Origin of the sequence: Cryobacterium sp. TMT2-4, assembly GCF_004402575.1 — a bacterium.
In the GTDB taxonomy this organism is placed as follows: domain Bacteria; phylum Actinomycetota; class Actinomycetes; order Actinomycetales; family Microbacteriaceae; genus Cryobacterium; species Cryobacterium sandaracinum.
Window position 1 is genome coordinate 1 of the sequence record NZ_SOGE01000035.1, and the last position, 104,758, is coordinate 104,758.

The 104,758-nt window shown below is 67.8% G+C and carries 92 protein-coding genes, 2 tRNA genes and 1 pseudogene; 32 read left to right on the plus strand and 63 right to left on the minus strand.

Going from position 1 to position 104,758, the window contains the following annotated elements; genetic code table 11:
- Window positions 1–150, plus strand: a 150-nt coding sequence (locus E3O54_RS12300) for an integrase core domain-containing protein (RefSeq protein ID WP_166805252.1), incomplete at its 5' end; no start/stop codon positions are given.
- Window positions 151–172: 22 nt separating this feature from the next.
- Here the strand turns inward: E3O54_RS12300 and E3O54_RS12305 are convergent.
- The 3 genes from E3O54_RS12305 to E3O54_RS12315 all read right to left on the minus strand — a co-directional run bounded on the left by E3O54_RS12305 (window position 173) and on the right by E3O54_RS12315 (window position 3,311).
- The gene (locus E3O54_RS12305; protein WP_198411491.1) at window positions 173–1,381 is read right to left on the minus strand and encodes an FAD-binding domain-containing protein; all 1,209 of its coding nucleotides are present in this window, start codon (window positions 1,379–1,381) and stop codon (window positions 173–175) included.
- Between the two features lie 119 nt (window positions 1,382–1,500).
- Window positions 1,501–2,340 (minus strand): bacteriorhodopsin, encoded by an 840-nt coding sequence (locus tag E3O54_RS12310; protein WP_104100872.1) that lies wholly within the window; start codon window positions 2,338–2,340, stop codon window positions 1,501–1,503.
- A gap of 401 nt (window positions 2,341–2,741) precedes the next feature.
- Window positions 2,742–3,311: an HhH-GPD-type base excision DNA repair protein gene (locus E3O54_RS12315; protein ID WP_104100871.1), complete on the minus strand. Its 570-nt coding sequence runs from the start codon at window positions 3,309–3,311 to the stop codon at window positions 2,742–2,744.
- A 53-nt stretch (window positions 3,312–3,364) separates the two neighbouring features.
- On the opposite strand from E3O54_RS12315, the gene E3O54_RS12320 reads away from it, so the two are divergent.
- The 3 genes and pseudogenes from E3O54_RS12320 to E3O54_RS12330 all read left to right on the plus strand — a co-directional run bounded on the left by E3O54_RS12320 (window position 3,365) and on the right by E3O54_RS12330 (window position 7,147).
- Window positions 3,365–3,862 (plus strand): 2'-5' RNA ligase family protein, encoded by a 498-nt coding sequence (locus E3O54_RS12320; protein WP_104100870.1) that lies wholly within the window; start codon window positions 3,365–3,367, stop codon window positions 3,860–3,862.
- Between the two features lie 336 nt (window positions 3,863–4,198).
- A pseudogene (locus E3O54_RS17010) lies at window positions 4,199–4,649 on the plus strand (zinc-binding dehydrogenase).
- Between the two features lie 1,766 nt (window positions 4,650–6,415).
- Window positions 6,416–7,147: a hypothetical protein gene (locus tag E3O54_RS12330; protein ID WP_104100867.1), complete on the plus strand. Its 732-nt coding sequence runs from the start codon at window positions 6,416–6,418 to the stop codon at window positions 7,145–7,147.
- A 258-nt stretch (window positions 7,148–7,405) separates the two neighbouring features.
- Here E3O54_RS12330 and E3O54_RS12335 read toward each other — a convergent pair whose 3' ends face one another.
- Window positions 7,406–8,080 (minus strand): SDR family oxidoreductase, encoded by a 675-nt coding sequence (locus E3O54_RS12335; RefSeq protein ID WP_104100866.1) that lies wholly within the window; start codon window positions 8,078–8,080, stop codon window positions 7,406–7,408.
- A gap of 202 nt (window positions 8,081–8,282) precedes the next feature.
- Between E3O54_RS12335 and E3O54_RS12340 the strand changes: the two genes are divergently transcribed.
- Window positions 8,283–9,029 (plus strand): hypothetical protein, encoded by a 747-nt coding sequence (locus tag E3O54_RS12340; protein WP_134401704.1) that lies wholly within the window; start codon window positions 8,283–8,285, stop codon window positions 9,027–9,029.
- 340 nt (window positions 9,030–9,369) lie between these two features.
- On the opposite strand, the gene ychF is transcribed toward E3O54_RS12340, so the two are convergent.
- Window positions 9,370–10,443, minus strand: a complete 1,074-nt coding sequence (gene ychF, locus E3O54_RS12345; protein WP_104100896.1) for a redox-regulated ATPase YchF — start codon at window positions 10,441–10,443, stop codon at window positions 9,370–9,372.
- 83 nt (window positions 10,444–10,526) lie between these two features.
- Between ychF and E3O54_RS12350 the strand changes: the two genes are divergently transcribed.
- Window positions 10,527–11,144 carry an exonuclease domain-containing protein gene (locus E3O54_RS12350; RefSeq protein ID WP_104100864.1) on the plus strand — a complete coding sequence of 206 codons (618 nt, stop codon included), beginning with the start codon at window positions 10,527–10,529 and terminating at the stop codon, window positions 11,142–11,144.
- Window positions 11,145–11,199: 55 nt separating this feature from the next.
- Window positions 11,200–12,582, plus strand: a complete 1,383-nt coding sequence (gene rmuC / locus E3O54_RS12355) for a DNA recombination protein RmuC (RefSeq protein WP_134401705.1) — start codon at window positions 11,200–11,202, stop codon at window positions 12,580–12,582.
- Window positions 12,583–12,642: 60 nt separating this feature from the next.
- Here rmuC and glpX read toward each other — a convergent pair whose 3' ends face one another.
- The gene (gene glpX, locus E3O54_RS12360; RefSeq protein WP_233191397.1) at window positions 12,643–13,599 is read right to left on the minus strand and encodes a class II fructose-bisphosphatase; all 957 of its coding nucleotides are present in this window, start codon (window positions 13,597–13,599) and stop codon (window positions 12,643–12,645) included.
- 219 nt (window positions 13,600–13,818) lie between these two features.
- Here glpX and fbaA point away from each other — a divergent pair, with 219 nt between their 5' ends.
- Window positions 13,819–14,844: a class II fructose-bisphosphate aldolase gene (fbaA, locus tag E3O54_RS12365; RefSeq protein WP_104100861.1), complete on the plus strand. Its 1,026-nt coding sequence runs from the start codon at window positions 13,819–13,821 to the stop codon at window positions 14,842–14,844.
- Between the two features lie 12 nt (window positions 14,845–14,856).
- On the plus strand, window positions 14,857–15,426 hold the full coding sequence (locus E3O54_RS17015; protein WP_134570296.1) for a DUF6264 family protein: 570 nt from the start codon (window positions 14,857–14,859) through the stop codon (window positions 15,424–15,426).
- A 102-nt stretch (window positions 15,427–15,528) separates the two neighbouring features.
- Here E3O54_RS17015 and E3O54_RS12375 read toward each other — a convergent pair whose 3' ends face one another.
- Window positions 15,529–16,563, minus strand: a complete 1,035-nt coding sequence (locus E3O54_RS12375) for a 4-hydroxy-3-methylbut-2-enyl diphosphate reductase (protein WP_104100895.1) — start codon at window positions 16,561–16,563, stop codon at window positions 15,529–15,531.
- Window positions 16,564–16,651: 88 nt separating this feature from the next.
- On the opposite strand from E3O54_RS12375, the gene xseA reads away from it, so the two are divergent.
- The 5 genes from xseA (at window position 16,652) to E3O54_RS12400 (ending at window position 20,936) form a co-directional block, all read left to right on the plus strand.
- A complete protein-coding gene (gene xseA, locus E3O54_RS12380) occupies window positions 16,652–17,905 on the plus strand; it encodes an exodeoxyribonuclease VII large subunit (RefSeq protein WP_134342320.1) in 1,254 nt (417 codons plus the stop codon).
- On the plus strand, window positions 17,902–18,135 hold the full coding sequence (locus tag E3O54_RS12385) for an exodeoxyribonuclease VII small subunit (protein ID WP_347232351.1): 234 nt from the start codon (window positions 17,902–17,904) through the stop codon (window positions 18,133–18,135). Before xseA ends, E3O54_RS12385 begins: the two co-directional genes overlap by 4 nt.
- Window positions 18,132–18,791: a DUF4245 domain-containing protein gene (locus tag E3O54_RS12390; protein ID WP_134401706.1), complete on the plus strand. Its 660-nt coding sequence runs from the start codon at window positions 18,132–18,134 to the stop codon at window positions 18,789–18,791. The genes E3O54_RS12385 and E3O54_RS12390 overlap by 4 nt, the downstream gene beginning before the upstream one ends.
- Window positions 18,791–19,432 carry a carbonic anhydrase gene (locus E3O54_RS12395; protein WP_104100856.1) on the plus strand — a complete coding sequence of 214 codons (642 nt, stop codon included), beginning with the start codon at window positions 18,791–18,793 and terminating at the stop codon, window positions 19,430–19,432. Before E3O54_RS12390 ends, E3O54_RS12395 begins: the two co-directional genes overlap by 1 nt.
- 88 nt (window positions 19,433–19,520) lie before the next feature.
- Window positions 19,521–20,936 (plus strand): aspartate ammonia-lyase, encoded by a 1,416-nt coding sequence (locus E3O54_RS12400; RefSeq protein ID WP_104100855.1) that lies wholly within the window; start codon window positions 19,521–19,523, stop codon window positions 20,934–20,936.
- Between the two features lie 135 nt (window positions 20,937–21,071).
- On the opposite strand, the gene E3O54_RS12405 is transcribed toward E3O54_RS12400, so the two are convergent.
- The 3 genes from E3O54_RS12405 to E3O54_RS12415 form a co-directional block, all read right to left on the minus strand.
- Window positions 21,072–22,406, minus strand: coding sequence for a PhoH family protein (locus E3O54_RS12405; RefSeq protein WP_233191395.1), 1,335 nt, complete (start codon window positions 22,404–22,406; stop codon window positions 21,072–21,074).
- A gap of 199 nt (window positions 22,407–22,605) precedes the next feature.
- Window positions 22,606–23,727, minus strand: a complete 1,122-nt coding sequence (locus E3O54_RS12410) for an aminotransferase class V-fold PLP-dependent enzyme (RefSeq protein WP_104100853.1) — start codon at window positions 23,725–23,727, stop codon at window positions 22,606–22,608.
- Between the two features lie 9 nt (window positions 23,728–23,736).
- On the minus strand, window positions 23,737–24,522 hold the full coding sequence (locus E3O54_RS12415) for an isoprenyl transferase (protein ID WP_104100852.1): 786 nt from the start codon (window positions 24,520–24,522) through the stop codon (window positions 23,737–23,739).
- A gap of 70 nt (window positions 24,523–24,592) precedes the next feature.
- On the opposite strand from E3O54_RS12415, the gene E3O54_RS12420 reads away from it, so the two are divergent.
- Window positions 24,593–25,294: a hemolysin III family protein gene (locus tag E3O54_RS12420; protein WP_104100851.1), complete on the plus strand. Its 702-nt coding sequence runs from the start codon at window positions 24,593–24,595 to the stop codon at window positions 25,292–25,294.
- A gap of 4 nt (window positions 25,295–25,298) precedes the next feature.
- Here the strand turns inward: E3O54_RS12420 and E3O54_RS12425 are convergent, their stop codons facing one another.
- Together E3O54_RS12425 and mca are read right to left on the minus strand one after the other, a co-directional pair.
- Window positions 25,299–25,559 (minus strand): hypothetical protein, encoded by a 261-nt coding sequence (locus tag E3O54_RS12425; protein ID WP_233191388.1) that lies wholly within the window; start codon window positions 25,557–25,559, stop codon window positions 25,299–25,301.
- A complete protein-coding gene (gene mca / locus E3O54_RS12430) occupies window positions 25,556–26,419 on the minus strand; it encodes a mycothiol conjugate amidase Mca (RefSeq protein ID WP_174720221.1) in 864 nt (287 codons plus the stop codon). Before mca ends, E3O54_RS12425 begins: the two co-directional genes overlap by 4 nt.
- Window positions 26,420–26,489: 70 nt before the next feature.
- Here mca and E3O54_RS12435 point away from each other — a divergent pair, with 70 nt between their 5' ends.
- Both E3O54_RS12435 and greA read left to right on the plus strand, forming a co-directional pair.
- The gene (locus tag E3O54_RS12435; protein WP_104100850.1) at window positions 26,490–26,891 is read left to right on the plus strand and encodes a DUF4307 domain-containing protein; all 402 of its coding nucleotides are present in this window, start codon (window positions 26,490–26,492) and stop codon (window positions 26,889–26,891) included.
- Window positions 26,892–26,998: 107 nt separating this feature from the next.
- Window positions 26,999–27,490, plus strand: a complete 492-nt coding sequence (gene greA / locus E3O54_RS12440) for a transcription elongation factor GreA (protein ID WP_104100849.1) — start codon at window positions 26,999–27,001, stop codon at window positions 27,488–27,490.
- 195 nt (window positions 27,491–27,685) lie between these two features.
- On the opposite strand, the gene ilvA is transcribed toward greA, so the two are convergent.
- The 6 genes from ilvA to E3O54_RS12470 all read right to left on the minus strand — a co-directional run bounded on the left by ilvA (window position 27,686) and on the right by E3O54_RS12470 (window position 34,169).
- Complete coding sequence (ilvA, locus tag E3O54_RS12445; RefSeq protein ID WP_104100848.1) at window positions 27,686–28,921, minus strand: threonine ammonia-lyase; 1,236 nt, start codon at window positions 28,919–28,921, stop codon at window positions 27,686–27,688.
- Window positions 28,914–30,182, minus strand: coding sequence for an AI-2E family transporter (locus E3O54_RS12450; RefSeq protein WP_104100847.1), 1,269 nt, complete (start codon window positions 30,180–30,182; stop codon window positions 28,914–28,916). Before E3O54_RS12450 ends, ilvA begins: the two co-directional genes overlap by 8 nt.
- A gap of 82 nt (window positions 30,183–30,264) precedes the next feature.
- Window positions 30,265–31,365, minus strand: coding sequence for an ABC transporter ATP-binding protein (locus E3O54_RS12455; RefSeq protein ID WP_134401707.1), 1,101 nt, complete (start codon window positions 31,363–31,365; stop codon window positions 30,265–30,267).
- A complete protein-coding gene (locus E3O54_RS12460; RefSeq protein ID WP_104100891.1) occupies window positions 31,362–32,189 on the minus strand; it encodes an ABC transporter permease in 828 nt (275 codons plus the stop codon). The genes E3O54_RS12455 and E3O54_RS12460 overlap by 4 nt, the downstream gene beginning before the upstream one ends.
- A complete protein-coding gene (locus tag E3O54_RS12465) occupies window positions 32,186–33,004 on the minus strand; it encodes an ABC transporter permease (protein WP_369827966.1) in 819 nt (272 codons plus the stop codon). Before E3O54_RS12465 ends, E3O54_RS12460 begins: the two co-directional genes overlap by 4 nt.
- A 31-nt stretch (window positions 33,005–33,035) precedes the next feature.
- A complete protein-coding gene (locus E3O54_RS12470; RefSeq protein WP_233191387.1) occupies window positions 33,036–34,169 on the minus strand; it encodes an ABC transporter substrate-binding protein in 1,134 nt (377 codons plus the stop codon).
- A gap of 160 nt (window positions 34,170–34,329) precedes the next feature.
- Between E3O54_RS12470 and E3O54_RS12475 the strand changes: the two genes are divergently transcribed.
- Window positions 34,330–35,529, plus strand: a complete 1,200-nt coding sequence (locus E3O54_RS12475; RefSeq protein ID WP_134401708.1) for a winged helix-turn-helix domain-containing protein — start codon at window positions 34,330–34,332, stop codon at window positions 35,527–35,529.
- A 16-nt stretch (window positions 35,530–35,545) separates the two neighbouring features.
- Here the strand turns inward: E3O54_RS12475 and E3O54_RS12480 are convergent, their stop codons facing one another.
- From E3O54_RS12480 to E3O54_RS12500, 5 genes are all read right to left on the minus strand, one after another.
- Window positions 35,546–36,433, minus strand: coding sequence for a M48 family metallopeptidase (locus tag E3O54_RS12480; protein ID WP_104100843.1), 888 nt, complete (start codon window positions 36,431–36,433; stop codon window positions 35,546–35,548).
- 12 nt (window positions 36,434–36,445) lie between these two features.
- A complete protein-coding gene (locus E3O54_RS12485) occupies window positions 36,446–37,012 on the minus strand; it encodes a LemA family protein (RefSeq protein WP_104100842.1) in 567 nt (188 codons plus the stop codon).
- A gap of 153 nt (window positions 37,013–37,165) precedes the next feature.
- Window positions 37,166–38,623, minus strand: a complete 1,458-nt coding sequence (locus E3O54_RS12490; RefSeq protein WP_134342312.1) for a glycoside hydrolase family 1 protein — start codon at window positions 38,621–38,623, stop codon at window positions 37,166–37,168.
- Complete coding sequence (locus tag E3O54_RS12495) at window positions 38,620–39,933, minus strand: D-arabinono-1,4-lactone oxidase (protein WP_104100840.1); 1,314 nt, start codon at window positions 39,931–39,933, stop codon at window positions 38,620–38,622. Before E3O54_RS12495 ends, E3O54_RS12490 begins: the two co-directional genes overlap by 4 nt.
- The gene (locus E3O54_RS12500; RefSeq protein WP_241976893.1) at window positions 39,930–40,961 is read right to left on the minus strand and encodes an alanine racemase; all 1,032 of its coding nucleotides are present in this window, start codon (window positions 40,959–40,961) and stop codon (window positions 39,930–39,932) included. The genes E3O54_RS12495 and E3O54_RS12500 overlap by 4 nt, the downstream gene beginning before the upstream one ends.
- Window positions 40,962–41,386: 425 nt before the next feature.
- Here E3O54_RS12500 and E3O54_RS16400 point away from each other — a divergent pair, with 425 nt between their 5' ends.
- The 3 genes from E3O54_RS16400 (at window position 41,387) to E3O54_RS12515 (ending at window position 45,089) form a co-directional block, all read left to right on the plus strand.
- A complete protein-coding gene (locus E3O54_RS16400) occupies window positions 41,387–43,555 on the plus strand; it encodes a hypothetical protein (RefSeq protein WP_166805253.1) in 2,169 nt (722 codons plus the stop codon).
- 258 nt (window positions 43,556–43,813) lie between these two features.
- Window positions 43,814–44,128, plus strand: coding sequence for a hypothetical protein (locus tag E3O54_RS16405; protein ID WP_134420461.1), 315 nt, complete (start codon window positions 43,814–43,816; stop codon window positions 44,126–44,128).
- 34 nt (window positions 44,129–44,162) lie between these two features.
- Window positions 44,163–45,089 (plus strand): Ppx/GppA phosphatase family protein, encoded by a 927-nt coding sequence (locus tag E3O54_RS12515; RefSeq protein ID WP_104100837.1) that lies wholly within the window; start codon window positions 44,163–44,165, stop codon window positions 45,087–45,089.
- 584 nt (window positions 45,090–45,673) lie between these two features.
- Here the strand turns inward: E3O54_RS12515 and E3O54_RS12520 are convergent.
- The 9 genes from E3O54_RS12520 to E3O54_RS12555 form a co-directional block, all read right to left on the minus strand.
- A tRNA-Leu gene (locus E3O54_RS12520) sits at window positions 45,674–45,749 on the minus strand.
- A 79-nt stretch (window positions 45,750–45,828) separates the two neighbouring features.
- On the minus strand, window positions 45,829–47,361 hold the full coding sequence (locus tag E3O54_RS12525; RefSeq protein ID WP_104100836.1) for an NAD(P)/FAD-dependent oxidoreductase: 1,533 nt from the start codon (window positions 47,359–47,361) through the stop codon (window positions 45,829–45,831).
- A 38-nt stretch (window positions 47,362–47,399) separates the two neighbouring features.
- Window positions 47,400–48,680, minus strand: a complete 1,281-nt coding sequence (locus E3O54_RS12530) for a S8 family serine peptidase (RefSeq protein WP_369827965.1) — start codon at window positions 48,678–48,680, stop codon at window positions 47,400–47,402.
- Window positions 48,677–49,198 carry a DUF501 domain-containing protein gene (locus E3O54_RS12535; protein ID WP_104100835.1) on the minus strand — a complete coding sequence of 174 codons (522 nt, stop codon included), beginning with the start codon at window positions 49,196–49,198 and terminating at the stop codon, window positions 48,677–48,679. The genes E3O54_RS12530 and E3O54_RS12535 overlap by 4 nt, the downstream gene beginning before the upstream one ends.
- The gene (locus E3O54_RS12540) at window positions 49,195–49,671 is read right to left on the minus strand and encodes a septum formation initiator family protein (protein WP_134343481.1); all 477 of its coding nucleotides are present in this window, start codon (window positions 49,669–49,671) and stop codon (window positions 49,195–49,197) included. Before E3O54_RS12540 ends, E3O54_RS12535 begins: the two co-directional genes overlap by 4 nt.
- 124 nt (window positions 49,672–49,795) lie before the next feature.
- Window positions 49,796–51,076, minus strand: coding sequence for a phosphopyruvate hydratase (eno, locus tag E3O54_RS12545; RefSeq protein WP_104170826.1), 1,281 nt, complete (start codon window positions 51,074–51,076; stop codon window positions 49,796–49,798).
- Window positions 51,077–51,181: 105 nt separating this feature from the next.
- Window positions 51,182–52,438, minus strand: coding sequence for a histidine--tRNA ligase (hisS, locus tag E3O54_RS12550; protein ID WP_134401710.1), 1,257 nt, complete (start codon window positions 52,436–52,438; stop codon window positions 51,182–51,184).
- A 285-nt stretch (window positions 52,439–52,723) separates the two neighbouring features.
- Complete coding sequence (locus tag E3O54_RS17390; protein ID WP_370247874.1) at window positions 52,724–52,948, minus strand: Cys-every-fifth RiPP peptide CefA; 225 nt, start codon at window positions 52,946–52,948, stop codon at window positions 52,724–52,726.
- The gene (locus E3O54_RS12555) at window positions 52,902–53,633 is read right to left on the minus strand and encodes a MazG family protein (protein WP_134401711.1); all 732 of its coding nucleotides are present in this window, start codon (window positions 53,631–53,633) and stop codon (window positions 52,902–52,904) included. The genes E3O54_RS17390 and E3O54_RS12555 overlap by 47 nt, the downstream gene beginning before the upstream one ends.
- Before the next feature lie 88 nt (window positions 53,634–53,721).
- Between E3O54_RS12555 and E3O54_RS16410 the strand changes: the two genes are divergently transcribed.
- Window positions 53,722–53,892: a hypothetical protein gene (locus tag E3O54_RS16410; RefSeq protein ID WP_166785378.1), complete on the plus strand. Its 171-nt coding sequence runs from the start codon at window positions 53,722–53,724 to the stop codon at window positions 53,890–53,892.
- Between the two features lie 183 nt (window positions 53,893–54,075).
- Here E3O54_RS16410 and mfd read toward each other — a convergent pair whose 3' ends face one another.
- From mfd to E3O54_RS12570, 3 genes are read right to left on the minus strand one after another with little or no spacing between them, the layout of a single operon-like run.
- On the minus strand, window positions 54,076–57,702 hold the full coding sequence (mfd, locus tag E3O54_RS12560) for a transcription-repair coupling factor (RefSeq protein WP_134401712.1): 3,627 nt from the start codon (window positions 57,700–57,702) through the stop codon (window positions 54,076–54,078).
- Between the two features lie 52 nt (window positions 57,703–57,754).
- On the minus strand, window positions 57,755–58,336 hold the full coding sequence (gene pth, locus E3O54_RS12565) for an aminoacyl-tRNA hydrolase (protein ID WP_134401713.1): 582 nt from the start codon (window positions 58,334–58,336) through the stop codon (window positions 57,755–57,757).
- A gap of 38 nt (window positions 58,337–58,374) precedes the next feature.
- Window positions 58,375–58,986: a 50S ribosomal protein L25/general stress protein Ctc gene (locus tag E3O54_RS12570; RefSeq protein ID WP_134343487.1), complete on the minus strand. Its 612-nt coding sequence runs from the start codon at window positions 58,984–58,986 to the stop codon at window positions 58,375–58,377.
- Between the two features lie 392 nt (window positions 58,987–59,378).
- Between E3O54_RS12570 and gndA the strand changes: the two genes are divergently transcribed.
- Window positions 59,379–60,782, plus strand: a complete 1,404-nt coding sequence (gene gndA / locus E3O54_RS12575) for an NADP-dependent phosphogluconate dehydrogenase (protein WP_241976894.1) — start codon at window positions 59,379–59,381, stop codon at window positions 60,780–60,782.
- Window positions 60,783–60,904: 122 nt separating this feature from the next.
- On the opposite strand, the gene E3O54_RS12580 is transcribed toward gndA, so the two are convergent.
- Window positions 60,905–61,864 (minus strand): hypothetical protein, encoded by a 960-nt coding sequence (locus E3O54_RS12580; RefSeq protein WP_134343489.1) that lies wholly within the window; start codon window positions 61,862–61,864, stop codon window positions 60,905–60,907.
- Between the two features lie 224 nt (window positions 61,865–62,088).
- On the opposite strand from E3O54_RS12580, the gene E3O54_RS12585 reads away from it, so the two are divergent.
- Window positions 62,089–62,457, plus strand: a complete 369-nt coding sequence (locus E3O54_RS12585; protein WP_134401715.1) for a hypothetical protein — start codon at window positions 62,089–62,091, stop codon at window positions 62,455–62,457.
- A 97-nt stretch (window positions 62,458–62,554) separates the two neighbouring features.
- On the opposite strand, the gene E3O54_RS12590 is transcribed toward E3O54_RS12585, so the two are convergent.
- From E3O54_RS12590 to E3O54_RS12600, 3 genes are all read right to left on the minus strand, one after another.
- Entirely contained in the window at window positions 62,555–63,532 is a 978-nt protein-coding gene (locus tag E3O54_RS12590) for a ribose-phosphate diphosphokinase (RefSeq protein ID WP_104100824.1), read from the minus strand.
- Window positions 63,533–64,957 (minus strand): bifunctional UDP-N-acetylglucosamine diphosphorylase/glucosamine-1-phosphate N-acetyltransferase GlmU, encoded by a 1,425-nt coding sequence (gene glmU / locus E3O54_RS12595; protein WP_104100823.1) that lies wholly within the window; start codon window positions 64,955–64,957, stop codon window positions 63,533–63,535. It lies immediately after the preceding gene.
- Window positions 64,958–65,019: 62 nt separating this feature from the next.
- Window positions 65,020–65,091 (minus strand) — tRNA-Gln (locus E3O54_RS12600).
- A 123-nt stretch (window positions 65,092–65,214) separates the two neighbouring features.
- Between E3O54_RS12600 and E3O54_RS12605 the strand changes: the two genes are divergently transcribed.
- Window positions 65,215–65,706, plus strand: a complete 492-nt coding sequence (locus E3O54_RS12605) for a MarR family winged helix-turn-helix transcriptional regulator (RefSeq protein WP_104100822.1) — start codon at window positions 65,215–65,217, stop codon at window positions 65,704–65,706.
- Window position 65,707: 1 nt separating this feature from the next.
- Here E3O54_RS12605 and E3O54_RS12610 read toward each other — a convergent pair whose 3' ends face one another.
- The 21 genes from E3O54_RS12610 to rsmI all read right to left on the minus strand — a co-directional run bounded on the left by E3O54_RS12610 (window position 65,708) and on the right by rsmI (window position 91,179).
- Complete coding sequence (locus E3O54_RS12610; protein ID WP_134343490.1) at window positions 65,708–67,228, minus strand: CYTH and CHAD domain-containing protein; 1,521 nt, start codon at window positions 67,226–67,228, stop codon at window positions 65,708–65,710.
- An 87-nt stretch (window positions 67,229–67,315) separates the two neighbouring features.
- The gene (locus E3O54_RS12615; RefSeq protein WP_198411492.1) at window positions 67,316–68,089 is read right to left on the minus strand and encodes a phosphate ABC transporter ATP-binding protein; all 774 of its coding nucleotides are present in this window, start codon (window positions 68,087–68,089) and stop codon (window positions 67,316–67,318) included.
- A 224-nt stretch (window positions 68,090–68,313) separates the two neighbouring features.
- A complete protein-coding gene (locus E3O54_RS12620) occupies window positions 68,314–69,186 on the minus strand; it encodes a sortase (RefSeq protein ID WP_241973039.1) in 873 nt (290 codons plus the stop codon).
- Window positions 69,187–69,242: 56 nt separating this feature from the next.
- Window positions 69,243–69,836: a hypothetical protein gene (locus E3O54_RS12625; RefSeq protein WP_134401716.1), complete on the minus strand. Its 594-nt coding sequence runs from the start codon at window positions 69,834–69,836 to the stop codon at window positions 69,243–69,245.
- Window positions 69,837–70,046: 210 nt separating this feature from the next.
- Window positions 70,047–70,949: an LPXTG cell wall anchor domain-containing protein gene (locus E3O54_RS12630; protein WP_134401717.1), complete on the minus strand. Its 903-nt coding sequence runs from the start codon at window positions 70,947–70,949 to the stop codon at window positions 70,047–70,049.
- A 29-nt stretch (window positions 70,950–70,978) separates the two neighbouring features.
- The gene (locus E3O54_RS12635; RefSeq protein WP_134401718.1) at window positions 70,979–72,070 is read right to left on the minus strand and encodes a hypothetical protein; all 1,092 of its coding nucleotides are present in this window, start codon (window positions 72,068–72,070) and stop codon (window positions 70,979–70,981) included.
- 110 nt (window positions 72,071–72,180) lie between these two features.
- On the minus strand, window positions 72,181–74,847 hold the full coding sequence (locus E3O54_RS12640) for a hypothetical protein (RefSeq protein WP_134401719.1): 2,667 nt from the start codon (window positions 74,845–74,847) through the stop codon (window positions 72,181–72,183).
- Entirely contained in the window at window positions 74,844–76,523 is a 1,680-nt protein-coding gene (gene pstS / locus E3O54_RS12645) for a phosphate ABC transporter substrate-binding protein PstS (RefSeq protein WP_166805254.1), read from the minus strand. The genes E3O54_RS12640 and pstS overlap by 4 nt, the downstream gene beginning before the upstream one ends.
- Entirely contained in the window at window positions 76,520–77,821 is a 1,302-nt protein-coding gene (gene pstA, locus E3O54_RS12650; RefSeq protein WP_134401720.1) for a phosphate ABC transporter permease PstA, read from the minus strand. The genes pstS and pstA overlap by 4 nt, the downstream gene beginning before the upstream one ends.
- A complete protein-coding gene (pstC, locus tag E3O54_RS12655) occupies window positions 77,821–78,861 on the minus strand; it encodes a phosphate ABC transporter permease subunit PstC (protein ID WP_134401721.1) in 1,041 nt (346 codons plus the stop codon). The genes pstA and pstC overlap by 1 nt, the downstream gene beginning before the upstream one ends.
- Before the next feature lie 302 nt (window positions 78,862–79,163).
- Window positions 79,164–79,952, minus strand: coding sequence for a lytic transglycosylase domain-containing protein (locus E3O54_RS12660; protein ID WP_134401736.1), 789 nt, complete (start codon window positions 79,950–79,952; stop codon window positions 79,164–79,166).
- 26 nt (window positions 79,953–79,978) lie between these two features.
- Entirely contained in the window at window positions 79,979–80,449 is a 471-nt protein-coding gene (locus E3O54_RS12665) for a hypothetical protein (protein WP_134343497.1), read from the minus strand.
- A 261-nt stretch (window positions 80,450–80,710) separates the two neighbouring features.
- The gene (locus tag E3O54_RS12670) at window positions 80,711–81,370 is read right to left on the minus strand and encodes a methionine ABC transporter permease (protein WP_104100811.1); all 660 of its coding nucleotides are present in this window, start codon (window positions 81,368–81,370) and stop codon (window positions 80,711–80,713) included.
- Window position 81,371: 1 nt separating this feature from the next.
- Entirely contained in the window at window positions 81,372–82,433 is a 1,062-nt protein-coding gene (locus E3O54_RS12675; protein WP_134374554.1) for a methionine ABC transporter ATP-binding protein, read from the minus strand.
- Between the two features lie 66 nt (window positions 82,434–82,499).
- Complete coding sequence (locus tag E3O54_RS12680; protein WP_134343499.1) at window positions 82,500–83,369, minus strand: MetQ/NlpA family ABC transporter substrate-binding protein; 870 nt, start codon at window positions 83,367–83,369, stop codon at window positions 82,500–82,502.
- Between the two features lie 195 nt (window positions 83,370–83,564).
- Window positions 83,565–85,370: an ABC-F family ATP-binding cassette domain-containing protein gene (locus E3O54_RS12685; protein WP_134401722.1), complete on the minus strand. Its 1,806-nt coding sequence runs from the start codon at window positions 85,368–85,370 to the stop codon at window positions 83,565–83,567.
- 165 nt (window positions 85,371–85,535) lie between these two features.
- Complete coding sequence (locus tag E3O54_RS12690) at window positions 85,536–86,471, minus strand: 4-(cytidine 5'-diphospho)-2-C-methyl-D-erythritol kinase (RefSeq protein ID WP_134401723.1); 936 nt, start codon at window positions 86,469–86,471, stop codon at window positions 85,536–85,538.
- 52 nt (window positions 86,472–86,523) lie between these two features.
- Window positions 86,524–87,324 (minus strand): 16S rRNA (adenine(1518)-N(6)/adenine(1519)-N(6))-dimethyltransferase RsmA, encoded by an 801-nt coding sequence (gene rsmA, locus E3O54_RS12695; RefSeq protein WP_233191393.1) that lies wholly within the window; start codon window positions 87,322–87,324, stop codon window positions 86,524–86,526.
- Between the two features lie 236 nt (window positions 87,325–87,560).
- On the minus strand, window positions 87,561–88,514 hold the full coding sequence (locus E3O54_RS12700; RefSeq protein ID WP_233191385.1) for a TatD family hydrolase: 954 nt from the start codon (window positions 88,512–88,514) through the stop codon (window positions 87,561–87,563).
- Window positions 88,507–90,069, minus strand: coding sequence for a methionine--tRNA ligase (gene metG / locus E3O54_RS12705; RefSeq protein WP_134374562.1), 1,563 nt, complete (start codon window positions 90,067–90,069; stop codon window positions 88,507–88,509). The genes E3O54_RS12700 and metG overlap by 8 nt, the downstream gene beginning before the upstream one ends.
- 243 nt (window positions 90,070–90,312) lie before the next feature.
- Window positions 90,313–91,179, minus strand: coding sequence for a 16S rRNA (cytidine(1402)-2'-O)-methyltransferase (gene rsmI / locus E3O54_RS12715; RefSeq protein WP_134401725.1), 867 nt, complete (start codon window positions 91,177–91,179; stop codon window positions 90,313–90,315).
- A 39-nt stretch (window positions 91,180–91,218) separates the two neighbouring features.
- On the opposite strand from rsmI, the gene E3O54_RS12720 reads away from it, so the two are divergent.
- The 3 genes from E3O54_RS12720 (at window position 91,219) to E3O54_RS12730 (ending at window position 95,109) form a co-directional block, all read left to right on the plus strand.
- The gene (locus tag E3O54_RS12720) at window positions 91,219–92,706 is read left to right on the plus strand and encodes a dolichyl-phosphate-mannose--protein mannosyltransferase (RefSeq protein ID WP_134401726.1); all 1,488 of its coding nucleotides are present in this window, start codon (window positions 91,219–91,221) and stop codon (window positions 92,704–92,706) included.
- 182 nt (window positions 92,707–92,888) lie between these two features.
- The gene (locus E3O54_RS12725) at window positions 92,889–93,989 is read left to right on the plus strand and encodes an acyl-CoA desaturase (RefSeq protein WP_134401727.1); all 1,101 of its coding nucleotides are present in this window, start codon (window positions 92,889–92,891) and stop codon (window positions 93,987–93,989) included.
- Between the two features lie 127 nt (window positions 93,990–94,116).
- Entirely contained in the window at window positions 94,117–95,109 is a 993-nt protein-coding gene (locus tag E3O54_RS12730; RefSeq protein ID WP_134401728.1) for a YeiH family protein, read from the plus strand.
- A gap of 133 nt (window positions 95,110–95,242) precedes the next feature.
- On the opposite strand, the gene E3O54_RS12735 is transcribed toward E3O54_RS12730, so the two are convergent.
- Window positions 95,243–96,418 carry an FAD-dependent oxidoreductase gene (locus E3O54_RS12735; RefSeq protein WP_134401729.1) on the minus strand — a complete coding sequence of 392 codons (1,176 nt, stop codon included), beginning with the start codon at window positions 96,416–96,418 and terminating at the stop codon, window positions 95,243–95,245.
- Window positions 96,419–96,539: 121 nt separating this feature from the next.
- Here E3O54_RS12735 and E3O54_RS12740 point away from each other — a divergent pair, with 121 nt between their 5' ends.
- The 4 genes from E3O54_RS12740 (at window position 96,540) to E3O54_RS12755 (ending at window position 100,435) form a co-directional block, all read left to right on the plus strand.
- Entirely contained in the window at window positions 96,540–97,832 is a 1,293-nt protein-coding gene (locus E3O54_RS12740) for an O-acetylhomoserine aminocarboxypropyltransferase/cysteine synthase family protein (protein ID WP_104100798.1), read from the plus strand.
- Window positions 97,833–97,966: 134 nt separating this feature from the next.
- Window positions 97,967–98,458: a CoA-binding protein gene (locus E3O54_RS12745; protein WP_241976895.1), complete on the plus strand. Its 492-nt coding sequence runs from the start codon at window positions 97,967–97,969 to the stop codon at window positions 98,456–98,458.
- Window positions 98,459–98,500: 42 nt separating this feature from the next.
- Window positions 98,501–99,874 carry an L-serine ammonia-lyase gene (locus E3O54_RS12750; RefSeq protein ID WP_134401731.1) on the plus strand — a complete coding sequence of 458 codons (1,374 nt, stop codon included), beginning with the start codon at window positions 98,501–98,503 and terminating at the stop codon, window positions 99,872–99,874.
- A 75-nt stretch (window positions 99,875–99,949) separates the two neighbouring features.
- Window positions 99,950–100,435 carry a LysM domain-containing protein gene (locus E3O54_RS12755; RefSeq protein ID WP_134343507.1) on the plus strand — a complete coding sequence of 162 codons (486 nt, stop codon included), beginning with the start codon at window positions 99,950–99,952 and terminating at the stop codon, window positions 100,433–100,435.
- A gap of 410 nt (window positions 100,436–100,845) precedes the next feature.
- Here the strand turns inward: E3O54_RS12755 and E3O54_RS12760 are convergent, their stop codons facing one another.
- Entirely contained in the window at window positions 100,846–101,895 is a 1,050-nt protein-coding gene (locus tag E3O54_RS12760) for a Gfo/Idh/MocA family oxidoreductase (protein WP_134401732.1), read from the minus strand.
- A 39-nt stretch (window positions 101,896–101,934) separates the two neighbouring features.
- Window positions 101,935–104,454, minus strand: a complete 2,520-nt coding sequence (locus E3O54_RS12765) for an RNA helicase (RefSeq protein WP_241973042.1) — start codon at window positions 104,452–104,454, stop codon at window positions 101,935–101,937.
- Window positions 104,455–104,758: the final 304 nt, after the last annotated feature.

Consider the following 104,758-nt stretch of genomic DNA (forward strand, 5'->3'; position numbering starts at 1 on the left):
GCTTACGCCCACCACTACAACTCAGACGCCGCCCGAGCAGCCACCTACCAAGACTGGATCCATAGCTACAATCACCACAGACCCCATACCGGCATCGGCAGCAAATCACCCATCAACCGTGCTCACAACGTCAGTGGGAACAACAGCTAGCCCGCACGCTCGACTTCGGACTCTAGACGCCGGCCGAGGCACGGCGCCAGGCCGAGAAACTGGCCACCGATCCGCTATGCGGCGGCACCAGCCACGGCCACGGATGCAGCGCGGCCGCGCCCTCCGCGTAGCGCGCAAAGCTGGGTACCGGTGCAAACGTGACTGCTGCGTCGAGATCCGGAACGATCACTCGCGGGTCACCCAGGTACACGACCACCTCGCGACGCCGGGCCAGATCCTGAAGGGTTTCCACGGTGAAGATCAGTCTTTTGCTTGAGAGCCGCAGCCTGGCCAGGGCCGGCTCGTCGAAGACGAAGGCGGCCGGGAGTGCGGGATGCGCCGCAAGGGCCGGATCGGCGTCGCCCAGGGAATCCACCGTCAGCAGCACCGACCGGGGTGCGCGGCGGCGCACGACGTCGGTAGGCCCCTGCGTGTCGGACAGGTGCGGATCGTGCGTGAGGTTCGCCGGCACATTCGTCACCGGCACTGGCGCTGCCCCCACCGGAAACTGCTCGATCGGGCAGGCCCGGGCGAGCGGACAGTCCCGGCAGAGCTGCGGCGCTCGTTTCTCAACCTGCCAGCGGGCGAAGCCGTAGGCGGAGCCGGTGCCGGCACCCACGGTCCACTGCCAGCCCAGGAGGTTGGCCGCGCGGGAGCCGTCGAGCAGGTGCCGGTAGAATTCTTCCTGGCCGGCATGCCACCCCGCGCCAGACCGGACCGTGTACTGGGAGGCCAGCCACATCCGGGTCTGGTTGACCAGCCAGCCGTCGGTTTCCAGTTCCGACACGACCGAGTCGATGCAGTGCATCCGGTGCGGCCAGGCCTGGGGTTCGAATTCTCCGGACCAGGGTGCCGCAAAGCGCAGGTTTCGGTGCAGGGCCACACCCACACGCGCATAGAGATGTCGGGCGTATTCCTGCCAGAGCAACTCGTCCCGGAATTTGCGGGTATCTCGGGCAGGTCCGTCTGCGACGTGCTCCCAAGCCCGGCTAAGCGGCACCAGGGAGTGCCGAATGTACGGTGATAGCCGGGATGCCCCGCGATCGATTTCCGGCAGCACCTGGCTGCGCCTGGCCGCATAGCCCGCGACCGAGAATGCCGCGAGGGCACGGTCGGCGCTGGTCTGGCCACCCCGGATGCTCGGGCTCGCCCGCACCTCGTCGTCGACCAGGTGGTGCAGATGGCGCCGCACCACGGCATCCGCGGTTCCGTCATTCAGAGCGATGAGCACACCTGATTTTAGACCCTGCCTGAGGGGCAGCAGAAAGCGAAACGGGCCTGGGCCGGTCACGATCAAAATGATCGCGATCGGCCCAGGCCCGCTGGCGGTGAGCAGGTGGCCGGGTAGGCCTACTTGTTCCGCACGTGCACCGGGGCGGCGATCTCCTCGGCCTCATCGACCGATAGTTCGAGGTGTGCGAACGCCGGGTCATCCGCGAACGATTTCATCCGCGCGATCCGGTAGATGATCAGACCGTAGAGGGCCTTGGCGAGGATGTCGGCGACCGAGTATCCGATCTGTTTGCCGACCCAGGCATCCGAGCCGTCGATACCAAGCATGGGCAGTAGGTAGGCGATCGGGTAGACACCCCAGGTCAGCAGCAGAAGCAGACGCAGCTGGCTGATCGTGCGGCGCACACTCCGCGGCTGGCGGTCGAGGGACTTGGTCAGTTCGATGAACAGAACATAGAGGATGTATGCGAACGGGATGGTGGAGAGCAGACCGAAGATTCCGCGCACCCCGTTGTCCCCGCTGAGCTCGCCAGGGTACCCGAGGATGATCATCAGGGCCGAAGCCGGAATGAGCCGGTACAGGAGACTGGTCTGCACCTTGCGGGCCAGGGCGAGAACCGCGATCAGTTCGAGCAGCAGCAGGGGAACCGTGAGCAGCCAGTCGACGTAGCGGTAGCCCTCATTGAAGGACTCCCCGGCGACCTGCACATAGTTGCCCGCCCCGCCGATGGCCTCGGTGACGAAGGCCGCCTTGAAGGAGTCGAAAATGCGGAAGTAGTGGTAGGCGGCAATCGCACAGACGATGGCCGCGACGGTCATCGCCTGACGGTACCGGGGCAGGACCCGCTTGAGCGAGATGATGATGAAGATCGACGTGAACAGCTGTGACGCGATGACGAGCGAGAACACGTTGTAGACGGTGTCGTATTGAATCTGGGTGAGGGAATCGGGAATCACGTTGTCCTCCGAATAAGCGAGAAAGAACAGGAAAGAGCCGTGCTGTAGAGCTTTGCTGTGTTTATTGATTGATCAGTCATTTAACTGCCTAGCTGACTGCTGTCTAAAAATTTAGTACGAGTTTCCTGAATCTTTGCATAGAGTATGCCCCCAGTCAAAAGGTCAATAGCGGGCAGACAGATGACGGCCCCTCGGAGCACGGAGGAGCGGGTTCTCCGACAGGGGGTCGGCCGATCCGGTACGCGCCACGTCGGTGAACACCCCTCGCCTGACAGCGTGGTGCTTGAGCAGGTGGTTGCGGATGGCGCGCAGCCGCTACACGCTCGGTGACCTGGTCGACACCAGGCCGACCGCGCCCAAGCCGATGAAGATGGCCGTGCGAATCAGCAGACGCACCATGACTACCCCTTCTTGACCGCGGCCTTTGCCGCGCGCTTGGTTTCCCGCACCCGGGTCAGCGATTCGGGGTCGACAATGTCGGCGACGGACCGGAACGAGCCGTTCTCGCCATAGGGCTCGGAGGCCTCGCGCCAGCCCTCCGCGACGAGCCCCTGACGCTTGCCGAGCAGGGCAAGGAAGATCTTCGCCTTCTGCTCGCCGAATCCCGGGAGCGCTTTCAGGCGCCGCAGGATCTCGGCGCCGTCCGGGGAGTCGGCGGTCCACAGGGCGGACGCATCACCCCTCCAGTCTGAGGCGATCACACCCGCGAGGGTCTGCGTGCGAGCGGCCATCGAGCCCGGATAGCGGTGCACGGCCGGCGTGGCCCGGAACACCTCGACGAGTGCGTCGGCGTCGAAGCCGGCGATGGTCGCCGGATTGAGCGTGCCGATCCGGTCGCGGATCTTGGCCGGACCGGCGAACGCGGTCTCCATCGCGATCTGCTGATCCAGCAGCATCCCGAGGAGGAGCGCGAAGGGGTCATCACTGAGCAGGGCGTCGGCGGCGTCGTCGCCGGTGAGGTGCAGAATCATGCGCCCATTGTGCCACCGGCGGCGCGCCGGCGGGACTCCCCTAGACTCGGCGGATGTCCCGCCTCGTCGTCGTCCTCCCGCTCACGGCGCTCAGCACCGGCGACAGCTTCCCGGTGTCGGAATGGCCATTGCACATCACCGTGCTGCCCCCTTTTCACACGGATGTCGCGGCATCCGTCATCGCGGATGTCATTTCCGGCGTCGTCGCCGCCACGGCATCCGACCGCACCGCCCTCACGGCGGTCGCGGGTGCCGACGCGCTCTTCGGCCGACGCGAGGACGTGCCGGTGACGCTCGTCGGGGACGATCCACGCCTGACCCGGTTGCACCGCGCCCTCATCGAGGCTGTGCGGCCGCTTGCCTCCATCCCCGACGAGCCCGCGTTCACGGGTCCCGGCTTCCGGGCCCACATCACGATCAAGAACGGCGCCCGGGTGCACGAGGGCCAGCGGCTCGCTCTCACCCAGATCGCCCTCGTGGACATGGCGCCCCGATCGGCGGCGAGCGGCCGCACGGTGCTCGCTACGTTCCCGTTGCCAACTGCCGTGTGAGCGCAGTCACCCGGTCGGGTGCAGCGGGTCTGTGCGCCGAGTTCGACGACTGCAAGCGAGTTCGGCGCCTCTGCCGGGCAGGTTGCCGGGTGGGAGGCGATCGCGATGCTCGGCAGCCGATTCGGCGGGCACGCGGAATACGTCTGCATCCCGCAGGATGGCGCGATCACGGCGAAGCCACGGAACATGACCTTCACGGATGCCGTGACTCTCGTCTCCGGCGGGACCACCGCCCATGCTTTTTTCAGTCGCACCGCGATCAAATTGGGCAGCACCGTGCTCGTGAACGGCGCATCCGGTGCCGTGTGCACGGCGGCGGTGCAGCTCGCCAAGCAGATGGGCGCGCGAGTCACCGGTGTGTGCAGCGGCGCCAACCGCGAGCTGGTCACCGCGCTCGGCGCCGACCGGGTGATCGACTATACAACGGAGGATTTCCTGCTCGAGGGGCAAACCTACGACGTCATCATGGATTGCGTCGGGAACGCCCCCTTTGAACGCGCTGCGGCGTGCCTCACTCCGGGCGGGGCCCTGTTGCTCGTCGTTTCCGATCTCCGGGGGGCTGCTTCTGGCCGCCTGGCACACCAGGAGGAGCGGGAGGCGGGTCGTCGCGGGCAACATCGACAGCACCGCGGATGCCCTCGCGCACCTGGTCGACCTTGCCGAGTCGGGTCTGTTCCTGGCGGTCATCGATTGGACGTACGACCTGACCGACATCGCTCTGGCGCACCGTTTCGTCGAGGCCGGCCATAAGAGAGGCAACGTCATCCTGTGCGTCGCGGGCGGTTGAGGGGGCGGAAGGTTGAGGGGGCGGAAGCAGTCGCTCTGGTCCGTGAGCGTCGGGTTACGCGGTTTTGAGTTCATCGAGCGTGGCCCCGATCCCGATTCTGTTGCTCGTCCGCGGAGAAGTCGAGGTGTCGGCCGAGGGATCTCCCCGTTCCCTGCAACACGATTTGCTGAAGCGGGGAGCCCCGCGCGGTGGCTAATTCAGGAGAATTGTCCGGCCCGCGGCGGTATCCACATTGAAAGACCAGTCTGGGGGCATCCCCGGGCGACAGATCTCCTGATTTAGCCACACCCCACCGTGCCGGCTCCGTCGAGCGAGGCCTACCGCGAATTCTCACGCGCCGGATGCCCCGCTGAGAGCGCTGGCAGCGGAGTTCGCCGGCTGCGGTCGAGATCGACCCACAACACCAGGGGAACTCGACCGGACCTGTCGATCTCGGCGACCGCGACCGCGGGCACGGTCGATCGACACGCCACACGCAACGCGCTGGACGTTGAAGCGGAACTCCACCGCATCACCGCACGAAAACACATTACGAGTACCAGATAACTCAGCCGGCCAAGCCAAGGAAGACCATCACGACTCGCTCGAGTGCAACGAGCTTCGCCATCGCAACTGATGCCGGAACGGACAACTGCGCCCCGTGCACCGGCCACAATTGTCCGAAACGGAAACAGTTGCGGCCGGAACTCGGCTAGACGTTGAAGCGGAACTTCACCGCATTCCGTCACCGAAAGACATGGCCCCGCCCACGAAGGCCGCCGACACGTAATTTGTGCAACGATGTCCCGACTGCAGTCAGATCCAAGGCGACATCGGGGGAAGTATGACCGTTCACGGGGTGCCAGATAAGTTCGGCAGAGCGCTGGCAGCTCTGTTTCTGACCGGATGTTCCGGCCCACCGGGTCCCGTCCTCGGCGGCGAAAGCCCGACGGCAACGCCAACGCCGGGCCGCACTGAAGCGGCGCATCCGTCAGCTCCGGCCCCTGTGACGGACCTCCTCATCACTGCAGCGTCGATCGGACTTCGAGACGCGTCCGGCACGACCCTGTCCACGTTCGATTATTTTCAACCTGCCGGCGAGTTGGTTGCCGGTCTGTCCACGGCTTTCGGAAGCGCACCTACCTCAGAGCACTTCGAGGGCGGCAGCGAGGTGCCTCCGGGAACCAATTACATCTGGGGCGATATCCTGCCTACGGGCTCTGAGTCGCCTACTCCATGGGACGGCGATTTCGTCCTCGTGGATGGTGTGCCAGGCGGGACGTCACCACATGAACCGAACACCTGGGTGAAGGTTTCCTCGTCCGCCGTGAACGGTGTTCAGATCAGCACCGTCGACGGAATCGCTGTTGGAGATGATGCCGCCGAGATCGCGGCACGACACCCCGACACAGCGCGCCCACAAGGCAGCAGACGCGACATCTTCGTTGGTCTAGTGCCGCTCCCACCCTTGGACTCCCTGTCAGAACTGACGTTTTCAGTCTGGCTCATCGCCGCCGACCCACTCGGCCCTACCACCGAATTCCGCTCCCCCTCCCCGAACTGGGGCGTGTGAGGTCCACACTCTTGGTGAGAGGACACAGTATCTCGCGGTGAGGCTCCGGGAGCCAGAGTCTCTGTAAGTGACGTTCCGGGCACTGCGAGTGACCTCTTCTGGGGAAGCGTGAATGAACGGAGGCTATGCCCCGGAGCCCTGAATCGACCGAAGCCGCGCGGGGAAGAAGTAGGCTCCGACCAGGCCCCAACATCAACACCTGGAAGACTTTGTAATGCGCCGACCGCTGGCTCTGACCGCCATTGTGGCCGCCGCTTTGCTCACCCTTGCCGCATGCAGCACCGACCAGGTCGAAGGCGATGTCGCCGCATCGTCACCGACACCGGTCGCGACCGCCACGGTAACACCCACACCGGAACCCACTCCATCGGCGACACCTGCCGCGCTGCCGGCAACCATAATCATCGGCGCCGAAGCCACCGATATCGTCACAGCCGACGGCACGGTCCTCGCATCGCTTAACTATCAGAGCGATGGGGATGCAGCTGTGGCCGTACTCAGGGGCCTTCTCGGCGAGCCGACGTCAGAATCGGTGGAAGAGTCCTCCCACTACCCAAGGACCGAACTCACGGAATGGGACGGCTTCACGATTGGGGTGAACCGTCCTGACGCAGACTTCGATCCGCGGCCGGGCCCGTACAACCCCGCCTTTCAGGTCAGGGCATCCGGAACCATGGCCACCAACGGTGTCGCCATTGAGGATGTCAACGGCAACCAGACCGGGCAGGACTTCGAGTCAGCAGCTGACGGCAAGCCTGCCGATCAAGTGCATTTTGACGAAACCTTCGGGATCGACTCTGTCACCCTCGACATGCCGTCGTCATTCTCAGGCGCGATTCCGGATTACGGACTGCCAATGACCTACGGCGTGATCGGTTTCACCGGCCGAGACACCGGCATCATCGAAAAAATCCTCGCCCCCACCGACTTGTTCTCGCTAACATAGCCGCGCCCTCAAACGTCGGGACGAGCTGGATCAACTCACCTGCCTCGTCCTCGACGCACGCCGCAGACATGACGTTGTGTCCCACTTCCCGCACCAGGTCGGACGGATACAGACTCTCGACCGTTGTCATGCCCAACCCGGAGCGGGCTACACGTTGAAGCGAAATCCACGGAGTGGCATCGCGGAGCGACCTTTAGAGCCACGTTTCGCGCCCTCCTGGCTGTCTCCGCATCGTCGCTGCCAGCAGCGTAGTGCCCCCTACTCTCTGCCTTCCTCAAGCGGGATGAGCATTGTTCGAAATGGTCCGGCAACGGCGTGGAGGTCCCAAATCCGATCGGCGACGCCGTCGATGCCGTTGGCAAGCTGAAGCTGAGGAATGCCTCCTGGGATCACGAGTTGGCTGACACGGACTCCCTCACCCGCGAGCGCGTCGTGGAGCATCTCGCCGTAGGCGCTCTCAGCCGGGAAGGCGACCGATGTACCTGCGAAGTCAGCGCGGGCCTTCACCGAGGTTCCGCCGTTGATCATGATGATGCTGCCGCTTCCTGCCTGCCGCATTGCTGGGAGCACCGTACGCACCGCGTGGATGAGTCCGAGGGTCGAGAACTGCAGGGCCTCTAGCGCCAGCTCGGGAGTCATCTCAAGCACCGGCTTCAGGTAGTCGCGCGATGGGAGCGGACTGTACTGCAGCGCGGTGATGGGCCCAAGCTCTGCCGCGGCACGCTTAAGGGCAGCTTCGAGCGACGCCGGCGTGCGGACATCAGCAGGGTAAGCACTCGCGGTGAAGCCGGCAGCGGTGAGCTCGGCTGCCATAGCGTCTAGTTTCGACTGGTTTCTGGCGATCAGGGCAATTGAGAAGCCCTCGCGCCCGAACCTTCGCGCAACTGCTGCTCCGAGTCCCGGTCCGGCTCCGATGATGACGATGACAGGCACGATGGTCTCCTTCGATTGCTGCTGCTTCGATGACTAACGCGAGGAGCTAGAGCCTATACATTGAACCTGAACTCCACCACGTTTCGGAACCAAAGAACGTTACCTTGAAACGGCAACACCAACCCACTCCTGAGGAATATCTGATCGTCTGTGTAACGATGTACCGAGGGCGCTATGCGTCCGATGACTCTGGGGGAAAACCATGGCCGATCACGGCGTGTCTGGTGTGGGCGCAGTCCTCTCAGCCCTGCTCCTCGCTTTTGGCGCGGTGCTGCTGACCGGCTGTTCTGGTCTAGCAGTTCCTATCCCCCGCACTCCCAGCCCGACGGCAATGCCCACGGCGGCACCGACACCAACTCAATCGGTGTCGCCGCCCGATCCAGCCGAAGTGACGGACATCTTCCTCAGTGCGACGTCGATCGAGCTGCGGGATGCATCGGGCAATGCCCTGTCCACATTCGACTATTTCCAGCCCGCCAGCGAGTTGGTCCCTGCACTTTCGTTGGCCCTGGGCAGCGCGCCAATATTCGATACCTTGGGCGACGAGCGGCATCCGAGAATCACCTACTCCTGGGCCGATTTTGTCGTGCAGGATTGGGATCGGGATTGGGATAGCCCGAATGCACCTCGTTGCCCGAACACCACTTTCGCAGTGTCAGCCGAGACCGTGAACGGGGTCCACATCGGCACAGTCGACGGAATCGCCGTCGGAGACAACGCCGCTGAACTTGAAGCCCAGTATCCCGATTCCTCGTGGAACATCTCTTCGCTTGGCCAGCCCACGGATGACCCGCTCCAGCTCCGCATCGTCGTGGGTCATGTTTCACTTCCACCCTGCACGCCATCATCAGACCGACAAGACCGCACATTGTCAGTCGTCCTCATCGCCGACGATCCACTCGGGCCGATCACCCACTTCTATGTCCCCTCGGTGGATTCAGGGGCCTGAGCCGCCACACACCCCGTGAAAGGGTCTGCCCAACCCCGCCGGCTGCTGCGCCCATCGCGAGAGTCGTCCCGGGTCTATTAGTCTGCGGGCTCCACGTTGAAGCGGAACTGCGCCAGCTGACCGGGAAGTGCATGACGCGAAAATAGGCCGTCCAGCCGGCCAAGAGGAGGTAAATCACACCTGAGCGAGACGGAAACTCTGCTGCCGCATGCGGGCCCGCGGTCCACGAGAGAGGTACTCACCCACGAGATCAGGGCAGTTGTTGCCGGAACGGACAACTGCTGCCGGTGCGCCGGCCACAATTGTCCGAAACAGGAACAGTTGCAGCCGGGACTACGAGCTAGACGTTGAACCTGAACTCCACCACGTCGCCGTCCTGCATGATGTATTCCTTGCCCTCGATGCGGGCCTTGCCCCTGGAGCGGGCCTCCGCCACGGAACCGGCCTCCATCAGGTCGTCGAAGGAGAAGATCTCCGCCTTGATGAAGCCCTTCTGAAAGTCGGTGTGAATGACGCCGGCGGCCTGCGGAGCGGTCCAGCCCTTTCGGATGGTCCAGGCGCGTGTTTCCTTGGGGCCGGCCGTGAGGTAGGTCTGCAGGCCGAGGGTGTCGAAGCCGATGCGGGCGAGCTGGTCGAGTCCGCTCTCGGCCTGGCCGGTGGAGGCCAGCATCTCGGCGGCGTCCTCGGCGTCGAGTTCACTGAGCTCGGATTCGAGCTTCGCGTCGAGGAACACGGCGTTGGCCGGGGCCACCAGCGCGGCCAGAACAGCGAGCTTCCCGGCATCCTGCAGCACCGCCTCGTCGACGTTGAACACGTAGATGAACGGCTTGGCCGTCAGCAGGCCCAGCTCGCGGATGGGCTCGATGTCGAGCGTGGCCGATGACAGCGGCGCTCCGGCGTCGAGGATGGCCTGCGCCTTGAGCGCGGTCTCCAGCACGATGGGGGGAAGCTTGCGCCCTTTGACCTCTTTCTCGAAGCGGGAGACCGCCTTCTCGAGGGTCTGCAGGTCGGCGAGGATGAGTTCGGTGTTGATCGTCTCCATGTCGCCGGCCGGGTCGACGGCGCCGTCGACATGCACCACGTCGGGGTCGGCGAAGCCGCGGATGACCTGCGCGATGGCGTCGGCCTCCCGAATGTTGGCAAGGAACTTGTTGCCGAGCCCCTCCCCCTCGCTGGCGCCGCGCACGATGCCGGCGATGTCGACGAACGACACCGGGGCAGGCAGCAGACGCTCGCTACCGAAGACCGCGGCCAGCTTGGCCAGGCGGTGGTCGGGCAGGTTGACGATGCCGACGTTGGGCTCGATGGTGGCGAACGGGTAGTTCGCCGCGAGCACGTTGTTCTTGGTCAACGCGTTGAAGAGGGTGGACTTGCCAACATTGGGCAGTCCGACGATTGCAATAGTAAGAGCCACGAAAGTCAATCGTACCGTCTGCGACCCGAGGCCGGTCGGCACAGCGGCGACGCGCTGTCGGCGGCCCGTGACAGGATGAAGCGGTGCCAGTCAACTTCACCGCCATCGACTTCGAGACCGCCAACTCCTCCAGCGCTTCGGCCTGCTCGGTGGGGCTGGTGAAGGTCCGTGACGGCAAGGTCGTCGACCGCATCGCCTGGTTCATCAAGCCGGCCGTCGGGCACGACGTCTTCCTGGCCTGGAACATCAAGATCCACGGCATCCGGCCGACGGATGTCGCCGGTGCGGCCACCTGGGCGCAGCAGCTTCCCGACCTGGTCGCCTTCGCCGGCGACGACCACCTCGTGGCGCACAACGCCGGGTTCGACCTGGGGGTCATCAAGACGTCCTCCACGGTCGCCGGGCTGGTCGTGCCCGACTTCAACTACGTCTGCAGCCTCCAGGTGGCCCGCCGCACCTACCACCTCGACTCGTACCGGCTCCCGGTGGCCGCGATGGCCGCGGGCTTCGAGGGCTTCGCCCACCACGACGCCCTGGCCGACGCGGAGGCCTGCGCGGCCATCATGATCCACGCCGCCGACCGGCACGGGGCCGACACTCTCGAGGAGCTGGCGCAGATCACCGGCGTGAAGATCGGCGCCATCGGGCCGTTCGCCACGAAGGAGAAGTCCGCCACGCACGGCCCGATGGCGCTGAACTAGGCATCCTTGGGGCACCGGCTCGGGCAATGTCGGTGGCCACTGGCAGAGTAGAACCATGGATTCCTGGTTCAGTCTTCTTCTCGGCCTTGTCGTCGGCGCCCTGCTCGGCACCCTGCTCACGGTGGTCCTCACGGCGCGTTCCGCCGAGCGCCGCAACGGAGGCTCGTCCGGCACCGATCCCCTCGTCATCGAGGCCCGGCACCAGGTGGCCTTGGCCGAGGTGTATGCCCGGGAGGCCGGCATCCAGTCCATCCTGCGCGAAGAGCTGGCCTCAGTCCAGGCCACCGCCGACGCCCTGCGCGGACAGGTCGTCGACGCGGGGCGGCAATACCGCGAACTGAGCGACCGCCAGCGCACCGACCAGGACGCGCGCACCGAGCAAGAGAATCAGGAAAGCAAGGTGCTCCAGGCCCTCGCTCCGGTCAAGGAGAGCCTGCAGGACATGCAGCAGAAGGTCGCCGAGCTCGAGGCCCAGCGCAGCCTGCAGCACGGCGAACTCAGCCAGCAGCTGCGGTCGGCGACCGAGTCGGAGGAGCGCCTACGGAGCACCGCCGAGTCGCTCGCGTCGGCCCTGCGCGCCAACAACACGCGCGGGGTCTGGGGCGAAACCCAGCTGCGCAGCGTGGTCGAGGCCGCCGGCCTGATCGAGCGGGTCGACTTCGATGTGCAGTCGAGCATCACCTCCGACGCCGGCGCCGGCCGCCCCGACATGGTCGTGCACCTGCCCGGCGGCAAGAACATCGCCGTCGACGCGAAGGTGCCGTTCACGGCGTTCCTCGAAGCCAGCCAGATCCCGGTCACCGCCACCGGTGCCCTGGGAGCCCAGCGGGCCGTCTACATGAAAGCTCACGTCAAGGCCGTGCGCGACCACATCACCGCCCTCGGCAGCAAGGCCTACTGGCAGGGCTTGGAGGCCTCCCCGGAGATCGTGATCGCCTTCATCCCGAGCGAGTCCCTGGTCTCCTCGGCGCTGGAGGCCGACCCCTCGATCATGGAATTCGCGTTCTCGAAACGGGTGGCCCTCGCCTCCCCGGTGACCCTGTGGTCGGTGCTCAAGACGGTGGCCTTCACCTGGCAGCAGGACGTGCTCACGCATGACGCAAAAGTCTTGTTCGACCTCAGTCGGGAGCTATACGGCCGTCTGGCCACCACGGCCACGCACATCGAGAAACTGGGCCGGTCGATCGAGCGCACGGTGAAGGACTACAACGGCTTCGTCGGCTCGATGGAACGCCAGGTACTGCCCACCGCACGCAAGCTCAATGCCCTCGACGAGTCCAAGGTGCTGGCGCCGCTGGCGGGCATCGAGGACACACCGCGCGAACTGGCCGCCTGGGAGTTCGTGTCGGAGCTGGAGGCCGCGGCACTCGAAAGCGCCGCACTCGATGCCGCCGCACTCGAGACCGCCGCACTGACTGACTCCGAGAATCGCCGATAACGCCGAAAATCGCCGTCGGGACGGCGATTTTCGGCCTTGCAGGCAGCTAAAGCCGAGCGCCTAGAGCCACTTCGAGGCGAGGTGCTCGGCGATCACCCGACGCGTGGTGCCGGACTTCGAGCGCAGCACGATGCTCTCGGTGCGGATGATCGGGCCCTGGCGGCGCACGCCGTCGACGAGTCCGCCATCCGTCACGCCCGTGGCGACGAAGAAGGTGTTGTCGCCGCTGACCATGTCGTCCAGCTCGAGCAGCTTGTCGACGTCGAGGCCGGCCGCGACGGCACCCGCACGCTCGGCGTCGTCCTTCGGTGCCAGGCGTCCCTGCATGTAGCCGCCGATGGCCTTGAGCGCGCAGGCCGTGGTGATGCCTTCCGGGCTGCCACCCGTGCCGACGCACATGTCGATGCGCGTTTCCCAGCGAGCCGCGTTGATGCCGCCGGCGACGTCGCCGTCGCTCATCAGCCGCGTGCCCGCTCCGGCGCTGCGAATGGCGTCGATAAGTTCGGCGTGGCGGGGACGGTCGAGCACGGCGAGGACCATTTCGCCGACTGGCTTGCCCGTCGCCTTCGACAGCTCACGGATGTTGTCGCCGATCGGGGCGTCGAGGCTGACGACTCCGCGCCCGGCGGCGCCCGTGACGATCTTGTCCATGTAGAACACGGATGACGCGTCGAGCATGGTGCCGCGGGAGGAGACCGCGATCACGGAGAGGGCATTCTGGCGTCCGGCGGCGGTGAGGCTGGTGCCGTCGATCGGGTCGACCGCGATGTCGCAGGCGGGTCCGGTTCCGTTGCCGACGCGCTCACCGTTGAAGAGCATCGGGGCTTCGTCTTTCTCACCCTCGCCGATGACGATGAGTCCGTCGAAGTTCACGGTGCCGAGGAAGACGCGCATGGCGTCGACGGCTGCCTTGTCTGCGGCATTCTTGTCGCCGCGGCCGATGAACGGGACCGCACGAATCGCTGCGGCCTCGGTGGCCCGCACCAATTCCATCGCAAGGTTGCGGTCGGGGTGCATGAAATTGGGGGCGACTTCGGGGCTGTTCACAGATGGTCCTTCCCGGACGAAGAGTGCGGCAGTGGCAAGACCCATCTTTGGGCCGGCACCGGTGTCGGTGCTGCCTCGTTCAGCCTAGCGCCCGCTCTTCGTCGCGGGGGCGTTCGCTCGCTGGCACGGCCGGAGACCCACCTCGGTAGGATGAGAAGACCGAAACGGTTCAATCGAGGAGACTCAACAATGCCCATCGCAACCCCAGACCAGTACGCCGAGATGCTCAACAAGGCCAAGACGAAGGGGTTCGCCTACCCGGCGTTCAACGTTTCGTCTTCTCAAAGCATTAATGCCGTTCTTCAGGGCCTGACCGAAGCCGGCTCTGACGGCATCATCCAGGTCACCACTGGTGGCGCAGATTACTTCGCCGGCCACACGGTCAAGAACCGCGCATCCGGTGCGCTCGCGATGGCGCGCTTCGTGCAGTCCGTCGCCGACAATTACCCCATTACCGTTGCGCTCCACACGGACCACTGCCCCAAGGGCGCGCTCGAGGACTTCGTCCTCCCGCTCATCTCCGCTTCCGAAGACGAGGTGAAGGCCGGCCGCAACCCGATCTTCCAGTCGCACATGTGGGACGGCTCCGCAATCCCGCTGGCAGAGAACCTGGACATCGCCAAGGACATCCTGAAGCGCACCCAGGCGATCAACACCATCCTCGAGGTCGAGATCGGCGCCGTCGGCGGCGAAGAAGACGGCGTCGAGGGCGACATCAACGAGAACCTGTACACGACACTCGACGACGCGCTCTCGATGATCGATTCCCTCGGCATGGGCGAGAACGGCCGCTACATGGCTGCCCTCACCTTCGGCAACGTGCACGGCGTGTACAAGCCCGGCAACGTCAAGCTGCGCCCGGAGCTCCTCAAGGAGATCCAGGACGGCGTCGCCGCCAAGCTGGGTACCGGCCCGAAGCCGCTCGACCTGGTCTTCCACGGTGGGTCAGGCTCGACCGACGCCGAGATCGCCGAGGCCGTCGCGAACGGTGTCGTCAAAATGAACATCGACACCGACACCCAGTACGCGTTCACCCGCGCGGTCGCCGGCTACATGCTGAGCAACTATGACAGCGTGCTCAAGGTTGACGGCGAAGTCGGCAACAAGAAGGTCTACGACCCGCGCGCCTGGGGCAAGGTTGCCGAGACGGGCATGGCCGCTCGCGTCGCCGACGCCACCCGCCAGCTCGGCTCCGCCGGCCACTCGAACAGCTAGCACCGGATGACGATGGCCGAGAATTCTTCGTCGACTCCTTCGGGAACCCCTCCGGAGGATTCCCGGCCCCGTCCCCAGTACGGTGAGCTTGCGCCCGAGGGTTGGAGCTGGACTCCCAGCCCGGATGAGCCCACGCTCGCCACACCGCCGGCTCCGGGGCCGTCCGCGGCCCCCGAGCGGGCTGTGCGCCCGGCCGGAACCGCGCCGGCCTGGGACCGGCCGGTGACTATGAGCCTGCTCGTCCTCGGGCTCCTGTCCACGTTCTTCGCGGTCAGCATGCTCACGATGATCACCGAGTCCATTCAGTTGCTCCATACCCAGCTGGATCTCGCCGCGTATGAGCCGGATCCCTCCGCGGCCGGGCTGGTCACGGCCGGGATCATCGGTGTGTCCCTGGTCTGGCTGGCCACGGCGGCAGGCGTGATCCTGTTGCTGGTCCGAGGCAAGCGCGCGTTCTACGTGCCGCTGATCGGTGTGGTCCTGTCCGCGTTCGTGTTCATCGCCTTCACCACCGCGGTTTTGGCCACCGACCCGACGCTGCTCAACGACCCGAACCTGATGGACGTCTACGGCCAGCTGTAGACGACGCCATTCTGCCGGGTCCGGCGTGCACGAAGGCCCCCGTCGGTCAGATCCTGGATCTGATCGACGGGGGCCTTCGTGGTGAACGCGGCTGGCCGGTTCCTAGCTGCTGACCCGTCCGCCGAGACCGCGGGCATCCGCGTTGCCGGCCAGGTCATTGCGCAGTTCCTTCGGCAGCGAGAACAGCAGGTCCTCCTCGGCCGTCTTGATCTCTTCGATGTCGCCGTAGCCGGCCTCGGCCAGATCGGCGAGCACCTCGTGCACGAGTTCGTCGGGCACGGATGCCCCGCTGGTCACGCCCACGGTGACAACCCCGTCGAGCCACTCCTGCTGGATCTCGCTGGCGAAGTCCACGCGGTAGGCAGCCCGAGCACCGTACTCCAGCGCCACCTCGACCAGTCGCACCGAGTTGGACGAGTTCGCCGAGCCGACCACAATGACGAGGTCCGAATCACGGGCCACCTTCTTGATCGCCACCTGGCGATTCTGGGTGGCGTAGCAGATGTCGTCGCTGGGGGGATCCTGCAGATTTGGAAAACGGGCACGCAGGCGACGCACGGTTTCCATGGTCTCGTCCACGCTCAGCGTGGTCTGGGACAGCCAGACCACCTTGTCGGGGTCGCGCACCTCGATGGTGTCGGCGTCGTCAGGGCTCCCGACGAGCGTGGTGTGCTCGGGTGCCTCCCCCGCGGTTCCCTCGACCTCTTCGTGGCCTTCGTGGCCGATCAGCAGGATCTGGAAGTCGTCCCGGGCGAAGCGCACGGCCTCACGGTGCACCTTCGTGACCAGTGGGCAGGTGGCGTCGATTGCCAGCAGGCCGCGGTCCGCCGCCGCAGTGACGACGGCCGGTGACACGCCGTGGGCGCTGAAAACGATGTGGGAGCCGGTGGGCACCTCGTCTACTTCCTCGACGAAGATCGCCCCCTTCTTCTCCAGCTCGGAGACCACGTGGATGTTGTGCACGATCTGCTTGCGCACATACACGGGGGAGCCATACAGTTCGAGGGCCTTCTCGACGGCGATGACGGCACGGTCCACGCCGGCGCAGTATCCTCGCGGGGCGGCCAGCAGCACCCGTTTGCGTCCGAGCACCGGGGTATCCTTGAGCCTGTTGCGTGCGCGGGGAATCCGTGGCATGCCAAGGCCGATCACAGGCGAATCCGTACTGATAGTCACCTCCTCATCTTATGGGGGCCGACTGTGCAGTCCGTGGGAGGAACGATTGATGACGGACGCACCACCCACCCTCGAGGCCCCCTGGCCGGTCGGGCTGCTGGCCAACAAGATCCGCGGCTACATCGAGCGCCTCGGCACGGCCTGGGTCGAGGGCGAGATCACCCAGTGGGGCGCCAGCGGCGGCAACGTTTACGGCAAGCTCAAGGACCTCACCGAAGACGCCACGGTCGGCTTCACGATCTGGTCGTCGGTGCGCGCGAAGCTGACCAACGACTTCAAGCAGGGCGACCGGGTCATCGCCCTCGTCAAACCCAACTACTGGGTCAAGGGTGGCACTCTCACCATGCAGATGCTCGAGATGCGCCACGTGGGCCTCGGCGACATGCTGGAACGGCTCGAACGACTGCGCAATCGGCTGGCCGGCGAGGGTCTGTTCGACGCGTCCCGCAAGAAGCCGCTGCCCTTCCTCCCCCATTGCATCGGCCTGGTCACCGGCAAAGACTCCGACGCTGAGAAAGACGTCATCCGCAACGCCCAGCTGCGCTGGCCGGCCGTCACTTTCGACCTGGCCTACGCCGCCGTGCAGGGTGATCGCATGGTGTCCGAGGTGACCGCGGCCATCCAGCGGCTGGACGCCGACCCGGAGGTCGACGTGATCATCGTCGCCCGCGGCGGCGGCGACTTCCAGAACCTGCTCGGCTTCAGCGACGAGACGCTGATCCGGGCTGCGGCGGCCTGCACGACCCCGCTGGTCAGCGCGATCGGCCACGAGGCCGACCGGCCGCTGCTCGACGACGTGGCCGACCTTCGCGCGTCGACGCCGACGGATGCCGCCAAACGCGTCGTGCCGGACGTCTCCGACGAACTCAACCGGGTACAGCAGGCCCGGGCCCGCCTCAGCAACCGGCTGACCGGTATCCTCGCGCACGAGGTCGACCGGATCGGTCAGCTTCGCTCACGCCCGGTGTTGAGCACCCCCGAGTGGATCATCGATTCCCGATCCGAGGACCTCACCCGCTACGTCGCCCGCGGCGCCGAGCTAATCGACCGGGCGGTCGAGCGGGCCGGAGCGGTGATCGTCGACCTGCGTTCCCAGTTGCGCGCCCTCTCCCCCCAGGGCACCCTCGACCGCGGCTACTCGATCGTGCAGTTGCAGGGCGGCCAGGTGGTGCGCTCGCCCGGGCAGGCACCGTCGCAAACGAAACTCCTGATCACGCTCGCCGAGGGCGCTCTGGCGGCCACCGCGGACGTGGCAACCTCCGACCCGACACCGTCGAATGAGAAATTAGAATGGACACCATGACCTCGGCACCAGACGAAATCAACGCACTGAGCTACGAACAGGCCCGGGATGAACTCGTGCGCGTGGTGAACGCCCTCGAGCAGGGAGCCTCGTCGCTGGAGGAATCGCTCGCGCTGTGGGAACGAGGTGAGGCTCTCGCCCGCCGCTGCGAAGAGTGGCTGATCGGCGCGAAAGCCAGGCTGGATGCCGCCAGGGCAGGCCAGGTCGACTCCGCCGCGACAGCCGGATGAGCCCCGCCAAGCGCGCGCCCCGAATCGTCGCAGAGCTGGGTCGCCCGGAGACGCCGGATGAAACCCGCACCCGGCTGGCCGAGAACTCCCGCAAGTACCGCTCCCACAAGACCGTGAACAATCTGGTCCTGTCCCTGCTGGCCACACTGGGCACAGTCCTGGTGCTCGTGCTGCTGGTGCCGCGCAGCGACGCCCCGCAGAACCGCGACGTCGATTTCGCCGCCGTCGCCGCGCAGGTGCAACCCGGCCTCACCGATCCCCTGCTGGTTCCGGAGTTGCCGAGTGGGTGGACGGCCAACGCCGCGCAGTGGCGCCTGGGCGGAAGCGACAAGATCCCGTCCTGGTACATCGGTCTGATCACGGCCAAGACCGAGTTCATCGGCCTCACCCAAGCGCTCGGCGCCAACCCGAGCTGGCTCGCCGACGAGCTGCAGGATGCTCCGGTCGCCGGCACCGTCATGATCGCCGGAGTCACCTGGGACGTCTACCGCAACACCGCACCGGAAGATGACCGCGGCAATTTCGAATCCGCTTTGGTGACCACGGCCGGCGACAGTACCTACCTCCTCGTCGGCACCGCCGATGACGAGGAACTCGCCGTCCTGGCCGCAGTGCTGGCCGAACAGATCAGTGCCAACAGCACCGAGGGACAGTAATGGGCGAGGCAGCAACACCGGCAGACGTCTGGACCGACCTGCAGCGCGGAAACGACCGCTTCGTGAGCGGCGAGCCGCGGCATCCGCGGCAGGATGTGGACCGCCGAGCCGAACTCGCCTTCGTACAGACCCCCGACGCGGCCCTGTTCGGCTGCAGCGACTCGCGGCTGGCCGCCGAGATCATCTTCGACAAGGGCCTCGGCGACCTCTTCGTCGTGCGCAATGCCGGTCAGGTCATCTCCGATTCGGTGCTCGGCTCACTCGAATACGCGGTCGCCGTGCTGCGTGTGCCGCTCATCCTGGTGCTCGGCCACGACGGCTGCGGGGCCGTGCGCGCCGCCATCGATTCCCAGGCCGCCGACGCGCAACCTCTGCCCGCGCACATCAGCCGGATCATCGAGAAGATCGTGCCGGCCGTCCGCCGGGTGGCGGAGTCCAAGGATGCGACGTCGATCGATCCCGAGCTGGTCGACGCCCTCGCCGTCGGCCGCGAACACCTTCGCGACACGGTGTCCGAACTGCTCGAGCGCTCTGAGATGATCAGGGCGGCCGTGGCAGAAGGTACATTGGCTATCGTCGGGGCGAACTACCGGCTGCTCGAAGGCCGTGCCGTACCCGACATCGTTGTCGGCGTGGTTTAGCCGAGCAGCCCGCCTGCGGCGAGCCGCCCAGGCCGTCGCCGCGCGTTCCCGTACCGAAGAGATTCCCAACCGAAAGGTAATACACACCGTGGTGGACAAGACCGCTGAAGCCGAGTACCGGATCGAACACGACACGATGGGCGAGGTCCGGGTTCCGGTCGCCGCCCTCTACGGGGCGCAGACGCAGCGGGCCGTCGAGAATTTCCCGATCTCCGGCTCGGTACTGGAGCCCGCCCAGATCGCCGCCCTGGCACGCATCAAAAAGTCCGCCGCCCTGGCGAACGCGAAACTAGGGGTACTCGACGTCGACATCGCCAACGCGATCGCCGCCGCCGCCGACGAGGTCTCCACCGGTCGCTACGACTCCGAGTTCCCGATCGACGTCTACCAAACCGGCAGCGGCACCTCCTCGAACATGAACATGAACGAGGTCCTCGCGACCCTGGCGACCCGCAGCCTCGGGCGCCCGGTGCACCCGAACGACCACGTGAACGCGTCTCAGTCCTCCAACGACGTGTTCCCGACATCCGTGCACCTCGCCGTGACGAGCGCGCTCATCGACGAGCTCGTCCCCGCACTCGACCACCTGGCTGTGGCCTTAGAGGCCAAGGCCGAGCTGTGGGCCGGCGCGGTCAAGGCCGGCCGCACCCACCTGATGGATGCCACCCCGGTCACCCTCGGCCAGGAGTTCGGCGGATACGCGCGGCAGATGCGCCTCGGCATCGAGCGCGTGCGCACCGCGCTTCCCCGCGTCGCGGAGGTCCCCCTCGGCGGCACTGCGGTCGGAACCGGCATCAACACGCCCGCAGGGTTCCCGCAGCTCGTGATCGAGCTGCTCGTCGAGGAGACCGAACTGCCGGTCACCGAGGCACGCGACCACTTCGAGGCGCAGGCCAACCGGGACGGCCTGGTGGACGCATCCGGCGCCCTTCGCACCATCGCGGTGAGCCTCACCAAGATCTGCAATGACCTGCGCTGGATGGGCTCGGGACCCAACACGGGCTTCGGAGAGCTGAACATCCCCGACCTGCAGCCGGGCTCCTCGATCATGCCGGGCAAGGTGAACCCGGTGATCCCCGAGGCCGTGCTGATGGTCTGCTCCCGCGTGATCGGCAACGACGCCACCATCGCCTGGTCGGGCGCGTCGGGCTCGTTCGAGCTCAACGTCGCGATCCCGGTGATGGGCACCGCCCTGCTCGAGTCGATCCGCCTGCTCTCGAACGCGGCCCGCGTGCTCGCCGACAAGACCGTCGACGGCCTCACAGCGAATGTCGAGCGCGCGCGCGCGCTGGCCGAGTCCTCCCCCGCCATCGTCACTCCTCTAAACCGGGTCATCGGCTACGAGGCCGCGGCCAAGGTGGCAAAGTACTCGGTGGCCGAAGGGGTGACCGTGCGCGATTCCGTCATCGCGCTCGGTTTCGTTGAGCGCGGCGAGGTCACCCTCGAACTGCTCGACACCGCCCTCGACGTGCTGAGCATGACCCGCCCGCCTCAGGCGAAGTAGCCCCGCACTTTCTCACTTGCGCAGCTCCTTGTCCGTTCAGCGCTCACCAATTCGACGGAGATTTTGCTCCCAGTTGCCTGTTTTCGTACCGAAAGCGGCTTCTGGGGCAAAATCTCCGTCGAATTCGCCAGGGCGCTAGCGCACCTCGTTGCCCTCGAGCATCTCGGTCACGAGGGCGGCGATCGCGCTCCGCTCCGAGCGGGTGAGCGTCATGTGGGCGAAGAGCGGATGTCCCTTGAGCGTCTCGATCACCGACGCCACCCCGTCGAAGCGGCCGACCCGCAGGTTGTCCCGCTGCGCCACATCGTGGGTGAGGACCACCCGCGAGTTCTGCCCGATCCGGCTGAGCACCGTGAGTAGCACGTTGCGTTCGAGCGACTGAGCCTCATCGACGATCACGAAAGCGTCGTGCAGGGACCGGCCGCGGATGTGCGTCAGCGGCAGGACTTCGAGGATGCCGCGCTCGATGACCTCCTCCAGAACGTTCTCGGAGACGATGGCCCCGAGTGTGTCGAAGACCGCCTGGGCCCACGGGCTCATCTTCTCGGCGGCGTCGCCGGGCAGGTACCCCAGCTCCTGGCCGCCGACCGCGTAGAGCGGTCGGAAGACCATGATCTTGCGGTGCTGCTGGCGTTCCAGCACGGCCTCGAGCCCGGCGCAGAGGGCGAGCGCCGACTTCCCCGTGCCGGCCCGACCTCCCAGTGACAGGATACCGATCTCCGGGTCGAGCAGCAGGTCGATGGCGAGCCGCTGCTCCGCCGAGCGTCCCTTCAGCCCGAAGACGTCCCGGTCGCCGCGCACGAGCTTCATCGCGCCGTTGCCGGTCACCCGGCCGAGCGCCGAACCGCGGTCGGAGTGGATGACCAGGCCCGTGTTCACGGGCATGTCCTGCACGAGACGGGTGTGCACGACCTCCTTGTCGTAGAGCTCGTCGATCAGGTTCGAGCCCAAGGTGATCTCGTCGATGCCGGTCCAGCCGGAATCCACGGCAAGTTCATGACGGTACTCTTCTGCGGTGAGGCCGAGCGAGGCCGCCTTGACCCGCAGGGGCAGGTCCTTGGAGACGACGGTCACATTCAAGCCGTCGTGGGCGAGATTCAGGGCCACGGCCAGGATGCGGGAGTCGTTGTCACCGAGTTGCAGTCCGGACGGAAGCACCGACATGTTCGAGTGGTTGAGCTCCACGCGGAGGCTGCCGCCGTCACCGACCGGGATCGGGAAGTCCAACCGTTCGTGCTTCACCCGCAGTTCGTCAAGGAACCGCAGTGACTGGCGAGCGAAGTAGCCGATCTCCGGGTCGTTGCGTTTGGCCTCGAGCTCCGCAATCACCACGACGGGGAGCACGACGGCGTGCTCCGCGAAACGGAAGATCGCTTTGGGATCGGAGAGCAGAACCGAGGTGTCAAGAACGTACGTGCATTCGGTCTGCCCCGTCGCCGACGCGCTCTGGTTAGAACCCTTGTTATCGATCTGATTAGCGGTCACAACCACTCCCACCCCGTGCCCCGTGAGGCACAGATTGTGTTGGCGAGCGGCCACAGGGTTCTCGAGCCGTACTTATGTGGCCGTCTCGATCAGGCGCCATACCTGATAAGCATGACGCTACTTACCCGCACGCTCCAGGGGAAGAGCGACACGCCCATTCGAAACAATGTTCACCGAGCCGTCGTCAGTAGGTCACGGCGGTCGCATACGAGGTGAACGCCCCGCGCAGCATGTCGACCGTGTCCGGGCTGAGCGCAGCATGGGTGCTCAGCCGCACGGTCCCGCTGCGGGTCGTCGCCGTCACCCCGTGGTTGTGCAGCGCGATGCTCAGCAGCGTGAGCTGGCTCGCCGGTGGCTCGAGCACCAGGATGCCGGCCCGCTCCCGGTCGTCTCGGGAGGAAACCACGGGCACAGCGAACTCGTCCGCCAGATCGATCAGAAGCGACACGTTCACGGCGATCGCATCTTCAATGGCACGGATACCGACCTCGGCCACCTCCTCGAGGGCGGCCGCGAACCGGGCCTGGGCGATGGCGTCGCCATTGCTCACCCGGAACGCGTTTGCGCTGCGGCTCGGCGGCAATACTTCGTCCCACGGCTCGGGGACGTCGGTGCCGGCGAAACCGGAGAACACGGGGACCAGGCGTTCCACCGCACGGTCGCTGAGAGCCAGGAACCCGGTGCCCCAGCCGGCCCTGGACCATTTCTGCCCGCCCGACGCGACGACGTCTGCCACCTCGTAGGGGACATCCACTGCGCCGAAACCCTGGATGGCGTCGACGATGAGCAAACGGTCGCCGATAACCTGACGGATGCCCTCGAGGTCCACGCGATGGCCGGTGCGGGAATCGACGAGGCAGACCGCCACTGCGGCAGTGGCCGGGGTGAGCTGCTCCCGGATCTGACCAGGGGTGACGCGGCCGTGGTCGGTCGCCAGCCAGAGCGGGGTGACCACCTGCAGCGCCTCCGCGGCGCGCACGGCCGCGAACGGGACCGTGGGAAAGTCGCCCGACGACAGCAGCACCGCCCCCGTCAGGCCGAACATGGCCTGCATCACGCCGGTGGTGGTGTTGGGCTCGGAAACGACCTGGTCGGCGCGGAATCCGGTCGCTCGGGCCACGGCGGTGCGCAGCCGCTCGTCCTGGGCTTGGAAGTGGTCCAGGCTGCCGAACCGGGCCCGCGAGAGCACCTCGGTCTGGCCGAGGGTTTCGGCGACCACACCCGCCGACAGCGGGCCGATCCGGGCATAGTCGAGGTAACCGGGTTCCGCGATGAACCCGTCAAGGAACCGTTCGAGAGCCGTCATGAGGTGCCCCTACCCTCCGAAGCGGCGCTGGCGCCGGGCAAAATCGCGCAGGGCGCGCAGAAAATCGACCTGGCGGAGGTCAGGCCCGAGCGCCTCCACGAAGTAAAACTCGCTGTGTGCGCTCTGCCAGAGCATGAAATCGCTGATGCGCTGCTCCCCCGACGTGCGGATGACCAGGTCCGGATCGGGCTGGCCGCCCGTGTACAGGTGCGCGCCGATCAGATCCGGGGTCAGCGTCTCCGCAAGGTCCTCGAGCACGCCGCCGCTGGCAAGGTGCGCTCCCACGATGCTGCGCATTGCGTCGGTGATCTCGGTGCGCCCGCCGTAGCCGACGGCAAGGTTGACGTGCAGCCCCTTCTTGCGGGCCGTGCGCGCTTCCGCGGCGTTCAGTGCGGCCACCAGCGGCTCGGGCAGTCCGGTCTTCGAGCCGACCTGCTGCACCCGCCAGTCGCGGTACCGGGACAACTCCTCCGCGAGCTTGGCGATGATCTTCGTCAGCTCCGCGAGTTCTTCGCTGGGCCGGTTGGTGAGATTGTCGGACGACAACAGGTAGAGCGTGACGACGGAGATGCCGAGGTCGTCACACCACTTGAGGAACTCCCGCATCTTGGCGGCACCGGCCCGATGCCCGTGGGCGGCGGAGTCGAACCCGAGCTGTTTGGCCCAGCGCCGGTTGCCGTCGATGATCATGGCGACGTGGTTTGGAAGCACATCCGGCGTCAGCCCGCGACGAAGCCGACGCTGATAAACCCCGTAGAGAATGCCGCGCGCCCAAGGAACTTCCCGTTTCTGCACACAGTTACGCTAGCCCACTCGGGAGCGTCGCGTACCGCGCGCGGCATGCACACTGTCCTATTCTTGCAGCATGGCCTCAGCGGATGACATCCCCAACCTGCCGTTGTTCGAGGACGACCTGCCCCCGCAGGTGGACGTCAAGCCCACCTGGCGAGGATGGATCCACGCCGGCACGTTCCCGGTCACGATCGTGACCGGGATCGTGCTGCTCCTGTCGGCCGAGGGCAGCGCGGCCCGGTGGAGTTCGCTCGTGTTCGTGCTCAGCTCGATGCTGCTGTTCGGCAATTCGGCGCTATACCACCGGTTCGACTGGAGTCCGCGCACGAAGGTCATCCTCAAACGGATCGACCACGCCAACATCTTCCTGCTGATCGCGGGCTCTTACACGCCCATCGCCGTGCTGGCCCTGCCGCCCGCCAAGTCCACGCTGCTTCTGTCGCTGGTCTGGGGCGGCGCCATCCTCGGAATCGCGTTCCGAGTGTTCTGGATCCACGCCCCACGCTGGCTCTACGTTCCGCTGTACCTGGCACTCGGCTGGGGAGCGCTGATGTTCATCGTGGACTTCTTCCAGGCCAACGCAGCGATGATGACACTGATCATGGTCGGCGGGCTCTGCTACTCGGTCGGCGCCGTCATCTACGGCATGAAGCGGCCGAACCCGCTGCCGGGCGTATTCGGCTTCCACGAGATCTTCCATACCCTGACCGTGGTGGCCTTCCTCTGCCACTGGGCGGCGATCATGATCATCGCGACGAACCCGATCCACCCGTAGTTCGCTAGTCCTTGTCGGCGATTCCGGCCTCTGCGGCCTTCTGTGCGGCCATCTCCGCCTGCAGACGTTCCTGAATCTCGGCGCGGTAGGTGTTGCGGCGCACTCGGCGGGCCATGTCCATCGCCAGCAGCACCGCTCCCACGGCGACCAGAGCAATCGCCACAAAGCCTTCCGGGCCCGGCGTCACCGTGTTCGGGTCGAACTCCGGCGGTGGGGTGGCGGCCAAGACGATGCTCACGAGGGGAGCCAGGATCAGGCCGCTCACGAGTCGTCCCGGATTCCGGTGAAGAGGTCGGATTCAGGTATCACGGTGTCCACTTTCGATTCGACGAGCTGGAAGTCTTCATAGGGCCACGCCTCGCGGATGAGGTCGTTCGGCCAGAAGAAGAAACTGCTGGTGGGAGCAACCTGACTCGCGTGGGCTCGAAGCGCCGCGTCCCGCACCTCGAGGAAGTCACCGACGGGCACATGGGTCGTGGCCAGCTTCGGGTAGTCTTTCATCCATTCCCTGGCCGCTCCGAGCGGCTCCAGCAGGGGCGAGTCCGGCTCCGTGACGCTCAGTTCCAGGAACATGGCGTCGACGCGTTCAAGGTTGAAAATCCGATCGTAATAGAGCTTCTCGACCTGCCAGGGCTCACCGGCATCCGGGTACCGGGTCGGGTCGGCGGCCGCACGGTAGGCCTCCATCGACACGTCGTGGCAGCGGATGTGGTCGGGATGCGGGTAGCCGCCCTTCTCGTCGTAGGTCACCAGGACCTGCGGCCGAAATTCGCGGATCAGCCGGACGACCGGTTCGGCGGAGATCGCCACCGGGATGTCCGCGAACGAGTTCCGGGGCACCGAACCGTCTTCGTTCATGCCGGAGTCCTCGTAGCCGAGCCAGCGGTGCTGCACGCCGAGGGCCCGCTGGGCCTCGGCCATTTCCAGACGGCGCAGTCCCGGCAGGTCCCGCTCGGCCAGCGGATGGCCGAGCAGAGCCTCATTCAGGATGCTCCCCCGCTCGCCGCCCGTGCAGCTCAGGATCATCACTTCGACGCCGAGACGCCGGTAGTGGGCATAGGTCGCAGCGCCCTTGCTCGACTCGTCGTCGGGATGGGCGTGCACCGCCAAGAGTCGCAGCGCCATGAAACTCCTCAGAAATGCCAGATAACCTTGGTACCAAGACTAATCGTTGATCCGTGAGTGTGGAGTCTGAGTGGCCCTGAGCAGCAACCTCGACACCCGGTACGGGCGCGCCCCGAACCGGGGCACGAGAGACCGCCGCGTTCTGTTCGTCTCAGCCGGCTCCCTCGCGGCAATCCTCCTGGGCTTCGTGGTCTGGGTGGGACTGGGGGCATCGCAGCCTTTGATCGAGACCCGGGACATCCGTCACAGCATCATCGACGAGAACACTGTGAGCGTCACGTTCGAGGCGTCCATTCCGGTCGGCCGCACCGCCAGCTGCGCGGTTCAGGCGCTCAACGAGAGTTTCACGGTGGTTGGCTGGAAAGTCGTCGACCTGCCCGCGAGCATCGTGTATTCGCGGTCGACGACGACGGATGTGCGCACCACCGAGCAGAGCAACACCGGATTGATTTACCGCTGCTGGCTGACCTAGACTGATGACTTCGCCCTGACGTGATCGTCGGGGCGTCCGTTGTATATCTGCGGGTTCACCCGCACGGGCATCGAACGAGCACGAACAAGCATGAGGAGATTCCACCCATGACTACCGAAACCACGGTCACCTGGCTGACGCAGGAGGCCCACGACCGCCTCGCCGCGGAGCTGGACACGCTCAGCACCGTCGGGCGCGTCGAGATCGCGAAGAAGATCGAATCGGCTCGCGAGGAGGGCGACCTCAAGGAGAACTCGGGCTACCACGCGGCCAAGGATGAGCAGGGGAAGATGGAGGCCCGCATCCGCACCCTCGTTCTACTGCTGCGCAACGCCGAGGTCGGCCATGCGCCGAAAAGCCGGGGCGTCGTCGAGCCGGGAACCGTGATCACGGCCACGATCGCCGGCGATGAGACCCGCTTCCTGATCGGCAGCCGCGAGATCGCCGGGGACAGCGACCTCGACGTCTTCAGCGAGCAGAGCCCGCTCGGCACCGCGATCATCGGCCTCGCCGTCGGAGCGACGACGTCGTACGTGACGCCCACCGGCAAGGAAATCGCCGTCGAGATCTTCCTCGTGGAGACCTGGACCGGCGACTAGCCGCACCGGTCCCCCGCTCGCGCCGCGCCCCGCCTGGCTCCCGTCGTCGAACCGATTCGACGGAGATTTTGCGGAAAATGCGAGTTCTCGGGGCTTCTGGAGCCGATCCGGGCAGAATCTCCGTCGAATTCGTTAGAGGCACGGCACCGTCACGAGCGTCAAACCCACGACGCACGATTCGTCGAAGCTCCCCCGCTAGTCGATCTGCGGGTCGTATCCGGCCGCACGCAACACATCCACGACGAGCTGGCGGTGGTCGGGCCCGCGAGTCTCGACGCTGACGTTGAGTTCGACCTCGCTGATCTGAAGCCCCACACCGTGCCGCGTGTGGAGAACCTCGATCACGTTGGCGTGCGCCTCGGCGAGCAGCTCCGAGATGCGGGCCAGCTGCCCGGGACGGTCGGGCAGCATGATGCGCAACGTGAGATAGCGGCCGGATGCCGAGAGACCATGGCTGATCACGCGCTGCATCAGCAGCGGGTCGATGTTTCCCCCGCTGAGGATCGCGACCGTCGGGCCGGTCGCGGTGACCTTGCCTGCGAGGATCGCCGCCACGGCGACCGCGCCGGCCGGCTCGACCACGAGCTTGGCGCGCTCGAGCAGCACCAGGAGGGCACGAGCCGTGTCATCCTCGGTGACGGTGACGACCTCATCGACGGCATCACGCACGATCTCAAAATTGAGCAGGCCCGGTTTGGCCACCGCGATGCCGTCGGCGATGGTCGGCATGATCTGGATCTCCAGCACCCGGCCGGCCTCGAGGGACGGAGGGTAAGCGGCCGCGTTGGCGGCCTGCACCCCGATCACCCGGATCTGGCGGCCGTCCCGGCGCGCGCGCTGCTTGAGCACGCTGGCGACACCGGAGATGAGGCCGCCGCCGCCGATCGGAACGATCACGGTGGCGAGGTCGGGAACCTGGTCGAGGATCTCCAGACCCACGGTACCCTGGCCGGTGACGACATCCGCGTGGTCGAACGGCGGGATCAGGATGGCGCCGGTCTCGGCGGCCCACTCCGCGGCCGCGAGCAGCGGCTCGGCCACCGTATTGCCGCGCAGGATGACGTGCGCGCCGTAGTCGCGGGTTGCCTGCAGCTTGGGCAGGGCGACGCCCACGGGCATGAAGATCGTGGCCTGGATGCCGAGCTCCCGCGCCGCGAAGGCGACGCCCTGGGCGTGGTTGCCGGCCGAGGCGGCCACGACGCCGCGGGTCTTCTCTTCGTCGGTGAGCTTGGACATCCGGTTGTACGCGCCGCGGATCTTGTAGGACCCGGTGCGCTGCAGGTTCTCGCACTTGAGGAGGACCGGCGCGCCGAGGAGCTCCGAGAGGTAGCGGGACGTTTCCATCGGGGTGACGGCGGCGACCCGACCGACGATGTCCCGGGCGGACTCGAAATCGGCCAGGGTCGGTCCGACGAGCGAGACATTAGTCATGGGAGGCACTTTTCTCGAGGCGGTATGCCGGTCGGCGGAAACCGGGGCGTTGCGGGACGGTCTGCCACAACGAGGAGGCGAAGACGGGTGCCGAGGCGGTCTGCTCGGATCGCCACGCCCCGCTGTTGATGTAGCTGATCATGACGTTGAGTACGGCAGCGATCGGCACGGCGAAGAGGGCGCCGGCGATGCCCGCGAGCAGGGCGCCGGCCGCCACCACGAGAACGACACCCAGTGGATGCACCTTGACCGCCGTACCCATAATCAGGGGCTGTAGCACGTGACCCTCGATCTGCTGCACCAGCAGCACAACGCCGAGCATCAGCAAAGCCACCACCCAGTCGTTGAAGATCAGGGCGATCACGACCGCCACCGCGCCCGTGGCCACGGCGCCGACGATGGGGATGAACGAGCCGAGGAAAACGAGCACGCCGATCGGGATGGCGAGCGGAACCCCCAGCAGTGCGGCCCCGACCCCGATGCCGATCGCGTCGATGGACGCCACCAGGATCTGCACCCTGGCGAAGTTCCCCAGCGTGGTCCAGCCGGCCACCCCCGCGCCATCGATGGCCGCGCGCGCGCCATGGGGGAACAGGCGCACGATCCAGGACCAGATGCCCTTGCCATCGATCAGGATGAACAGCAGGCTGAACAGCGCCAGAAGGAAACCTGTCACCAGGTGGCCGAGCGAGGACCCCACGGAGAGCGCCCCAGAGACGAAAACCTGGCTGTCCGCCTGAATGGCGTCCCAGGCCTGGCCGAGGAACGCGTTGAGCTCCGGTTCGGTCAGCTGCAGCGGCGACGCCAGGAGAACGGCCTTGAGGCTCTCGTAGGAGGCGGCGAGCCTCTCGTTCAGGCCGACCGTGCCGATGGCGATCTGCTTCACGGCCAGCGTGATCAGTCCGCCGAGGATCGCGAAGGTATTGATCAGAGCGACCACGACCGCGAGAGCCTTGGGAAATCGGTGTCGCACCAGGAATCCGACGAAGGGCACGAGCAGTGCCGACACCAGCACGGCCACGAGCAGCGGGATGACGATCAACCGGAGCTGGATGACGATGAAGATGAAAACAGCAAGTGCGCCGGCGAGCGCGAGCAGGCGCCAGGACCAGGCGGCGGCGAGTCGGATGCCGGCCGGCAGGTTCTCGTCGACTCCGTAGCCGTGCGAGGGCGGGAGCTCGACCAGGATCGGGGGTACGGTGCGGCGGCGTCCGAACACGCCGAAGAAGCCGCTGCGGGCGGGTTTTCCGTCGGTTTCCATCACGGCATCAGTCTAGGCAATCACACGTGCCGTCTCCGGTATGGGCCAAAGGTGCTCGCTGCCTCAGGCCCCGGACCGGTCACTACGCCGGAGAGGGGAGCGGGTCGACCGAGACGGGCGCGCCCGTGAACCGCACCAGGACCCGGTCCCCGGCCGACGGATGCAGCCGCGCGCCGTGCTGCACGACGAGCGACGCGCCGTCGTCCAGGCGCACCCTCGTGCGCCGGAGCGAGCCGTGGAAACTCGACGAGAGCACGACCCCTGGTGCCCCCGCAGCGCCGAATTCGAGGTCTTCCGGCCGCACGGAGACGGACACAGCGCCATCCGCCTGCGAGGGGTCGAGTAGCGGCAGAGAGGCACCGTGAACCCGCGCGAACCCGTGGCGCACCACGCCGACCAGTCGATTGCTGAGCCCCACAAAGTCCGCGATGAACGACGAGGCCGGCCGGGTGTAGAGCTCTTCCGGTGCTCCGACCTGCTCGATGGAACCCGCCCGCATCACGGCGACGCGGTCGGCCACGGCGAGCGCCTCGTCCTGGTCGTGCGTGACAAACAGGGTCGTGATGCCCAGTTCGGTCTGGATGCGCCGGATCTCCTCGCGCAGCACCACCCGAACCTGGGCGTCAAGGGCCGACAACGGCTCGTCGAGCAGGAGAACCCGGGGCTCGGTGACGAGGGCGCGCGCCAGCGCCACCCGTTGCTGCTGACCGCCGGAGAGCTGGTGCGCGAAGCGGTCGTAGTGGGCGTCGAGCCCGACCAGGGCGAGGGCCGCGGCCGCTCGGGCGCGCCGTTCCTCGCCGCGGACCTTCCGCATGCGCAGGCCGAACTCGACGTTCTCGCCCGCGCTGAAGTGCGGGAACAGCGAGTAGGACTGGAACACCATGCCCAGGTCGCGCCGGCTCGTCGGCAGTGTCGACACGTCGGCTCCGTCGATCAGGATGCTTCCGGCATCCGTGGATTCGAGCCCGGCCAATACCCGCAGCGCGGTGGTCTTGCCACTACCGCTCGGGCCGAGCAGGGCGACGAACTCGCCCGCGTGCAGGGTGAGATCGAAGCCGGCCAGGGCACGGTGGCCGGTGAAGTCCTTCACCACGCCCGCGAAGCGCACCGAGGCTCCCGCCGGAGCGGTCGCCACCGAACGGTCCCGGTTCTGATTCTGGGTCCGAAGCTGGTTCTGGTTCATAGCTGACCTCCGGTGGTGGGCCGTCGCCGGCTGCCGGCGCGAACCGTGCCGAGACGCCCGATGACGAGCAAGAGCAGAAATGCGAAGGTGAGTGCGAGCAGAGACAGGATGACGGCCGTGTAGGGGTCGGCCTTGCTCACGACAACGAGCGCGGTCTGCAGGGTGATGCGGTTGAGCAGGGAGGCGATCGTGAATTCGCCGAGCACGACTGCGACCGAGATGAACGCGCCGGCGAGGATGCCGCGGCGCAGGTTCGGGATCAGTACCCGCACGAGCACGCTCACCCAGCCCGCGCCGAGCGTGCGGGCCGCCTCACTGAGCGTGCACACGTCGACGCCGTCGAGGTTCGTCTGGATGGCCCGGTAGGCGAACGGGAGCACCGTGATGCCGTAGGCGAACGCGAGGGTCCACACGCCGCTGCCAAGCAGGCGGGCGAGCACCGAGTACACCGGGGCCAGGCCGACCACGAGGACGATGGCCGGGATGCTGATGGGCAGGATGCAGACGAACTCCATCACGCGGCGCAGGCGGGGAAACCGCAGGTGCACCAGCAGCAAGGTCGGCACCAGCAGCAGGAGAACGATCGAGACGGTGCCCACGGCCAGCCCGACCGAGTTCCCGAGCGCGACGAGAACCGAACGGTACGGGCCGGCGAAGCCACCCTGGAACAGGGCCGTCCAGCGGGAGAGGTCGTGGCCGCCGGCGAGGCCGCGGCGCAAGGTGAACTCCACCATGGCGACGATGGGGATGGCGAAGAGGAGGCCGATGCTGCCGAGGATGAGGCCGCGCGCCAGCCGGGTGGGGGTGTGCGCCACCGCCTTCATCGCTGCCACCGGGCCGCCCGTGCCTGCAACGCCGAGTAGCCGGACATGACGACGAACATCACCAGGATCATGCCGAGCGCCAACGCCCCGGCGAGATTCTCCCGGCCGAGCAGGGTTTCACTGGTCAGGGCCGAGCGGATCTGCAGCGGAACGATCTGCGATCCCTGGCTGGTGAGCGCGGCGGCGGTCGCATAGGAGGAGAACGCGTTGGCGAAGAGCAGCAGCAGGCTGCCGAGAAACGAGGGCGCCAGCACCGGGAACGCGATCCGGAACCAGTAGGTGGCCCGGTTGCCGCCGAGGGTTGCGTTGGCCTCGGCCCAGTGCGGGTTGAGTGCCTGCAGCGCGGGCAGGAAGGTGATGATCATCAGGGGAACTTGAAAGTAGATGTAGGGCAGCACGAGGCCGGGGAGTTCGTAGAGCCATACCCCGTCGGCGAAGATGTCGACGCCGAAGGTGTCGCGCAGGATCACGGTGACCAGACCCTGGATGCCGATAGTCGCCACGAACGCGAAGGCCAGCATGACGCCGCCGAACTGGGCGAGCACGCCGCTGAGGGAGTCCACGACGGCGCGGAGGGGGCCGTTCTCGCGCGCGCCGAGCAAGCCGTAGCAGGCAAGGGCACCGACGATCGCACCCACAACGGCGGTGAGTGCCGACAGTCCGAATGACGCGGCGAAGGCGTCTCTCACGACCGGGTTGCCCAGCGCGGCCACAGTGTCGAGCGTGAACACCCCGGACTCGTCGACGAAGCCGCTTCCGACTGCGATCAGGGTAGGCACGAGCAGGAAGAGCACCACATATGCCGCGAACGGCAACAGCCCGAAGGCTGCCGCCGTGCCGCGCCGGCTACCGGACAGCTGCGGCCCACTTCGCGCCGAGGAGCGCGGCCCCCGCGGCGCTCTCCGCCTCGGAGGGGACGACCGTCTCGGCCGGGGCCGCAGGGAGTGCGGCGAAGAGCGCGGCGTCGATGGTGCCGGCCGCCGCCATCGCCTCGGCGCGCACGGGGCGGGCGCCACCGGAGAGCCAGAGGTTCTGGCCCTCGTCGCTGTAGAGGAATTCCTGCCAGAGCCTGGCTGCGGCCGGGTTCGGGGCATCCTTGTTCACGGCCTGGTTGTAGTAGCCGGCGTACCCGGTTCCCGGAAAGACGACGACCTCCCAGTTGCGCTCGCCCGCCAGACTCGTGCCGTAGCCCACGTTGAGGTAGTCCCAGTCGAAGACCACCGGGGTCTCACCCGACGCGATGGTCGCCGAAGTCGGGTCGATCTTGACGAAGTTGCCGGCCTGGTTGAGCTCGTCGAAGAAGTCGATGCCGGCCTGGAAGTCACTCACATCGCTCCCGCTCTGCACGGTGGCCAGCCCGACAGCGGCGAACGCAGCCCCGGCCTGTGTCGGGTCGCCGTTGATCGCGACCTTGCCCGTGTACTCGGCGCCGAGCAGGTCACGCAGCTCGGTCGGCGCGGGAACGGCGTCGGGGTCGTAGCCGACCGCCAGGTAGCCGCCGTAGTCGCCCGTGTACAGCCCGGAGGCCTCCTTGAGCGCATCCGGGATTTCGGCCCATGCCGCCACCTGATAGGGCGCGAAGCGATCGGTGCTGGACAGCGCCACCGCGAGGCCCAGGTCGAATACGTCGGGGGCAGTGTCCTGCCCGGCGAGGTTGTCCGCGGCCAGGATCTCCTCGGCGCTGGACGCGTCCGGCGAGGCCTCGGTGATGGTGATCTCCGGGTACTTCTCGGAAAATGCGTCGAGCACGGCGCCGTAGTTGGCCCAGTCCCGCGGCAGGGCGATCACGTTCAGGGCGCCTTCGGCCCGGGCCGCGTCCTCGAGGGCGGCCAGGTCGCCGAAGGCGGAGAGGCTGGTCGCGGAGGCGGCATCGACCCCCGTGGTGCCGGGACCGGCATCCGCGGCACCGGAGCAGGCGGACAGGCTCAGGGCGAGGGCGGTGGCCGTGGCCAGGGCGGCCAGGATGCGGGTGGTGAACAAGTTTCCTCCGTCGGACCGGTGTCGGCCGCCGCGCGAGAACGCGGACGTGTGGAGCCGGGTAGCCGGTAAAAGCGAGGCTAGGAGCAGCCGTCGACCGTGAGGGGGTGCGCCGCTGAACATCGGGTGAATGCCGTCTGAAGCGTGCCACTAGGGTCGGAGAGTGGTGCAGACGATCTCCCCAGCCCTTGCCCGCCGGATCGCGCTCGGCGCGCAGGGCTTCGGCCGCCCGCCGTCAGTGACGCCGGGCATCCGTCAACTGGATGCCCTGGTGAACCGGCTCGGGCTGCTGCAGATCGACTCCGTGAACGTGTTCGAGCGCAGCCACTATATGCCGGCGTTCAGCCGACTCGGCGCCTACGACAAGGCGCAGCTGGACCGGCTGACCTCGGGCCGCGAATCCCGGTTCACCGAGTACTGGGCGCACGAGGCATCGTTCCTGCCGCGCGACGCCTGGCCGCTCTTCGGCTGGCGGATGCGCGAATTCCGGACCCGGTCGGCAACCGAGGCGTGGGCTCAGGGCAACCGGCCGATGCTCGACTGGCTGCTCGCCGAGCTTGCCGCCAACGGTCCCCTGCGCGCGAGCGCCATCGAGCACGACGCGAACCGCCGCCGCGGCCCGTGGTGGGGCTGGTCGGACGTGAAGACCGGGTTGGAGACCCTGTTCCGCTGGGGCGACGTGACGATCTCGGGCCGGGAACGGTTCGAGCGGGTCTACGGGCTGCCGGAGCAGGTGTTCCCGCGGGAGTTGCGGGAGCGCACGATCGGCCGGGACGACGCGCACCGCGAGCTGGTGAGTCGCTCGGCGCGAGCGCACGGAATCGGCACGGGGAAGGACTTCGCCGACTACTTCCGGTTGCGCGGCCCGGCGACCCTGGCGGCCATCCACGACCTCGAGGATGCCGGCGAGCTCATCCCGGTCGAGGTGCCGGGCTGGGGTGCGGGCGGCGCATCGGGGGGCGCCTGGTTGCACCGCGACGCGCGGCTCCCGCGCCGGGTGGATGCCGCGACCCTGCTGTCGCCGTTCGACCCGGTCGTCTGGGAACGGGCGCGCGCGTTGCGCCTGTTCGGGTTCCACTACCGGATCGAGATCTACACGCCCGAACCGAAGCGGGTGTTCGGGTACTACTGCCTGCCCGTGCTGCTCGGAGACACGATCGTGGGCCGGGTCGACTTGAAGAACGACCGGCAGGCGCAGGTGCTGCGGGTGCGCGCCGCCTGGGTGGAGCCGGGCGCGCCGTCGGACACGGCCGGGCGTCTCTCATCTGTTCTCAAGGAGGCCGCCGCCTGGCAGGGCCTGCCACAGATCGAGGTGGAACGGCGCGGCAATCTCGCCGAGGCGTTGGCCGCCGAGCTGCGTTAGCGGCCGTCGAAGCAGGTCAGAACTTGCGGCCCATCGTGTGCAGGCGCTCGACGCGCTCGGCGATCGGCGGGTGCGTGGCGAAGAGCTTGTCCATCACGCCGGGCTTGAGCGGGTCGGCGATCCAGAGGTGGGCCATCGAGGTATTCTGCTTCTTCATCGGGCGCCCGAAGGCCTCGAGCTTGCCGAGTGCGCTGGCCAGGGCGTCCGGATGCCGCGTGGTCAGGGCGGCCGTCGCATCCGCCAGGTATTCGCGCTGCCTCGACACCGCAAGCTGCACGATCGTGGCGATCAGGGGCGCCACGAGCATGGCGACGAGACCGACCACCATGATGACGGGGCTGCCATTGTTTTTGCTGTTCCGGCCGAAGAACGCCATTCGAAGGAAGATGTCCGAGATGAACCCGACGGCGACGACGAGGCCGAACACGACCATCGACAGGCGGATGTCGTAGTTGCGCACGTGGCCGAGCTCGTGCGCCATGACGCCCTCGAGCTCGGAGTCGGTCATGATCTCCAGCAGGCCGGTGGTGGCCGCGACGATCGCGTGTTCCGGGTCGCGCCCGGTGGCGAAGGCGTTCGGCGCCGGGTCGTTGATGACATAGATCGCGGGCATCGGCGTGCCGGTGGTGATCGAGAGGTTCTCGACGATGTTCCAGAGCCTCGGATTCTCCGATTGATTGGTGATGCGGATGCCGCCGCTCATCGCGATCGCCTGGCGACCGGCCACGAAGTACTGCACCACGGCATACCCCGTGGCGAAGACGACCGTGAAGATCAGGATGCTGTAGTCACCGGGCGTGCTATAGACCGCGTTGGCGAGCCAGCCGAGACCCGCGATGATGGCGATGAACAGGATGATGATGAAGACGGTGTTGCGCTTGTTGCGCGCAATTGCGCTGTACATGGAAGCCGTCCGCTAGAACTGAACGCGAGGCGGCTCCGCGATGGCGGCGGAGTCGGACACCTCGAAAAAGTCTCGCTGGGTGAACCCGAGGTTGCGGGCGATGAGGTTGTTGGGGAAGACCTGGATCTTCGTGTTCAGTTCCCGAACGCCGCCGTTATAGAACCGGCGTGAGGCCTGGATTTTGTCCTCCGTGTCGACAAGCTCGCCCTGCAACTGCAGGTAGTTCTGGCTGGCTTGCAGCTGCGGGTACGCCTCCGCTACGGCGAAGATGCTGCGCAGCGCGGTCTGCATGTGGTTCTCGGCGGCGGCGGCCTCGGCCGGACCCTGCGCGTTGAGCGACTCGGCCCGTGCCTTCGTGACGTTCTCGAAAACGGCCCGCTCGTGTGCCGCGTAGCCCTTGACCGTCTCGATCAGGTTCGGGATCAGGTCGGCCCGGCGCTTCAACTGAACGGTGATATCACTCCATGCCTCGTCCACGCGCACTTTGAGGGTGACGAGAGAGTTGTACGTGGCCCAGAGGTAAATCCCAATGATGACGACGAGTGCAACAACGATGAGGACCGGGATGAGCCATTCCATGGCAGCTTCTCCTTGAGGTGAGGCGGGGCGGGCAAGCAGGCCGCGGCGGCGTTTTTTACGACGCACGAATTATCATAACCGCGCGCCCTGAGGCTCACATGCGCTTCCCGACACACTCCAAGTAACGCGGCGACGACCGGCCCCACGCGACCGTCAGCGGGCGGAGAGCACCGTCTGCAGCCAGCGGTAGGAAGACTTGGGGGTGCGGGTGCAGGTGCCGCTCTGGAAGTCGACGTGCACGAGGCCGAACCGTTGGGTGTAGCCGGCCGTCCATTCGAAGCTGTCCAGCAGGGACCAGACCAGGTAGCCCTGCAGGGTGACCCCGTCGGCGATCCCGCCGGGGGCCACCGCGGCGAGCGCCGCCGTGATGTGCTCGGCCAGGTAGTCGATCCGCGCCGGATCGTGCACGGCACCCCACGTGTCGGCGACGTCGGGGAAGCTCGCTCCCCCGGCCGTGATGCAGACGGGCGGCAGGTTCTCCGCGTAGCGGTCGCGCAGTTCGCCGAGGGCCACACCGAGGTATTCGGGCGCGATGGCCGTGCCGGCGTTGGTCACCGGGAACTCGCGAAACGGGGTGACGTGGAAGGGAAAGGCCACGACCTTTTCCGGCGGCCCGCTGGGCGGCGGCCCGTTCGGGGTCTTCGGGGCAGCGGCGCCGGCCTTGATCCGGCTCGGCTGGGAGTAGCCCAGCCCGTAGAAGTCGAGCGGCTGGTGGATGGTGCGGAGGTCGTCCGGGTCGGTTTCCAGCAGCATCCGCATCGGCACCTGGTAGGGCTCCGGCGGTTCCGGGTAGCGGCCGAGCAGCACCGCGTCGGCGTAGACGCGATTGTGCAGCACGTCGAAGAGCGCGGCGGCGACCTCGTCGGCTTCGCGGCCGCTGGCGGATTGCACGGGCGAGTGCACGTTGGAAATCCCGATCCGGCCGCGCACATCGGCGGCGCGCAGCCCCTGCACAGCGAGTCCGTGAGCAAGCAGCTGATGGTGCGCCGCCGGCAGGGCACCGAAGAGCCGGGCCTCCCCCGGGGCATCCGTGCCGAGGGCGTAGCCGTTGAGGGTCACCGTCGCGGGGTCGTTCAGGGTCAGCCAGGAGTCGATCCGGTCCCCGAACACCTCGCCGACCTGGTGGGCGTAGTCGCCGAACCGCATCGCGGTGTCTCGGTTCAGCCAGCCGCCGCGCAACCGCAACGGGGTGTCCCAGTGGAACAGGGTCGCCATCGGGCTGATCCCCGCGACCAGGAGCCCGTCGAGCAGCCGGTCGTAGAAGGCCAGGCCGGCCCGGCTGAGCGAGCCGCGGCCATCGGGCTGCAGCCGGGACCAGGCCAGGGAGAACCGATAGACGTCGACGCCCAGTTCGCGGAGCAGCGTGACGTCCTCCTCGAGCCGATTGAAGTGATCGGTCGAAACGGATGCGTTGGAGCCGTCACGGATGCGCCCGGCGGTGGCCGTGAACGTGTCCCAACTCGATTCGCCGCGACCGCCCTGCCTGGCGCCACCCTCGATCTGGAAAGCGGACGTTGCCACGCCCACGGTGAAGCCGTCGGGCAGCCGGTCTCCCAGCTCTCCCGCACGGTGTTCCCAAGCACGGGCGGCGGGGGTGTTGCTGTTGCTCATCGACCCAGGACTCTTTCCAGATAGCTGTTGCTGAAGCGGCGCTCCGGGTCAAGCCTGTCACGCACCGAGAGGAAGTCGTCGAAGTGCGGATAGTCGGTGCGGAGGGACGCCGCATCCCGGTCGTGCGTCTTGCCCCAGTGCGGACGCCCGCCGTGCGCGCGCATAATGGCCTCGACCGCCTGGAAATACGCAGCCGGATCCTCCCGGTAGTAACGGTGCACGGCGATGTAGCCGGTCTCCCGGCCCGCTGCGGTGGACAGCCAGACGTCGTCGGCGGCGGCCGAGCGCACCTCGATCGGGAACGAGATGCGCCAACCCCGCGCCTCGATCAGCGCCCGCACTTCCCGCAGCGCGGCCGGTACCAGGGCGCGCGGCAGGGCATATTCCATTTCTTGAAAACGCACCGTGCGGTTCGTCAGGAACACGCGGTGGGAGACATCCGTGAATTCGCGTCTGCCGGTCAGGCGGGCGGCGAGTCGGTTGAATCCGGGGACTGTCGCCGGCGCCACGGCGCCCAGGGCGCAAATGCCGCGGTAGACCCCGTTCGCGAGCAATTCGTCGTCGACGAAGCGGGCGACCTTGCCGAGCGGCGACCGGCCGGACTCCAGGGGCAGCCGGGTGTTGGTCTTGGTCAGGGCGGTCTCGGTGTGCGGGAACCAGAAGAACTCGTAGTGATCGCTGTGGTCGGACCGGTCGAGGTAGTGCTCCAGGACCTCCTCGAGCGGCTCGGCCGCCTCCACCGCGTGCAGCAGGAACGCGGGCACGCACTGCAGGGTCACGTCCACCACGATTCCGAGCGCACCGAGACCGAGCCGGGTCGCGGGCAGCAGCTCCGGGTTCTCCGTGGCGCTCACGCGCAGCAGGGTGCCGTCACCGACCACCAGGGTCAGCGCCACGATCTGGGTGGCCAGGCCGCCGTACCGGCCGCCCGTGCCGTGGGTCCCGGTGGACGTGGCGCCGGAGATCGTCTGCCGGTCCACGTCGCCCAGGTTCGGCAGGGCCAGACCGTAGGGCCGCAGCAGCCGGGGCAGTTCGAACAGTCGGGTGCCCGCGGCCAGAGTGACCTGCCCGGCCACGGTGTCCACACCGATCAGCCCGGCGAGGTCAAACAGGTCAAGCTGGACCCCGGGCGCGAGCGCGATGCCCGAGAAGCTGTGCCCGGAGCCCACGGCCTTGACCCGAAGGCCCACCGCCCCGGCCGCCACCACGGCGCGCTGCACGGCGGCGACGCTCGACGGCCGCTCCACGCGCACCGGGGTCACCGCCTGGTTCCGGGCCCAGTTGCGCCACACCGCTCCGCTCGCACTCACAGAAAGGCCTTCCCCTCACCCCGGTAGGTCGGCAGGATATCGACCACCTTTCCATTCTCGACCAGCGCGAACTCGTTCACGTGCTCGCTCAGCTCCCCCGACTTGGTGTGCCGCGCCCAGACGCGGTCACCGACGCGGAGCCGGGCCGCACCGACACCGGTGAGCGGCGCCTGCACCTCACCGGCCATCTCCCGCGGCGCCAGGCTGAGGCCCTCCGGCCAGACCACGCGGGGCAGCCGGTCGGCCCCGGGCACGCCGGACGCGATCCAGCCGCCGCCGAGCAGTACGGCCGTGTCGGGGCTGGGCTTCCGCACCACCGTGAGGGCGACCGCGACCGCGGCCGCAGGCGCGGGCCGAAAGCTCGCGAAATTGTCGAAGAGGTGGCCGCCGAAGAAGCCGCTGCCGACGGCAATGTCGGTGACGGATGCGTCGGCGCGCGTGCTCTCGACCGAGCCGGTTCCGCCCCCGTTCACGAACTCGAGGGGCGCGACCTCGCGCACCGCGGCGACGGCCGCGCTGCGCCGCTCCCTGAGCTCGCCAACGGACCGGCGCCGCACCCAGCGGGTGACCAGGCCCCGGAGCGGTTTCCCGGCCGGCCTGTCGCCGATCTCAGCCACCTGCGCCTCATAGGACATCACGCCGACGAGGACGAAGCCGGGGTGGGCGACGATGTCCGCGGCGACCCGGCGGGCCTCGCCGGGTGTGTGCACGGGTGAACGCCAGACGCCCAGATGGCCGAGCACGGGGGCGTCCCAGGCCGCGTCGAGTTCGAGGCAGACCCGGATCGGGGTCCGGCTGCCGGGCGGAAGCACGGCGTCGATGACGTCGAGGTGCGCGATCGAGTCGACCATCAGGGTGACCGCCCTGGCCAGCTCGGGCGAGCGGCCCGACTTCCGGATCGCGGACCGGTCGGCCGTGGGGTAGCCGACGACGACATCCGTCACCGTCTCAGCCAGCCAGAGCGCCTCCGCCAGGGTGTAGGCCAGCACACCCCGATAGCCGGGCACGGCCAGGATGGCCTCAAGCACGCCGCGCACCGAATCGACTTCGAAGCGACCCGGAGGGAGGTGCCGGCCGCGCGGTCCAGCAGGTCGTGCGCGTTGTGGCGCAGGGCACCCAGGTGGAGGGCGGCGACGGGGGCGTCCAGGTGCGCCGTCGCGGCCGTGAGCTCGGGCCAGAACAGCCCCGGGGTCTGCCACGGCCGGCCCGTAAGGCGGTGGGAGAGGTCGAGCATCGGCGCACCGCTTTCAGTAGCCGGGATTGAGGATACCCGGCGCGGTGACCCAGCCACAGCCGCCCCGTGCTCTTGCGCGGGGAAGCAGTAGCGTGGATGTTCCGACGCCAGTATGCCCTATGGCCCCCGCCGATCACGAATGGGTGCCGTCGCCGTCAAATTGCGTGTCGCACGTTGACTTTCCCGGCGCTGGCCCGTGAAATGGTCACAGGGGGAATAATGTACGGGACACGTATGGCCGGTTCGGGCGGAACGCCCGGGCGCCGTCGTCGACGGTGGACGCCCGGCACCCTGCCTCTGTTCGTCGCCCTGGTCGGCTTGTCTCTCCTCGGCGTGCCGGGCGCGGCGTTCGCCGAACCGACTGCCGCAGCCACGCCGGCTCCCACACCGGCTCCCACAAGCGAGCGGGACGCCAAGGCGGCGCCGACGAACGCGCCGGCCATCGTCAGCCCACCGCCGGGCAGTTTCGTGGGTAGCGGAACCACCACCGTCTCCGGCACGGGCGAAGCCGGCCGGGAGATCTGGTTGCTCTCCCCCGTCGACGGTCAGGACCCCTGCTTCGCCGTGGTCGACGGCGCCGGCCAGTGGAGTTGCGCCGCGTTTTCCCTGCCGAGCGGGCCATCCGTGCCGCTTCGCGTCGTCGTCAACGGAGCCGCCGACCTGACCGACGAGCACACGATCGCCGTGTTGTCCGCCCCCCGGGTGACGGGCGGTCCCACCGGTGGGAGCCTGACCAACGGCACGGTGCGCGGCACCGGCTATCCGGGGGCCTCCGTCGTCATCACGGTGAGCGGCGGCCCGCGCTGCACGGCCACCGCCGACTCCTCCGGCAACTGGTCGTGCACGTTCGCCGACGGCCTCGCCGGCGGGCAGGCCGAGGTCTCGGCCAGCCAGCAGACGAGCTACAGCAATCCCTCATGGTCCAATTCGAGCGCACCGGTCGACCTCGTCTTCGACCTCGACCGTCCGGCGCCGCCCACGCTGACCACGCCGGCGAGCGGCGCCCAGCTGCCGCTCACCGACGCCGGGTACACGGGCACCGGAGAAGAGGGTGCGACCGTGACCGTCTTCGCCGGGTCATATTCGGTCTGCAGCGCCGTCGTCGCATCCGGGTCGTGGAGTTGCTCGGCGGGCGGAGTCGCTGCCGGTACCTTCCGGGTGATCGCGGTGCAACTCGACCTGGCCGGCAACCTCGGCCCGGGCAGCCCCGGGGTGGACGTGCTCTACGGCGTCCCCACCCCTTCCCCTTCCGGCTCGACCGGCCCCGAGGCGACCGCCCCGTCCGCCGACGCCCCCGCCGCCCCGCCGCCGGCCGAGGAGTCGGCACCGGCGGAAGCCCCGCCCGGTTCTGCAGCCCCGGCCTCGCCGGCACCGCAGGCAGACCGTCCGGCCGTGGCCCTGGCCACACCGCTGCCGGGCGGCTGGAACGACCCCACCCGGTTCGCCACGGCAGTGCTGCCGCCGTGGTCGACCCCCGACCTCTCCTGGTTCCAGGCGGCGTTGCTGGCGCTCGGTGCCCTCCTGCTGCTCTGCATCCCCGCGCGCCTCCTCGCCGGGACCGTGTTCCGGGCCACGGACGGCCACCCGCTCTGGCAGAGCATGCCGATCGCGGGCCGCAACCGGTCCCGCGAGGAATTCGAGACCGTTCCCGAACTACCTCTGAACCGGTGGCTGGTGGCCGGCGCCGCCGTGCTGGCCGCGGCCACCCTCGTCATGCTGTCCGGGCCGGTCACCAGCCAGCCTGCCTACCTGCGGCTGCTCCTCGCCGTGGCGCTGGCCCTCCTCATCGTCAACGCGGTCGGAGCGCTCGTTCCGCTCTGGTGGAGCTCCCGCATGTGGCGGACGAAAGCATCCGTGACTTTCCTGCCCCGCTACCTGCTGCTGGTCGCCCTGACCGCGTTGGCCTCCCGGGCTTTCGACGTTCACCCGGCGCTGGTCTTCGGGCTGCTCGGCAGCGTCACCGTGGCCCCCGAGGTACTGACGCCGAGGCGCGGCCCACTCGCCGCCGTTCGGGCCGGCAGCCTGATCGGGCTGGCCGTGGTCGGCTGGCTGACGCTGGGCCTGCTGCCGGCCGCGGACGGCTTCCTCAGCGCGCTGGCGGCCGAGATCATCAACAGTGTGGTACTGGCCGCGATCGGTTCGGCAGCGCTGGTGCTGATCCCGATCGGACGCACCAGCGGACGGAGCATCCTCGCCTGGTCACCGCCGATCTGGGCGTGCCTGACCGTGCTCGCCTTCACGATCATGTTCGGAGTGCTGTCCCCGGCGGTGGAACTCTGGCACGAAGGTGGCAGCCTCAGCCTGTGGTGGGTGGCAGGCACCCTGTTCGCCGCCCTCAGCATCGGGGCCTGGGCCTGGCAGCGGTTCGTCACGCCCGCCCGAGTCTGAGCCTCGCCCCCCCCCCCCCCCCCCNCCCCCCCGATGATTCCGCCGAGAGGGCGCGGGGTCAGGCCCGCCAAGAGGTCACACGGCCGGTCAGGCCCGACGGATCAGGCCGGCCTGCCGGGCGTGAGGACACCCCGAGCTTCGGGTAGATGTGTGGCGGCCTGCTGCTCGTGGTGGCGATGCTGTTCGGCATCTCGGCGCTGGTCTTCGGCGCATTCTTCACGGTCTGGAGCATCCAGCGGCACGTCAAGCCTGCTCGCCGTGGCATCCACCCTGATCACGCCCGACAGCGGGTCCGTGCACATGGGCGAAATCGATGCGACCCTGCTGTCCCTGGCCGAAAAAACGCAGCTGCGCTGGGATCGGCTCGGCATCGTCTTCCAGCAGTCGAACCTGCTGCCGGATGCCGTGGGTCTCCTGGGCCAGGCCGGCAAACGGCCCGCGCGGCTCACCGTCGAGCACGACACCGCCACGGTGCTGGTCACCCACGACCAGCGGCTGCTGCCGCTGGTGGACTCCCTGCACACCATGGTCGACGGCACCCGAACGACGAGCCGCCACAGCATCAGCGCGTAACGGCGCGTCCGCGGCGCACGCTATCGTCGAGAGCGTGCGCCTCGGAGTCCTTGATGTCGGTTCGAACACCGTCCACCTGCTGGTCGTCGACGCGCACGCAGGCGCCCAGCCGGTGCCGATGGCCTCCGACAAGGCCGTGCTGCGCCTGATGCGCTACCTCACCCCTGAGGGCGCCATCACCGAGGAGGGGTGCACCGCCGTGCTCGAGTCGGTGCGGAACGCGGCCGAGGTGGCCCGCCGCCACCACGTCGACGACCTCCTGCCGTTCGCTACCTCCGCACTCCGTGAGGCCGTGAACGGGCCCGAACTGCTCGCCCGGGTCGAACGGGAAACCGGGGTCGCCCTGCAGGTCCTGTCCGGCGAGGACGAGGCCCGACTGACGTTCCTGGCCGTGCGGCGCTGGTACGGCTGGTCCGCCAGGGACATCCTGCTCTTCGACATCGGGGGCGGCTCCCTGGAGATCGCCGCCGGCGCGAACGAGGTGCCTGCGGTCGCGCTGTCGCTGCCGCTGGGCGCCGGCCGTTCCACCATCGGCTTCCTGCACGACGACCCGCCGCTGCCCGCGCAGGTCTCCGCCCTCCGCGAGCACGCCGCCGCCGTGCTCGCGGAAGCCCTGGTGGCGTTCGAGGGGCTCCCGGCGCCGCACCACGTCGTCGGTTCGTCCAAGACCATCCGCTCCCTGGCCAAACTGGCCGGCTCCACCGCGGAGGGTTTCGGTTCAGGCGAGCGGATGCAGCTGAGCCGCTCGCAGCTGAGCGACTGGGTCCCCCGGCTGGCCCGGATCCCGGCTGAGGCGCGCCCGGCGCTGCCCGGCATCACCGCCGACCGCACCTTCCAGATCGTGGCCGGCGGCATCGTGCTCCACGCGGCGATGGCCGCGTTCGGGGTGACCGAGCTGGAAGTGTCGCCGTGGGCGCTCCGCGAGGGCATCATCCTGAGGTATCTGGACCACCTGGAGTAGCTGCCCCTAACCAATTCGACGGAGATTCTGCCGAGAATGGCGCCAAACAGACGGGAACCGGGCTCTGAGGCCAAAATCTCCGTCGAATTGGTTCCGCCCTCGGCCGTCTGGACTCCAACAGAGTGACGCCGTGAGCGGAAAGCGCGCGGGGCGTCGGTGGTGCAAAGCGCCGGTGACGCCGAGGGAGCGGCCGGGTCGGCGCAGCACCTTGGCCGTGAGCGGCGCCCTCGCCGGTCGTGATGGTTCCGCGCCCGGGCAGCACCTTCGACGTGGTGATCACTTCCAGAAGAAGAACCGGGTGATGTCCCACGTTGTTTGCAGAAAGCCCCTGACACCGTTCCTACATCGGGGAATGGCACGTGGCAGGAGGCATCGACCGTTTCACTCGCGGATCGTAGCGCGACGAAACCGGGCCGGACAGGCTGCCTCACCCGGCACAGACCGGGGGCAGGGATTTACCGCGGCATCCGTTCAGGGTCTGCCGGCCGGTTGAACGACTAGGCATGCATGCTGTCGCCCGGGCGGCGGGAGTCGGGGCCGTGACGCGGTGACGCGGTGACGCTGTGACGCTGTGACGTACCGTGTGGTGCCCCCGCTGGGGGTCGAACCCAGACTGTGACGATTTTAAGTCGTCTGCCTCTGCCATTGGGCTACGGGGGCACGCCCGGCGAAACCGAACGCCTCAAGCGTAGGGGCTGCGGGCGTCATCGGTTTCTCTCGGTGACGCCCGCAGACGCTGTTACTTGACGGCTGCGGTCGCCGCGGCCTTCTCGGTCGTCCCTGCCGGAGCGACTTCCGCAGCCTTGTCGGCCGCGGTCTTTCGCGGGGCTCGGGGTGCACGCGCCGTTGCCTTGGCGGCGGGACCCGTGCCGGGGCCGGCTACGGTGGCCGCTGCCTTGGCCGATGCGGCGACGGTCACCGGAGCCTTGGCCGGAGCGGCAGAATCCACGACCGGCTTGGGCCGCGAGGCGAACTCCGCGAACGTGGCCCGCGGGTTCTGCACCGCGGCCAACGAGACGATGTCGCGACCGAGGAAGAAGTTGTTCATCCAACCCCAGATGATGCGCAGCTTGCGCTCCCAGCTGGGCATGGCCAGGCCGTGGTAGCCGCGGTGGGCGAACCAGGCCGGCAGACCCGTGATGGCGATCTTGCCGGACTGGAAGACACCGGAACCGATGCCGAGGCCGGCGACGGCACCCAAGTTCTTGTGCAGGTATTCCTCGGGATTCTCGCCGCGCAGCACCGCGACGATGTTCTTCGCGAGGAGCTTGCCCTGGCGAACCGCGTGCTGAGCGTTGGGCACGCAGAAGCCGCCCACTCCCCCGCCACTCAGGTCGGGAACGGCGGTGATGTCGCCGGCGCCCCAGGCGTCCGCGATGATCTCGTCATCGGTTCCGACGCGCAGGTCGGGGCGCACCTGCAGGCGACCACGATCTTCGATCGGCAGGTCGGTGTGGCGCACGATGGCCGGGTTAGCCATGACTCCGGCTGTCCAGACGATCAGATCGGTCTCGAAGCTCTCACCGGTGGACAGTTCGACCTTGCCGTCGACCGAGCTGGTCAGCTGCGTGTTCAGGTGGATTTGCGCGCCGCGTTCGTCGAGGTGCTTGATGACCCAGAGGCTGGTCGGCAGCGAAACTTCGGGCATGATGCGCCCCATCGCCTCGATCAGGTGGAAGTGGGTGTCGTCGAACCCGATCTGCGGGTAGGACTTCAGCAGCGATGACGCGAAGGAACGCAGCTCTGCGAAGACCTCGATGCCGGCGAAGCCCCCGCCGATGACGACGAAGGTGAGCAGGCGGTCGCGCTCGGGGCCGGCCGGAAGTTGGGCAGCCTTGTCGAAGTTGGTGAGCACGCGGTCACGGATGGCGACGGCTTCCTCGATGGTCTTCAGACCGATGGCCTGGTCCGCGACGCCCGGGATCGGGAACGTGCGCGACACGGCGCCGGCCGTCACCGCGACGACGTCATAGACGAATTCGTAGGGCTCGCCAATGGGCGGGGTGATGGTCGCGGTTTTCGTGGCGTGGTCGATGTGGGTGACCTTGGCCGTCACGACGTTGGTCTTCTTGAGGTGACGACGGTGCGCGACTGCGGCGTGGCGACCCTCGATGGAGCCGGCTGCGACCTCCGGCAGGAACGGCTGGTAGGTCATATACGGCAGAGGGTCGACCATGGTGACCTCGGCCTCGCCGGCGCGAAGCCATTTCTCCAGCTTCCACGCGGTGTAGAACCCGGCGTAGCCGCCACCGACAATAAGAATTTTGGGCACTATGAAAGTCCTCCTACATGATTTGGCTGCACGAAAACTTACCGTTTTGACCGGATTCGCTTGATGTGCCGAGTGGCCCCGGTGCCGAGCAGCGTTACCAGAGTACCAAACCCGACCAGGACGAGGAGCGGCACTGTGACATACGTCAGCGTGAGCGGGCTGGGCAACCATGCCGCGACGACGCTGGGGGCAGGCAACGCCGGGTCTTCCTGCGGCGCGACCGGCACCTGCGTGGCGGTCTGCGGCGTGGGCTCGACCTCGGTGTCCGCCCGCCGGTGTACCCGGATCCACTCCTCCAGCAGGGCGGCCGGTTCCGGGCTCGTGGATGCCGGCACGGCCGCAGTGACCGCCGCCGCGGCATCGATCAGACCGTTGCCGTAGATCGGGCTGGGCACGACCCGCCCGTTCGGGTCGGCAGTTTCGATGACCCGGTTCATCACCTCCGCAGCATCGAGGCGGGGATAGGCGGCGCGCACCAGGGCGACCAGGCCCGACACGATGGGCGCGGCCGCGCTGGTGCCGTTCCACTGCACGTAGCCGCCGCCCGGAACGACGCCCACAAGTTGCTCGCTGGGCGCGGCCACCGAGATCGTGATGCCCTGCGAGGACGCGTCGAAGCTGGCGCCCTTGTTGCGGTCGACACCGGCGACCGTGAGCACCCCAGGGATGGTGGCCGGGGCTCCGACCTCGGTGGTGCCGCTGCCTCGGTTCCCGGCGGCGGCGACGACCACGACGTCGTTCTCGAACGCGTAGAGGAAGGCGTCGTCCCAACTCGGCGGCCAGTCCAAGGTGTTGCGGGTGAGGGACATGTTGATGACGTCGGCGCCGTTGTCGACGGCCCAGCGGATGCCCTCGGCGATCTGGTCGTCGTTGCTGAGGGTGGCGTCGCTGGTGCCGAAGGCCACCGAGACGGCCAGGAGCGACGCCTCGGGAGCCACTCCCAGCACGCCGGACCCCTCACCCGTGCCGCGTCCGGCCAGCAGGGATGCCACCAGAGTCCCGTGCTCACTGCCTTCTCCGACGGGCGTCTGCCCATTGGCGGAGCCGAGCCCGGAGACATCCGTTCCGCCGACGACCGCACCGGTGAGGTCGGCGACGTCGGCGACACCCGTATCGATGACGGCCACCGTCACGCCCGCGCCACGGGTCGTATTCCAGGCCTGGGTGAATCCGTAGTCATTGAGCCAGTACTCAAGGTCACGCACCTGCGTGTTCTCCGCGAAGGCCGGCGCGGTCGGTGCAACGAAAGCCCCGCCCAGCGCCATGGTCAGGCCCAGGGCGACGCCCGCGCCGATCCGACGCCAGGCGGAGCGGGTCACTCGTCGGCCGTGGTGTAGTCGAGGCACTCGCAGACGGCGGGCGTCCAGGCCGCCCGGCCGAGGGCCAGATCTCCGATCGGGTTCACTCCGGGGCCTGCGGCCAGAGAGTGGGCGGCCAGCGCGTGCAGGCATTTCACGCGTTCAGGCATACCACCGGAGGAGATGCCGACGATTTCCGGAACCGTGCCCAGGATCTCGCGGTCGGCAAGGAAGCCCTCATGCGCACGCCGGTAGCGGGCACGCACCTGCTCGTCATCGGCCAGCAACTGGTTGTACTCGTTCATCACCTGGGTGGCCTCGAGGAACGACAGCGCGGCGGTCGCCGCGGGGTGCGTCAGGTAGTACAGCGTGGGGAAGGGGGTGCCGTCGGCAAGGCGCGGCGCCGTCGCCACCACGGTCGGGGCGCCGCAAACGCAGCGCGCGGCGATGCCCACGACGTTGCGGGCCGGGCGTCCCAGCTGAGCCGAGACGATGGTGATGTCGTCCTCGGTGACCGAATCGAAGGGAGGCCTGGTCATTTCGCGGCCTCGGGAGCCAGACCGGCCGTCATTACGGAGGCGAACATGGAGGAGAGCCAATCGACGTTGGTGGTTTGGATGGTGGGGGTGGCGACCGGTGCGGCCGCGTCGCCCGCGACGGGCAGGGCCAGATCGTTGATCACGAGGAAGCTCACGTCGCCGGGAAGCACATAGGACAGTCGGTCCCTGGCCTGCGTGGTGACGTAGGTGCGGTCGTTCCAGCGTTCCCGCTCACTCTTCAACTCTTCCACGGCGCCCTGCTGGGCCTCGACCGCCGCCGTGAGCGATTCGATCTGCTGGCGCTGGTCGGCGTAGGTGCGGATGCCGGGCGCCAGGACGATCACGGCCATGATCAGGAGGCCCATCATCACCAGGGAAAACCCGGACAGGCGCAGGCCGCGCAGCCAGCGAGCGGCCGCGGTCTCGGTCGGGGGCAGCGCGACGGGCTGTTCTTCGGCGCGTTTCCTGGCCACGGCAACCCCCTTCGTGAATCGCTGGTCGCGGTTGTCCCGCACTGGAACCCTAACCGCAATCGGACAAAAAAATGGAGCTCCCGAAGCCGCGGGGTGAACCCGCGCTCCGAGAGCTCCAGTCGAACTACGCCTTGAAGCGCGGGAAGGCAGAGCGGCCCGCGTACACGGCGGCCTCGCCCAGCTCTTCCTCGATGCGGAGCAGCTGGTTGTACTTCGCGACGCGCTCGCTGCGGGCGGGTGCTCCGGTCTTGATCTGGCCGGCATCCGTCGCAACCGCGAGGTCGGCGATGAAGGTGTCCTCGGTCTCACCGGAGCGGTGCGAGATGACGGCGGTGTATCCGGCGCGCTGCGCGAGGGACACCGCGTCAAGCGTCTCGGTCAGGGTGCCGATCTGGTTGACCTTGACCAGGATGGAGTTCGCGGTGCCGAGGGCCAGGCCCTTGGCAAGGCGCACCGGGTTGGTCACGAAGAGGTCGTCGCCGACGATCTGGACCTTGTCTCCGAGCTCGGCGGTGAGGTGAACGTAGCCGTCCCAGTCGTCTTCCTCGAGCGGGTCTTCGATCGAGACGAGCGGGTAGGCCGCAACGAGCTCGACGTAGTACGCGGACAGCTCCAGGGCGGTGAGTTCCTTGCCCTCGAAGTGGTAGACGCCGTCCTTGTAGAACTCGGAGGCGGCGCAGTCGAGCGCCAGACCGATGTCCTTGCCGGGCGTGTAGCCGGCGTTCTGGATGGCTTCGACGATGAGGTCGAGAGCGGCACGGTTGCTCGGCAGGTTGGGGGCGAATCCACCCTCGTCGCCGAGGCCGGTAGAGAGGCCCTTGGACTTGAGCAGCGCCTTGAGGGCGTGGTAGGTCTCGGTGCCCCAGCGGAGGCCCTCGGCGAAGGACTCGGCTCCGAGTGGGACGACCATGAATTCCTGAATGTCCACGTCGTTGTCGGCGTGGGAGCCTCCGTTGATGATGTTCATCATCGGGACCGGAAGGGTGTGTGCGTTCGGGCCACCGAGGTAGCGGAACAGCGGCAGGCCGGCCGAGGTCGCGGCGGCCTTGGCGACGGCCAGGCTGACGCCGAGGATAGCGTTGGCGCCGACGCGGTGCTTGTTGTCGGTTCCGTCGGTCTCGTTCAGGACGGCGTCGATGATGCGCTGGTCAGCGGCGTCGAGGTCCTCGACTGCCGGGCCGAGCTCGTCGATGACAGCGTCAACGGCCTTGCGGACGCCCTTGCCCAGATAACGTGACTTGTCGCCGTCATGCAGCTCGTAAGCCTCGAACGCACCGGTGGATGCGCCGGACGGAACGGCGGCACGGCTGACCGAACCGTCATCAAGCAATACCTCGACCTCAACGGTCGGGTTGCCTCTGGAGTCAAGAATCTCGCGCGCTACTACTGCCTCAATGAGAGCCACAGCTATCTCCTGTTTCCTATATTTTTTAATTGTTGGGGTGTTGGTCTGAAGGAATCGAGGAAGACAGCGCCGTGTTCCAATCCCATAACAGTCTAGCGACTGGCCTCAGCCGCCGAGGGGACGGAAATCGAGTTCGCCCGCGCCGGAGGCATCCGCCCCGACGAACGAGTAGCGCCCGTAACCGGCTCCGGCCGCGCGTTCCAGCAGCGCCTTGACGTTCTTGGTGCGCTGTTCGAGGCGCACCCGGAGGCCCTGTTCGACCAGTGTTCGCTTGAGCGCCACGAGCCGGGCCGGGTCTGTTCCCTTGTTGTACACCAGTACGACGGCGTTCTCAGCGGATGCCGCATCCACGCCCAACAGGTCGACGATGCGCTCGAACCCGATCGAGAACCCGCAGGCCGGCACCTCGGTGCCGAGGAAGCGGCCGATCATGCCGTCGTACCGGCCGCCGCCGCCGAGGGAGTAGCCGAGATCGGGGTGTGAGATCTCGAAGATGGTGCCGGTGTAGTAGCCCATCCCGCGCACGAGGGTCGGGTCGAACACGAGCCGAACCTCGGGCATCGCGGCGCGCAGCGCGAGCAGGTCGGCGAAGGCGTCCGTGTTGAGCCAGGCCGGCGGCGTCGGCTCGGCGGCCGTCCAGCCGGCATCGGCGATCTGGGTCAGGGTATCGGCCACGCCGTCGGTGGCGATGCCCAGGCCGGCGAGCTCCGTGACAACCCCGTCGACGCCGATCTTGTCGAGTTTGTCGATCACGATCAGCGCGCGTTCGTTCAGCTCGGGAGCCACGCTCCAATGGGCGAGCAGGGCGGTCAGGATGCGGCGGTCGTTGACGCGGATGGAGCACCCGGTCAGGCCGAGGGCGTCGAGCGCGGCGGCGGTCGCGGTGATCAGCTCAATCTCGGCAAGCAGGCCGGACTCGCCGATGATGTCGATGTCGCACTGCACGAACTGCCGGTAGCGGCCCTTCTGCGGACGCTCCGCCCGCCAGACCGGCGCGATCTGGATGGACCGGAACACCGTCGGAAGTTCCGCCCGGTGAGTCGCGTAGAACCGGGCGAGCGGAACGGTGAGGTCGAACCGCAGGCCCAGGTCGGCCAGCCCGAGCAGGTCGCCGGATGCGGCGGCGGCCGCGGCATCCGTCGGCTTCAACCCACGCTTCAGCACGGCGAAGGCGAGTTTCTCGTTGTCGCCGCCGAGCCCGGAGTGCAGTCGGGCCGCGTCTTCCATCACCGGGGTCTCGATCTCGTCGAAGCCGTGCGCCGCGAAGCTTCGCCGGATCACGGCCAGTGCGTGTTCCCGGGACGCCTTGTCGGCGGGGAGGAAGTCGCGCATGCCGCGGGGAGGGGTCACTGGTGTTGCCATAGCCCCAATTGTGTCAGTTCGGGTCGGCCCGTCGATTTCCGCCGGGACGCCCGACACGGTCTCTCATGCGATGTAGTGCAAGATGTCGAAGTGGTTGTCACCGGCGCCCTGACGATGGTCAGGAGGGTGGACATCCAGGCCACTTCCTCGGCCTGCGCTGTGACCTGCTTCTCCTGGGCCAGCGCCAGGGCGATGCGAAGCAGACGGCGATGGCGATGAACTGCTGCGAGGCATCGAATTCGTCACCGATCTGAGCGGACAGAAGACCATTGACAGATGTCTGGCTCATGGTTGGACTGTTCCGCCACCGCCCTGTCGGCACCGCCGCGTGGCCTCAGCGCAGGCCTTCGCGCAAGCCTCAGCCGCGCAAGCCTCAGCCGGGCAGGCCTCAGCCGGGCAGGCCTCAGCCGGGCAGGCCTCAGCCGGGCAGGCCTCAGCCGGGCAGGCCTCAGCCGGGCAGGCCTCAGCCGGGCAGGCCGATGATGCCGGCGTCGGCAACGTCGCCGGCATCCGTCGTCTCGGCCTCGCGGATCTCGTCCTGCAGACCGCGGAGGGCCGTGCGCAGGGCACGTTCGGAGTCGAGCCCCTGACTCTTGGCCGCAGACACGATGGCCAGCAGCAGCGGGCCGAGCTGGCCCTCGGTCTCGATCGGAAGCGGGAACGCGGCCTCGGTGCCGAGCAGCCCGATCTTCTGGGCTCGGCCGAGCACCTTGTCGGCGAGCGCGAGCGCCGGCATACCCTGCGGGATCCCGTCGAGCACGCTCGTGCGGGAGGGCTTCTCCGCGGCCTTGAAATCATCCCAAGCGAGGGCCACGTCGTCGGCCGTTTCCAGGTTCAGGTCGCCAAAGACATGCGGATGCCGCCCCACCATTTTCGCGGTCATATGCGCGGCGACATCGTGGATGTCGAAGTCTTCGCCCGCGGTGTGCGCAGCGAGGTCGGCGTGGAAGACCACCTGGTAGAGCACGTCGCCGAGCTCCTCGAGCATCTCGTCGCGGCTGCCCGACTCGATCGCCTCGATCAGCTCGTGCGTCTCTTCGGTCAGGTACTGCACCAGAGACTCGTGGGTCTGCTCTGCGTCCCACGGGCATCCGCCCGGTGCACGCAGGAGAGCCACCACGCGCACGAGTTCGTCGAGATTGGAGGCGGATGCCGGGACGGATGCCGGGACGGTGGGATTCTCTGTAAAGGACACGCGACAACTCTAATCGCCCGGAATTGACGGAGTCTGCGGGGCCTGATCCGTCCCGTGAGGAGCCCCAGCCCCGGTCTATGCCGGCGCCATGATTTTCACGGAGTTGCCGCTGCCAGGCATCGGGATGCGGCCGGAGCTCACGGTGGCCGGCGAGCGCCGGGTAGGCGACTCAGTGTTCATCGTGGGTACCCGGAGCCGTTTGCGGGCCACCGCCGCGATCCTGCGCCCGATGCCTGGCAGCGGCGCACCGGAGACCTGAGTGGAGTATCCGGCGTCGTACCAATTCGACGGAGATTTTCTCGAAAGAGCGCTCTCTAGGTGTGTTTACGTTCGATTTGGACAGAATCTCCGTCGAATTCGTTCGGGACGGAACCGCTGAAAGACGGTTCGGACCCACGGCCACTCGTCACGCGATCGCGACGGGCCACCCGGCCGCGGCGGGCTACGCGACCGCGACGACGGGACGCGGGAAGAGAGCGTCGAGCAGGTTGCCGGCCCAGGCGATCAGCGCCGCATCCCCGAGCGGTTCCCCGTTGATGCGCGGCATGGGCACGGTCAGCGCACCGTTCTGGGTGAAGTAGCGCGACCCGGGGTACATGCGCTGCAGGCGCACCTGCATCGAGTCGGCGAGGTTCGCCGGCGACACGCGCAGGTTCGAACCCATCGCGACGACCTCGCCGAGACTGGCCTGCTGGGCCAGCCAGCGCAGCCGGGAGACCAGGATGAGGTTCTGCACCGGCTGGGGCGGCTCGCCGTAGCGATCGGTGAGTTCGTCGAGGACCAGGTCGATCTGGTCCTTCGCGGCCGTCGGCGAGCTTGCGGCGGACAGCTTCTGGTAGGCCTCGAGGCGCAACCGCTCGCTGTCGACGTAGTCTTCGGGGATGTGGGCGTCGACGGGCAGTTCGAGCCGCAGCTCCGTCTGGCCCTCCGCGACGTCGCCGCGGAAGGTGCTCACGGCCTCGCCGATCATGCGCAGGTAAAGGTCGAAGCCGACCCCGGCGATGTGCCCGGCCTGCTCGCCGCCGAGCAGGTTGCCCGCGCCGCGGATTTCGAGGTCCTTCAACGCCACCTGCATGCCGGCGCCCAGTTCGTTGTTCGCGGCGATGGTCGACAGCCGGTCGTGGGCGATCTCAGTCAACGGTTTGTTCTCGTCGTAGAGGAAATAGGCGTAGGCGCGCTCCCGGCCGCGGCCGACCCTCCCCCGCAGCTGATGCAACTGGCTGAGCCCGAACTTGTCGGCGCGGTCGATAATGATCGTGTTCGCGTTGGCGATGTCCAGGCCGGTCTCGATGATCGTCGTCGAGACCAGCACATCGAATTTGCGCTCCCAGAAGTCCACGACGACCTGTTCCAGCTGTGCCTCCGGCAACTGGCCGTGCGCCACGGCGATCCGCGCCTCCGGCACGAGCTCGGCCAGCTTCGCGGCCACCCGGTTGATGCTGGACACCCGGTTGTGCACGACGAAGATCTGGCCCTCCCGCAGCAGCTCCCGCCGGATGGCCGCGGCCACCTGGCGGTCGGAGTACGGTCCGACGAAGGTGAGGATCGGGTGCCGGTCCTCCGGCGGGGTGGCCAGGGTGGACATCTCCCGGATACCGGTGACCGCCATCTCCAGCGTGCGCGGGATGGGCGTGGCGCTCATCGCGAGGATATCCACGTTGGTCTTGAGCTTTTTCAGCGCATCCTTGTGCTCCACGCCGAAGCGCTGCTCTTCGTCGATGATCACGAGGCCCAGGTCCTTGAACACGATGGAGTCCGACAGCAGCCGGTGGGTGCCGATCACGAGGTCGACGGTGCCGTCGAGCATGCCCGCCATGGTTTCGCGGGATTCCTTCTCGGTCTGGAATCGACTGAGCGCGCGCAGGTGCACCGGGAATCCGGCGAAGCGCTCCTGGAACGTCTCCATGTGCTGGCGCACGAGCAGGGTCGTCGGCACCAGCATGACGACCTGCTTGCCGTCCTGGATCGCCTTGAAGGCGGCGCGCACGGCCACCTCGGTCTTGCCGAACCCGACGTCGCCGGAGAGCAGCCGGTCCATCGGGATGGGCCGTTCCATGTCGGCCTTGACCTCGTCGATGGTGGTGAGCTGGTCGGGCGTCTCGGCGAACGGGAACGCCTCCTCCAACTCGCGCTGCCAGGGGGTGTCCGGCCCGAACGCGTGGCCCTTGCTGGCCATCCGTGCGGAGTAGAGCTTGACGAGTTCGACGGCGATGTCCCGCACGGCACGACGCGCCTTGGTCTTCGCGGCCGACCAATCGCTGCCGCCCATTTTGCTGAGCGTCGGCGCCTCCCCGCCGACGTAGCGGCTGACCAGGTCGAGCTGGTCGGTGGGCACGTAGAGCTTGTCACCCGGGTGCCCGCGCTTCGACGGCGCGTATTCGAGCACGAGGTATTCACGCTTGGTCTTGACCGGGTTGCGCCCGCCGCTGGAGACCTCACGCTGGGTGAGCTCGATGAACCGGCCGATGCCGTGGGTCTGGTGCACGACGTGGTCGCCGGCCTTCAGCTGCAGCGGGTCGACGACGTTCTTGCGCCGGCTGGCCAGCTTCTTCACCTGGCGCGCGTCGTAGCCCACGGTGCGGCCGTAGAATTCGGACTCGCTGACCAGGGAGAATTTCGCCTCCGGCAGTTCGAAACCGTGGTCGACGGATGCTTTCAGCAGGTAGGCGATACCGACCTCGGGTCGGCTCGGCCATTCCGTGACGATCCGGGCGGGCAGCTCCCGCTCGGCCAGAACGTCGGCGGCGCGTTCGACCAGCCCGGCACCCTGGGCGACGATGCCGACGGTCCAGCCGGCCTTCAGCCGCTCGGCCAGGTGACCGACGGCGCCCTCGACACTGCCCTGGAAGCTCGGCACGGCGTCGCCCTCGACCCGCACCGTGAGCAGGTCGTCGAGTTCCCGGTGCTCGGGCAGCACCGGGGCATCCGTCGGCGCCGCCTGGAAGGAGCTCAGGGTCCACCACACGTGCGCGGACGCCGGGGCGCCGGGCGCACTGAACTGCACGGCCTCCCGCAGCCGCCCGAGGGTGAGGAAGTCGCCCGACTCCAGGTCGATCGGCGCCTCGGCGCCCGCGGTCGCGGCGCTCCACGCCGCGCCCAGGAACTCCCGGTTGGTCTCGGCCAGGCTGATCGCCCGGGATGCGACGCGCTCGGGCGAGATGACGGCGACGGCCGCCTCCGCGGGCAGATAGTGGGTGATCGGCACGAGCCGGTCGACGAGAGCAGGTGCGAGGCTCTCCATGCCCTCGACCGGGATGCCCTCGGCGATCTTCGCGAGCAGGCCGGACAGGCTCGGGAACTCGTGCTGCATCTCGCGGGCCCGCTGCCGAACGGCGGGACTGAGCAGCAGCTCGCGGCTCGGCGGCAGGCTCACCGAGTCGACCGGGGCAGGAAAGGAGCGCTGGTCCGCGACCGAGAACGCGCGGATCTGCTCGACCTCGTCCCCGAAGAACTCCACCCGGAAAGGGTGCGGGGCGATCGACGGGAAGACGTCGAGGATGCCGCCGCGAACCGCGAACTCACCGCGCCGCGTGACCATGTCCACCCGGGCATAGGCAACGTTGACGAGCTCACGTGCGATGGCGGAGAGGTCGTGACCACGTTGGCCGGCGACCAGGTCGATCGGCTCGTAGTCGGTGAGGTTGTCGGCCACAGGCTGCAGCGCGGCGCGCACGGAGGCGATGACGATCAGGGGGCGTCGGGCGGCCGGGGCGCTCTCCTCCCACTCGCGCATCCGTCGCAGGGCGAAGAGGCGCTTGCCGACGATTTCGGCGCTGGGGCTGAGCCGCTCATGCGGCAGCGTCTCCCAGGCCGGGAAGTCGATGATCTCGGCGTCGGCGGCGAAGCAGGCAAGGTTCTCATGCAGCGATTCCGACTCCCGCCCGGTGGCGGTGATCAGCAGCAGGGCCGGGGCCTTGCCCAGCCGGGTGCGCTGCTCGAGCAGGGCGGCGAGCAGCGGGGCGCGAAGCCCCTCGGTGAGAGAGAAATCGACGTTCCGGTTCGCGAAGGCGAGGGCATTGTCGAATGTGGAGGCGCGCGAAAGTGTGGCAATTAAGCCCTGGAGAGTCACCGGAGCATTCTACGCAACCCAGCTGACAGCCAACCCGGGCGATCAAGGGGAATCAGGGGGCGTGGAACTTCTGCTGCGCGGCAGTGACGCCCTCGGCTGCGATGAGTTCGATCGCGTCGGCGGCATCCGTCAACAGGTTGGGCAGAGCCGAACGTTCCGAGGACGTGAAGTCGTGCAGCACGAAGTCCGCGGCCGGCTGCCGGCCAGGCGGGCGCCCGATGCCGACGCGGATGCGGATGAACTCGTTCGTACCCGCTGCGGCGATGATGTCGCGCAGGCCGTTGTGGCCGCCGTGGCCGCCGCCGACCTTGATCTTCATCGTGTCGAACGGGAGGTCAAGGTCGTCGTGGATGACGATCAGGTGCGCGGGCTCCAGCGAGTAGAAGCGAAGCAGCGCGGCCACCGGCCCGCCGGACACGTTCATGAACGTGTTCGGCTTGGCCAGCACCAGCTTCGGCCCCCCGGGGAAACTGCGCCCCTCGGCGACCGACGAATTCGTTTTGTGGTTCCTGAAAGCCGCCGACAGGCGGTCGGCGAGCACGGCAGCCACCATGTGGCCGACATTGTGTCGATTACCGGCGTAGTCGGGCCCGGGGTTGCCGAGCCCGACTACGAGCCAAAGATTGTCGTCCAGGGGAATCCTCCGCTTACGACGAAACCAGAAGGGGATGACTACTCGGCGGGAGCGGCCTCGGCGTCGCCCTCGGCGGCCTCGGCCTCTTCTTCCTCTTCCTCTTCTTCCTCGGCCGGCAGGTGCACGAACGCGACGACGGCGTCTTCGTCGGAGATGAGCGTGGCGCCCGTGGGGAGCACGACGTCCTTCGCGCGGATCTGGTCGCCGTCTTCGAGGCCCTCGATGGAGACCGGGAGGTTCTGCGGGATGCTGGTGGCCTCGACCTCGAGCAGGAGGGTCTTGGTATCAAGGTCGGCGATGGTGCCGGGGGCCGACTCGCCGTTCAGGTGCACGGAAACCTCGACCTGAACCTTCTCACCCTTGCGGATGACGATCAGGTCGAGGTGCTCGATGATCTGGAGGAACGGGTCCTTCTGGACGTCCTTGACCAGGGTCAGGTGGCTCTTGCCGTCGATGTCCAGCTCGAGGACTGCGTTCGCGCGGCGCAGCAGCAGGCCGATCTGGTGCGCGGGGAGCGCGACGTGAACCGGGGTGGTGCCGTGGCCGTACATGACGGCGGGGATCTTGCCCAGCACGCGCAGCTTGCGGGCAGCACCCTTGCCGAACTTCACGCGCAGGTCGGCGACAATCTTGTTGGTGGCGTCAGCCATGGTGTTTCTCCTTGCGGACCGCTACGGCCCAGATCTGGTTTGCGGACGATGCCCGCAAAGGTGGGTACTGGTTCATTTTCAACTCGAACGCGTGTCAGCGTGAGGAAAGGCCGTGAAGCATTCCGCCGCGTCGATAACGGATGCCGCACCCTCGGTTTCCCGGCGGGCGGCAGCCCTCGCCGAAGTTCAACTCGTAAGTCTAGCGGAGGCGACGGCGCGCGGCGAACGCGCGCAGCGGCATCCGTCACCGGCGCCGCCCGCGTCACTCCACGTCACGGCCATGGGCCGAGCGACTAGCCTTGAAGGAGTTCTGAGAACAGATAGCTGAAGGAGCAAACGTGGCCGAAACCGGCGCAGCACAGGCAAACATTGGCGTAGTGGGACTGGCGGTGATGGGCTCGAACCTCGCCCGCAACCTGGCCAGCCGTGCGGGCAACACCGTGGCGGTGTTCAACCGCTCCCCCGAGCGCACCCGCCTGCTCACGACCGAGCACCCCGAGGCCGGCTTCGTCGCCTCAGAGACCATCGAGGAGTTCGTGGCGTCGCTGCAGAAGCCGCGTACCGCGATCATCATGGTGCAGGCCGGTGCGGGCACGGATGCTGTGATCAGCCGACTGACCACCCTGTTCGAGCCCGGCGACATCATCGTGGACGGTGGCAACGCCGACTTCCAGGACACCATCCGCCGCGAGAAAGAGGTGCGCGCCACGGGCGTGAACTTCGTCGGGGCCGGCATCTCCGGCGGCGAAGAGGGTGCCCTCAAGGGCCCCAGCATTATGCCCGGCGGCTCGGTGGAGGCCTACAAGACCCTCGGCCCGATCCTCGAATCGATCGCAGCCGTCGTCGACGGCGTCCCCTGCGTCACTCACATCGGCACGGATGGCGCCGGTCACTTCGTCAAGATGATCCACAACGGCATCGAATACGCCGACATGCAGCTCATCGCGGAGGCCTACGACCTGCTCCGCAAGGTGACCGGGCACTCCCCCGCCGCCATCGCCGATGTGTTCACCGAGTGGAACGAGGGTGACCTCGAGAGCTACCTGATCGAGATCACCGCCGAGGTGCTGCGCCAGGTCGACGCCAAGACCGGCCTGCCATTCATCGATGTCGTGCTCGACGAGGCCGGCTCGAAGGGCACCGGCGTGTGGACCGTGCAGAACGCGCTCGACCTGGGCGTGCCCGTCGGCGGCATCGCCGAGGCCGTCTTCGCCCGCGCCGTGTCCAGCCACCCGGAGCAGCGCGTCCCCGTGCGCGCCGCCATCACCGCGCGCCCGGAAATCGCCGTCGTCGGCCACACCTTCCAAGACGACGTGCGCCAGGCGCTCTACGCGTCGAAAGTCGTTGCCTATGCCCAGGGCTTTGACGCGATCATCGCCGGTGCGAAGAAGTACGGCTGGACCGTGGACAAGGGCGCCATCGCCACGATCTGGCGCGGCGGCTGCATCATCCGGGCCCAGTTCCTGAACCGCATCGTCGACGCCTACGCCAACGACCCGTCGATCGCCTCCCTGCTCGCCGACCCGTACTTCGCCCAGGCCGTCGCCGACGGCGAGTCGGCGTGGCGCCGCGTGGTCTCGACGGCGGCACTGTCGGGCATCCCGGTTCCCGGCTTCGCGTCGGCGCTCAGCTACTTCGACTCGCTCGCGAGTGAACGGCTCCCCGCCGCACTCGTGCAGGGCCAGCGCGACTTCTTCGGCGCGCACACCTATGAGCGCGTCGACATGCCCGGAACCTTCCATACCCTGTGGTCGGGGGACCGCAGCGAGATCGAGACCGAGGGCTCCTCGCTCTAGAGCCGCTCCTCCGGTGCCGCAACTGTTGCCGGAGCGGACGAGTGTTGCCCGCACACCGGCAACAGTTGTCCGCTCCGGCAACAGTTTTATGCGCTGGCAACACCTGTGTGTCAGCCGGCAGATTATCGGAGGACCGGGAGGCCTGCGGTTGTGAGGATGCGCAAGAGCGACCCGCGCTGGCGCACATCGGAGGGACCCCAGCGGGCCATGCGATTGCCTTCCGAGCGGAGGTCATCCTCGCGCACCTTCTCCCGGGTGACCGCCTCCCCGGGCGTGAGTCCCCGGAGATACTCCGCCTTCAGGTATTTGCCCTGCCCGTCGAACTCCCCGATCAGACGATAGGCCGGCCACTCGAAGTCGGTGAAGTAGAAGCCGCCGCGAGGGTTGCGATGGCACGTCTGCAGCAGGGGATCGGGGAAGCCCAGCTCGAAGATCGCCACACGACTGAGCGATTCACCCGGGTTGTCCGCATTGGGCCGTCCGAAGCGGATGGCCCGTTCCGCCTTCACCCACCCCCGGGGCGACACCGACTCCTGGAGTTTCTCGCGCAGCACCTCGTCCGTCAGGAAGACCTCCGGGGATGCACTTCGCGGATTGAGGGCATGATCGATCGCGACGACGGCTGTGGCGAAACTCCTGGTGCGCGCCAGGTCGAGCAGGGTGCGCGCGGGACTGGTCACGAGCATCCCGTCGATGTCGACGATGTCACCGTCGGGAACGTCGATGCGGTGGACCGTCACGCCATTCTTGCTCCGCGCCCGGGACTGCGGTGGTGCGAGCACGTGCACCGTGCTCGGCCAGGCCTCGGCCAGGGGAATCCCCCACACGGCCGCCGCCGATTGATGGCTGATCAGAGGGTCGCGCATTCGCGTGGCGACGACCGCGCGGATCTCGGCGAGGTGCCTCTGTCGCGGTGGGAGCGGCCCCCAGTGTTCCGTCGTGGTGAAGACACCGCGGCGTAGCCGTAGTGCACTCCTCCCGAACTGCGCCTCGCGCCGAAAGTGCCGGTCGTCTGACTCTGTGGCGGCGGCCCCGCCCGAGAGGTACAGCCCGGTGTGCTCGTCGATTCGCGCGTCAGCCATCTGCCGAGGTTCGCGGTGTGAAGCGGCTACGGTGCCGCTCCCCCGTGTTCCGTGGGGCCCGCGCGGCCCGGGGAGCCTGGGGAGGGGTGGCCGCGTCGCTCCCGGCGGAACAAACGTTGCCGCAGCGGACGACTGTTGCCCGCACACCGGCAACAGTCGTCCGCTGGGGCGACTGTTGGGGAGGTTCAGCACGAAGCAGCCTTGTTTGCGATACTGGGAGCCTGATGACGAGCGACGACCACCCCGAACTCTCCGGTTACGAGCCGCTGGATGCCGGCCGGCCCCTGCGCAGTCCGCGCACCCTCCTGATCATGCGCATCGTCGTCGTGCTCGGGCTCGTGGCGCTGATCGTGCCCAGCATCCTGACGAGCGTGCAGGTGGCAACGACCACGGCCGCCAATGCGTGCAGCGTGGCCACGGCTCGGTACTATCCGGGCGCCGTCGACTTCGACGCCCGCTTCGAGCTGAACGGTCCGGGCGGCTTCGGCTGGCAGTGCTACGCGATCGATCTGAACGAGCGCGAGACGTATGTCGTGCCGCTCGGCATCATTCCCTCGGCGCCCCGGGCGCCCAGCACCGAGATGCCGGTGTAGACCCGGTCCCGATCAGGACTGAGCCCCGACAGACTGATGGCCGGTCACCGACATCCGTCGACGACCGGCCGGGGTTCGCTGTGCGAAGGGCCCGCGGCTATGCGGCGCCCTCGAACATCGAGGTGACGGAACCCTCGTCGAAGACCTCGTGGATGGCCCGTGCCAGAAGCGGCGCGATCGGCAGTACGGTGAGCGTGGGGAAGCGCTTCTCCTCGGGGATCGGCAGGGTGTCGGTGACGACGACCTCGGAGATCGCGGGATTCTGCAGCAGCTCCAGCGCCGGGTGGCTGAACACGGCGTGGGTGGCGGCGACGACGACGCCGATCGCGCCGGCGGCGCGCAGGGCCTCGGCGGCGAGAACGATTGTGCGGCCGGTGTCGATCATGTCGTCGACGATCAGGCAGACGCGACCCTCGACCTGGCCGACGATCTCGTGCACGGAGACCCGGTTGGCGACCTTCGGGTCGCGACGCTTATGGATGATGGCCAGCGGGGCGCCGAGCTTGTCGCTCCAGATGTCGGCGACGCGCACGCGGCCCATGTCGGGCGAGACGACAGTCAGGGTGGCCGGGTCGAGCTTCTCCTTGAAGTGCTCGAGCAGCACGGGCATGGCGAAGAGGTGGTCGACGGGGCCGTCGAAGAAGCCCTGTATCTGGGCGGCGTGCAGGTCGACGGCCATGATCCGGTCGGCTCCGGCGACCTTGAACAGGTCGGCGATCAGCCGGGCCGAGATCGGCTCGCGGCCGCGGCCCTTCTTGTCCTGGCGGGCGTAAGGGTAGAACGGCGCCACGACCGTGATGCGCTTGGCGGAGGCCCGCTTGAGCGCGTCGACCATGATCAGCTGTTCCATCAGCCACTCGTTGATCGGGTCGGTGTGCGACTGGATCACGAAGGTGTCCGAGCCGCGCACGCTCTCATCGAATCGCGCGTAGATCTCGCCGTTCGCGAAGGTGCGTGCGTCGGTGTGAACGAGTTCGGTACCAAGTTCCGTGGCGATGTCCAGTGCCAGTTGCGGGTGTGCTCGCCCCGAAACCAATACAAGTCGCTTTTCGCCGCTGGTCTTGATTCCAGACACCTAGTCTCCACTCTTTGCCGCAGCCGCCGCCGCATCGGTTCCTGGGCGGTTGGTCTGTACCCAGCCGTCCATATTGCGTTGTGGGGCCACGGTGAGGCCCAAGGCCCCGGCCGGCACGTCCTTACGGACGATTGTTCCGGCACCCGTGTACGCCCCGTCCCCAATCCTAATCGGCGCGACGAACACGTTGTGCGACCCGGTGCGCACGTGGGACCCGATCTCACTGTGGTTCTTGGTCACACCGTCGTAGTTAGCGAAGATCGTGCCGGCCCCGATGTTCGATCCCACTCCCACGGTCGCGTCGCCGACGTAGCTGAGGTGCGGCACTTTGCTACCAACGCCGATGGTCGCGTTCTTGGTCTCGACAAAGGTACCGATCTTGCCGTCAGCGCCCAGATTCGTGCCCGGGCGCAGATAGGCGAACGGACCGACGGATGCGCCGGCGCCGATGACCGCGAGCGTCGCATCCGTGCGCTTCACCACCGCGTTCTCGCCGATTTCACAATCGAGGAGGGTGGTGTCCGGGCCGATCACGGCACCGGTCTCGATCACGGTCGAACCGAGGATCTGCGTGCCCGGCCGGATGATGACATCCGGAGCCAGCTTCGCCTTGAGGTCGATCCAGGTGGTGGCAGGATCCTGCACGGTCACGCCGGCCAGCTGCCAGCCGTAGACGATGAGGCCGTTCAGCTGGCGCGCGGTCTCGCTGAGCTGGGACCGGTCGTTGATGCCGGCCACCAGCCAGGCGTCGGCGACCGGCACGGCCCGCACTTCAGCCCCGGCCTGGCGCAGCAGCCCGACCACGTCGGTGAGGTACTTCTCTCCCTGCGCGTTCTCGGTGGTGACGTTGGCCAGCTGCTCGCGCAACTCGGCTACGCGGAAGACGTAGACCCCGGCGTTCGTCTCGGAGATGGCACGTTCCTCGGCCGTCGCATCCTTCTGCTCGACAATGCGGTCGAAGGCGCCCTCTTCGGAGCGCACGATGCGGCCATAGCCGGTGGCATCTTCCGGAAAGGAAGAGAGCACGGTGGCCGAGACGTCCCGGTCGCGGTGCGCGGCGACGAAACTGGCCAGCGTGGCCGCGTTGAGCAGCGGCACGTCGCCGCTGACCACGAGCACGTCGCCCTCGAAGTCATCGGGGAGAGCGGTGATGGCCTGCTCCACGGCCCGTCCGGTGCCGGGCAGCTCGTCCTGGTCGACGATCAGGCTCTCGGGCAGGTCCTTGCCGACGAGGGCGGCCAGCTGGTCGCGCTCGTGGCGCACCACGGTGACGACATGTGCCGCTTCGAGGGCGCGGGAGGTCGCCAGCACATGGCTGAGAATGGGCAGACCGGCCAACTCGTGCAGTAGTTTCGGAGTGCTTGATTTCATGCGGGTGCCCTGGCCGGCGGCCAGCACGACGATTGCGAGTCGGGAATCAGTCACGGGGTTTCCTCTAGCTTCGGTGGAGCCGCCCGGGGAAGACCGGATGGTGACGCCATGCAGTGCTCCGCCGCCAGGACTCGAACCTAGACCTAACAGCTCCAAAGGCTGTCGTGCTGCCATTACACCACGGCGGAATTCGTCGACCGCGGGCCGACCAACGGTGACAAGTCTGCCAGATATCGCGCCGATAGCGCGCCCCGGCGCTCCTGGGACGCGCTCCTGCGCCGGTTGGCGTGCCCGAGCGGGATAATAGACGGATGCCCGCACATGACGAAGTCGACCGGATCGTTGACGCCTGGCTGCGCGAACGGCCCGACCTCGACTTCGCACCGCTTCAGGTGCTGTCGCGCGTGGCCCGTCTGTCCAAGCACCTGGACCGCGCCCGCCGCACCGCGTTCTCCCGCTCAGAATTGGACTCCTGGGAGTTCGACGTGCTCTCGGCGCTGCGCCGCGCGGGGGCACCCTACGAGCTGAGCCCGAAGGCCCTGCTGCAGCAGACGCTGGTCTCCAGCGGCACGATGACCAACCGGATCGACCGGCTCGTCGAGCGCGGGCTGGTCACCCGGCGCACGGACCCCAATGACGGACGCGGCATTTTCGTGGGGATGAACCCGGCCGGGCTCACCCGGGTGGATGCCGCCATCACCCGGCTGGTCGACGCCGAGGCCGAATTGCTCGCCATGCTGTCGCCGAGCGAGCAGGCCGGTCTCGCGACCCTGCTGCGCAAGCTCAGCCTCGGCTTCGACTGAGTTATTTCGCGATCGAGGCCTTGGGAAAGTCCCGCCAGGTGCGGAAGAAACGCGCCTCCACGGCGGCGGCCCCGTTCTGTTCCACGGCGTGTAGCCGACCGTAGCTGAAGGCGTTCTCACCCTGCAGGTACGCGGCCATGCCGAGCCGGAGCAGCTTCTCCCGGGCGACGACGCTGTCCTGATGGTCGCCGAGGGTGTCCTGCACCTGCCGGGCCGCGGCTACGAGCCGCACCGCTCGGCTGCGCCGCAGCGGCGTGGCCGTCTCGGCCGCATAGCGCAGCTGCTTGGCCCGTTTGCGCGCCTCGTGCAGCGCCTCGTCGCGCACAGCGCCCGACGGGGTGCCTTGCGCCAGGAAAACGGATGCGCGCAGCCGCTTCCAGTCCGCGCGGATCAGTTCGGGGATGACGATGCTCGCGGGCTTGTCCGCCGGAGGGAGCAGCGGCGGGGCGGCCAGCACGGCGTCGAGTGTGTCGAGCAGCCGGAAGTACCGCTCGGAGTCGAGGGCGGCGAGGGTCTGGCTGCAGGCACCCCGGATGACCGCCGCGAAATGTTCGTCGATGCGCTCCGTCAGCGGACCCACGACGAGTTCGGCCGGTTCCTGCCCGAGCCGGTGGGCGAGGCGCTGCCGGATCACCTCCGCGTCCCGGGCGGCGCCGAGCGAGCCGGCCAGCCAGCGCAGCTCGTTGCGGAGAGGCCCGGTGACCGCGGTGTCCAGACAGTCCCGGTAAGTGGACAGGACCGAGCGCAGGCGGCGGGTGGCCACGCGCATCCGGTGCACGCCGTCCACGTCGTTCTCTCGGACCCGGGCATCCTGAGTGCCGATCGCCCGCACCTGTTCGTGCACGTACTTCAGCAGCACGGCACCGGCGGAGCTCTTGCGGGTCGGCCGAGGTACTGGGACCGTGACGAAGGGCGGCAGAGCGTCGCCGAGGGCGCGGGCAAGTTTGGACGGGGTTCCGGATGGCTCCACGCCGACCGACGCGAGCCGCACCTGGGCGGCGTCGAGCAGGTCGCGGGAGCCGTGCACGAGCTCGACCTCCCATTCCCGCCAGGTCTGGCTGAGCGGCTCCGGCGCGAGCCGGTCGGCCTGCACCTCGTCGTCGCACACCTCGGCGAGCACCTGGTCGTCCTCGCCGACGAGTTCGTGCACCGTGCGTCGGGTGCGCAGCCGCACCACGGGCACCAGTGTGCGGCCGCGGAGCACCGCGCGCACAAGGTTGAGGATGGCCTCCGGGATGTGCTCCGGGTGCTCGCCCAGCGGCTCCCGAATCTCGCGACGCTCGTCAACGGCGACCGGGAGCTTGAGGTGCCAGCCGGCGTCAACTCCCCCGGTGCGGCGGCGCAGGGTCAGCCGCCGGCTGGCGAGGACCAAGTCGATGCTGTCGTAGTAGAGGGCATCGAGGTGGTGCTCGACGGGCGGCTCCACGTGGGTGACGCCCGGCAGGTCGTGCAGGGGCGGCAGCGTCGTCGCCGGGTTGACGTCGAAAGTGCGCTCGATCTCGGCATAGCCAGCGGAAGTCATGCTTCAGTGTAATTCGGCCAGGCGGCCCGGAGGGGAAAAGCTGACCCCCAGTTTCCGGCCGGTTCTCAGATCCCAGGCCGCCGATCGTTACCCGAACCGGCCGTTGACGTAGTCCGCGGTGCGCGGGTCGATCGGGTTGCCGAACATGGCGTCGGTGGGTCCGTGTTCCACGATCCCGCCGGGCGTGCCCTGAGCGGCGAGGAAGAAGGCGCAGTTCTGCGAGACGCGCTGCGCCTGCTGCATGTTGTGGGTCACGATCACGATGGTCACCTCCCGGGCGAGTTCGAGCATGGTCTCCTCGATCACCCGCGTCGACGTGGGGTCGAGGGCCGAGCACGGTTCGTCCATGAGCAGGATGCGCGGAGTCACCGCCAGGGATCGGGCGATGCACAGGCGTTGCTGCTGGCCGCCGGAGAGCCCGCCGCCCGGCTCCCGAAGACGGTCCCGCACTTCCTTCCACAGGCCGGCCTTGGTCAGGCAGCTCTCCACGAGGTAGTCCTTCTCGTCGTTCGGGGCACGCTGGCCGGTGAGGGTGAGGCCTGCGATGACGTTGTCGTAGATCGACATCGCCGGGAAGGGGTTGGGCTTCTGGAAGACCATCCCGATGTGTTTGCGGGCGTCGACGAGCTTGCGTTCCGGGTCATAGATGTCTACGCCGTCGAGGAGCACCTCTCCGGCCAGGCTTGCGGAGGGAACGAGCTCATGCATCCGGTTCAGGATGCGCAGGAACGTCGACTTGCCGCAGCCCGACGGCCCGATCAGCGAGGTGATGACGCCCGCGGGCATCACGAGGTTGACCCGGTCGAGAACCTGACGCTCGCCGAACCAGGCGGAAACGTTGCGGCCTTCGAGGGTGGCCAGTGGGGCGAGGTCCCCCACAGCCGCGTGGCCCGGGGCTTCCGGGGACAGGTCCTGGCCGGCCGGGCGTTTGCGCCACGGCACGGACAGGCGACTCGTCAGGGTCGGCACGGCGGATCGAGCCGGCGGGCGCAGCCTGCTCTCTCGCCGCCGTGGCGCCTTCCGTAGCGGCAGCACCTGCGTCGCGTCAGCGTTGATCATTTCGTCGTTCATGGACTCCATCGTTTCTACAGCAGGTTCGGAAGCAGGCGCACCACCTGGTCGGCCACGAACAGGCCGCCCACGGTGACGACGGGGAGGAAAACCGTCCAGGTTTTGCGGAGGCCGACGCGTCGATAGGCCCACACGGCGGCAAGCTCGACCAGCAGCAGGAACTGCAAGGCGAACACAAGCGCCCACACCGTTCTGGTGTCAGTGGCGAGCTCCCGGTCGACGGCAGGCAGGGTCACGAATGTGGTCGCTCGGACGCCCGCCGGTTTCGTTTCCGAAACGAGCTCAGCATCCACCCGGGCGATCCCGCTCGGCACAAACGCGGGGCCGCGAGCCGTCACGAGGATCAGGCGGCTCTTCCCCGCGCCGAGGGGAGCCGGCATGGGGTCACCCGCGTACCGAACGCCGAGAACGGAGAATTCCTGACGGCCCTGCCCGGTGATGACGGTGAACTGCTGCCCCGGTCGTAACTCCTGCAGTCGGGCGAAAGGGCCGCCGTAGGCAGCGGCGCGGCCCATGATGACGCTGTAGCCGGCCTGGCCCGGCAACACGGTATCGCGGCGGTGGCCCGGTCCGGCACGCAGGGTACCGGAGTCGGTTCCTTCGACGACCACCTCGTGCACCCCGATCGAGGGAATGTCGATCAGCGCCACTGGGGCTCCGGCCTCGAGCAGAACCTGGTCCACGGTGCCCTCGCTGACCGGGGCCGTGCCCTGAGCGAGCTCTGCTCGCAGCGAGTTCGTCAGCTGCTGCTGCGAGACGAAGTGCTGCACTTGGCCGAAAATCGTGAGGTTGGCGAGAAAGCCGAAGATGAGCACGGCAACGATCGTGAGCGTGGTGCGGATGGCCTGCTCGCGTGCGCTCAGCACCACGAATGCGCGCGGGGGCACGGGCATGCGCCGCGGCGGCGTTGGCAGCTTCGGTCGCCGGAGCGTTGTGGCAACCGTCACGATGTGACCGGCCCGTAGCCGAGTGCGAGGTCGGGCAGTGGGCGTCGCGACCGGCGGAGCCGAAGCAACTGGCGCACCGCCAGGACGAGCGCTGCCAGGAGCACGAGCATCGCCGTGAGGAACCACGGCAGGATGAGCGTGAACGAGTCGCGGGTCAGCGACCAGAGAGCCGTGCCAGCGATGTCCACGGGCGGAGTCATCGTCACGTGGCCTCGGAAGAAGGTCCACTGGCCGACATCTTCAAAGGTTGCCCTCATGGTGCGTGTCTCCCCCGGTGCGAGGTTGGCAACCTCGACCGTGTCGAGCGTCTGGACGGGCAGGTTGATCGCATTGTCGAGCCAGAACCGGAGGCTCGAGGTGATCGGGGCGGTGCTGACGTTCTTCATCGTGAACTCCAGGGTCAGGTCCCCGCCTTCCGGCCCGATCTGCGGAGCGGGTAGCACGGTGAGCCCGCTGACATAGAAGAAATCGTGGATGTTCGTCGGCTCCCCGCTCATACCGCTAGGCCCATTCGTGGCAGCCTCGGCGCTCGCGGGGGTCGCGGTGAGCCCGGCAAGCCCGCAAATCAAGGACATTGCGATGAGGGTCACGGCCGTCAGGCGGGGCGGGGCAGTGGATGTGAGCACAATCAAGTTAGTCCATTCCAGGTTTCGGCATGCTGGACGCAGAGCAAACGACGGGGAAACGCGATCTCGCCCGCGAGCACCAATGCATCGACTCAACAGACGCATAGACGCCGACGAACGTCCGAAGGCCACGGGACAACTCGTCCCGTGGCCTTCGGACGTACGGTGTGCTGCCTACTTGTCAGCGCGGCGGAAGCGACGCGCGATAATCACGCCGGCCCCGGCCGCGAGGGCGAGCATGCCCGAAGCCAGCAGCGGAAGGGTGTTGGCGGTTCCGGTCGACGCGAGCTCCTTGTCGGCCTTCGTCGCTGCGGCAACGCGCTCTGACGAGCCAGACGCCGGGTTGCCCGACGAGCCGGAGTTGAGGCCCGGCGTCACAGCAGGAACCGCAGCCGGCGTCGCGGTCGGCGTTGGCGTCACAGTCGGCGTCGGCGTCGCGGTCGGCGTCGAAGTCGCGGTCGGCGTCGAAGTCGCGGTCGGCGTCGGAGTCGGCGTCGGAGTCGGAGTCGGAGTCGGCGTCGGCGTCACCGGCACATCGGCCTGCGGCAGGAACGTGAAGGCGCCGGTGACCGGAACGACGCTGATCGTACGGTAGAAGGCGGCGGTCACTGTGACACCAGAGTTCATCGTGCACGCGAGGCCCAGGCTGTAGTTGCCGCCGGCGTTCCTGGCCGCAGTCTGGGAGTTATTGATGAGCGAGATCGGCGCGAGGGTCGGGTTGAGCACGTTGCGTGTCGCTCCGTTGAACGCGAGGGGCGCGTACGCCTTCCAGGTGAGGACGGTGTTTTCGGTTCCGGGGGTGGCCAGGAAGGCGAAGATATTCGTTGAGTTCGCCGGGCAGGTGAACTCGCCGTTGATGTCGCCCTGAGTGGAGGAGCCGAAGAGGTCCTCCTTCCAGCCCCAGACGTAGCCGTCCGACTTCTGGACGGCATCCGTGTCGTACATGTAAACGGGAGCGGCAGAACCATTCGTCTGCGTTGCGGCTGTCGCGGCAGTCGCCGCGGCCGTGGCTCCGGCGACCAGAGCGAGCGAAACGACGCCGGCGGCGACGAGACGCGACTTCTTGTTGATCTTCATTTATTTACAGTCCTGTTCTTGGGCGAAGGTCACTTGGAGATTCGAACGGCGGTGGTGGTCGAGGGTGCGAGAATGCCGAATTTTTTCTTCAACGAACCGGCTTTGGCGGCAAAAGTCGTCTGGGAGTTCGTCAGGCTGGCGCTTTTTGTCGGATCGAGCAGGTCGGCCAGAGTCGAGTCATATGCGGCATTCGTCGGGTCAACTCGTGCGTACTGCACAACGAGGTACGTGTCGCGTCCCCAACGAGAGTCGGCGTAGTAGGCGGCCACCGGGGCCATCGAGGTGCCGGTGCCTGTCACGGGGGTGGTGCCTGCGACCAGGGAGCCCAGGACCGTGGTGTCCTTCTTCTTGGGGAAGCTCGCACCAGTGTTCATGGCGACCCAGCGGGACACCGACATAGGCGCGACAGTGTTGATATTCAGGTCAGAGGCGTCGTGCTCCTGACCCACGGTGACACACGAACCCAGGGTCGAATCCGTGACGCCGATTTTGGACATGAAGTCCTTGCGCGTTCCGGAACCGGCCTGCGGGATGACCGGTGTGACCTTCACTCCGCCGAGGGTGGTGACGCTGCAGGTGTAAAGACTCGTCATGGTCGCGGTGTCGATGGTACCGATGCCGGCTGCCGTCGAAGCGCTGTCATACGCGTAAGCGATCGCGTCGCGACCGAAAGGCACCTGAATCAGGCTACCTGCCGGGTCGACCGTGCCTGATCCGGACGAACGGGCGATGTCGATCTGCCCCGTGATGACGACGCCCGCGGGCGCGCCGACGGTTCCGGACGTGTACGGGGCGCCGTCAATGGAACGGAGAAGGGCCGTGCGCCCGTCGCTTGAGCCATTCGGGCGACCGAAACGCACACCGGAGGACTTCGTCGTGATGAACGGGGTGCCGGTCGCGTCGAACGAGCCGATGCTGTTTCCGTTGGCTGTCGAACGAACCGACGCGCCCGAAAGGCCCGAACCGTTGGCCAGGGCGCTGACGACGTCCTCGAGGGTGTCGGAGCCGACGATGGAGTAGCTGTTCGAGACGGGCTCGGCGTTAGCCGGGCTGACGATGACAAGGCCGGAGATGGCCACGCCGACAGTTGCGCAGAGCGCAAGAGCCTTCTTGGTGTTCACTGGGGTGCCTTTCGTGGGTGATGCAGGAGACGGATCCGGATGGGTCCCTCTTGTCTCAGCGCTACGGTCCGAAGCGGGGAACCCGCGCGAAGCGTCACGTTGGGCGCGCATCAGGATCGTCTCCGAACGCGCGAAATAAAGGGGACGCCGCAGGCGGCGAGCAGGCCGGAGAGCAGCCCGGCCGGCACCGCCGCGCGTACCGGTCCCATGACCGGGTCCGCGGGCGTCGGTCTCGCCACCAAGGGGTCGACGACGGTGCCCGTCGCGGCCGGGTCGACCGCGGCGTCGGCCACCACCGGCGCGGCTTGAGCCTGGAACTCTGCCGGACCGTAGGTTGACGGGGTCGGCACATAGGCCGGCCTGTCGACCGCAGGGGCAGTCTCGGGCATGGCCATTGCGACGACCGGGCTGCCGCCCTGTTCGATTGCGGTCGCGGCGGCGAGCGCCTGGTCCACCCAGCTCTTCGGGAGCGGGGTGTAGCCGCGCGGCAGCTGCCCGATCTCCGTCCCAGGTACCTGGCCTGCCACCACCGCGTACCGGATCAGGTTGGCGTAGATGGCCCTCTGGGCGGCATCCGTTTGCAGCGGATTCAACGCGGCATAGACCGGCATCGTCATTGGGTACGCTGTGGCGGCAGCCTTGGCGCTTGGGTTCGCCGGGTCGTATTCGAGCACCTTGGGGTTTGTGCCGGTCGGCACCATGGCGGCGGAGGCCGCGAGCATGGACTCCGGCGATGGCGCCACGAACGAGCCCGCTGAGTTCTGCAATGACGCCGTCACCGTTTGGTAGCGAGCGGCCGCGGCCGCGGTGGTGACGCCAAGCACGCGCTGGTTGCCCACCAGGCTGCGCACGCTCTTGCCGAACTTCGGCGGGACGCTGGTGGGGTTCCAGTCGCCGAGCTCCTGCCCGTCGCCGCGCAGGGTGAGATACGCGCCGCTCTCGAAGTCGCTGGTGTAGGGGCGCCAAGTGACCAGGTTCACCGCCGTTGTTCCGGTGCCGGCAGCGGCCGCGGGCCGCTCCAGTGGATCAGCCTTCGGAAAATTCGTGCGGGGAATCGTCATGGCCGTCCCGGACGGGTTGACAGCGGCATTGGTGGACGACCAGGGGTTGACTTTCATTCCCCACGTGTCGGGCGTTCCGTTCAGGAATTCGACGGCGGCGGGGTCGGAAAGGACGTAACGCCACAGTTGCTGGGCCTCGTCGGATCTCCCGGAGGGAAGGAGCATGTCTCCCAGGGACGGCCCGGTCAGGTCCTGGTACTTCCATTCATCGTCGTTGACCGCCAGAAAATCGGGGTCGACCGTGAGGTTGCGCGCGTTCGCGCCAGGGTTCGCGGAGTCGGTGTAGCCGAAGAACTTGAGGGAGTCCGACGTGGCCGGCGCCCCGGAAGGCAGTGAGTCGAGATACGAATTAGTGAGGAGCTTGGCGACCAGGCGAGGCGTGAGGTTCAGTGACGTGAACGCCTCGGTATTCCTGGCCTTGTATTCCTGGGGAACTGCGCCCGCCGGTTTCACCCGGCGGTCGATGGAGAACGAAACCGCGACGCCGCTGAGGGCGATCGGTGCGTATGCGACGGGATCGACCCTGTCGGTTTGCAGGGGACGTGAGGTGAGAGCCAGCGGGCTGGGTGTCGTAAGGCTCGCCGCGGCAAGCGCGTCCTCCTCGTTGCCGATGCTGAGCGCGAAAGAGGAACCCGTCGCACCGGTGCACACTTTGGGTTGCCATGACCCGATCGCCGCGGCGACCAGTTCGCTTCCGGAAAGCTGCTTCTCGGTCGAGCCGATAGCGCAGCGCTGGCCAATGGGCTTGAAATCCAGCTTGACGGCCACGCTGTGCTTCCAGGAGCCCCACAGCAAGCCGGACTTGGTGATGTAGGACTCCCCCGCGTCGCTTTTTCCGCGCGGGATGACCACGAGCCAGCAGGATTTTCCGGAGACAGAGCCGTCCGCGGCGGTCACGGGTGTGCCACAGCCCAGTCCCGGGGACTGCATCGCGGTCTGCACCTCGAATTTGACGGAGCCGTCGCCACTGTCGCTCGATCCGGCCCAGGGCACCTCATTCGTCGTGTACTGGGTGTAATACTCGTTGGTGGCCAGGTCAACGCCGGAGATGCCGTCGGGCAATGTGACCCCAGTGTCGGACGGCGAACCGGTGGCCTTCTGCACGAGGCCCGTCAGGGGATCCACGACATAATGCGTGAGAACGTTGGCCGAGTCGGCGAACACCGACGAGATCGAACCGCCCGTGGATGCGCGGTAGGGAATCGCGGTGAACGCCGGAATGGTGAACCCGTTGGCGGGAGATGTGTACTGCGCGTCCTGCGGGGCCACCTGGTCCTGGCTGACCGCGGTGTCGCGGGTGGACGCGGCCTTGCCGGGGAAGCCGCCGTACTGGCAGGTCGTGCGATCCGGGCGGCTGGAATCCGTCGGGTCGTCTCCCCAGCACTGCGCGATCTGGAGGAAGTCCTGACCTCCCGAGCTGCCATCGGGCCGCTCGGACTTCGTGCCTCCGCTCCAGTTGACGACGATCCCCTGGGAAACAAGGTCCTCGGTCTGGGACACGGTGACCTTGAGGTCGGGGAAGGGGGCGGTGGCGACGTCCGGGTCGTAGCCCCTCGACGCGACCGTGACCGCGGTCGACGTGTCAGCGGATGCTGCAGAGGGAACCAGGGAGCCGAGCGCGGCGACACCCACGCCGACCACCAAACCGACGACGATTCCGCTGGCGCCGGCGCGGGCCAAGAGCGCGTTCTTCGGGGCGAACGTGACGCGCTTCACTTGGTTTCTGCCTTCGCGACACGCGGTTTGAACCGGTTGGCGAGCACCGGCGGCAGCACGGCGGCGGCCAGCAGGAGAAGCCCGGCGACGAGCATGATCGATTGCTGGGCGCCCCACCCGCCTTCCGCCAACGTGAACGGTGCGGCGATGGCCGTGCCGACCACGCCGGTTGCCGTGGCGCCGACCGTGGACACAAGGGCGCCGTTCTCGTCGTACACGGGCGAGGCCACCGCGCCTGATGCCGCATCCGTTCCGCCTTGCGCCACCGCACCTGTTCCCCCGGACCCTGCCGGCGAAGCCGTTCCCCCGGCAGTTGTCGCGGCGGCTGAGCCGGCCGCGCCACCACCCGATCCGCTACCGGACACGGCCGTGTCTGCCAGCGCCCCGGCCGTGCCGGTGGTGCACTGGTTTGCCCCCATCTTGTCGCAGGCGGCCGGCTGGAGAGCCGTGGTGGCCAGCAGGTTGCTTGACGGGGAGTCACCTGGTTTGAATGTCGGGTTGTTGCATTTGTTGATGTCGACGCCGCTGGCATCGGCGCCTGGCACTCGCTTGATCTGGTCGAAGCCGGCCAGCACAAGGTTCATCGGCAGAGGCGAGTAGCCCAGGGCTTCGGCCTGCTGCTGCCCCTCGCAGAGCATGTAATGTGCGAAGGTACCGAGGGTCAGGCCCTTTTTGGCGGTGAAGACGCCGCCGACTTCGGTCGGCACGATCATGTAGGAGTAGCTCGCGAGTGGGTAGGTGCGGGGGTCCGCGTTGTTGTACACGCCGTCCAGGATCTGGGTGAGGTAGGTAGGCCCGGGTGTGGTGTTGATGGATGCCTTCAGCAGTGCGACGGCCACGGAATTGGCCGTGGGTTCCGTGTAGTAACCCGCGGCGTTGAGCACCTTGGCGACGGGGAAACCGGAGTTCTTGGCGTAGGAGTACTCCACGTAGGTGATCGCACCCTCGCCGTAGTCCTGGCTCACGTAGCCGGCGACGCCTGAGGATCCGCTTTGCGCCTTGGCGTTGCCGTAGGTGGGGAACTGCGAGGTGAGGCCGCAGGGGGCCGACCGGCCGACCTTCGTGCAGAAGGAATTCCAGAGGGCCGGGTGCTGCTTGGACATCCAGAGTGTGAATTGCGCCGTGGAGCCGGAGCCGTCCGAGCGAACGACGGGCACGATACCCTTGTCGGGCATGGCCAGCCCGGGGTTGTCGGTCGCGATGGCAGGGTCGTTCCACTTCGTGATGGCGCCGGTGAAGATCTTGGTGATGACCTCTCCGCTGAGCCGAAGGTTTGTGACTCGCTTGCCGCCGATTTTCAGGTTGTACATGAAGGACGTGCCACCAGCCACGATGGGCATGTAGGCGTAACCGCGGGCAGGCACCTCGGGGGCCGAACCGTCCTCCGGGGCGGTCTGGAACGGGATCTCGCTGACGGCGAAGTCCACGTTGCCCGCGACGAAGTCACGGCGCCCGGCCGATGAGCCGACTCCGGAGTAGTTCACCGTCATCGCGTAGTTATTGGCAACATTCTTGCGCCACTGGTCCAGGGCGTTCTGCGACCAGGTCGAGCCGGTACCGGTGATTTGGTCGTAACTCACTGCCTGGGCAGCTGGCGCCGTGAAAACGCTCAGCAGCACAACGACGAGCGCGAATAAGGCTCGGACTGTGCGAATCTGTCGGGTTTGCGGCGTCACGAGGACGTCTCCTTCGTGGTGAGGTCGGTAGGTGAACTGGTCGGCCGGAGCATTGAATTGGTTCCGGTGATCCCCGGACCGAGGTCACCCCGTACGCTCATCCGTTGCAGGTCCCGCTCCGATGCGGCGTCGACGCGCAGTTGCCGCCGACGGGACAACTGGCCGGGACCGGTGCCGCCAATGAGTCGAGCAATGGCGAAGAGGGTGAGCACCAGGAGGATCAGGACGGCGGCCGTGCCGAAACCTCGGGCGATCATGGTGGGCTCAGGAGACTTGACGAAGTCGAAGACCTGCAGCGGGAGGGAGATCATCGGGCCGGCGAAGGGGTTCAGGTTGGTCACCGCGGTGACACCCGAGGTGAGCAACACTGGGCTGGTCTCGCCGATGCCGCGGGCTGTGCCCAGGATCACGGCCGTTGCCAGTCCGGGCCGGGCGGTCGGCAGCACGACATACCAGATGGTGGCCCAGCGGGTGGAACCGAGGGCATAGGCGGCCTCCCGCAGGTTTCCGGCGACCAGGCGAAGCACGATATCCGAGGCCCGGATGACGATCGGGAGCATCATGACGGTGATCGCCATGGCCGCGGCGAAGCCCGACCGCTGGTGCGTGATCAGCACGATGATCGCCGAGTAGACGAACAGGCCGGCCACGATGGACGGCAGCGCGGTCATCGCATCCGAAATGGTGCGCACGAACCTCGCGAATCGGCCACCGACCTCGTTCAGGAACAGGGCGGTCGTGATGCCGAGCGGAATCGTGACCGCCAGCGCCATCGAAATCTGCATGAGCGTGCCCAGGATCGCGTGCACGATACCGCCCAGGTCGAGGCCGTCGAGGGGTCCGGCCAATTCCATGCTCTGGGTGAAGAAGTTCAGATGAGGCAGGGCTTCCCGCCCGCGTATCAGAGTGAACGCCACGACGAAGACCAGGGCGCCGAAGAGCACCACACCGGCGCTTGATAGCAGCACCGCCATCACGCGGTCCTTGACCTCCTGCGCGTCGCTCGTGAAGCTTACGAGCAGGGCGTAGAAGCCAAGGAACGCCAGATACGCCACGAGCGCCCAGCCCACGCCGCCGGAAAGCGGAGTGATCCAGCCGAAGAGGAGCACCGCGACGGCGATTCCGGCTGCGGCGGCACCGAGAACGTTGAACCGGTCGTCGAGCCGGGCGCCGCGCACCCGGCGTCGCGGTCCGATCGGGGTGCCGTCGTAGGCCGGGATCGTCGTGGTGTGGGTGTCGTTCGTCGTGCAGGTGCTGGTCGCGGCGTGCGTGATGTTGGGTGCGTGCGTGATCGTCATCAGTCGCTCTCCGCCCCGGATCGAGACCGTGCCACGATCGACGAGGCCGTGAAGTTGATCACGAGGGTGATCAGGAACAGTACGAGTCCGGCTGCCATCAGCGCGGAGAGGCCGAATGAGCTGGATTCGCCGTAGCGGAGGGCGATGAGCGCGGAGACGGAGTTGGTGCCGGTCTTCAGCACCTCCCAGTTGATCGTGAAGATCGGCGAAATGATCATGTAGACGGCGATGGTCTCACCGAGAGCACGGCCGAGGCCGAGCATGGTGCCGCCGATGATGCCGCCACGACCGAAGGGCAGCACGACCGCACGGATCATGCCCCAGCGCGTCGACCCGAGCGCGAAGGCGGCCTCGCGCTCGCCGATCGGCGCCTGGGAGAAGGCCTCGCGCATGACCGACGTCTGGGTCGGGACCACCATGAGGCCGACGACAATGCCGGCGATGAACGCCGAGGAGGTGAACGCGCTGGCCTCGGTGAGCGCTTGCCCACTGGCGTCCGCCACCCGGAACAGCGGGATCCAGCCGAAGTAGCTGGAGATCCAGGTGGCGACCGGGATCACGTTGGTCTGCAGGAAGAAGACGCCCCAGAGGCCGAAGACCACGCTCGGCACGGCGGCCATCAGGTCGACGAGCGTGACGAGCGTGGAGCGCATCCGGCCCTGGGCGACCTCGGAGATGAGCAGGGCCGTGCCGAGGGCGAGCGGCACGGCGACGCACATCGCGATCACCGCGATCGTGATGGTGCCGAACAAGACGGATGCGATGCCGAATTTCTGCGACTCCGGCGACCAGTCCTGCTCGACCAGAAAGCTGAACCCGGCGTTGCCGAGGGCCTCCGAGGCACGCAACGCCAGGAACACGCCCACGGCGAGCATGATCGCCACGGTGATGCAGCCGGCGAAGAAGGCCACCGAACGGAACACCGAGTCCGAGACCGAGGGACGCGCTGTCAGTAAGCGGCGCGGGGACGAGTCCGGGTTCGCCGGGTCGACCGTTGGCGGCTCGATCGCAGGCGCGTCGAAGAGGGTCGAAAACGACATGGGTGTCCTTGCACATTCGGGTGTGGGGAGCGGAACGAACGCGGAGGTAGCACGTCCGAGACACATGTTTGGGGCGCTTGGTTAACACTGAGCGTCGATTTGTCCAGCTAGAGGTGGACGCGTAGTGGAGAGTTGAGCGCGCGGGATTGCACCCGGTGCAGGACCGGGGGCCCCGAAGAGGGCGCCCGCACGTGGGCGCGCATCACGGCGGCAGCCGAGTCACGGGAGAACGGCGGCCGCGCGGTGAGCGCGAAGTGGCGTGCGCCACCGAGCGGTTTAGCTCGCTACGTTTATATACGGCGTCACCGCGCGCCCGCCACCGCGGCGTAGGTATTCGCGGTCGCGGCAACGGTGTTCACATAGGATTCGACGTGGTTGTACGCGAACACGGCGGCGCGCCAGCGATCGGGCCGGGACAGCTCGCCGTAGTGGCAGAGGTAGCGGCCGGCGGCGAGGGCGGCATCGTCGATTTGTTGCGGGTCGTCGACGCCGTCCCCGTTGCCGTCGGCGCCCCATCGCTGCCAGGTTGCCGGAATGAATTGCAGGGGCCCGACCGCGCGGTCCCATTCGGTGCTGCCGTCCCAGACTCCGCGATCGGTGTCGCTCATCGCGGCGAAAGCGCTGCCATCGAGTGCGGGGCCGAAGATGCCCGGGCGGGCGGCGCCATCCGCTCCGAGTGCCGAACCGTCGTGGCTGCCGTGACCGGATTCGACGTTGCCGAGGGCGGCCAGGGTACTCCAACCGAGGTGGCAGCCCGGTTGTTCGGCCGCCAGGGCCAGGGACGCCCCTGCACAGCCGAGCAGGGCGCGCACTGGGATGCCGGCCGCTTGGGCGACGCGGGTGGCCCAGGCAGGGTCGGCGAGCGCCGCATTGCCATCAATCGGAGGCGTAACCGTCGGCAGGGCAAGCGTGGCGGGCGCTGGTTCGGCCGCGGGCAGCGATCGGGCAACCTCTGGCGGCACGGTGGTGATGACCGCCGACGCGGCCGGTGCGAGACTCGCCCGCACGCCCTCGGGTGCCTGGAAACCGGGTACCAGCCAGCCGAAGACCAGCCAGCCGACCACGGAGAGGCCGGCAACCGTGGCGATCATGGGGGTTCCGCGGTGCTTGCGCACGGTCACCAGGACAGGGCCCGTTCCTCGTCGGAGAGTACCCGGTTGCCGCGCTGCCCGGCCTCCGTGGCATGACGGGCGTCCGCACCGACGAGCGCGCTGTGGAAAGCCTCAATGGTTCCAGCCGAGGCCTCGCGGCTGGTCGACGCCGCGCCATACCAGCGCCCTGCAGTCATCACGACTACATCACCGACGCTGATCACCCACCCGTGTGTGCCGGCCTTGGGACCCGTGACAACCGTGGCGACCATCGAATCGCACTGGCCCTTGAGTTCGAGGACGTGGGCTCGCGCGCTGGAGAACGTTGCGTAGACGGAGGAGCTACGGCCGAGCTCGCGCCGGTTCGAGGCGAGCAGTCGCCAGATACCGGAGTGCCGCGGCGCTCCCGTGAGCAAGGGACCGGCGCGGTGCCCGTCACGCACGGCGACCGCCCTAACGGGAGTGCCGACATTCTGCACGCTCTCACGGAAAGCCACCCATCCATGCAATCGGGGGTCGGCGGCGGATTCAAACGCCGAGAAGACGATGCTCGGGCTCGGCGACAAGATGACTCCCTGGGCAAGGATGATGCAGCGAAGGGGCCACTGTGACGTGTAAGCGGCTCGAATAGGCCGACCCCGCGTGTACTGTCCAGCCCACGAATGTCCGGTCCGGGAGCATCACCTGAACCGGAGGTGAACGAGGGATGTCCGGCGCTGAAAGAACGCGCGAAAGATGTCCCGCACTCGGGGGTCGTCTTACCGGCGGAATGCCTTCCGGGCCAGCCAGTTTCCGAGGAACTGCACCAGCTGCACAAGCACAATGATCAGCAGCACGGCCGCCCAGGTCACCACGGGATTGAACTGGCGGTAACCGTAGAGCAGCGCGAAGTTTCCGAGGCCGCCGCCGCCGACGTAGCCGGCTACCGCCGACATGTCCACGAGCGCCACGAAGATGAAGGTGTAGCCGAGGATGAGCGGGCCGAGCGCCTCGGGCAGCAGCACCGTGAAGATGATCCGGATCGGCCCGGCCCCCACGCTGCGGGCCGCCTCGATCACACCGGGCGTCACCGTGAGGAGGTTCTGCTCCACGATGCGCCCCATGGCGAAGGATGCCGCGAGCGAGATCGTGAAGATAATCGCCGCGTTGCCGATGCCGGTTCCCACCACGGTCCGGGCCAGCGGCTGGGCGGCGGCCAGGAAGATGATGAACGGGATCGGCCGCACGATGTTCACCAACAGGTTCAACACCACGAAGACCCCACGGTTCTCGAGGATGCTGCCGGCGCGGGTCAGATACAGGCCGAGGCCCACGAGCAGGCCGCCGATCCCGCCGAAGAAGAGCGTGAGGCCGACGATGTAGAGGGTCTCCCCCGCGGCGATCCAGAGTTCGGGCAACAGGTCGATCAGGCTGTCCATCTCAGCGCACCTCGGTCACGGTCGTGAGGGTTCGCACCCGGTCGAGCGCGGCGTCGATGGCGGCGTCGGCCGCGGCATCCGTCGCCCCCGGCGTGGCCAGTGCCAGCGTCAGGTGTCCGAACGACCGGCCCTGGATCTCGTTGATGCCGCCGTAGACGACCTCGAAGGTGACGCCGGCGGAGACGAACTCGCCGAACACGCGGGCCTGATCGACGCTGCTGTCGCGGAACGCCAGCGTGACGAGGCGGCCCGGGTGACGCCGCCGCAGCACGGCGAGTTCCGACGAAGAAGGGAGACCCTTGACGACAGTCGAGACGAACCGGGCGGAGGCCGCCTGCTGCGGGTTCGAGAACACGTCGAACACGTCGCCGCGCTCGATCACCCGGCCCTGGTCCATCACGGCGACCTTCGTCGCCAGGGTCTGGATGACATCCATCTCGTGCGTGATCACGATAATGGTGACCCCGAATTCCTTATTCACCCGCCCGAGCAGGTCCAGAACCTCGGAGGTGGTCTCCGGGTCGAGGGCGCTGGTGGCCTCGTCGGCGAGCAGGATGCCCGGCTGGCTGGCTAAGGCCCGTGCGATGCCCACGCGCTGCTTCTGACCGCCGGAGAGCTGGTCGGGATAGGCGCCCGCCTTGTCGCCGAGCCCGACGAAGTCGAGCATCTCGGCGACCCGGGCCCGGCGCGTCTCCTTCGATTGTCCGGCCACCTCGAGCGGGTAGGCGACGTTCGCCGCGACGGAGCGTGACCCCAGAAGGTTGAACTGCTGGAAGATCATCCCGATGCCCAGCCGCACCGGGCGCAGCTCCCGCTCGGGCAGGCGGGCGATGTCGGTGCCGTTGATCAGGATCTCGCCCGACGTCGACCGTTCGAGAGCGTTCACAAGCCGCACCAGGGTGCTCTTGCCTGCCCCCGAATAACCGATGATGCCGTAGACGTCCCCGGCGTCGATCGTGAGGCTGACCTTGTCGATGGCGACGACCTCGGCCCCGCCCCGGGTCGTGGGCAGGTACACCTTGCTCACGTCACGCAGTTCGACAACGGAGGTGGGGGCAGGCATGGGACGTCCTTACTGACTGGCGTGGCGCCGGACTGTGCGGCTGTGCTGGGCTGAGGTCGGGCGGCGCTACCTCTGGGCTATGGTGTCCTTCTCGACCGTGGCGAGGGAGGCCTCGAGGTCGGCGACCGGGGTCTTGACCATCACCGCGGAACCGGCGGACACGTCGATCACGCCATCCTGAACGGCCTTCGTGGTCTGGTAGATTTCGACCAGCTTCTGGTAGGTGGCGTTGTCCTTGTCCTTTGCGCGGGCCGCGAAAACGTTCACGTACGGGAGCGCGTTGGGGTCGGCGGGGTCGTCCTGGGCGAGGGCATCCTCAACCTTCAAACCGGCCTTCTCGACGAAGTCGTTGTTGATGATCGCGGCGGCGACGTCGGGAAGCGACGTGGCGGTGAGCGAGGCCTCGAGCGCAGTCACGGTGACCTTGGACTTTTTCTTATCGATATCGTCGAGGGTCGAGTAGATGCTGCCACCGTCGGAGAGCGTAATCAGCTTCGCCGACTGCAGTACGAGCAACGCGCGAGCCAGGTTGCTGGCATCGTTCGGCACAGCGACGGTGTCGCCCTTCTTGATTTTGCTGACGTCGTCATACTGGGTCGAGTACAGGGCGAGCGGGTAGATCGCGGTGGCGCCGACCGGCGCGAGGTCTTCTTTGCTGGCCACGTTGTACTCGGCGAGGTAGACGATGTGCTGGAACTGGTTCAGGTCGAGCTCGCCGGCAGACAGGGCCGGGTTCGGCTGCCCGAACTCGGTGAAGTCGACGATGTCGACGGTGATGCCGGCATCCGCCGCGGCTTCCTCGTAGACGGCCCAGTATGGGTCGCTGGCGCCGACGACGCCGATCTTCACGGTCTCGTCGGCGGCCGCACCGGAGCAACCGGCGAGCAGGGCGACGAGCGGTACGACCGCGAGAGCGGCGAGCAGTTTCTTATTCACGATGGGGTTCCCCTTGTTGGCTTCGGTGCCGTCTGGACGGCGGTGGGTGCCGGCGCGATTTCGGGCACAGAGGGACCACGGGACAAAGAGGGGTGGGAGTCTGTGCCGCTGCGTCGCGAGGCACGTTCCAAGGCTAACGGGAGATGCTGCGCCGCGTGCGCGCCAACGTCACACGCGGTCACAGCATCTGCGACTTCAGCCCTCGATCAACTCAGAGAGTTCGATCCAGCGGGTTTCGAAGCCGGCGATGGCGGACTCGAGCGTCTGCAGTTCGGTGCTGAGCAGGCCGAGGCCGTCGAAGTCGGACTGGTCGTGCACGGCGAGGCTCTCGTGCAGGGCCGCGATCCGCGCGTTCTGCTTGGCGACCTTGCGATCGATGGAGGCGAGTTCCTTCTGCGCGTTGCGGAGGTCGGCGCCACCGATGGCGAGCTTGCGCGCCGCCTTCCCGCCGGAGGTGTTCGCCGCGTTCGCCTCGGCGGGCTTGTCAATGCCGCTCGTCTGCTTCTTGCGCATCTCGAGGTACTGGTCCACACCGCCGGGAAGGTGGCGGAAGCCGCCCTCGGTGACCGCGTACTGGTTGTCGGTGACGCGCTCGATCAGGTACCGGTCGTGCGAGACCACGAGGAGGGTGCCGGGAAAGGAGTCGAGCAGGTCTTCCATGGCCGCGAGCATGTCGGTGTCCAGGTCGTTGGTGGGCTCGTCGAGGATCAGCACATTGGGCTCGTCGAGCACGATCAGCAGCAGCTGCAGGCGGCGCTTCTGGCCACCGGACAGATCCTTGACCTGGGTGGTCAGCTGGGCGCTCATGAAACCCATGCGCTCGAGCATCTGGCCCGGCGTGATTTCCTTGCCGCCGGCCATGTACGACGTCTTCTGACGGCCGATGACCTCGCTGACGCGGTCGTTCTGGATGTCGTCGAGTTCGAACAGCTGCTGGGTGAGCACGGCGACCTTGATGGTCTTGCCGCGCTTGACGGTGCCCGTGGTGGGCAGAAGTGTGCCGGCCACCAGGTTCAGGAGCGTGCTTTTGCCGGCGCCGTTGACGCCCATGATGCCGGTGCGCTCGCCCGGTGCGATGCGCCAGGTGATGTCGTTCAGCACGGTCTTCTCGCCGAACTTCACGCCGATGTCGATCAGGTCGACGACATCCTTGCCCAGGCGCTGCATGGCCATCGACTGCATCGACACGGTGTCTCGGGGCGGCGGCTCGTTCTCGATCAGCTCGTTCGCGGCGTCGATGCGGAACTTGGGCTTCGCGGTGCGGGCGGGGGCTCCGCGCCGCAGCCAGGCCAGTTCCTTCTTCATCAGGTTCTGGCGCTTGGATTCGGAGGCCGCGCTCATCCGGTCGCGTTCGACGCGCTGCAGGATGTAGGCGGCGTAGCCACCCTCGAACGGTTCGATCAGGCGGTCGTGCACCTCCCAGGTCATGTTGCAGACCTCGTCGAGGAACCACCGGTCGTGGGTGACGACCACCAGGCCGCCGGAGTTCGTGGCCCAGCGGGTCTTCAGGTGACCGGCGAGCCAGGAGATGCCCTCCACGTCGAGGTGGTTGGTGGGCTCGTCGAGGAAGATGACGTCGTGGTCACCGATCAGCACGGAGGCCAGAGCCACCCGGCGACGCTGGCCACCGGAGAGGTCGTCGACAAGGGCGTCCCAGGGGATGTCCCGCACGAGTCCCGCAATCACGTCGCGCACCTTGGCGTCGCCCGCCCAGACGTGCTCGTCGATGCCGCCGACGATGGTGTGGCCCACGGTCTGGCCCGAAGCGAGGTCGTCGGACTGGTCAAGCATGCCGATGGTGACGCCGCGCCGGCGCGTGACGCGGCCCGCGTCGGGTTCCATCCGGCCGGCGAGCAGGCGCATCAGGGTGGACTTGCCGTCGCCGTTGCGGCCGACGACGCCGATCCGGTCGCCTTCGTTGAGACCGGCGGTGACGCTGTCAAAAATAACGCGGGTGGGAAATTCAAGGTGCAGGGACTCGGCCCCGAGCAAATGTGCCATAGCTTTCGAGTTTAGCTGGCGCGGCTGAGAGGCCCGCGCGCCCCGGTTTCGCACCCGGTGGCCTGACTGTTGCCGAATCGGACATCTGTTGCCGAATCGGACATCTGTTGCCGGCACACCGGCAACAGATGTCCGACCGGGCCACAGTTGCGGCAAAACGGGGGGCTAGTCGTGGATGATCCGGGCCCCGTGCACCGGCCCAGTGGCGCGCACCACGCGCAGCCGGGACGCGCTCAGGGCGACCTGCAGTTCGAGGGCGCTGTCGGCATCCGCGACCAGGAAGGCCACGGTCGGGCCGGAGCCGGAGAGCAGGCCGGCCAGGGCGCCGTTCGCCTCGCCCAACTCGAGCACCTTGCCCAGGCCGGGGGCCAGGTGCAGCGCGGGAGCCTGCAGGTCGTTGTGCAGCGCCTCGGCCAGCATCCGCGGGTCGCCGGCCCGAAGCGCCTGCAGCACGTTGGTGTCGACGGAGGGCTGGATCTGGGCTGGAAAGATGTCCTGGGCGTGGCGTTCGCGGTGGCGGTCGAGCTCGTTGTAGACGCCGGGGGTCGAGAGGCCGAAGTCGGCGAGGGCGAGCACCCAGTGGAACTGCCCCTTGGCCAGGGCTGGGCTGAGCTGGTCGCCGCGCCCGGTGCCGATGGCGGTACCGCCGGTGAAGGCGAACGGGACGTCAGCGCCGAGGGTCGCGGCGATCTCGATGAGGTCGTCGCGGGTGGCGTCGGTTCCCCACAGGGTGTCGCAAGCGAGGAGGGTGGCCGCGGCATCCGCCGACCCGCCACCCATGCCGCCGGCGATGGGCACGTTCTTCTCGATCGAGAGGCGCACTCCCCCGCGATAGCCGGCCTTGCGGGCCAGGTCGCGCGCGGCCTTGATGGCGAGGTTGCTGCCGTCGACGGCGAGACCCGAGGCATCTATGGGGCCGGTGAACACGACCGAGAAGTCGTCGGCCGGCCAAGCGCGCACGTCTTCGAACAGTGACACGGCCTGGTAGGCGGTGGCCACCTCGTGGTATCCGTCTTCGAGGACCGCACCGACCTTGAGGCAAACGTTGATCTTGCCGGGCGCCCGCGCATGCACCACGGGGGAAGGGGCCGGGTTGGTCATGTGACTAACCTAGCCCAGCCGCACACTCGCGACTGCCCCGCGGCGGCACGCGTCAGTGTGCGGCGAGCTGGGCGCGGGCGATCGCCAGGAAGTCCTCGACCGTGAGCTGCTCGCCGCGCTCGGTAGGGTCGATTCCGGCGTGCGTCATGATCTCGGTGGCACTCGATGGGTCACCGAGAACGGAGGACAACGACTGGCGCAGCATTTTGCGGCGCTGCTGGAACGCGGCATCGACGAGGGCGAAGGTGGCGCGGCGCAATTCCTCGGATTCGAGCGGCCGGGCGCGTCGTTCGAAGGCGATCAGGATCGAATCGACGCCGGGAACCGGCCAGAACACCTGGCGGCTGACCTTGCCGGCGGTGCGGAATGCCCCGTACCAGGCGGCCTTGACGCTCGGGCTGCCGTAGACCTTGCTACCGGATGGCGCCGCGAGGCGCTCCCCCACTTCGGCCTGCACCATGACCACTCCGGCCCGGATGGAGGCAAAGTGCTCCAGCAGGTAGAGCAGCACCGGCACCGACACGTTATACGGCAGGTTCGCCACGAGGCGGCTCGGGTCGCCGGGCAGTTCCATGATCTTGAGCGCGTCGTTGCGGATGACGGTGAGCGGCGCGCCGGGATGCATCAGCTCGACCGTCAGCGGCAGCTGCTCGGCGAGCCGGTCATCGATCTCCACGGCCACGACGGTCGCGCCGGTCTCGAGCAGCCCCAGCGTGAGGGATCCCAGCCCGGGGCCCACCTCCAGCACAGTGTCGCCGGGTGAGACGGTTGCGACCCTGACGATGCGGCGCACGGTGTTGCCGTCGATGACGAAGTTCTGGCCGAGCTTCTTGGTGGGGTTGACGCCCAGCATCTCGGCCAGGTCGCGGATCTCGGCGGGGCCGAGGAGGGACCGTGCGCCGGGAGCGGCGGCTGGAGCAGCAGCGGGTGCTGCAGCGGGATCCGCGGGCTCGGCATCCGTTTCGAGAGCGGATGCCGGCTCCGGCACGGCGGCCGGCGCGGCATGCCGGCCGCCGGTGACTTCGTCGCTGACGGGTCGGGTGCCGGCCTCGGGTTCGTCTCCGGGAGCGTAGCCGTGGCGGGGCGGGGTCATGCGAGGCCTCCGACCCAGCTCGTGTCGGGCTCTGGCTCGGTGACCGTCACCGGTTCGGCGTCCCACCGCCCGTAGACGAGTTCGGTGTTGGACGAAATCTGGGTGGCGAGAATGGTGGCCTCCGTTTCTAGGTGGTCGGCCATGACGCGCAGGGTGTGCGGCAGCAGGTACGGCGCGTTCGGGCGGCCGCGGAAGGGTGCGGGGGTGAGGAACGGGGCATCCGTCTCGACCAGCAGCAGCCGGCGCGGCACCGCGGCCAGGGCCTCCCGCAGATTCTGGGCGTTCTTGAAGGTCACGGTTCCCGCGAACGAGAGGTACCAGCCGTTGTCGGCGAGGATGCGGGCCATCTCGACGTCGCCGGAGAAGCAGTGGAAGACGGTGCGATCGGGCGCGCCGACCCGCAGCAGGGTCTCGATCACCGCGGCGTGGGCGTCGCGGTCGTGGATCTGCAGCGCGAGGCCGTTCTGCTTGGCGATGTCGATGTGCGCCTCGAAGGAGCGGAGCTGGCTGGCGTGTCCTTCGGGGCCGGTGCGGAAAAAGTCCAGTCCGGTCTCCCCGATGGCGACCACGCGCGGGCGCGTCGCCAGCTCGGCGATCTCAGCCAGGGCGTCGTCGAGGGTGCCGGCGGCCTCGTAGACCGGGGCCTCGTTGGGGTGGATGGCGACGGCCGCGAGCATGCGCGGCTCCCGGGCGGCCATCGCGGCCGACCAGCGCGAGGTCTCCAGGTCGCCGCCGACCTGGATGACGCCGCGCACGCCGACGCTGGACGCGCGGTCGAGCTGCTCGGCCACGCTGAGCGACTGCTCACCGTCGGCGATCTCCAAGTGGGTGTGGTTGTCGTAGACCGGCACGACGAGCGGGTCGGGCAGCGGCGGGTAGCTCAGGTCCCGGCCGGCACCTTTTTCGCGCTGGCGCACGGGGCCGGCTTCGGGCCCGGGCTCGTCAGCCAACCGTGGCCTCGATGCGCGGGAAAAGCGCCTCGAGCGGGGAGACCCGCGGGCCGCCGGTCCACTCCCAGGCCCGGTCGATGCGCTGGTCGGTGACCAGGCCGATGCCGCCGAGGGCGGTCCAGAGCTTCGCCGTGGCCTGCGGTACGACCGGCGAGAGCAGCACGGCGAGCGTGCCCAGTCCGCGCACGGCGGTGACCAGCACGGCTTCGAGTCGGTCCCGGTCGGCCGGGTCCTTCGCGAGCGACCACGGCTCCTGGGCGGTGATGTAGCCGTTGAGCTCGTCGACCAGTTCCCAAATCGCGGCGATGGCGTCGTGGATGGCGAGGTGTCCGATGGCCAGTGTGGCGGCATCCGTCACCCGCTTCTCGGTGCCGCGAATGAGCTCGTCGGCCTCGCTGAAGTCGCCAGCGACGGGGATCTCGCCGTCGCAATAGCGCACGACCATGGCGATCACGCGGGAGGCGAGGTTGCCGAAGCCGTTGGCCAGCTCGGACTGGTACCGGGCGGACAGGTCTTCCCAGGAGAAGGAGCCGTCCTGGCCGAAGCTGATCGCGCGCATGAAGTAATAGCGGAAGGCGTCGGAGCCGAACGTATCCGTGATCTGGTTTGGGGCGATGCCGGTGAGCTTGGACTTGCTCATCTTCTCGCCGCCCACGAGCAACCAGCCGTGCCCGAAGACCTGCCGAGGCACCTCGATGCCCGCGGCGAGGAGCATTGCAGGCCAGATGACGGCGTGGAAACGCAAAATATCTTTGCCCACGACGTGCGTCGCCGGCCAGAGGCGGCTGAACTTCTCGTCGTCGTGGCCGTAGCCGGCGGCGGTGATGTAGTTGAGCAGGGCGTCGAACCAGACGTAGACGACGTGGCTGTCGTCCCAGGGCACCTTGATGCCCCAGTCGAAACTGGAGCGGGAGATCGACAGGTCGCTGAGGCCCTGCTTGACGAAGGATATTACCTCGTTGCGCGCCGACGCGGGCTGTACGAAGTTCGGGTTCTCCTCGTACAGGGCGAGGAGCTGGTCGGCGAACGTGCTCATCCGAAAGAAGTAGTTCTTCTCGTGCAACAGCTCGCAGGGGATGGAGTGGATGGCGCAGACCTGCTGCCCGGCGTACTCGCCGACCCCATCGATGAGGTCGCTCGGCTGCTTGTACTCCTCGCAGCCGACGCAGTAGAAGCCCTCGTACTCGCCGGTGTAGATGTGGCCGGAGTCGTAGAGGTGCTGCAGGAACTTCTGCGCGTTCACTTCGTGGCGCACATCGGTGGTGCGGATGAAGTCGTCGTTTCGGATGTCGACCGTCTTCAGCAGCGGCTTCCAGGCGGTTTCGACCAGACGGTCGGCCCACTCCTTCGGCGTGACGCCGTTGGCGGTCGCGGTGCGCAGGATCTTCTGCCCGTGCTCGTCCGTTCCGGTGAGCAGCCAGGCATCCTCGCCGGACTGCCGGTGCCAGCGTGCGAGCACGTCGGCAGCCACCTCGGTATAGGCGTGCCCGATGTGGGGGACATCATTCACGTAGAAAATGGGCGTGGTGATGTAAAAAGATGAGCCGTCGGACATGCTCTCATCCTATTAGGAGCAGCGGATGACGCTGGCCGTGTTACCTTGTGCCGCGTTCGTCGTGGTGCGTGGGCCGAAGTCCGGCGGCAGCACCTGCCGCGCGGCCGGGCCCGGGTCCGGTTCGGGGCGTCCCGGAGGGCGAGGGACTCCCGCACGTCCAGGCCGTGCACCTTTTGGTGCGGGTAGTCCACGGGATCTGCTGAGCACGATCGCGCCGTCGTGCCCCCCGGCCGCGAACTCCTGTCAGGGCAGAGGCAGAGCCTGGAAGTCCGCGCGGGCCGCGGCGGGCTTGCCCGTCTTGCGCTCCAGCGCCGCCTCGTAGAGGGCGCGCTTGCCGAGCCCGGTGGCGGCGGACACGTCGGCGGCCGCATCCTTGAGACGGATGCCCGACTCCACCAGCGCGAGCACCTCGACCACCCCGGTCTCCAGATCCAGCACGCGTGCCTCCGCCCCGGCGACCACAATGGCGATCTCGCCCTTGACCCCGCCGGCGGCCCACTCAGCCAGCTCGGTCGCGGTACCGCGCTTCACTTCCTCGTAAAATTTGGTCAGCTCACGGCAGACCACGACGCGGCGCCCGGCCCCGAGCACCGCAGCCAGATCGGTGAGGGAGGCCGCCAGCCGGTTGGGCGATTCGAAAAAAACCATTGTGCGCCGCTCCGCGGCCACCTCCCGGAGGGCCGAAACCCGGTCGCCGTGCTTGCGGGGCAGGAACCCCTCGAAGGTGAACCGGTCCGTCGGCAGCCCGGACACGGCGAGCGCGGCGAGCACGGCCGACGGCCCGGGCAACACCGACACGACGACGCCGGCCGCCACCGCGGCATCCACCAGGTGGAAACCCGGGTCGGATACCGTCGGCATCCCTGCGTCGCTGAGCACCAGGATGTCGGTGTCGCGGGCGAGTTCGACGAGTTCGGCCGCCTTGCCGCGCTCGTTGTGGTCGTGCAGGCTGATCAGCCGCGGGCGGTTCTCGATGCCCAGGGCCTTGAGCAGGTGCACGGTGACCCGGGTGTCCTCGGCGGCGATAATCGTCATCGTGCCGAGCGCCTCGATCAGACGCTTTGACGCGTCGCCCAGGTTTCCGATCGGGGTGGCAGCCAGGAGGATCATGGTCCCAGTCTCGCAGCCACGGATCACTACGATGGTCACGTGTTCGTGACAAGCCGCGTTTTCTTCTGGGCCGGGCCGCTGGCGGTGACCCTGCTCGCGGCGGTGCTGCGACTCTGGAATCTCGGCGTGCCGCACGGGCTGGTGTTCGACGAAACCTTCTATGTGAAAGACGCCTGGACTCTCAACAACCTCGGCTACGAGTCGACCTGGCCCGAGGGGGCGGACGCCCTCTTCGCCGCCGGGCAGACCGATGTCTTCCTGTCCGACCCGTCGTTCGTGGTGCATCCGCCGCTCGGCAAGTGGCTGATCGCACTGGGTATGGCTGTCGTCGGCCCCGAACACAGCTGGGGCTGGCGGATCGCCACCGCCCTGATCGGTGTGCTGGCGGTCGTGCTGCTGATGTTGATCGCGAAGAAGCTGTTCGGGTCTACCGTGCTGGCCGTGATCGCCGGGTTCCTTTTCGCCATCGACGGCAACGCCATCGTGATGTCGCGCGTGGCCCTGCTGGACAACTCCGTGATGTTCTTCGCACTTCTCGGGTTTGGCGCTGTGCTGCTCGACCGGGACCGGCACGCCACCAGGCTGTCTGCCCGCCTGGTCCAGGCGCGTGAGGCCGGGCGGGAGCCGGGCTGGGGGCCGACCCTGTGGCGGCGGCCCTGGCTGCTCGCGGCCGGCCTTGCCTTCGGGCTCGCCTGCAGCGTCAAGTGGTCGGGCATCTACTTCCTCGCCGCCTTCGGCGTCTACCTTGTTCTCGTCGACGCCCTCGCCCGGCGCCGCGCCGGGCTCCCGTTCTGGTTCAGCGCCGCCGTGCTCAAGCAGGCACCGGCGACCTTCCTGCTGATCGTGCCGGTGGCCGTCGCCACCTACCTGGCCTCCTGGACCGGCTGGTTCGTCACCCGGGGAGGCTACTACCGCGACTGGGCCACTACGCCGGATGCCGCGTGGACCGGCGCCCTCGCCTGGATTCCCGACTCGATGCAAAGCTTCTGGCACTACCAGGTGGCGGCTTACACCTATCACGTCGGGCTCTCCACGCCGCATCCGTATCAGGCGAACCCGTTGACCTGGCTGTTCATGAGCCGCCCGACAAGCATGTACTACCGCGGCTCCGCTCTGGGCGAGAACGGATGCGACGTCGCCACCTGCTCCGAGGCGATCACCGGCATTGCGAATCCGATGATCTGGTGGGCGGCCACGGCGGCGGCCTTCTACCTGGTGTATCGCCTGGCGCGCTACCGCGAGTGGCAGGTCGGCCTGATCCTGATGGGGCTGGTCGCCGGCTACCTGCCCTGGCTGATGTACCTGAACCGCACGGTCTTCCAGTTCTACACGATCGCGTTCGAGCCCTACCTGCTCCTCGGCCTCACTTTCGTGATCGGCGTTCTGCTCCCCCGGGCAGGCTGGGTCGTGCTGGGCTTCCTGGTGGCGGCCGCGCTCCTCAGCGCGTATTTCTACCCGCTCTGGACGGGCATCCAGACCCCGTTTACGTTCTGGCAACTGCACATCTGGCTTCCCAGCTGGCGCTGACTTTCACGTGCTTTTCCGGGAAACCGGAAGCCACTTATATGCCTCTGTGGGCATATACCGACTGGGAAAGCGGTGTGAAAGCACCCGTTTCCAAGGGGTCCGGCCCATAGAATATGGATATCTGTTTTACGAGTGTCTGCTCCATCACCGACTGAGAAGTCCGGATACAAACCAAAGGCCTCATGTCGGAAGCTGTTGCCGCATCCACGGTGCGCATTGTCAAGACCCGCCCGGGTGGCGATTCGAAAAACCCCACCACCGAGTATTCATCGCTGCTGCACACCGTGCGCAACCTTGGACTTCTGAAGCGCGCCACCGGTTTCTACTGGTTCGTCTTCTCCATGCTCGTGCTCGCCACCCTGGGAACCGGGACCGCGTTCGTGCTGCTCGGCGACAGCTGGTACCAGCTCATCGTCGCGGGCGTGCTCGGCATCATCCTCACCCAGTACGCGTTCCTCGCCCACGAGGCGTCGCACCGCCAAGTGTTCGAGGGCGGTCGCGCGAACGACCGCGCCGGGCGCATCCTCGCCAACCTGTTCGTCGGCATCAGCTACGCCTGGTGGATGAACAAGCACAGTCGTCACCACGCCAATCCGAACGTCATCGGCAAGGACCCGGACATCGCCCCCGACTTCATCGTCTTTCGGGAAGAGGACGCAGCGAAGGTCAGCTGGCTCGGCTCGTTCGTCACGCGCAAGCAGGGCTATCTCTTCTTCCCGCTCCTGATGGCCGAGGGGTTCAACCTGCACGTGCAGGGTTTCAAAACCGTCTTCGGCAAGAAGAAGGTCGACAAGCGCTGGCTCGAGATCAGTATGCTGACCACCCGCATCGTGCTCTATGTCGCCGCGATTTTCTACTTCCTCCCCGTCGGCATGGCGTTCGCGTTCATCGGCGTGCAGCTGGCCGTCTTCGGTGTCTACATGGGGGCGTCCTTCGCGCCGAACCACAAGGGCATGCCGCAGCTCCCCCACGAGAGCAAAGTGGACTTTCTCCGCCGCCAGGTGCTCACCTCCCGCAACATCCGCGGCGGCACGTTCATGGACACGTTCATGGGCGGACTCAACTATCAGGTCGAGCACCACCTGTTCCCGAACATGGCTCGTCCGCACCTGCGCAAGGCCCAGGAGATCACCAAGGAATACTGCAAGACGCACAACATCCTTTACACGGAGACGTCGCTCATCGAGTCCTACGGCATCGTCATCGCTTACCTGAACAAGGTCGGGCTCGGCGCCCGCGACCCGTTCGACTGCCCGATGGTCGCCCGGTTCCACCACCGGTAGATCGGCTGCAGCACTCCGACGAGCCGTGAGCAAAGCCCCTGTCCCCGTGCGGGAGAGGGGCTTTTCTCACGGATCGGCGACGGGTACCAGGCCCGCCGCGGGCAAAGATGGCCGTAAACTCGGTGCAATGTGGCTGCCCGGTGTGCTGGTCGCGGCCGCGGCCGCGCTGCTCGCCGGAATCGTCCACGCGGTCATCCCTGCCCTGCCGCTGCTCACGCTCGCTGTCGCCTTCGGAATCGTCGCCGGTAATCTCCCGGTCGCCCACCGTGCGTTGACGGGAGTCCTTTCCAAGGGCCTGAAGCTCGCGGCCACCCGGTTCATGCGCATCGGCATCGTGCTGCTCGGCCTGAAGCTGAGCCTGGTGGACATCCTGGGCTTGGGCTGGGTGACCATCATGACCACCGTCCTGATCGTGCTGCTCACCTTCGTCGGCACCTACTGGCTCGGGCGCGCGGTTCGCCTGCCCGGCCGCCAGCCGATCCTGATCGCCACCGGCTTCTCCATCTGCGGGGCGTCCGCGATCGGCGCGATGAGCGGGGTGGTCAAGGCGAAGGATGTCGACACCGCCACCCCGATCGCCCTGGTCACCCTCTGCGGCACGCTGGCCATTGCGGTGCTGCCGGTGCTGTGGCATCCGCTCGGTCTGACCGATCTGCAGTTCGGGCACTGGGTCGGCGCCGGCGTGCACGACGTCGGCCAGGTCGTCGCGACCGCGCAGATCGCCGGGCCCGCCGCGCTGGCCGTGGCCGTCGTCGTGAAGCTCACCCGGGTGCTGCTACTCGCGCCGATCGTCGCCGTCATCGCCGTCGGCGAGCGCAGCCGCGAGACGCGCGTCGCCACGGTGACGGATACCCCCGTGTCCCGCCCGCCGCTCGTGCCCCTGTTCGTGGCCGGTTTCCTGGCCGCCGTTCTCGTGCGCACGTTCGCCCCGCTGCCGGACGCCGTGTTGGCCGGCGCGGACACCGTGCAGACCTACCTGCTCGCGGCCGCGCTCTTCGGGCTCGGCGCCGCCGTGAACCTCGGTTCCATCCTGCGCACCGGAGGCAGGGCCCTCCTCGTGGGTCTGACCTCCTGGACGTTGATCGCCACCCTCGCCCTCGCCGCCGCGCAGCTGCCCTGAGCCGGTGTCAGCAGCTCCGTCCCGAACGAATTCGACGGAGATTTGGCCCGAATCGCACCCAATCAGGCCGAAAACGCACTTTCAGAGCAGAATCTCCGTCGAATTGGTTCGACGCCGAACAGCGAGGTGGCGCTCAACGGCGGGAGAGCCAGCCCCCGGCCGCGGCGTTCGGCGCCCGGTTCAGGGCGAACCGCGGCGGAGCGGCTGCGGTGCCCGTGGTCAGGTCGGCGAGGATTCGCCCGACCGTCGGCGTGAACTTGAAGCCGTGGCCGCTAAAGCCAGCCCCCACGATCACGGGGCCCACCCGGTCGAGCACGAAGTCCTCGTCGGCCGTGGTCGTGTAGGTGCAACTGACCGGTTCGAGCGTGTCGGGGTCGGCGCCGGGCAGCCATTCGCGCACATAGCGCGCCAGGGCAGCCAGCTGAACGGGCTCGGGTTGGAAGCTGCGCGCATCCGGGTCGGTGCCGGGACCCACGCCGTGCCAGCCGGCTTTGATCCCCTGGCCGGGCGTGTACATGCCGTAGACCGGCGAGTACCAGTATCCGTAGCGCGGGTCGGACCAGGCGGGCGCATGGTTGAAGCCGGGCCACTCGGTCTCGGCGTGTGCGGCGGCGGCCGGGGAGGCGTCGCGCAAGGCGAAGTGCGCCGGCTGCTCCTGCGTCACCGTGAGGCGCGGCATCGGGATCACCCCGGCCAGCAGTGCGCTGGTCCACGCGCCGACCGTGACGACGGCGCGGCGGGCGATGATCGTGCCGGCCTCGTGGGTCACCCGCACCCGGTCATCGCCCTGCACTTCCAGGCGCTGCACGCGGATGCTGTGCCGCACGTCGGCCCCGGCGGTGGCCGCGGCGGTCTGCAGGGCGGTGACCGCGGCGTCCGCGTTCACCCGGCCGGCGTCGGGGGCGAACAGCACCCGGCCGTCGAAGCGGATGCCCGGCCAGCGTTCGGCTGCGGCCTCCGGGGCGAGGAACTCGGCGCACAGGCCCACCCGGGCCAGCATTGCCGCCACTCGGTCGAACGACGGATTCGCCCCGTGATTGACGACGCCGACCTGACGCAGGAGTGTGCTCTGCGTCTCTGCTTCCAGCTCGCGCCAGAGCGACAGCGCCTCGGCAAGCATCGCCACGTAGGTCGGTTCGGCGTAGGCGGTGTTGAAATTGCGGGAGGCGCCGTGCGAGGCGCCGTTGAGGTGCCCGGGCGTGAACCGCTCCAGCACGGTGACCGGCCGGCCCCGCCGCGCCAGCTGCCAGGCCGTCGCCGACCCCATTGCCCCGCCGCCGATGACGACCGTCTCCACGCGCTCTTCCATGCCCTTATCCTGCCCGACCGGGCGGCAGGCGCGGGCACCGGGGCGGCCGCAAGTCGGCATCCGTTTCGCACTGTTACGCCCTTGTCCCGAACCCCCCGCCGATCATCGCTAACGTAAGGCCATGGCAGATCGCGAGTACGGTTTCAAGACCCGGGCAATCCACGCAGGCAACATCCCCGACGCCGTGACCGGCGCGCGGGCCCTGCCGATCTACCAGACCAGCGCGTTCGTCTTCGATGACGCGTTGGATGCCGCCGCCCGCTTCGCCCTGCAGAAGTACGGCAACGTCTACTCCCGCCTCTCGAACCCGACCGTGGCGGCCTTCGAGGAGCGCGTGGCCAGCCTCGAGGGCGGGCTGGGTGCCGTCGCCACCGCCAGCGGCCTGTCCGCGCAGTACATCACCTTCGCCAGCCTCGCCGGCTCGGGAGACCACATCGTCTCCAGTGCCAACCTCTACGGCGGCTCGATCACCCAGCTCGACGTGACGCTGCGCCGGTTCGGGGTCGAGACGACGTTCGTGCGCAGCGCCGACGCGGCCGACTACGCCGCCGCGATCACCGAGAAAACCAAGCTGATCTTCGCCGAGACGGTGGCCAACCCGTCCGGCGAGGTCGCCGACATCGAGGGACTCGCCGCCGTCGCCCACGCGGCCGGGATCCCCCTGGTGATCGACTCGACTATCGCCACGCCCTACCTGACCCGGCCGATCGAGTGGGGCGCCGACATCGTGATCCACTCCGCCACCAAGTTCCTCGGCGGGCACGGCACCACCCTCGGCGGCGTCGTCGTCGAGAGCGGACGCTTCGACTGGCACAGCGACAAGTTCCCGCTCTTCGGCGAGCCGGTGCCCAGCTACGGCGGTCTCGAGTGGGCCGGCAACTTCGGCGAGTACGCGTTCCTCACCCGCCTGCGCGCCGAGCAGCTGCGCGACATCGGCCCGGCCCTCTCCCCGCACTCCGCGTTTCTCCTCGCCCAGGGCGTCGAGACGCTGCCGTTCCGCATGCAGGCGCACGTGGACAACGCGCGCGCGGTGGCCGAGTGGCTCGACGCCGATCCCCGGATCGAGTACGTCAACTGGGCCGGGCTGCCGGCCCACCCGCACTACGACCGCGGCCTCAAATACCTGCCGCAGGGCCCCGGATCGGTCTTCAGCTTCGGAGTGAAGGGCGGCCGCGACGCCGGGCGCACCTTCATCGAATCGGTCGACCTGGCCAGCCACCTCGCCAACATCGGCGACGCCAAGACCCTGGTCATCCACCCGGCCTCCACCACCCATGCGCAGCTGAACGAGACCCAGCTCGTCGACGCCGGCGTGTTGCCCGGCCTGGTCCGCATCAGCGTGGGCATCGAAGACGTCGAGGACATCATCTACGACCTCGACCAGGCCCTTGGCCGGATTGCGGGGACCAAATGAGCGAGCACCACGTGAACATCGACGCCACCCCCGACAGCGCCGCCGCAACGGTCACGGATGCCGCCGCGCACGACACCGTGCACCTCGCCAATGGGCTCAGCTGCTCAGTGCCCACCGGTTCCCCCCTCGCGAAGCTGCTGAAATCCCAGCGCACCTGGGTGGGTCCCGACGCCAAGGCCCGGCTGAAGATCCTGCGGGCGGCGAAGTCCATCGCCATCGTCGGCGCGTCGCCGAATCCGGCCCGCTCCAGTTATTTCGTGGGTACCTACCTGCAGCAGTCGAGCGACTACCGGGTCTACTTCGTCAACCCGAACGCGAAGACGATCCTCGGCGAGACGGCCTACCCGGACCTCGCGTCGCTGCCCGAGGTGCCCGACATCGTCGACGTGTTCCGTCGCGCCGGCGACATCCCGGCCGTGATCGACGAGGTGCTCGCAATCGGGGCGCCCACCGTCTGGGTGCAGCTGGGCATCTGGAACCAAGAGGCCGCCGAATACGGCGAATCGAAGGGGCTCACCGTGGTGATGGACCGCTGCATCAAGATCGAGCACGCCCGGTTCCACGGCGGGCTGCACCTCCTCGGGTTCGACACCGGCCAGATCACGGCGCGCAAAACCATCCGCTGATCCGTCCCCGGGGCACAACCCCGGCACGGTTACGATGGTCGGATGACTGCGTATGTGTCGGCACTCGACCTCTTCTCCATCGGCATCGGCCCCTCCAGCTCCCACACGGTGGGCCCGATGCGGGCGGCGCTCACCTTCGCCGACCACCTGCGCGAGGCCGGTCTGCTCGCCGACGTGGCCCGAATCGGCTGCTCGCTCTACGGCTCGCTCGGCTCGACCGGACTCGGCCACGGCACGCCCGACGCAGTCCTGGCCGGCCTCTCCGGGCTCCGCCCCGAGACCTGCGACCCGGATGACGTGCGCTCCGCCTGGTCCGGCCTGGCCGACGACGCCGTGCTGATGCTCGGCGGCAGCCATGCCATCCCCGTGCGAAAGGACGACGTGTCCTTCGAGGCGCGCACCCGGCTGCCCGGCCACCCCAACGCGCTGACCCTCACGGCCTGGGGGCACGACGCCGTCCCCCTGCTCGAGGAGACCTGGTACTCGATCGGCGGCGGCTTCATTCGGCGCGACGGCGACCCGATCGGCCCATGCAGGGCCGTGCCACAGCCGCGGCAGTACTCCTCCAGCGCCGAACTCCTCGCCCTCTGCGACCTTTACGCCGTCGCAATCTGCGACATCGCACGCGCCAACGAGGAGACGATCCACGGGGCCGAGGCGCTCGACGTCGGCCTCGACGCGATTTGGAACGCCATGAGCGACTGCGTGGAGTCAGGACTCGAGGCCACTGGCACCCTCCCCGGCGGCCTTCAGGTCAAGCGCCGCGCGGCGGCCGTGCGCATGCAGCTAGAGGAATATGACCGGCTGCCGTCGCGTGAACGCGACACCTCGACCGAATGGCTGCATGCATTCGCCCTCGCCGTCAACGAGGAGAACGCCTCCGGCGGCCGCGTGGTCACCGCCCCCACCAACGGCGCGGCCGGCATCATCCCCGCGGTCGGCCACTACTACCTGCGCTTCGTGCCCGGGGCGGATGCCGCGGGAATCCGTCGCTATCTGCTCACCGCCGTCGCCATCGGTTCGCTCGTAAAGGCCAACGCCTCCATCTCCGGGGCGGAGGGCGGCTGCCAGGCCGAGGTCGGCTCCGCTTGCGCCATGGCGTCCGGCGCACTCTGCGCCGTTCTCGGCGGCACGCCGCGGCAGGTGGAGAACGCGGCCGAGATCGCGATGGAGCACCACCTGGGCCTCACCTGCGACCCCGTCGGCGGGCTCGTGCAGGTGCCGTGCATCGAGCGCAACGCCATCGCCGCGTCGACCGCCGTGTCGGCGGCCCGGCTGGCCCTGCACGGCGACGGCACGCACCTCGTCTCCCTCGACGCCGTGATCGAAACCATGCGCCAGACCGGCCTGGACATGTCGACCAAGTACAAGGAGACCAGTGAGGGTGGCCTCGCCGTCAACGTGATCGAGTGCTGACATCGCCACTCGCGCCCTAAGCTGGACGCATCCGCTCGGGGGCACGAACGGAACTTTCTGCGAGGGGGACATCCGATGAATTCTGCGCGACCGACAACCACTCCTGTCTGGGCGCGGGTCGCTCTGGCCGCCATGCTGCTGCTCCCGCTCGGCCTCACCGGGTGCGCCGGCGCCCCCGCTCCGGTGGTCACCGCGACGGTTACCCTCACGCCGACGCCCACTGCGACTCCCACCCCCACGCCGACCCCTGAGCCCGAGGCCCCGGTTGTGCCGAATCCGACTATCACGCCCAACGCCGAGGCCGTGCCCGTGGAGCCGCTGCCCGAGGGCCCGGCCGTCGACCTTGGCGCCAGTACGGGGGCCACCGGCGCCCCGGTCACCGATGGTGCGGGCGCCCCGACCAGCTACTCCGTGCTGGAGGGCGACGACTTCTTCGCCATCGCGCAGCGCTTCGACCTACCGGTGCAGCAGCTGTTGCGCATGAATCCGTCGGTGTCGGGTCTGGGTGAGAATATCTACATCCGGGACGTGATCAACCTCGACTGGACCACCACTGGGTAGCGCGCTCAGGGGTACATTCCCAGCTTCTCTCTAGGGCTCCGGTAGCCCGCTCGTCAAGGTGGTGACACGCCTCGAACGTCGGGGCGGCACGGCAGTGGGGTTCCCACAATTCTCCGGGCCGAGACCGACGCGGAAACGGACGCTCCGGATGGCACCGCCATCCACGCGGGAGAGCATTCTCGCGGGACGGTCGGGTCGTCCCTTCAACAACTCCGTTGCGAACGAATTCGACGGAGATTGTGGCCGAATCGCACCCAGTCACGCCGAAAACGCACTTTTACAGCAGGATCTCCGTCGAATTGGTTCGACACGGGGCACGGCCCTCCCTTAGCGATGGACAGCGTCCACGCGGTGGAGTCGGCCCCGTCCGTCCGGGTGCGCCGCAACGGCGGGGCCGGGACGCACGTGCCTTAGTGCGTCAGCAGGTTGATGCGCTCGATCAGGGTGATCGTGCGCAGCGACTCCCGCGGGTCGACCGGGATCGGAGCCCCACGCAGAATCGCGTCGGCCAGACCGGTGTAGAACGCCGCATAGTTGCCGCGCTCGGTCGGCACCCGGGTCAGCGCGCCGTCCCGTCCGAGTACGCCCCAGGCGGACTCCGGGTCGACGCCGAAACCCGGGTCGGTCGGTCGGGCACCCGCCGCGAGGGCGGTCTCCTGGCCGTCGAGGCCCCACTTGGTGTAGCCCGCCTCGGAGCCGAGGACGTGGAAGCGCGGGCCGACCTGGGCGGCGATCCCGTTCATCCACAGGTGCGAGCGCACCCCCGACCCGTGGTGCAGCGCCACGAAGGTGTCATCGTCGGCGACCCCACCCGGGCGTCGAATGAGGGTCTCCGCGTAGACGTCGTCGACCGGGCCGAAGAGTTGCAGGGCCTGGTCGATCAGGTGGGCGCCGAGGTCGAAGAGCACCCCGCCGCCCTGTTGGATGGTCGCGCCGACCTTCCACGATTTGGTCTGCTCCGGCTTCCACCATTCGAACCGGGACTCGAACCGGCGCACATCGCCCAGCGCCCCCGCTGCGATTACGCCGCGCAGGGTGAGGAAGTCGCCGTCCCAGCGCCGGTTCTGGAACACGGTGAGCGGCAGGCCGAGGCTCACGGCCTTCTCGATCAGGCCGCGGCCTTCCCGGGCCGTCACCGCGAAGGGCTTGTCGACGACCACGGCGAGCCCGGCGTCGAGGGCGGCGTGGGCGAGTTCGACGTGCGTGCCCGACGGTGAGCCGATCACGACCAGGTCCAGGTCGTCCGCGGCGGCGAACAGGTCCTCGGCGGTCGACATCAGGCGCACCCCCGGATGACGCTCACCGGCCTGCTCGCGCCGCACGGGGTCGCGGGTGACGATCAGGTCGAGCGAGAACTCGGGGTTCGCGCCGAGGAGCGGGCTGTGGAACACGCGTCCGGACGTGCCGAACCCGATCAGTCCGGTGCGGATTGGGGCGACGGATGCTGGCGACTGCGTCATGCTCCCACGGTACTCCCGGTGCGGCTTCCGCCCGGCCCGCTACAGCCGGTCGACGCCGGTGACGCGCACGACGGCGGCGCCCAGCTCGTCGGAGTCGGCCAGGTCGACCGTGGCACTGATGCCCCAGTCGTGGTCCCCCGCCGGGTCGTCGAATATCTGCCGCACGGTCCAGACGGATGCGCCCTCGTCGAAGATGATCAGGTCTGCGCTGCGCGCATTCGCCCCGGTCAGCAGCTCGTCGTGCTCGGCGAAATAGCCGTCCATGGCATCGACCCAGGCATCCGTGTGGAAACCGTGTTCCCGGTCAAGCTCGCCCAGGGCGTCATAGTTCTCGAGCGCGGCCAGCTGCACCCGGCGGAAGAGCTCGTTGCGCACCAGGATGCGGAACGCGCGCGCATTGGTGGTCAGGCGGCGGGGCGCGGGCGGCAGCACCGACTGCGCAGCATCCGAGTGCACGGCAAGGTCCGGGTGGATGAGTTCCTCCCACTCGTCGAGCAGGCTCGAGTCGACCTGGCGCACCAGCTCGCCCAGCCACTCGATCAGGTCGAGCAGGTCTTCCGTCTTGGCGTCGTCGGGGATGGTTTGCCGGGCGGCCCGGTACGCATCCGAGAGATAGCGGAGAACGACGCCCTCGCTGCGGGCGAGCTTGTAGAAGGCCACGAACTCACCGAAGGACATGGCCCGCTCGTACATGTCCCGCACGACCGTCTTCGGGCTGAGCTCGAAGTCGGCGATCCACGGCTGGGATTCCTTGTAGGTGGTGAAGGTGACGTGCAGCAACTCCTCGAGCGGCTTCGGCCAGGTGATCTCCTCGAGCAGCGCCATCCGCTCGTCGTATTCGATGCCCTCGCGTTTCATGGCGTTCACGGCCTCGCCGCGGGCCGCGAACTGCTGGCCCATCAGCACCGGGCGCGGGTTGTCGAGGGTGGCCTCGACGATGGAGATCATGTCGAGGGCGTAGTGGCCGCTGCCGGGGCCGGCCACATCGGGGTCGGCGTCGAGCAGGTCGAACGCGGCGAGCGCGAACGGCGACAGTGGCTGGTTGAGGGCGAAGTTGGGCTGCAGGTCGACGGTGAGACGGATGTCCCCGGCCGCGCTTTGCTCCACGATCCCTGCCGCGCGCAGGGTCTTGTAGATCCCGAGGGCACGCCGGGCGTGCGCGAGCTGGCGATTCCAGGGTTCGTGGTTGTCGAAGATCAGGTCGTGGACGTGGGTGAACGCGTCACCGCCGCGCCCGATGACATTGATCAGCATCGCCGCGGTCATCTGCATGCTCGAGTGCATCGTTTCCGGCTCGGCCGCCACGAGCCGCTGGAACGAGGGCTCACCCCAGGACACGAAACCCTCGGGCGCCTTCTTGCGGATGATCTTGCGCTTCTTCTTGGGGTCGTCGCCGGCCTTCTCGATGGCCTTGAGGTTATCGGTTTCGTGGTCGGGCGCCTGGATGACGACGGTGCCGGCCGTGTCGTAGCCGGCCCGGCCCGCGCGGCCAGCGATCTGGTGGAATTCGCGGGCGTTGAGCTGGCGCATCTTGACGCCGTCGTACTTGGTGAGTGCGGTGAAGAGCACGGTGCGGATCGGCACGTTGATGCCCACGCCGAGGGTATCGGTGCCGCAGATGACGCGGAGCAGGCCGCGCTGAGCAAGCTGCTCCACCAGGCGGCGGTACTTGGGCAGCATGCCGGCGTGGTGCACGCCAATGCCCATCCGGATCAGCCGGGACAGGGTCTTGCCGAAGCTCGTGGTGAAGCGGAACTCGCCGATCAGCTCCGCGATCGCCTCCTTCTGTTCCTTGGTGGCGACCTTGACGCTGCTGAGGGCCTGAGCCCGTTCGAGCGCGGCCGCCTGGGCGAAGTGCACGATGTAGATCGGAGCCTGCCCGGTCTTCAGTAGCTCCTCCACCGTTTCATGCACGGGCGTGGTCTCGTAGTAGTAGTGCAGCGGCACCGGGCGCTCCACGCCCGTGACGACCGCGGTGGTCCGACGGGTGCGGCGCGAGAGGTCGTCGGCGATGAACGTGACGTCGCCGAGGGTCGCCGACATGAGGATGAACTGCACCCCGGGCAGGAGCAGCAGCGGCACCTGCCAGGCCCAGCCGCGGTCGGGGTCGCCGTAGAAGTGGAACTCGTCCATCACGACCTGGTCCACAGGAGTGTCCTCACCGTTTCTCAGGGCGAGGTTGGCCAGGATCTCCGCCGTGCAGCAGATGATCGGGGCGTCGGAGTTGACCGAGGAATCCCCCGTCATCATGCCCACGTTCTCGGCGCCGAAGATCTCCACCAGCGCGAAGAACTTTTCGCTGACGAGGGCCTTGATCGGCGCCGTGTAGAAGGTGCGCTTGCCGGCCGAGAGCGCGGCGAAGTGCGCACCGACGGCGACCAGGGACTTACCGGTGCCGGTCGGGGTGCTGAGGATCAGGTTCGCCCCGGAGACGATCTCGATCAGGGCCTCTTCCTGCGCGGGATACAGGGACAGACCCTGCTCCCCCGCCCACGTTTCGAAGGCCTCGAACAGCACATCCGGATCGGTGACATGCGGGAGGGCGGTGAGAGTTGCCATGATCCTTCGATCCTGCCCTATTCCACTGGGCATCCGCTCCGCGCCCGGCGGCCGGGTCGGAACCGAGCATGGTCTCTCCTCCGGCTGAGCGTGAACACGGGGACGATATGCCCGATCACCGCGGCCGTCACGGGCCGTTGCGGAGGACTCACAGGCCGCAAATCTAAGCTGGCGACATGGCCAGCCGCGACGTTTCCTCGTCCTCATTTCCGACGCCGCCGACGCCTCCCGCGCCCGGGCCGCCGGCCCGATCGGCCCCGGCACGGCTCGGGCGGCCCGCGACGGCCGGCGTGGCCGCCGCCCT

Bases quoted from the DNA above. Each gene is read 5' to 3' on its own strand.
- E3O54_RS12315 (WP_104100871.1), bottom strand. From the start codon at position 3,311: ATGATTCTGCACCTCACCGGCGACGACGCCGCCGACGCCCTGCTCAGT.
- E3O54_RS12320 (WP_104100870.1), top strand. From the start codon at position 3,365: ATGTCCCGCCTCGTCGTCGTCCTCCCGCTCACGGCGCTCAGCACCGGC.
- E3O54_RS12330 (WP_104100867.1), top strand. From the start codon at position 6,416: ATGCGCCGACCGCTGGCTCTGACCGCCATTGTGGCCGCCGCTTTGCTC.
- E3O54_RS12340 (WP_134401704.1), top strand. From the start codon at position 8,283: ATGGCCGATCACGGCGTGTCTGGTGTGGGCGCAGTCCTCTCAGCCCTG.
- rmuC (WP_134401705.1), top strand. From the start codon at position 11,200: ATGGATTCCTGGTTCAGTCTTCTTCTCGGCCTTGTCGTCGGCGCCCTG.
- glpX (WP_233191397.1), bottom strand. From the start codon at position 13,599: ATGCACCCCGACCGCAACCTTGCGATGGAATTGGTGCGGGCCACCGAG.
- fbaA (WP_104100861.1), top strand. From the start codon at position 13,819: ATGCCCATCGCAACCCCAGACCAGTACGCCGAGATGCTCAACAAGGCC.
- E3O54_RS17015 (WP_134570296.1), top strand. From the start codon at position 14,857: ATGGCCGAGAATTCTTCGTCGACTCCTTCGGGAACCCCTCCGGAGGAT.
- E3O54_RS12375 (WP_104100895.1), bottom strand. From the start codon at position 16,563: ATGCCACGGATTCCCCGCGCACGCAACAGGCTCAAGGATACCCCGGTG.
- xseA (WP_134342320.1), top strand. From the start codon at position 16,652: ATGACGGACGCACCACCCACCCTCGAGGCCCCCTGGCCGGTCGGGCTG.
- E3O54_RS12385 (WP_347232351.1), top strand. From the start codon at position 17,902: ATGACCTCGGCACCAGACGAAATCAACGCACTGAGCTACGAACAGGCC.
- E3O54_RS12390 (WP_134401706.1), top strand. From the start codon at position 18,132: ATGAGCCCCGCCAAGCGCGCGCCCCGAATCGTCGCAGAGCTGGGTCGC.
- E3O54_RS12395 (WP_104100856.1), top strand. From the start codon at position 18,791: ATGGGCGAGGCAGCAACACCGGCAGACGTCTGGACCGACCTGCAGCGC.
- E3O54_RS12410 (WP_104100853.1), bottom strand. From the start codon at position 23,727: ATGACGGCTCTCGAACGGTTCCTTGACGGGTTCATCGCGGAACCCGGT.
- E3O54_RS12420 (WP_104100851.1), top strand. From the start codon at position 24,593: ATGGCCTCAGCGGATGACATCCCCAACCTGCCGTTGTTCGAGGACGAC.
- mca (WP_174720221.1), bottom strand. From the start codon at position 26,419: ATGGCGCTGCGACTCTTGGCGGTGCACGCCCATCCCGACGACGAGTCG.
- greA (WP_104100849.1), top strand. From the start codon at position 26,999: ATGACTACCGAAACCACGGTCACCTGGCTGACGCAGGAGGCCCACGAC.
- ilvA (WP_104100848.1), bottom strand. From the start codon at position 28,921: ATGACTAATGTCTCGCTCGTCGGACCGACCCTGGCCGATTTCGAGTCC.
- E3O54_RS12450 (WP_104100847.1), bottom strand. From the start codon at position 30,182: ATGGAAACCGACGGAAAACCCGCCCGCAGCGGCTTCTTCGGCGTGTTC.
- E3O54_RS12455 (WP_134401707.1), bottom strand. From the start codon at position 31,365: ATGAACCAGAACCAGCTTCGGACCCAGAATCAGAACCGGGACCGTTCG.
- E3O54_RS12460 (WP_104100891.1), bottom strand. From the start codon at position 32,189: ATGAAGGCGGTGGCGCACACCCCCACCCGGCTGGCGCGCGGCCTCATC.
- E3O54_RS12480 (WP_104100843.1), bottom strand. From the start codon at position 36,433: ATGTACAGCGCAATTGCGCGCAACAAGCGCAACACCGTCTTCATCATC.
- E3O54_RS12485 (WP_104100842.1), bottom strand. From the start codon at position 37,012: ATGGAATGGCTCATCCCGGTCCTCATCGTTGTTGCACTCGTCGTCATC.
- E3O54_RS12490 (WP_134342312.1), bottom strand. From the start codon at position 38,623: ATGAGCAACAGCAACACCCCCGCCGCCCGTGCTTGGGAACACCGTGCG.
- E3O54_RS16400 (WP_166805253.1), top strand. From the start codon at position 41,387: ATGTACGGGACACGTATGGCCGGTTCGGGCGGAACGCCCGGGCGCCGT.
- E3O54_RS12535 (WP_104100835.1), bottom strand. From the start codon at position 49,198: ATGACCAGGCCTCCCTTCGATTCGGTCACCGAGGACGACATCACCATC.
- hisS (WP_134401710.1), bottom strand. From the start codon at position 52,438: ATGGCAACACCAGTGACCCCTCCCCGCGGCATGCGCGACTTCCTCCCC.
- E3O54_RS17390 (WP_370247874.1), bottom strand. From the start codon at position 52,948: ATGCCGGCGACGTTGCCGACGCCGGCATCATCGGCCTGCCCGGCTGAG.
- E3O54_RS16410 (WP_166785378.1), top strand. From the start codon at position 53,722: ATGATTTTCACGGAGTTGCCGCTGCCAGGCATCGGGATGCGGCCGGAG.
- E3O54_RS12570 (WP_134343487.1), bottom strand. From the start codon at position 58,986: ATGGCTGACGCCACCAACAAGATTGTCGCCGACCTGCGCGTGAAGTTC.
- gndA (WP_241976894.1), top strand. From the start codon at position 59,379: ATGGGCTCGAACCTCGCCCGCAACCTGGCCAGCCGTGCGGGCAACACC.
- E3O54_RS12580 (WP_134343489.1), bottom strand. From the start codon at position 61,864: ATGGCTGACGCGCGAATCGACGAGCACACCGGGCTGTACCTCTCGGGC.
- E3O54_RS12585 (WP_134401715.1), top strand. From the start codon at position 62,089: ATGACGAGCGACGACCACCCCGAACTCTCCGGTTACGAGCCGCTGGAT.
- E3O54_RS12605 (WP_104100822.1), top strand. From the start codon at position 65,215: ATGCCCGCACATGACGAAGTCGACCGGATCGTTGACGCCTGGCTGCGC.
- E3O54_RS12610 (WP_134343490.1), bottom strand. From the start codon at position 67,228: ATGACTTCCGCTGGCTATGCCGAGATCGAGCGCACTTTCGACGTCAAC.
- E3O54_RS12630 (WP_134401717.1), bottom strand. From the start codon at position 70,949: ATGAAGATCAACAAGAAGTCGCGTCTCGTCGCCGCCGGCGTCGTTTCG.
- pstA (WP_134401720.1), bottom strand. From the start codon at position 77,821: ATGACGATCACGCACGCACCCAACATCACGCACGCCGCGACCAGCACC.
- pstC (WP_134401721.1), bottom strand. From the start codon at position 78,861: ATGTCGTTTTCGACCCTCTTCGACGCGCCTGCGATCGAGCCGCCAACG.
- E3O54_RS12660 (WP_134401736.1), bottom strand. From the start codon at position 79,952: ATGATCGCCACGGTTGCCGGCCTCTCCGTGGTCGGCTGGCTGGTCTTC.
- E3O54_RS12670 (WP_104100811.1), bottom strand. From the start codon at position 81,370: ATGGACAGCCTGATCGACCTGTTGCCCGAACTCTGGATCGCCGCGGGG.
- E3O54_RS12675 (WP_134374554.1), bottom strand. From the start codon at position 82,433: ATGCCTGCCCCCACCTCCGTTGTCGAACTGCGTGACGTGAGCAAGGTG.
- E3O54_RS12685 (WP_134401722.1), bottom strand. From the start codon at position 85,370: ATGGCACATTTGCTCGGGGCCGAGTCCCTGCACCTTGAATTTCCCACC.
- E3O54_RS12690 (WP_134401723.1), bottom strand. From the start codon at position 86,471: ATGACCAACCCGGCCCCTTCCCCCGTGGTGCATGCGCGGGCGCCCGGC.
- rsmA (WP_233191393.1), bottom strand. From the start codon at position 87,324: ATGCTGGGCGTCAACCCCACCAAGAAGCTCGGCCAGAACTTCGTCATC.
- metG (WP_134374562.1), bottom strand. From the start codon at position 90,069: ATGTCCGACGGCTCATCTTTTTACATCACCACGCCCATTTTCTACGTG.
- rsmI (WP_134401725.1), bottom strand. From the start codon at position 91,179: ATGATCCTCCTGGCTGCCACCCCGATCGGAAACCTGGGCGACGCGTCA.
- E3O54_RS12725 (WP_134401727.1), top strand. From the start codon at position 92,889: ATGTCGGAAGCTGTTGCCGCATCCACGGTGCGCATTGTCAAGACCCGC.
- E3O54_RS12730 (WP_134401728.1), top strand. From the start codon at position 94,117: ATGTGGCTGCCCGGTGTGCTGGTCGCGGCCGCGGCCGCGCTGCTCGCC.
- E3O54_RS12735 (WP_134401729.1), bottom strand. From the start codon at position 96,418: ATGGAAGAGCGCGTGGAGACGGTCGTCATCGGCGGCGGGGCAATGGGG.
- E3O54_RS12740 (WP_104100798.1), top strand. From the start codon at position 96,540: ATGGCAGATCGCGAGTACGGTTTCAAGACCCGGGCAATCCACGCAGGC.
- E3O54_RS12750 (WP_134401731.1), top strand. From the start codon at position 98,501: ATGACTGCGTATGTGTCGGCACTCGACCTCTTCTCCATCGGCATCGGC.
- E3O54_RS12755 (WP_134343507.1), top strand. From the start codon at position 99,950: ATGAATTCTGCGCGACCGACAACCACTCCTGTCTGGGCGCGGGTCGCT.
- E3O54_RS12760 (WP_134401732.1), bottom strand. From the start codon at position 101,895: ATGACGCAGTCGCCAGCATCCGTCGCCCCAATCCGCACCGGACTGATC.
- E3O54_RS12765 (WP_241973042.1), bottom strand. From the start codon at position 104,454: ATGGCAACTCTCACCGCCCTCCCGCATGTCACCGATCCGGATGTGCTG.